At 41.2% G+C, this 115,343-nt stretch carries 93 protein-coding genes, 3 tRNA genes and 1 other RNA gene; 41 read left to right on the top strand and 56 right to left on the bottom strand.

Going from position 1 to position 115,343, the window contains the following annotated elements:
* The first annotated feature begins 15 nt into the window (after window positions 1-15).
* From EZ437_RS21010 to dgoD, 3 genes are read left to right on the top strand one after another with little or no spacing between them, the layout of a single operon-like run.
* Window positions 16-1,023, top strand: a complete 1,008-nt coding sequence (locus EZ437_RS21010) for a sugar kinase (RefSeq protein WP_131598100.1) — start codon at window positions 16-18, stop codon at window positions 1,021-1,023.
* A gap of 7 nt (window positions 1,024-1,030) precedes the next feature.
* Window positions 1,031-1,639, top strand: a complete 609-nt coding sequence (locus tag EZ437_RS21005; RefSeq protein WP_131598099.1) for a bifunctional 4-hydroxy-2-oxoglutarate aldolase/2-dehydro-3-deoxy-phosphogluconate aldolase — start codon at window positions 1,031-1,033, stop codon at window positions 1,637-1,639.
* A gap of 6 nt (window positions 1,640-1,645) precedes the next feature.
* Entirely contained in the window at window positions 1,646-2,806 is a 1,161-nt protein-coding gene (gene dgoD, locus EZ437_RS21000) for a galactonate dehydratase (protein ID WP_131598098.1), read from the top strand.
* A 149-nt stretch (window positions 2,807-2,955) separates the two neighbouring features.
* Here the strand turns inward: dgoD and EZ437_RS20995 are convergent, their stop codons facing one another.
* Window positions 2,956-5,019 carry a glycoside hydrolase family 127 protein gene (locus EZ437_RS20995; RefSeq protein ID WP_131598097.1) on the bottom strand — a complete coding sequence of 688 codons (2,064 nt, stop codon included), beginning with the start codon at window positions 5,017-5,019 and terminating at the stop codon, window positions 2,956-2,958.
* A gap of 241 nt (window positions 5,020-5,260) precedes the next feature.
* Here EZ437_RS20995 and EZ437_RS20990 point away from each other — a divergent pair, with 241 nt between their 5' ends.
* The gene (locus tag EZ437_RS20990) at window positions 5,261-5,425 is read left to right on the top strand and encodes a peroxiredoxin family protein (protein ID WP_131598096.1); all 165 of its coding nucleotides are present in this window, start codon (window positions 5,261-5,263) and stop codon (window positions 5,423-5,425) included.
* A gap of 456 nt (window positions 5,426-5,881) precedes the next feature.
* Here EZ437_RS20990 and EZ437_RS20985 read toward each other — a convergent pair whose 3' ends face one another.
* The 9 genes from EZ437_RS20985 to EZ437_RS20945 form a co-directional block, all read right to left on the bottom strand.
* Complete coding sequence (locus EZ437_RS20985) at window positions 5,882-7,015, bottom strand: TlpA disulfide reductase family protein (RefSeq protein ID WP_131598095.1); 1,134 nt, start codon at window positions 7,013-7,015, stop codon at window positions 5,882-5,884.
* Between the two features lie 45 nt (window positions 7,016-7,060).
* Complete coding sequence (locus EZ437_RS20980) at window positions 7,061-8,416, bottom strand: MutS-related protein (RefSeq protein WP_205942778.1); 1,356 nt, start codon at window positions 8,414-8,416, stop codon at window positions 7,061-7,063.
* Window positions 8,397-9,689: a MutS-related protein gene (locus EZ437_RS20975; RefSeq protein WP_131598093.1), complete on the bottom strand. Its 1,293-nt coding sequence runs from the start codon at window positions 9,687-9,689 to the stop codon at window positions 8,397-8,399. Before EZ437_RS20975 ends, EZ437_RS20980 begins: the two co-directional genes overlap by 20 nt.
* Window positions 9,690-9,714: 25 nt before the next feature.
* Window positions 9,715-12,027 (bottom strand): Gldg family protein, encoded by a 2,313-nt coding sequence (locus tag EZ437_RS20970; RefSeq protein WP_131598092.1) that lies wholly within the window; start codon window positions 12,025-12,027, stop codon window positions 9,715-9,717.
* A 20-nt stretch (window positions 12,028-12,047) separates the two neighbouring features.
* Window positions 12,048-12,965: an ABC transporter ATP-binding protein gene (locus EZ437_RS20965; protein ID WP_131598091.1), complete on the bottom strand. Its 918-nt coding sequence runs from the start codon at window positions 12,963-12,965 to the stop codon at window positions 12,048-12,050.
* A gap of 28 nt (window positions 12,966-12,993) precedes the next feature.
* Window positions 12,994-14,376 carry a RagB/SusD family nutrient uptake outer membrane protein gene (locus tag EZ437_RS20960; protein ID WP_131598090.1) on the bottom strand — a complete coding sequence of 461 codons (1,383 nt, stop codon included), beginning with the start codon at window positions 14,374-14,376 and terminating at the stop codon, window positions 12,994-12,996.
* Between the two features lie 21 nt (window positions 14,377-14,397).
* Window positions 14,398-17,832: a SusC/RagA family TonB-linked outer membrane protein gene (locus EZ437_RS20955; protein ID WP_165500488.1), complete on the bottom strand. Its 3,435-nt coding sequence runs from the start codon at window positions 17,830-17,832 to the stop codon at window positions 14,398-14,400.
* Window positions 17,833-18,070: 238 nt separating this feature from the next.
* A complete protein-coding gene (locus EZ437_RS20950) occupies window positions 18,071-19,204 on the bottom strand; it encodes a FecR family protein (protein WP_225869646.1) in 1,134 nt (377 codons plus the stop codon).
* Between the two features lie 126 nt (window positions 19,205-19,330).
* Complete coding sequence (locus EZ437_RS20945; protein ID WP_131598088.1) at window positions 19,331-19,915, bottom strand: RNA polymerase sigma factor; 585 nt, start codon at window positions 19,913-19,915, stop codon at window positions 19,331-19,333.
* 405 nt (window positions 19,916-20,320) lie between these two features.
* On the opposite strand from EZ437_RS20945, the gene EZ437_RS20940 reads away from it, so the two are divergent.
* Window positions 20,321-20,710: a hypothetical protein gene (locus tag EZ437_RS20940; RefSeq protein ID WP_131598087.1), complete on the top strand. Its 390-nt coding sequence runs from the start codon at window positions 20,321-20,323 to the stop codon at window positions 20,708-20,710.
* A 276-nt stretch (window positions 20,711-20,986) separates the two neighbouring features.
* Window positions 20,987-21,520 (top strand): hypothetical protein, encoded by a 534-nt coding sequence (locus tag EZ437_RS21700; RefSeq protein ID WP_165500487.1) that lies wholly within the window; start codon window positions 20,987-20,989, stop codon window positions 21,518-21,520.
* Window positions 21,521-21,681: 161 nt separating this feature from the next.
* Here EZ437_RS21700 and EZ437_RS20930 read toward each other — a convergent pair whose 3' ends face one another.
* The 6 genes from EZ437_RS20930 to mnmE form a co-directional block, all read right to left on the bottom strand.
* The gene (locus EZ437_RS20930; RefSeq protein WP_131598085.1) at window positions 21,682-22,344 is read right to left on the bottom strand and encodes a hypothetical protein; all 663 of its coding nucleotides are present in this window, start codon (window positions 22,342-22,344) and stop codon (window positions 21,682-21,684) included.
* Window positions 22,328-22,822: an RNA polymerase sigma factor gene (locus EZ437_RS20925; protein ID WP_131598084.1), complete on the bottom strand. Its 495-nt coding sequence runs from the start codon at window positions 22,820-22,822 to the stop codon at window positions 22,328-22,330. Before EZ437_RS20925 ends, EZ437_RS20930 begins: the two co-directional genes overlap by 17 nt.
* Window positions 22,823-22,992: 170 nt before the next feature.
* Window positions 22,993-24,183: a winged helix-turn-helix domain-containing protein gene (locus EZ437_RS20920; RefSeq protein WP_131598083.1), complete on the bottom strand. Its 1,191-nt coding sequence runs from the start codon at window positions 24,181-24,183 to the stop codon at window positions 22,993-22,995.
* 111 nt (window positions 24,184-24,294) lie between these two features.
* A complete protein-coding gene (locus EZ437_RS20915; RefSeq protein ID WP_131598082.1) occupies window positions 24,295-24,486 on the bottom strand; it encodes a hypothetical protein in 192 nt (63 codons plus the stop codon).
* 146 nt (window positions 24,487-24,632) lie between these two features.
* Window positions 24,633-25,541 carry a ligand-binding sensor domain-containing protein gene (locus EZ437_RS20910; RefSeq protein ID WP_205942777.1) on the bottom strand — a complete coding sequence of 303 codons (909 nt, stop codon included), beginning with the start codon at window positions 25,539-25,541 and terminating at the stop codon, window positions 24,633-24,635.
* Window positions 25,542-25,937: 396 nt separating this feature from the next.
* Complete coding sequence (mnmE, locus tag EZ437_RS20905; protein WP_131598081.1) at window positions 25,938-27,308, bottom strand: tRNA uridine-5-carboxymethylaminomethyl(34) synthesis GTPase MnmE; 1,371 nt, start codon at window positions 27,306-27,308, stop codon at window positions 25,938-25,940.
* 67 nt (window positions 27,309-27,375) lie between these two features.
* Between mnmE and EZ437_RS20900 the strand changes: the two genes are divergently transcribed.
* Window positions 27,376-28,509, top strand: coding sequence for an AI-2E family transporter (locus EZ437_RS20900; protein ID WP_131598080.1), 1,134 nt, complete (start codon window positions 27,376-27,378; stop codon window positions 28,507-28,509).
* Window positions 28,510-28,511: 2 nt separating this feature from the next.
* Here the strand turns inward: EZ437_RS20900 and argS are convergent, their stop codons facing one another.
* On the bottom strand, window positions 28,512-30,278 hold the full coding sequence (gene argS / locus EZ437_RS20895) for an arginine--tRNA ligase (RefSeq protein WP_131598079.1): 1,767 nt from the start codon (window positions 30,276-30,278) through the stop codon (window positions 28,512-28,514).
* A 105-nt stretch (window positions 30,279-30,383) separates the two neighbouring features.
* Here argS and EZ437_RS20890 point away from each other — a divergent pair, with 105 nt between their 5' ends.
* The 3 genes from EZ437_RS20890 (at window position 30,384) to EZ437_RS20880 (ending at window position 34,229) form a co-directional block, all read left to right on the top strand.
* Window positions 30,384-31,829, top strand: a complete 1,446-nt coding sequence (locus EZ437_RS20890; protein WP_131598078.1) for an arginine deiminase family protein — start codon at window positions 30,384-30,386, stop codon at window positions 31,827-31,829.
* Between the two features lie 4 nt (window positions 31,830-31,833).
* Window positions 31,834-32,745 (top strand): citrulline utilization hydrolase CtlX, encoded by a 912-nt coding sequence (gene ctlX, locus EZ437_RS20885; protein WP_131598077.1) that lies wholly within the window; start codon window positions 31,834-31,836, stop codon window positions 32,743-32,745.
* Between the two features lie 92 nt (window positions 32,746-32,837).
* On the top strand, window positions 32,838-34,229 hold the full coding sequence (locus EZ437_RS20880; RefSeq protein WP_131598076.1) for an arginine decarboxylase: 1,392 nt from the start codon (window positions 32,838-32,840) through the stop codon (window positions 34,227-34,229).
* A 59-nt stretch (window positions 34,230-34,288) separates the two neighbouring features.
* On the opposite strand, the gene EZ437_RS20875 is transcribed toward EZ437_RS20880, so the two are convergent.
* Window positions 34,289-35,326 (bottom strand): aldose epimerase family protein, encoded by a 1,038-nt coding sequence (locus EZ437_RS20875; protein WP_131598075.1) that lies wholly within the window; start codon window positions 35,324-35,326, stop codon window positions 34,289-34,291.
* A 161-nt stretch (window positions 35,327-35,487) separates the two neighbouring features.
* On the opposite strand from EZ437_RS20875, the gene EZ437_RS20870 reads away from it, so the two are divergent.
* Window positions 35,488-36,639: a galactokinase gene (locus EZ437_RS20870; protein WP_131598074.1), complete on the top strand. Its 1,152-nt coding sequence runs from the start codon at window positions 35,488-35,490 to the stop codon at window positions 36,637-36,639.
* 10 nt (window positions 36,640-36,649) lie between these two features.
* Window positions 36,650-37,180: an RNA methyltransferase gene (locus tag EZ437_RS20865; protein WP_131598073.1), complete on the top strand. Its 531-nt coding sequence runs from the start codon at window positions 36,650-36,652 to the stop codon at window positions 37,178-37,180.
* A 104-nt stretch (window positions 37,181-37,284) separates the two neighbouring features.
* Here the strand turns inward: EZ437_RS20865 and EZ437_RS20860 are convergent, their stop codons facing one another.
* Window positions 37,285-38,751 carry a glutamate synthase subunit beta gene (locus EZ437_RS20860; RefSeq protein ID WP_131598072.1) on the bottom strand — a complete coding sequence of 489 codons (1,467 nt, stop codon included), beginning with the start codon at window positions 38,749-38,751 and terminating at the stop codon, window positions 37,285-37,287.
* A gap of 48 nt (window positions 38,752-38,799) precedes the next feature.
* Complete coding sequence (gene gltB, locus EZ437_RS20855; protein ID WP_131598071.1) at window positions 38,800-43,305, bottom strand: glutamate synthase large subunit; 4,506 nt, start codon at window positions 43,303-43,305, stop codon at window positions 38,800-38,802.
* Between the two features lie 354 nt (window positions 43,306-43,659).
* On the opposite strand from gltB, the gene ffs reads away from it, so the two are divergent.
* An RNA gene (gene ffs, locus EZ437_RS20850) (signal recognition particle sRNA small type) lies at window positions 43,660-43,759 on the top strand.
* Between the two features lie 138 nt (window positions 43,760-43,897).
* Window positions 43,898-44,557, top strand: coding sequence for a fructose-6-phosphate aldolase (gene fsa, locus EZ437_RS20845; RefSeq protein ID WP_131598070.1), 660 nt, complete (start codon window positions 43,898-43,900; stop codon window positions 44,555-44,557).
* Between the two features lie 81 nt (window positions 44,558-44,638).
* Here fsa and EZ437_RS20840 read toward each other — a convergent pair whose 3' ends face one another.
* Window positions 44,639-45,187 carry a D-glycero-alpha-D-manno-heptose-1,7-bisphosphate 7-phosphatase gene (locus tag EZ437_RS20840; protein ID WP_131598069.1) on the bottom strand — a complete coding sequence of 183 codons (549 nt, stop codon included), beginning with the start codon at window positions 45,185-45,187 and terminating at the stop codon, window positions 44,639-44,641.
* A 143-nt stretch (window positions 45,188-45,330) separates the two neighbouring features.
* On the opposite strand from EZ437_RS20840, the gene EZ437_RS20835 reads away from it, so the two are divergent.
* Entirely contained in the window at window positions 45,331-46,161 is an 831-nt protein-coding gene (locus tag EZ437_RS20835) for an alpha/beta fold hydrolase (protein ID WP_131598068.1), read from the top strand.
* Window positions 46,162-46,172: 11 nt separating this feature from the next.
* On the opposite strand, the gene EZ437_RS20830 is transcribed toward EZ437_RS20835, so the two are convergent.
* Complete coding sequence (locus EZ437_RS20830; protein WP_131598067.1) at window positions 46,173-46,499, bottom strand: DMT family transporter; 327 nt, start codon at window positions 46,497-46,499, stop codon at window positions 46,173-46,175.
* Between the two features lie 130 nt (window positions 46,500-46,629).
* Here EZ437_RS20830 and EZ437_RS20825 point away from each other — a divergent pair, with 130 nt between their 5' ends.
* From EZ437_RS20825 to EZ437_RS20805, 5 genes are all read left to right on the top strand, one after another.
* Window positions 46,630-47,496 carry a ThuA domain-containing protein gene (locus EZ437_RS20825; RefSeq protein ID WP_131598066.1) on the top strand — a complete coding sequence of 289 codons (867 nt, stop codon included), beginning with the start codon at window positions 46,630-46,632 and terminating at the stop codon, window positions 47,494-47,496.
* Window positions 47,497-47,558: 62 nt separating this feature from the next.
* The gene (locus tag EZ437_RS20820) at window positions 47,559-48,437 is read left to right on the top strand and encodes a sugar phosphate isomerase/epimerase family protein (RefSeq protein ID WP_205942776.1); all 879 of its coding nucleotides are present in this window, start codon (window positions 47,559-47,561) and stop codon (window positions 48,435-48,437) included.
* A gap of 2 nt (window positions 48,438-48,439) precedes the next feature.
* The gene (locus EZ437_RS20815) at window positions 48,440-49,606 is read left to right on the top strand and encodes a mandelate racemase/muconate lactonizing enzyme family protein (protein ID WP_131598064.1); all 1,167 of its coding nucleotides are present in this window, start codon (window positions 48,440-48,442) and stop codon (window positions 49,604-49,606) included.
* Between the two features lie 14 nt (window positions 49,607-49,620).
* Window positions 49,621-50,109 carry a VOC family protein gene (locus EZ437_RS20810; protein ID WP_131598063.1) on the top strand — a complete coding sequence of 163 codons (489 nt, stop codon included), beginning with the start codon at window positions 49,621-49,623 and terminating at the stop codon, window positions 50,107-50,109.
* 3 nt (window positions 50,110-50,112) lie between these two features.
* Window positions 50,113-51,072 (top strand): 2-hydroxyacid dehydrogenase, encoded by a 960-nt coding sequence (locus tag EZ437_RS20805; RefSeq protein ID WP_131598062.1) that lies wholly within the window; start codon window positions 50,113-50,115, stop codon window positions 51,070-51,072.
* Window positions 51,073-51,079: 7 nt separating this feature from the next.
* Here the strand turns inward: EZ437_RS20805 and EZ437_RS20800 are convergent, their stop codons facing one another.
* Window positions 51,080-54,253, bottom strand: a complete 3,174-nt coding sequence (locus EZ437_RS20800; RefSeq protein ID WP_131598061.1) for a PVC-type heme-binding CxxCH protein — start codon at window positions 54,251-54,253, stop codon at window positions 51,080-51,082.
* A gap of 81 nt (window positions 54,254-54,334) precedes the next feature.
* Here EZ437_RS20800 and EZ437_RS20795 point away from each other — a divergent pair, with 81 nt between their 5' ends.
* Entirely contained in the window at window positions 54,335-54,568 is a 234-nt protein-coding gene (locus tag EZ437_RS20795; RefSeq protein ID WP_131598060.1) for a hypothetical protein, read from the top strand.
* A gap of 907 nt (window positions 54,569-55,475) precedes the next feature.
* Here the strand turns inward: EZ437_RS20795 and EZ437_RS20790 are convergent.
* The 15 genes from EZ437_RS20790 to EZ437_RS20720 form a co-directional block, all read right to left on the bottom strand.
* Window positions 55,476-56,582: a hypothetical protein gene (locus EZ437_RS20790; RefSeq protein ID WP_131598059.1), complete on the bottom strand. Its 1,107-nt coding sequence runs from the start codon at window positions 56,580-56,582 to the stop codon at window positions 55,476-55,478.
* A gap of 15 nt (window positions 56,583-56,597) precedes the next feature.
* Window positions 56,598-57,974: an MBOAT family O-acyltransferase gene (locus EZ437_RS20785; protein ID WP_165500486.1), complete on the bottom strand. Its 1,377-nt coding sequence runs from the start codon at window positions 57,972-57,974 to the stop codon at window positions 56,598-56,600.
* Between the two features lie 87 nt (window positions 57,975-58,061).
* Window positions 58,062-59,795, bottom strand: coding sequence for an HAD-IIIC family phosphatase (locus EZ437_RS20780; RefSeq protein WP_205942775.1), 1,734 nt, complete (start codon window positions 59,793-59,795; stop codon window positions 58,062-58,064).
* A 108-nt stretch (window positions 59,796-59,903) separates the two neighbouring features.
* Window positions 59,904-60,146: an acyl carrier protein gene (locus EZ437_RS20775; protein ID WP_131598057.1), complete on the bottom strand. Its 243-nt coding sequence runs from the start codon at window positions 60,144-60,146 to the stop codon at window positions 59,904-59,906.
* 18 nt (window positions 60,147-60,164) lie between these two features.
* On the bottom strand, window positions 60,165-60,542 hold the full coding sequence (locus EZ437_RS20770; RefSeq protein WP_131598056.1) for a hypothetical protein: 378 nt from the start codon (window positions 60,540-60,542) through the stop codon (window positions 60,165-60,167).
* 40 nt (window positions 60,543-60,582) lie between these two features.
* Window positions 60,583-61,506 (bottom strand): NAD-dependent epimerase/dehydratase family protein, encoded by a 924-nt coding sequence (locus EZ437_RS20765; RefSeq protein ID WP_131598055.1) that lies wholly within the window; start codon window positions 61,504-61,506, stop codon window positions 60,583-60,585.
* Complete coding sequence (locus tag EZ437_RS20760; RefSeq protein ID WP_131598054.1) at window positions 61,503-62,246, bottom strand: glycosyltransferase family 2 protein; 744 nt, start codon at window positions 62,244-62,246, stop codon at window positions 61,503-61,505. The genes EZ437_RS20765 and EZ437_RS20760 overlap by 4 nt, the downstream gene beginning before the upstream one ends.
* 84 nt (window positions 62,247-62,330) lie before the next feature.
* A complete protein-coding gene (locus EZ437_RS20755; protein WP_165500485.1) occupies window positions 62,331-63,434 on the bottom strand; it encodes a right-handed parallel beta-helix repeat-containing protein in 1,104 nt (367 codons plus the stop codon).
* 13 nt (window positions 63,435-63,447) lie between these two features.
* Window positions 63,448-63,975 carry an acyltransferase gene (locus EZ437_RS20750; RefSeq protein WP_131598052.1) on the bottom strand — a complete coding sequence of 176 codons (528 nt, stop codon included), beginning with the start codon at window positions 63,973-63,975 and terminating at the stop codon, window positions 63,448-63,450.
* Window positions 63,972-64,874 carry a class I SAM-dependent methyltransferase gene (locus EZ437_RS20745; protein WP_131598051.1) on the bottom strand — a complete coding sequence of 301 codons (903 nt, stop codon included), beginning with the start codon at window positions 64,872-64,874 and terminating at the stop codon, window positions 63,972-63,974. The genes EZ437_RS20750 and EZ437_RS20745 overlap by 4 nt, the downstream gene beginning before the upstream one ends.
* 10 nt (window positions 64,875-64,884) lie before the next feature.
* Window positions 64,885-65,127, bottom strand: a complete 243-nt coding sequence (locus EZ437_RS20740; RefSeq protein WP_131598050.1) for an acyl carrier protein — start codon at window positions 65,125-65,127, stop codon at window positions 64,885-64,887.
* Window positions 65,128-65,156: 29 nt separating this feature from the next.
* Window positions 65,157-66,611, bottom strand: coding sequence for an O-antigen polymerase (locus EZ437_RS20735; RefSeq protein WP_131598049.1), 1,455 nt, complete (start codon window positions 66,609-66,611; stop codon window positions 65,157-65,159).
* On the bottom strand, window positions 66,604-67,887 hold the full coding sequence (locus tag EZ437_RS20730; RefSeq protein ID WP_131598048.1) for a lipopolysaccharide biosynthesis protein: 1,284 nt from the start codon (window positions 67,885-67,887) through the stop codon (window positions 66,604-66,606). The genes EZ437_RS20735 and EZ437_RS20730 overlap by 8 nt, the downstream gene beginning before the upstream one ends.
* 21 nt (window positions 67,888-67,908) lie before the next feature.
* Window positions 67,909-70,266, bottom strand: coding sequence for a GumC family protein (locus EZ437_RS20725; RefSeq protein WP_131598047.1), 2,358 nt, complete (start codon window positions 70,264-70,266; stop codon window positions 67,909-67,911).
* Window positions 70,267-70,280: 14 nt separating this feature from the next.
* Window positions 70,281-71,075: a polysaccharide biosynthesis/export family protein gene (locus tag EZ437_RS20720; protein ID WP_131598111.1), complete on the bottom strand. Its 795-nt coding sequence runs from the start codon at window positions 71,073-71,075 to the stop codon at window positions 70,281-70,283.
* 269 nt (window positions 71,076-71,344) lie between these two features.
* Between EZ437_RS20720 and EZ437_RS20715 the strand changes: the two genes are divergently transcribed.
* The 9 genes from EZ437_RS20715 (at window position 71,345) to EZ437_RS20675 (ending at window position 83,590) form a co-directional block, all read left to right on the top strand.
* Window positions 71,345-72,739 carry a S41 family peptidase gene (locus tag EZ437_RS20715; RefSeq protein ID WP_131598046.1) on the top strand — a complete coding sequence of 465 codons (1,395 nt, stop codon included), beginning with the start codon at window positions 71,345-71,347 and terminating at the stop codon, window positions 72,737-72,739.
* A 96-nt stretch (window positions 72,740-72,835) separates the two neighbouring features.
* The gene (locus EZ437_RS20710) at window positions 72,836-73,990 is read left to right on the top strand and encodes a glycosyltransferase (RefSeq protein WP_131598045.1); all 1,155 of its coding nucleotides are present in this window, start codon (window positions 72,836-72,838) and stop codon (window positions 73,988-73,990) included.
* A gap of 57 nt (window positions 73,991-74,047) precedes the next feature.
* The gene (locus tag EZ437_RS20705) at window positions 74,048-75,142 is read left to right on the top strand and encodes an NAD-dependent epimerase (RefSeq protein WP_131598044.1); all 1,095 of its coding nucleotides are present in this window, start codon (window positions 74,048-74,050) and stop codon (window positions 75,140-75,142) included.
* Between the two features lie 10 nt (window positions 75,143-75,152).
* Complete coding sequence (locus EZ437_RS20700) at window positions 75,153-76,235, top strand: acyltransferase family protein (protein ID WP_131598043.1); 1,083 nt, start codon at window positions 75,153-75,155, stop codon at window positions 76,233-76,235.
* 224 nt (window positions 76,236-76,459) lie between these two features.
* On the top strand, window positions 76,460-79,513 hold the full coding sequence (locus EZ437_RS20695; protein WP_131598042.1) for a TonB-dependent receptor: 3,054 nt from the start codon (window positions 76,460-76,462) through the stop codon (window positions 79,511-79,513).
* A gap of 90 nt (window positions 79,514-79,603) precedes the next feature.
* A complete protein-coding gene (locus EZ437_RS20690) occupies window positions 79,604-80,989 on the top strand; it encodes a hypothetical protein (protein WP_205942774.1) in 1,386 nt (461 codons plus the stop codon).
* Window positions 80,990-81,088: 99 nt separating this feature from the next.
* Complete coding sequence (locus tag EZ437_RS20685; protein WP_131598041.1) at window positions 81,089-81,967, top strand: hypothetical protein; 879 nt, start codon at window positions 81,089-81,091, stop codon at window positions 81,965-81,967.
* Between the two features lie 195 nt (window positions 81,968-82,162).
* Window positions 82,163-83,143 carry an MraY family glycosyltransferase gene (locus tag EZ437_RS20680; RefSeq protein ID WP_225869645.1) on the top strand — a complete coding sequence of 327 codons (981 nt, stop codon included), beginning with the start codon at window positions 82,163-82,165 and terminating at the stop codon, window positions 83,141-83,143.
* Window positions 83,144-83,590, top strand: a complete 447-nt coding sequence (locus EZ437_RS20675) for a WxcM-like domain-containing protein (RefSeq protein WP_131598040.1) — start codon at window positions 83,144-83,146, stop codon at window positions 83,588-83,590. It begins immediately after the preceding gene.
* A 422-nt stretch (window positions 83,591-84,012) separates the two neighbouring features.
* On the opposite strand, the gene EZ437_RS20665 is transcribed toward EZ437_RS20675, so the two are convergent.
* Window positions 84,013-84,085 (bottom strand) — tRNA-Lys (locus EZ437_RS20665).
* Window positions 84,086-84,332: 247 nt separating this feature from the next.
* Here EZ437_RS20665 and EZ437_RS20660 point away from each other — a divergent pair.
* Together EZ437_RS20660 and EZ437_RS20655 are read left to right on the top strand one after the other, a co-directional pair.
* Window positions 84,333-84,647, top strand: a complete 315-nt coding sequence (locus EZ437_RS20660) for a hypothetical protein (protein WP_131598038.1) — start codon at window positions 84,333-84,335, stop codon at window positions 84,645-84,647.
* 13 nt (window positions 84,648-84,660) lie between these two features.
* Window positions 84,661-84,736: transfer RNA gene (locus tag EZ437_RS20655), tRNA-Lys, on the top strand.
* A gap of 89 nt (window positions 84,737-84,825) precedes the next feature.
* Here the strand turns inward: EZ437_RS20655 and katG are convergent.
* The 3 genes from katG to EZ437_RS20640 all read right to left on the bottom strand — a co-directional run bounded on the left by katG (window position 84,826) and on the right by EZ437_RS20640 (window position 90,713).
* Entirely contained in the window at window positions 84,826-87,102 is a 2,277-nt protein-coding gene (gene katG / locus EZ437_RS20650; protein WP_131598037.1) for a catalase/peroxidase HPI, read from the bottom strand.
* 137 nt (window positions 87,103-87,239) lie between these two features.
* Window positions 87,240-89,462 carry a GH92 family glycosyl hydrolase gene (locus tag EZ437_RS20645; protein WP_131598036.1) on the bottom strand — a complete coding sequence of 741 codons (2,223 nt, stop codon included), beginning with the start codon at window positions 89,460-89,462 and terminating at the stop codon, window positions 87,240-87,242.
* A 69-nt stretch (window positions 89,463-89,531) separates the two neighbouring features.
* On the bottom strand, window positions 89,532-90,713 hold the full coding sequence (locus EZ437_RS20640; protein WP_131598035.1) for a Gfo/Idh/MocA family protein: 1,182 nt from the start codon (window positions 90,711-90,713) through the stop codon (window positions 89,532-89,534).
* Between the two features lie 389 nt (window positions 90,714-91,102).
* Here EZ437_RS20640 and EZ437_RS20635 point away from each other — a divergent pair, with 389 nt between their 5' ends.
* From EZ437_RS20635 to EZ437_RS20625, 3 genes are all read left to right on the top strand, one after another.
* Window positions 91,103-91,732: a DUF6266 family protein gene (locus EZ437_RS20635; protein ID WP_131598034.1), complete on the top strand. Its 630-nt coding sequence runs from the start codon at window positions 91,103-91,105 to the stop codon at window positions 91,730-91,732.
* 95 nt (window positions 91,733-91,827) lie between these two features.
* The gene (locus tag EZ437_RS20630; RefSeq protein ID WP_131598033.1) at window positions 91,828-92,082 is read left to right on the top strand and encodes a hypothetical protein; all 255 of its coding nucleotides are present in this window, start codon (window positions 91,828-91,830) and stop codon (window positions 92,080-92,082) included.
* 107 nt (window positions 92,083-92,189) lie between these two features.
* Window positions 92,190-92,381, top strand: a complete 192-nt coding sequence (locus tag EZ437_RS20625) for a cold-shock protein (protein ID WP_131598032.1) — start codon at window positions 92,190-92,192, stop codon at window positions 92,379-92,381.
* 76 nt (window positions 92,382-92,457) lie between these two features.
* Here EZ437_RS20625 and EZ437_RS20620 read toward each other — a convergent pair whose 3' ends face one another.
* A complete protein-coding gene (locus EZ437_RS20620) occupies window positions 92,458-95,304 on the bottom strand; it encodes a ligand-binding sensor domain-containing protein (RefSeq protein ID WP_131598031.1) in 2,847 nt (948 codons plus the stop codon).
* A 167-nt stretch (window positions 95,305-95,471) separates the two neighbouring features.
* Between EZ437_RS20620 and EZ437_RS20615 the strand changes: the two genes are divergently transcribed.
* The 4 genes from EZ437_RS20615 (at window position 95,472) to EZ437_RS20600 (ending at window position 99,681) form a co-directional block, all read left to right on the top strand.
* Complete coding sequence (locus tag EZ437_RS20615) at window positions 95,472-97,322, top strand: glycoside hydrolase family 2 protein (protein WP_131598030.1); 1,851 nt, start codon at window positions 95,472-95,474, stop codon at window positions 97,320-97,322.
* Between the two features lie 205 nt (window positions 97,323-97,527).
* A tRNA-Lys gene (locus EZ437_RS20610) sits at window positions 97,528-97,600 on the top strand.
* A gap of 250 nt (window positions 97,601-97,850) precedes the next feature.
* The gene (locus EZ437_RS20605) at window positions 97,851-99,068 is read left to right on the top strand and encodes a site-specific integrase (RefSeq protein WP_131598029.1); all 1,218 of its coding nucleotides are present in this window, start codon (window positions 97,851-97,853) and stop codon (window positions 99,066-99,068) included.
* A gap of 61 nt (window positions 99,069-99,129) precedes the next feature.
* Window positions 99,130-99,681 (top strand): ORF6N domain-containing protein, encoded by a 552-nt coding sequence (locus EZ437_RS20600; protein ID WP_131598028.1) that lies wholly within the window; start codon window positions 99,130-99,132, stop codon window positions 99,679-99,681.
* A gap of 18 nt (window positions 99,682-99,699) precedes the next feature.
* Here EZ437_RS20600 and EZ437_RS20595 read toward each other — a convergent pair whose 3' ends face one another.
* From EZ437_RS20595 to EZ437_RS20580, 4 genes are all read right to left on the bottom strand, one after another.
* Window positions 99,700-100,728 (bottom strand): hypothetical protein, encoded by a 1,029-nt coding sequence (locus EZ437_RS20595; RefSeq protein ID WP_131598027.1) that lies wholly within the window; start codon window positions 100,726-100,728, stop codon window positions 99,700-99,702.
* A gap of 378 nt (window positions 100,729-101,106) precedes the next feature.
* Entirely contained in the window at window positions 101,107-101,379 is a 273-nt protein-coding gene (locus EZ437_RS20590; RefSeq protein WP_131598026.1) for a hypothetical protein, read from the bottom strand.
* A 9-nt stretch (window positions 101,380-101,388) separates the two neighbouring features.
* On the bottom strand, window positions 101,389-102,549 hold the full coding sequence (locus tag EZ437_RS20585; RefSeq protein ID WP_131598025.1) for a hypothetical protein: 1,161 nt from the start codon (window positions 102,547-102,549) through the stop codon (window positions 101,389-101,391).
* 124 nt (window positions 102,550-102,673) lie between these two features.
* On the bottom strand, window positions 102,674-103,570 hold the full coding sequence (locus EZ437_RS20580) for a HEPN domain-containing protein (protein WP_131598024.1): 897 nt from the start codon (window positions 103,568-103,570) through the stop codon (window positions 102,674-102,676).
* A gap of 126 nt (window positions 103,571-103,696) precedes the next feature.
* On the opposite strand from EZ437_RS20580, the gene EZ437_RS20575 reads away from it, so the two are divergent.
* A complete protein-coding gene (locus tag EZ437_RS20575) occupies window positions 103,697-104,080 on the top strand; it encodes a helix-turn-helix domain-containing protein (RefSeq protein WP_131598023.1) in 384 nt (127 codons plus the stop codon).
* A gap of 6 nt (window positions 104,081-104,086) precedes the next feature.
* Here EZ437_RS20575 and EZ437_RS20570 read toward each other — a convergent pair whose 3' ends face one another.
* The 9 genes from EZ437_RS20570 to EZ437_RS20530 all read right to left on the bottom strand — a co-directional run bounded on the left by EZ437_RS20570 (window position 104,087) and on the right by EZ437_RS20530 (window position 114,971).
* The gene (locus EZ437_RS20570; RefSeq protein WP_131598022.1) at window positions 104,087-105,076 is read right to left on the bottom strand and encodes a DUF5712 family protein; all 990 of its coding nucleotides are present in this window, start codon (window positions 105,074-105,076) and stop codon (window positions 104,087-104,089) included.
* A 3-nt stretch (window positions 105,077-105,079) separates the two neighbouring features.
* Window positions 105,080-105,628: a BfmA/BtgA family mobilization protein gene (locus tag EZ437_RS20565; protein WP_131598021.1), complete on the bottom strand. Its 549-nt coding sequence runs from the start codon at window positions 105,626-105,628 to the stop codon at window positions 105,080-105,082.
* 205 nt (window positions 105,629-105,833) lie between these two features.
* Window positions 105,834-106,151 carry a hypothetical protein gene (locus EZ437_RS20560; protein WP_131598020.1) on the bottom strand — a complete coding sequence of 106 codons (318 nt, stop codon included), beginning with the start codon at window positions 106,149-106,151 and terminating at the stop codon, window positions 105,834-105,836.
* On the bottom strand, window positions 106,148-106,414 hold the full coding sequence (locus EZ437_RS20555; protein ID WP_131598019.1) for a helix-turn-helix domain-containing protein: 267 nt from the start codon (window positions 106,412-106,414) through the stop codon (window positions 106,148-106,150). Before EZ437_RS20555 ends, EZ437_RS20560 begins: the two co-directional genes overlap by 4 nt.
* A 98-nt stretch (window positions 106,415-106,512) precedes the next feature.
* Window positions 106,513-107,268 carry a hypothetical protein gene (locus tag EZ437_RS20550; protein WP_131598018.1) on the bottom strand — a complete coding sequence of 252 codons (756 nt, stop codon included), beginning with the start codon at window positions 107,266-107,268 and terminating at the stop codon, window positions 106,513-106,515.
* A gap of 134 nt (window positions 107,269-107,402) precedes the next feature.
* Window positions 107,403-108,629 (bottom strand): McrC family protein, encoded by a 1,227-nt coding sequence (locus tag EZ437_RS20545; protein WP_131598017.1) that lies wholly within the window; start codon window positions 108,627-108,629, stop codon window positions 107,403-107,405.
* Window positions 108,622-111,036 (bottom strand): McrB family protein, encoded by a 2,415-nt coding sequence (locus EZ437_RS22015; protein ID WP_131598016.1) that lies wholly within the window; start codon window positions 111,034-111,036, stop codon window positions 108,622-108,624. The genes EZ437_RS20545 and EZ437_RS22015 overlap by 8 nt, the downstream gene beginning before the upstream one ends.
* A gap of 101 nt (window positions 111,037-111,137) precedes the next feature.
* Complete coding sequence (locus EZ437_RS20535) at window positions 111,138-114,017, bottom strand: type I restriction endonuclease subunit R (protein WP_131598015.1); 2,880 nt, start codon at window positions 114,015-114,017, stop codon at window positions 111,138-111,140.
* Between the two features lie 66 nt (window positions 114,018-114,083).
* Window positions 114,084-114,971 carry a site-specific integrase gene (locus tag EZ437_RS20530; protein ID WP_131598014.1) on the bottom strand — a complete coding sequence of 296 codons (888 nt, stop codon included), beginning with the start codon at window positions 114,969-114,971 and terminating at the stop codon, window positions 114,084-114,086.
* A gap of 82 nt (window positions 114,972-115,053) precedes the next feature.
* Between EZ437_RS20530 and EZ437_RS20525 the strand changes: the two genes are divergently transcribed.
* Window positions 115,054-115,343 (top strand): restriction endonuclease subunit S (locus EZ437_RS20525; protein ID WP_205942773.1); only part of this gene is annotated, 290 nt, incomplete at its 3' end.

Raw genomic sequence — 115,343 nt, 5'->3', positions numbered from 1 at the left:
AATTTTGTTTAGCCCATGAGCTTTTTAACCTTTGGAGAAATCATGCTTCGGTTAACCCCGAACGAAAAAGCGGCCAAACTTGACAGCAGTCAGGCCTTTGCAGTGAACTATGCAGGTTCAGAGTCCAACGTCGCCAGTGCTCTGGCCACGCTGGGCAACACTGTTCAGTTTATCACCAAAATACCTGATAATCCGATTGGCGAAGGCGCGGTCCGGTCACTCAGGGGCCACGGCGTAGATACGGCCCTGATAAAAAAAGGAGGCCAGCGAATGGGCAGCTACTTTATTGAACTTGGCGCCTCCATCAGGCCGTCCAGGGCAGTATATGACCGCGCGCATTCCGCTTTCAGCGAAATAACACCGGAAGAGTTTGACTGGGCCGAACTGCTGAAGGGAAAGGCCTGGATATTCCTTTCCGGCATCACCCCTGCCTTATCCCCTGGTTGTGCCCAGTCGGCCATCAACCTGGTAAAGGCTGCCAGCGAGCAAAAAGTAAAAGTAGCCTTTGATTTCAATTACCGCAGGACACTATGGAATGACCCCCGGGATGCAAGGAAGCTGTTTGACGAGATTTTAGCCCATACCGACCTGCTGCTGGGCAACGCAGGCAGCCTGGTTGATGTGTACGGGATAGCGCTTAAAGGAACCAGCGAAACAGAAATCACACTTGAAGCCCTGGAAATTGCCGCTGCGCAATTCGGTCTGCGGCAAGTCGCATTTACCATCAGGGAACATAGTTCGGCTTCCAGAAACGATCTGAGTGCTGCTTATTTAAACCAGGGTACACTCAGCATTTCAGCAAATTACACGGTAGACATTTCCGACAGGTTCGGGACAGGGGATGCATTCGCCGCAGGACTCCTCCATGCGCTGCATCTAGGTTGGGATGATCAAAAAGCCGTAGCATTTGCTACCGCTGCCTTCGCGCTGAAACACACCATTAGCGGCGATTATCATTCCAGTAACGAGCTGGAAATCCTGTCAATTATGGAAGGCAACACTTCCGGTCATGTCATTCGATGAATAAATTATGAAAACTAAAACCATAGCGCATATTGAGTCAGCCAAAGTAGTGGCCATCATCAGGTCAGATAATGAAAAAGATGTCCGCCCCATGTTAGCAAACTTAATCGCATCGGGCATCACGGCCCTGGAAATTACCGCCAACACACCAGGCTTTTGCGCACATATCTTATGGGTGAAGCGAGAATTTCCTGAAATACTGGTAGGTGCAGGCACCATCACGACGGTTGAACTAGCAAAACAGGCCATCGGGGCCGGTGCTCAGTTTCTGGTCACCCCCAATATGAACGCGGACGTGATTGGGGCGGCCAAAAATGCAGGTGTAGTGTCCTTGATGGGTGCAATGACGCCCACTGAAATCGCCACCGGGCTCCAGCAAGGTGCAGATTTCATCAAATTATTTCCCGCTGGTACCTTAGGCACTGATTACCTGAAGGCGGTACTCGCCCCTTTCCGGGGCTGTAAGATCATCGCTGTGGGAGGAATCAACGCGGCCAACGCAGCGGAATGGTTGCAGGCGGGTGCAGTTGGCATTGGCGTCGGCGGCACCTTTACCACCGGATCAAAGTCTGAAATCAAACAGTCGGTAGCTGCGCTGCTGGCACAAATCAAGTAAATACATATGGAAAATCAATTGATCATAGAACGTTTCGAACTGTTCAAAGTTCCACCAAGGTGGTTGTTTTTAAAAATCACCACCAAAGAGGGAATCATCGGCTGGGGAGAACCCATTGTTGAAGGAAAGGCCGATACCGTTGCTGCATGTGTGAAAGAAATGGAGCAGTATGTGATCGGACAATCTGCCCACCGGATCCAGGACATCTGGCAGATATTGTACCGTGGCGGCTTTTATCGTGGCGGTGCCATACACATGAGCGCCATGGCCGGTATTGACCAGGCGCTTTGGGACATCAAGGGGAAAGCTTTGAATGTCCCGGTTTACCAGTTGCTTGGCGGCGCTGTACGGGATAAAATGAAAATGTACTGCTGGATCGGGGGAGACAATCCCGATGTCGTGATCCAGCAAGCGAAAGAGAAGGTAGCTGCCGGATTCAGGGCAGTGAAGATGAATGCCACCGGTCCCCTGGAATGGATCACTACCCAGACCGAGCTCAAAAAAGCGGCTGAGAACATCCGAAAACTCAGGGAGGAATTTGGGGACAGCCTGGAAATCGGGCTTGATTTCCATGGCCGGGTACATAAAAGCATGGTCCGAAGACTGATCGATGAACTGGAACCCTACCGGCCGATGTTTATAGAGGAACCTGTGCTCAGCGAACACAATGAAGCGCTGAAACACATCGCCGCCTATACCAGCATCCCGATTGCCACAGGTGAACGCATGTTCTCCCGCTGGGACTTTAAATCACTGCTGAGCGAAGGAAACATTGATATCATCCAGCCTGACTTGAGTCATGCCGGGGGGATCTCAGAAGTATTCCGGATCGCGGCCATGGCAGAGGCCTATGACGTCAGCATTGCACCACATTGCCCGCTGGGACCCGTATCATTGGCGGCTGCGCTGCAGATCGACTTTGCCTGTCCGAACGCTGTCATCCAGGAAAACAGCATCGGCATCCATTACAACCAGGGCTTTGACCTGCTAGACTATGTGAGCAACACTGAAGTATTCACCATCAGGGATGGTTACATCGATTTATTTGAGCGCCCGGGCCTGGGTGTGGAAGTGAATGAAGCCGCACTTATGGAAGCACAAAAAATTGGTCACCAGTGGACAAACCCTATCTGGCGACTTGAAGACGGAAGCTTTGCCGAATGGTAGGTAAAGCATCGGTAGAAGTGTAGCAGGCCGAATGTCCTGCTACACTTCGCTTTTTTTAAGGTCAGATTAATATCTGCGCTGAGTTCCATACCCGATGACCACCACCTCATCCAGGCCTTTGGTTTGCTCTAGAAGCTGCACATTGATGGTTAATTTGGTTTACCAGCGCTGAGCGGAGTCCATACCTGATAGCTGTCTCCCTGCTTTCTGTTGCCCAGTGAATAAAAAGGCACCGCCTGGAATCTGACCTGCTCACCATTTCCCTTAACAGCCTGCCCGGTAATCACATTTACCCCATTCAGCAACTTTGGCTGGTAAGTCATTGTCAATGCTGTTTCCGGGATAATTTTATATTCTCCAAGTGATGGGTTGTCGCCCGATTCCAAACCATAAACAATAGGTCCTGCGGCGATGGCCAACTTCCCTTTGATCGTTTCTACTGAAGCATTTGGGGTCACAAACCGTGGTTCAACCGGAAGCCTAAGTTCCACTACGTCACCTTTTTTCCATTTGCGGGTTAGTGTGACATACCCATTCACCGGGCTGACTGCAATAGCTTCTCCGTTTATTTTTAACAGCGCTGCCTGGCTAATTTTAGACAGATATAAATCAAAGGGATTTTCCTTTCCTGTCGCCCAGCCGGGTATGCGCACTTTTAATGAGAATGTCTTTTCCTGAGCTGGCTTCACTGAGATCTTGATGTCTCCCTGCCAGGGGTAATTCGTGGTCTGTTCCAGCAAAACGTCCATCCCTTCTATTTTGACAGTTGCTTCACTCCCAATAAACAGGTTAACATATATATTTTGTTCATCTCCGGCGTAAATGTATTCCGGAGCAGATCCAATCATTTTTAAAATCATGGGTGGACAGCACGGGCAATCATGCCATGCCCAGCGTTTATGATCTGTAGCCACCAGGGGATTTTCATAATAATAGTGATCGCCGCTAAGCGCCACCCCTGATAGCAGGTTGTTATACAGCACGCGTTCAAACTCATCCATATACTTTCCATCTGCCTGCAATTCGTTCATCCTGGCACTAAAGAATCCTGAAGAAATGGCCGCGCAGGTTTCCAGGTACGCCGATTCCGGGAGGAAATAATTCGGCCCGAATTTTTCCTGTTCCCGTATTGCGCCTTCACCACCGGTGATGAACATCTTTTTGCCGACCATGTTATCCCAGTAGGTATTGGCCGTATTGACATAGTCCCTGTTTTTATTCTCCAGTGCGACAGCGGCCACACCTGTAGCCAGTAATGTCGCCCGCACGGCATGACCCTCAATGGTTTTCTGCTGGAAAACCGGCACATCATCCTGGCCATAAGCCCCGAAATTCATCCTTTTGCCCGCACCGTCTTTTCCTCCATGGTTCCCCCGGTTTTCAATCCAGAATTTCCCCAGGTCGAAATAATCCTGTTCCTTAACCGGAGATTTGATTTTAGCCTTAAGTGCCGGGTCGTTTTTGAAAAGCCAGTACAATTTGACTACCGCTTCTTCCGGGCCACCGTGCCCTGGAACAATATTTTTCCGAGGTGCAGGGCCCATATCCCTGCTCATCAGGTTGGCGATCTTTACGGCTGCTTCCAGCAGTTTGGTTTTGCCGGTAGCACGGTAATAATGGTCCGCTGCTTCGATCAGCATTCCCGCATTGTAAATGTCATGCTGCCAGTTGTCATCGCCGCCATTGGTGCCCCAGCGCATTTTTGACCGGGTCAACGTAGTGTAAGTATTCACGTAACCATCAGGATCAATTGCCTGCGCGGCAGCAATCCTGTCGATATAGCCATCGATCTTTGCTTCTAATGCTTTATCCGGATATTCAGCCAGGATGTCGGCAGCTCCCCGGATCGACTCATAGACCAGCCCGTCATACCAAGGCGGTCCGTCATGGGATTTAATGTCTTTTTTGCCCTGGGCAACGAGATCAAAATTTAAAAATGCGTTTCGCGTTCTGCCCAGTTTTTTCTTTTCTGCAATGATATCCGGGCGGTCAGGCGTATACTTTCCTTCCAGCTTATCGAATACATCGTAAACTGTTGTGGCCGTCCAGACTTTCAGCTTGGGACTCCAGAACGGGTCATTTACCCTTACCTGCTCAAGGGTTAAAGGCTTGATAATTTTCACAGAATGTTCATGCTGGGCAGTAGCGGAAAACGAAGCTGCCACCACACAGGATAAAGCAACTAGCGCGACACGGTTTAAGCGGAGATTCATAAGTTTATATTTTCTATTGGTTTAACATTTGCTGACCAGCCACGCCCGGGAGATTGGCCATGGCCAGGTAATAGACAAAGTGAAATAAAATCAAGAGGTCCAATTTGAATTATCTTGACCATTTATAACACGATGTTGTTATTTGCTGAAATACGCGGCAAGCATCGTTTTTGACCCTTCTATAACCTATATACCCAGGCGATTGAACCCGATTATTTGATTTAGGGGTAAATATGTACCGCTGGATTTTTGGGCCAGCTGGTGTCATCCTTGCAGAGCTGAAAACCCCAATATGCGCAAAGTACTAGAGAAATATGAAGACAATGGCTTTACCATTTTTGGCGTCTCCCTTGACGATAAAAACCACCGGCAAGCCTGGATAAACGCCACAAACAAGACGGGGTAACCTGGACCCAGAGCAGCTCAGCACAGCTACCACATTGATATTAAACAAGTGGGTTCGGCGACCCTGTCATTTTCAATTACAAAAAAAGATACCGGTGATGCCTGCAGATCGGTTGCCTATCCGGTATCCGAGGTTAAAATCAGTGATCATCCTTTTAGCGTGTTCAGTTATGAAGGGAAGAGTTACCCGAACATTTTAATTTTAGAGCTACAGTAGCCGGGAATATGCACCTGTAGACTTTCTCTTGCCCGGAATTTACTTAAATGAGTATTTACTCTGTTTTCTATCTGTCTTCCATCTGTGTAGGTTCTACCTGCGGATAAGCAGCGGACTACATCCGGCTCAGGTCGGGCTCAGGTCCGGCCCATGAACGGGTTTTTCCGGACCTGAGCCCGACCTGAGCCGGAGGTGAGCCGGACCTCAAAGGGTGTCAGATAGAATGCAGATCGAATTCTCCTAGTTTAATAATGCTGCCAACTTTTTACTCAATTCTTCACCACGCAGATTTTTAGCGATGATCTTTCCGCTCGGGTCAATCAGGTAATTTTGAGGGATACTTTTTATGTTATATTGTCTGGCAACATCATTCTCGAAAAATTTAAGGTCTGATACTTGCGTCCATACCAAACCATCTTTTTTTATAGCGGCCATCCAGTCATCTTTTTTCCCAGGCATGTCTAGGGAAACGCCCAGCACGGTAAAGTTTTTATCCTTAAACTGGTTATAAGCTTTTACTAAATTTGGGTTTTCAGCGCGGCATGGGCCACACCAGGATGCCCAAAAATCAATCAGAACGTATTTTCCGCGATAGTCCTTAAGGCTTACAGGTTTATCGTTCACATCATTTTGCGTAAAGAAAGGGGCGATAGCGCCAATAGAGGTATTCCGGGTCGCTTCTATAGTTTTCCCGAATTGAATGCCTTCTGGAGTATTGCGCACACTTGCCGACAATTTTTCAAAAAAAGGTACTACTATGGCTAAGTCGACATTTTGTCCAACCTGTTCCGATAAGGCCATCAGGCTGACATAAGAATTCGGATGTTTCTTTACAAATTCACGCTGCTCTATAAATAGTATTGCTAAAATAGAATCGGCACGTGCCTGCATGTGCTCCTGATATTTTTTATCAGATCTTCGGGATTCCGGAGCGGAGAGGTATTCGGCTTTGATATCGACCATCTTATTGGTCGCAGTCCTCCCTAAGGCCTGATATAATGCGTATTCCTCGTTGACTTTTGAACCTGTAAATACAGCATTCTTAACTGAATCTTTTGCCGTCAGACTAATCTGACCTTGTTCGAGGATCACAGCAGCCACATCTGCAGCAGCGCCTAATTTTGCTAAACCTTCGCCTTTGTGGTCTATCACAAGATTTGCAATTGTCGGTCCCTGGACCTCGCCTTTAAATTTAAAAATGCCCTTGACAAGCGTCGCAGTGTCATTCCAAATTTGGTTACCTACCTGATATTGCAGATAGGCTTTCGCAGGTGCCCCTCCTTGTCCAACCTTACCAGTCAAAGTAAAGTTGCTGTTTTGTGCCAATAGCTGCATGGGTATTAAACCCAGCGCAAGTAAAATAACTCGTCTCATAATTTTTATTTATTTGTTAATTGATAGATTGTTTTTATTAATACATTATTCGATTCCCATCAACGACAGGATCTTTTCATTCCGGATGATCATCATTCCCTGACGGTCTTCTGTGATGCCTTGTTGTAATTGGTAAGTATACAGAGGTACAGCGCCTTCCATCAAAGTAGGCATATAGCGAAACTGGATGTTCGAGTGTTTTTTCAAGGCCTCTCCTACCTCAATAATGTGGGTAGAAACTATGAACAGACAATTGTTGTATTCTGAAAATCCTTCGGTCACCGCCAAGGTTCCGTCATAGGCATCCTTTACATTGGTACCCTTAAACAATTCATCAAACATTAATAGCAAGCGCTTTCCCGTAGCCGTCGCCTCTGCAGCATGTTTCACACGGACTACTTCCGCATAAAAGTGGCTATAGCCTAAGCCTATGTTGTCGCCGACATTGATACTTGAGTAGATTCCTTCACGGATGGAAAACTCCATAGACTGGGCTGCCACCGGAAAGCCAATGTGCGCCAGGTACATATTGATTCCTATGGACTTCATCCAGGTAGATTTTCCAGCCATATTTGCGCCAGTGAGAAAGATGACATTCGATCCATCTTTCATTTCAATGTTATTCCCGACAGCTCCATCAATCGCCGGATGGCGCAGTTCAGCAGCCTTGAACATGTTTTGCTCCCGAGGCTGAGCGACTGCATAGGTAAATCCTTTTGTCTTCGCTACTTTTCCTACCGCTATACTGATATCTATTTCCGATATAAAGTGGAGGATCGTACTTACCGATTCCCGCAAGGCTGACTTGATCAGATAGTCGAAAGACGCAATCGCCTGCGGAGATATGGATTTATAAATATCTACTTCGATGAGCTGCGCCAGTTTTCTATTGCTGAAGATCTGCTTCAAGTGTCCAACCTTTTGACGATAAGATGCCGACATGTTATCCTTTCCATCCAAATCCATCAATAAGACATAACACTTCTTTAGTACCCCGATGGTAGCCTGAAGTCCTTGGATCAGCTGCTTATATTGTACGTCTCTCGCAATTCTGGAGGCAAGTAATTTGAACAATACGCTTGCATAATTTCCGAACTGGCTGCCAGTCGCCGCACCGTCAACGTAATCGTTCATAATGCTCAACTGCTCCGGATCGAAAGGGAAGTTCAGGTCCGACTCTCCAAAGAAGTTGAATAAGGCAGTCCGTTCATTGATGACTGTTTCATCGACAAGTGGTGTGTTAAACATTTCGCCAAGCAGGCGCTCTCCTCCGCTGCTTTTTACCTGTCTGAAAATGAAATAAATGGACCCCGGACTAAACTTGCCGAGGAGGTTGAGTTCGTCCAGTGATTGCTTATCGATGCTGAAATTTGTTGCCTTTTTAGCCATTTTTGTTTCCATTTTTCAAGGTCTCCAGGATACCTTCGTTACGTATAATGATCATTCCATGGCGGTCGTCAGTCACGCCTTCTTTCAGGGTATATGTATATACCGGCATTGCACCGTTCATGACAGTGGGGAGGTAATGAAAGCCTATGTTCTCTTTTTTACAGAGCTCCGCCGCCGCCTCGACAATGTGCGAGGAAATGATAAACCTACTGGTTTTCATCTCAGCAAATGCCCGGGTAACTTCCACCGTCCCCTCATGTGCATCTTTCACATTGGTACCCCTAAATAGCTCGTCAAACAGCACGAAAATGGACTTACCGGAACCTAGTTCGATAGCCATCTTTTTAACGCGCAGTACCTCCGCATAGAAGTGGCTGGCGCCGATACCTAGGTTATCCGGGAGGTTGATGGTCGTGTATATCCCGTCCATAACCGCGAATTCCATCCGCTTAGCGGCCACAGGAAAACCCATATGTGCGACGTATAGGGCCGTGCTAAACGACCTCAGGAAGGTACTTTTACCTGCCATGTTCGCCCCTGTAAGGAAGACCACGGTTTTATCTGCATTCATACTGAGGCTATTGGCAACAGGATTTTTTAGCTCTGGATGGTAGACGCCTTCCAAGTCCAAGACGCCTGAATGCTTGGGCTGTGGTACAGGAAACACAAAATTGTATTTCCCAGCCACATTCGCAACTGAAATATAGACGTCGATGAGGTAGATAAATTGCAGTACCCTGATTACCTTTTCTTTTTCACGAACGCGAAACAATACATCGTATGCCGTCGAGGCGGCATACGACAGCTTTGCTTTCGCCTGTTCTTTAAACACAGGTGTCAGGGATACTTCATTTAAAACCGACATCACCTCTGCCCGTTCATTTTCCAGCCCTGTGATATTTTTCAAATCGCCTTTCTCGAGAAATTCACGCAGCAGATGGAACAATTCAATTACGGCACCTACACCCGCAGCGGTCTCCTTCTCACTCAGATCTGGCTTTTTCCCTTCATTGAGTTCCTTGGCTTGAAGCATGTATTTCTCGACATTGTCCAGCAGCCAGCCTTCAAAAGGAAAGCGCGTTTTTAATTTACCAAAGGCCCCGATGATTGCTGCCCTGCTCCGGATCGCTTCAAGATCTGATAAGGGACCGCGAAACATGCTTTCGAGCAGTTCCTCCCCGCCTCGGGTAAATGTGTTGTTATATAATTCGTATATCCCCTTTTGGTCCTGCCTGGAAAATAGCCGGAGATCCTCAATGGTCTGACTGTCTGTTTGTAGTAACATTATTTGTTTTTAATTCGGTAGGCGATTATCGTCTTTTCCGGCGCAGCCAGATGATCACAAAAGCAGCAATAAGTATGGCCGGTATGACAAATTTATACAGGTAGTTGTAAAACGGCGCGTCAGCTTTCTTCAAAAAGACTTTAGTATCAATCGGATTTGGCCGGCGAACATCGATAGGTACTTTATTATCTGATAACCAGTAGAATAATCCGGCAGCCAGTTTGTTATTGTAGGAGTTAGCATTCTGCAGCATCGCATTACTTAGCCAGTCTGCATCACCAAAAATTGCAATTTTCTGCGTTTTGCCGTGGATATTCCTGGTCAACGCGAGTCCGGTAACCAGTGGTCCAGCTGAATCACCTGTTTCCGGATTGAAATGTGGAACTTCATCATTAAACTCGGTAGGCGTCAATTCGTCCCAGGAACCTACTGAATCTACTTGTTTCAGGTCCTTCAAGGTATCGGTAGTCAGCATCGGAATGTACTTGAAATCAGGTCTAGCTTTGTAAGTTATCCCCACTGCTCCAGGCATACCAAGCCAGATCCTTGGATCGTCGAAAATATACGCTAGTTTTCTGCCTTGTTCTGTAAATGCGGCAGTGATCATATCCATGCTCATTTTTAGGTTATGCTCAACCAGTTGACCTGGCATGAAGCTAACTCCGAAACGGGCCACCAGGGGATTCATAAATTCTTGTCTTTTACGATCACCGGCGATCACCAAATTTCCACCCCGCTCAATGTAATCATTGAGGTTTTTAACCTCTCCGGCAGAATAAGGCGTCTTCGCTTCAGCAATCACCAAAATATCAATGTCTTTAGGAACGGGTGATGACAAATTACATTGCTCTATCCCCATTCCGTTATTAATCAAGGCACGACGCACTTTGATATCGTTCGTAAGGCTGGAGTAGCTGCGTGCGCCGATGTCTTCCAAGAGTCTTTCCTGATGTCCGGTCACAAAAGCTGCCTTGGGCAGGGTCATGACCAGGCTTTTGAAGGCTGCTGTCATTTCCGCCTCATCCGGAAACCTGGAATTGTCGTTATATGTCCTCAATAAGGTAGATCTTCCGTCTTCAGTAGTGATCTTGGCTACAAAGGTATTTTGTTCTGCAACGAGGTCAATTTCTTTCTTGTAATCGGAACCTGGCCTGAAGATGTCTTTTTCGACTTCGTAGGTATTTGCAACCTTCTCTATCGTTTGATCCAATGTTAACCCCTTGAACCGGCTTTTATGTATTTTATTGAAGTAAGGAGCAGTCTGCACACCATAATAATATTTGTATACATACTTGATATTGGGGTAAAAGTAGTTGTACCTGTCAAATCGAAGCATGTCGAGCTTCTGGGTAGAGGGAGAAACAAAGTTCCCCCATTCAAAAAGGTTAACATAGTTGGTAACGGTAACCCTGTCTTTAAGTTTTGACATGACCTTTTGACTTTCCTTCGTCAGCGTATGTACCTTAGTGTTCGTGGAATCATGAAAGGTCATCAGGGAAGGAATGCTACAGATGTATCCCACGACTGCGACAATGGCAAACGCTCCTGCATACCGAAGAAAGGACACGGATTTGCTCGTCTTTTCCCGGATTCCCTTTAACCTGAATGTGGTAAAGGCGATAAACATCATCGGGATGACGATGAGGTATACGATATCTATGCTTAAGATGAGTCCGCTTATCATTGGATTTACACGAGCTACAATGCTTAACCAAAAAGTCACGTCGCGCACAAAGTCTATGTCCTGCCACAGCCTGTCAACATAACCCAAGCCGGCAAGAACTACCAATGTACCTATAGCCGCACCGATCTGGTAAGAAGTTAGGGAAGACATGAACAACCCTATCGCCGAATAAGTGGACATCATCAAATAGATACCTAACAGTGCGGTCAATACAATCGGATAATCAAAATTCTCTATATTGATAAATCCAAACAAGACTTCTGGAATAAGCATTACCACCATCGAGAGATTGAAAATCAGCATACTCAGGAACTTGCCCAAAACGATTTGAAGGTTGGTTACCGGTGAGGAATACAACAGCTTGATGGATCCCGAGGAGAACTCATGACTTAACAGACCCATCGTAACCAAGGGTATATACATGTACAGGTTATTGGCCATTCCAGGAAGCAAGCCCCCATTTGGATTTGCATACAGATCGTATGTGATATTGTCGAATGGGAAACCCAGTTCCGCTGAGTTTATATAAAAATTTACGCCCACCATAAACAAGAGCCCGGCATGTACCGCAAAGGTAATGAGGATTAGCCATGCGATGGGAGAATAGAACATTTTCTGGAGTTCTATTCTGGCGACATCTATTATTGCTTTCATATTTTAGTTTCTTTCTATTTTTATTTTGACAACTCTGAAAAAACATCATTCAGGGAAGTTTTCTCTGCATGTATCGCCTCCATCCTCCAATTCCTGCGAACGCTTTCAGATACGATCCTTTCAGCGATACCGCTGGCATTAACGATCTTCAACCGGTAATCTGCGCCTCCAAGATGCTCGGCACTGTTTACCCCTTCGACGTGAAGAAGCTCCTCGACAGGCGGCGCTGACAGCAGCCGCACAAAAAGGGTATCAGGTTTTAAATACTCATCAAATTCCTGGGTTCTGCCAGAGAAAACGAGCTTTCCCCGGTCAATCATCAGGATATGATCGCATATAGCGTGAACCTCGGTAAGGATGTGTGTGGAAAATATGACTGCACGCTCTTTGGCGATATCCTTCACCAGTTTTCTGACTTCAATGATCTGGTTTGGATCCAGTCCGTTGGTGGGTTCGTCGAGAATAATCAGCGCGGGCTTATGAATGATTGCCTGAGCAATGCCTACCCTTTGCTGATAGCCCCCGGAAAGGTTCCGGATCAGCCGTTTGGAGAAATGAGCAATGGAGACTTTTTCCATAACTTCATTTACCGCCGCCTTTAGCTCGTTCCCGGGTATTTTCCGTAGCCTGCCGCAGTTTGTTAGATACTCCTCTACGGTGGTATCAGGGTGCAAAGGAGCATGCTGGGGCAGGAATCCGATGAGTTTTTTAGCAGCAATCGGGTCTTTGCTTAGACTGATGCCGCCCACAATTACCTCACCTTCTGTCTGCTTCAGAACCCCGCTCATGACGTTCATCGTGGTCGATTTGCCAGCACCATTGGAACCCAATAATCCGTAGATTCCGGTCTTAGGCAGGTCGAAGCTTACGCCGCGAACAGCCCATTGCGTGTTGTAGCGATGAGACAAATTGCTCACGCTAATTAATGATGTGTCCATAAATGGCTATTTTTTAAATGTTGGTATGCTAAGGGTTTTGGGGCCAGCCCGGATTAAATAAGGTTACCTGAACTGGAATTTGGAGGGTGTATCTTTGGCTTCCCGGCGAAAGGGTAGCGATCACATTATTGTTTTTGTCGAGCCGCGAAACCTCCTGCATCTTTCCTTCGGCATCCATCCTGCGCATGTCTATCCAGCGCATCCCGTTGTAAGGGAATTCAAAGCTCCGCTCCTGCATGATTTTCTGCAGCACTTGGTCCCGGTTATTCGAGCTGTACTTTTGGTAAGCGCTTGCCGGAAAGCGCTTTTTGCGCAAAACATCTAAGTGATCGAGGGCAAGCGGTAGGTCATTTCCCCTGGCGGCCGACTCGGCGAGGATCAGTTCCATCTCGGCAACGGTAGGCCCCCAGCTTATGGTAGCCGTCCCACCTTGCAAACCTGAGGAACGGTATTTCACCAAACCTCTGGTTGGATAGGTATAATTGCCCAGGTTATTATAATAGAATTTCAGGCGTAAATCGTTTACATCAAAAGTCTTCAGGAAAGCAATGGTAGGGATTTTCTCCTGATTGTAGGCCACGCTGACCCTTGCATAAAAGACGTCAGGACGCACGGTAAGATCGCCAATTTGACTCGAATTAGTCATCTTGGTGAAATCCATGATGGTACTCGATCCTGCAGTCAGTGCCTTTTGTGCATTCTCTGCAGCCTTTACATAGTCGCCCATAAACTGATAGGTCCTGGCAAGTACGCCATAGCCCGCAGCAATACTCCCTCTGAAACGATTTTTAATGTTACTAGCCGGAAGATCAGGAATAGCTGCGGTAATATCATTGATAATGTGTTCATAGATTTCCTTTACGCTTCTGCGCGGAGGCGTAGGATCATTCAAGTCATGAGAAGTTACGAACGGTACAGCGAGATCTGATGAGGCCGAACCTGGGTTGAAAACCTTCCCGTAGAAATTTACGAGATAGAGATAACAAAAAGCTCTTCCTAACAGGGCCTCTGCCTTTAAACTCTTCTTTTGGGTTTCCGTGCCATCAGTAGCTTCATCGATATTGTTGATTAAGGTATTGTAATAATAAATCTCCCGGTAAAAGTCCTTCCATATCACTGCCTCTCCCGCAAATTGATCCTCGGCAAACTGTGGCTGCCAGGTGAATACCCTTTCATTAACCGCATCTAATGGAAGCTCTACATTTGCCAGGTCAATATTATCTGCCAGCAGGTTTATCGGCTCAGGCAGGTTACCCGTAATTTCCCGATCATTCAGCCATAAGTCGAAATCCTTTACAGTTTTCAGCAACTGAACACCTTTAGGTTCTATGCCAAGATATTTTTTGCATGAACCTAGCATGAGTGCCAGAATCAGCATTGGTAACAACCGCTTGTATATATTTAAGTTCATCTTTTTTAGTGTTTAGGTAATCTAGAAACTGACATTTACAAAAAAACTATAGGTTGGCGTGAGATAGGACTTCGCAAAAGAGCCCGTGGCCAGACTGAAATTCTGTTTATTGAGCGCTACCGTATAGAGATTAGAGGCCTGCAATTTTACTTCGAGATCGCTGAGCCCCGCTTTCCTGGTCCATCCCATGCCTTTAAAACTATATGCGGTGGTGATGTCCCCAAGCGTAAAATAGGCGGCATTAACCGTGTATTTATCTGAACGTGCCAGCCAGCTGGTGTATAGATAACGTTGTTTTGGTAACAGATCCGGATTGGCCTCATCACCCGGTGCTTTCCAAAAATTGTTTACTCCTTCTATCGGCCTCACTGCACCTGCATCCGGTATGGGCAGCTCAGTTACCATGCCTCCAAAATAGTTAACCATCCCATACAGGCAAAACCTGCCAATATCAAAACGGTTACTTAGGCCCATATTGAAAGAGGGAATACGATTTCCTGCAAACAAAATACCTTCATTGTAAAGTTCTGGTGTGAATTTCTGATTGACACCGTTTTTATCCGTGATCAGCATTTCTCCATCCGCATCAAGGCCAGCATGGTGGTAGTTAAAGATGGCCCCCAACGGACGACCGATAGTCCTTGCCCGCAGAGCTGGCTCTACATGGTAGAATTGCAGCACTTTGTTTTCGTTATGTGCCATGACAAGACCGCTGTTCCAATTGAACTTTCGGTGGCTGATCCAGTTGGCATTCAGGTTAAATTCCAGTCCGGTATTCTGAACTGAGGCCTGGTTGATCGTAGCGAAACTTCCTCCCTTTGAAGGATCAATCTGGCTGGTAGCCAAAAGATCGGTACTTTTCTTGCGATAGTACTCAACATTACCGGTGATGTTTTTGAAAATCGAGTAGTCCACTCCGATATTGATGTTGTTCGTTTTCTCCCACCTTAATCCGCTGTTAGCGTGAGACAACAGGAAAAGTGAACGAACGGGATTATTTTGATTGAAAAAATTGTTAGACGCCTGTGCAATTACCTGAGGAAGCGAATTCTTGGCGACATTCCCATTGAAACCATACGCCGCACGAAGCTTAAGCGCATTCAACCAACTAGCCCCTTGCAGGAAATTTTCCCGATCAATATTCCACCCGGCTCCTAAAGACCATAGGGGTTTATATTGATATTTTGGGTCTGTACCGAAAAGGTTCGACTGATCGACCCGTAAGCTTCCTGAGAGTGAATATTTTTCTTTGAATGTATAAATCAGGTTGGAATAAACGGAAACGAAGCGGTTGACATTTTCCGTTAATCTAAACAGATCTTGATACGAGGCGTAAGGGTTAAATGGTGCAAACATAGCCATTGCATAGCCCGTATAGGTATCCAAATACTTATAATCTACAGACTCGTGAATGAGCGTCTGATCGTCATAACCGATGATGGCTGAAGCATGTGACTTGTCTACGATATCGCGTATTTCGCCTCCTGCGATCAGGTTTATGAAATGATCCCCGGCAAATTGCTTATCATAATTCAGCTGAGCCCTTGCAGTATAACTCCGGTTATCAGTCAGCGAATTCCTCAGAAAGCTACCCTTAGGGAAATTGTACTTATAACCTCCCATAAAGTCATCTTCCGCATAGTAATTCATAAACTGACGGACGATGGATGAATTTTCAGTCGCCAGATTATTGGCTTCTGATTTTGCTCTCTCATACACACCACCGATATGAAGATTTAGGTCTTTCAAGATATTATACCTTAAATCAGCAGTGATCCGGGTATTCATTCCGTGTGTTTTCTCCGATACTTCATTCACTTCCTGAAGCGGATAATACAGGTTGTCACTAAGACCCGCGTCAATCAGTGTCTGGTTATAATATGGGTTTACAAAGGAATTACTGAAAACGGGTGAATGGTTTCCATTTTCGTCCTGTAAACGCTCATAAGCATACAGGGATTCTATCCCTGGGACAGGCGCAGCATTTTTTCTGAGCTCTTGGTAACTGGTACCAACTTCAAATGAAATTTTTTTAGAAAGATTGAATAAGGTCCGGCCAGTAACCTGGAAGCGGTTATTGTCATTTTTAATTTGTGCAGATCTGCCGCCTACATAATTGGAAGAGAAGTAATAAAGCGCTTTGTCGCTGCCGCCCGACAGATCAACATTATAGGTCTGTGTGACTGCAGTACGCAGGAATAGCCGACTATAATCTTTCGTGTTATTATAAGCACCCAGTGAATCCAGTTGGCGGTTAACTTCTTCTTCCGTTATTACTCCAGCAGTGCCTTGCGACAAAATGTTTACCGGCGTTGGGAAAGTAAAGTAAGACCCCATATAAGGATCTTTCATGAATTCCCAAAGAATCGGACCCTGGAAGTCAGCAGTTGCCTTGGCATTTTCTACGGTTGCTTTAAATCCGTCTTTATCCCAGCGGTACCTTTCATAGTTTTCTTTGGGCGTAAAACTTGCAGTTGACCTGAAGTTTACAACGGACCGGCCAGCCTTAGCTTTTTTTCGCTCTATGACGATTACCCCATTAGAGGACCGGGCGCCATAGATTGTAGCGGCCGCAGCATCCTTTAAAATGGTGATAGATTCAATTTCGTTTGGATTGATCGAAGCAAGTTCAAGCTCAGTTGGGTAACCGTCTACCACGATCAGCGGCTTGCGGATTCCATTAAATGTTGAAATACCCCGGATTTGAAAGAGTGGCTCTTCTTTGTATTTAATGTCATTGTTAACCAAGAGACCAGGAAGTTTATTTTGGAGTCCGATGATGAAGTCAGTCGTGTTGATTCTGGAGTTGAATTGCTTTTCCTGTAGGGTAGAGATACTTCCGGTACTTTGTTCCGGTTTGATGCGCTGGTAACCTGTAGTAATAAGTACTACTTCATCCAGATTGGAAATACCCATTTCCATAACTACATTGATTCTATTTTGTTCTTTTACCGGCATCTCCTGGGTTTTAAAACCCACATAAGAAAAGATGAGCACACTATTTGGATCGGGCACTTTAATAATATAATTACCATCAATATCTGTAGCTGTACCAACTTTTGTACCCTTTAGGATAACCGAAACATCGCTAAGCGGATAGCCTTGATTATCTACAACCCTACCGCGGATCTCAATAGAAGTCTGTCCGCTTTTAACCTCATTAATTTGTTGTCTTATAGAAATGATCTTTCCGTCAATCTTGTAATCTAGCCCAAGACCATTTAAAGCCTTGTTCAGCACATCATTAATTTCAGCTTCGGTGACTGATACACTTACATTCTTCGCATTATTTACAGCCATTACGTCATACACAAAGCTATAGCCAGTCTGCGTTCGTATATCCTTTAAAATGGTTTCCAGGCTTACATTACGCCGGTCCATAGTTATGCGCTGTGCAAATGTTGAAGCACTGACCTGCACCAGGGATGCTATCAAAATGACGGTGGTTAAGCGCATAATTAGCAGTATTTTATGGTATAACGAGTTAGGTATACCTAGTTTTTTGGTATAATTTTTATACATTTGTTCAGTTTGGTTCAGTCAGTTGCCTTAACTTTCCACGGCAAGGGCAACTGCTTTTGGTTGAGAATTTATTAACTTGAGCCAGCACCAACCAGGCTTTACTATAAGGTCTGGTTGTTTTTGTTTATACTTTATTTACGCGCTATTTACCTTTCCTTTTAATTTCATTCATCTATTTGTTCACATATATTTTCCGGCCATCTACCTTAAAATGCACGATACCTGCCGCTTCAATAGATTTCAGCACAGATGACAGTCTTTCATTTCTTGATACCCAGCCGCCTATTTGCATGTCATCGGGAACCGAGGAATTATAAATTACTTCTACATCATACCACCTGGCAATCTTGCGCATGGCTACTTTCAAGTTTATATGGTTTACATAAAACTCACCATTCCTCCAGTCTGTAACTTTTTCCATATTGGCAGGAACAACTTTAATGGACCCTCTCCTGCTCTCCGCCTGTTCGCCTGGTTTCAGCATTTGCCTTAGGCTCCCCACGGTTACTTTAACCGAACCTTCCACCAGTGTGGTCGCAATTGCAGGTTCATCTTCATAAGCATTGATGTTAAAATGGGTACCTAGCACTTCCACCTCCTGTCCGTTACTTTGCACTATAAAAGGATGCGTTTTATCCCTGGCAACCTGAAAGTAGGCTTCACCTGAAAGTTTAACCTTACGCATTCCATCTTTTATCAATGCAGTAGCGTAAGTTAGACTTGATGCTGCGTTCAACCAAACCAAGGTGCCGTCCGGCAGTTTTATCTGATAGGTTTCCCCATTGGACGTGGATAAAATATTGGTTTTATTCGTTTCAGCCATTGAACCATCAATTTCATATACTAAGTGTCCACCCGCTGATTTCGTAATGGCGACACCAGCCTCCTTAGCGATCTCTCCGTAATGGGCATCAGTTAGCCTGATTTGTTTGCCATTAGCCAAGGTAAGCGTGGCCCCTACTTTGCCCGGGGCAATATCAGTTGTTGCTACAGCATCCATCGCAGGCTTTTCACTCTCCTGTTTGCCATTAAAATAAAATAACCCTGCACCAACAATGATGGTCGCTACCGCAGCAGCAACCGCATATTTTTTATATTTAAAGCGTACGATCTTTACCCGCTGATTACCTGCCTGAATATTGGTCCAGATTGACTGTATTTCAGGTTCCAGGTCTTCATCCAAAGGCTGACCAGCATATTTAGCCGCATAATTGTTATACCAGCCTTCTACCGAAGCTTTTTCCTGAGCTGAACAAGTACCCATTCTATACTTTTCTAATAAGGAAATGATGTGTTCATTTTTCATTTAAAGGATTGCACAATTGCGCATTTGTTGATAGGACACCAAAAAATGGCTCAGGTAGTACGCTGAAATAAAGAAAGTTAATTTTTTTTAAACTGAAGCTTATAAAGAAAAGAATAGACCTGTGCGCTACTTCTGGTTCAGGTATAAAAACAGTAAGGTAGCTGGGATATCCAGCCGCTCCCGTAGAATATGGATCGCTTTATTGATCTGCTTCTTTACAGTCAGATCAGAAATATCCAGTAATGCTGCAATCTCAGCGTGGCTCAACTGCTGGTTACGGCTCAATTCAAATACCTCACGCATCCTGGCAGGTAATAGCGAAACCTCCAGTTCAATCAGTCTTTTCAGCTCATTGTAATTTACCTGCTCGTCCGTACTGTATTCACCTCTTTCCAGCGCCTCACCTATTTCTGTCAAATAAACACTGTCCCTTTTTTCGGTACGGATCAGGTTTAGTACTTTATTTCTTACCGAACGGTACAAATAGCCGTTTAAGCTAGTTGTCAGGTCCAGGTCCAGCCGCCTGTTCCATATCGAAGTAAATACCTCCTGGATTACATCCCTCGCGTCGTCCCTATTGTGAAGCATATGACGTGCATGCAGGTAAAGTACTGCAGAGAACCGGGTATAAATTTCTGTAAACGCAGACTCGTCCCCTGATCTGAGCAAGATCAGCAGTTCGGCATCCGATAATTTACGGTATTTATCCATCTATTTTCCTAAACAGCTAATCTGAAGCACGGTTATTTATCAGGAACTCCATAAAGTAACCTATACCACTACAATAATAATAATTAAATACAATAATCCGCTACCTTCCTTCCTGCTTTCATAGTTTAAATGAAGAATATTACCTGTTTCCATGTGGGGGCATCAACTGGCTTGGATTCTAGAGAGCCCTTTTGGCGAAGATCCCTTTCGCTTTAAACCCTGCTGAAGCAAAGCTTTTCGAGCCACTTAACTGTGACCAGGCTTATTCATTGTAATGATACATATCATTAATTCCGGTAAAATAAACCAATACTTTTGAGCCCTGCCGGTCATGATTATTTAATACTGGCATATTTTCCGTCAATTTTTTGCCTAACTGGGCTAAAAATGAATAGATGAAAGACTATGAAACACTTCACCAACTATAAATGCTATCAGGTTTATAAAAACCAAACTAACGTCAGCGTAGTTTCGATAAATGACTTTACCAACCACCAGGTTCACAGACCAGGCAATATCGGCAAAGTATACACCCTGCCCCCGGAAAAAGAGATGTTTACCGGTTATAGTGACCTGGTTACTGCCCTTGAAAAAGCAAAAGTCGGTGCATTAGCGCACATCACAAAACTGATCAGCCGTAAACAGGCCGGCCTTAGCGAACTACTGCAATACCGGATAGACCACTATGAAGACCTGAACGTAAACCTTTTGGATGCAAACATCCGCAAAATTGAAGACCAGCTCCGCAAGGATAGCAACTTCCAATGGGTTCCTTACAGGATCCAAACACCCTGAAATACCACATTATCTTAAAGCATTTTTGCAGGCGGTCCTATCTTATACCACAAAGAATTGGAGCACATCAAAAGCATAAGCGCTGAACCGGCCACCCAAAGCTGTCGCAGAAAGTAAACTCTCTGCGGAAATTTACCACAGTCTCTCAGAAATCTACCGCCAGCAGGCCAACTTCCGGGAAGCCTGCAGGCAATTACTGACCAGGAGGTTCAAGAGATTATTAGCGGATTATAGGTTTATTTTACTTTATATTAGCAACTTAAATTAAACTCTCAAATGAAAAAAATCCCATTCCTGTATCTGTGTTCTATATTCTTCTTACTTATCATTTCCTGCAAAACAACTATAATAACACCTGAAGATGATAAAGATGATGATCCAAACGACCCAGCTGTTGAGTATTACATCACTTACAAGGCTAACGGGACAGCGATAACCCTGTCTGAAGTTTCTGGATTGAGAGGATCTTCTGTTGATCCAAGGACATTAACTATTTTGGGTAGTTTAAAAGATGGAGTCAATCCAAAATTTAAATTTTATACAGAAGAATCCTTTATTGGATTTGTTCCTGGATTAAATATAGGATGTGATGACTATTCCGGGATCTCGCACTTCGTTGAGTGTATCGACGGAACGGGCAAGCTTTATTCCACAGTTTCTGACAGCGACGGTATGCATGTGTTTTTTCAAGAAGCCTCCTATAAGAAAGACGGCATAATTAAGGGTACCTTCAACGGTCGCATAAAAGCGGTAAATGGCAGTACTTTGAATATAACCGAGGGTGAGTTTCGCGTAAAATTCACAAATTGATCTGCAACCATATGACGATTACAGGACTCGACGAAATCCCTCACCAAATCCCCCTTGCCGTTTTTCCAGGGACTATTTTTTACACTGTAGGCATGAGCAGCGAAGGTCTTTTTATCGGTACATTGGATTTCCATGGCCTTGATTTATAAAATTTATTTGGTCTACCTGGTTAAACTGTTAGCCCCTCTTAGCTCTTCCATTTCGGCAATCGTGCTTTTTAGCTTCCTGAATACCCCTCCAAACATCAGCCGTAAATCAAACCTGTAGATCTTTCTGGAAAAATAGAACATCCCCAGGGTGCCCACAGCACCTACAATAAGCGCTAACATGGAAAGGTTATCCACTAAGATAGAGTGCGGATATTTCTGCTGCAAGCTCCAGGCCACTCCACGGGGCCTATTGAAGGTTGACCAGATCGTACTTATGGCAATCAAAAAATACAGCGGATATAAAAAGCGAACTATCTTTTCATTTTTTAAAAGTACCTCTTTAAGCCACCTATCTACCGAGCTGAGGTAGTCAAAACTTGTCGCGCCCTGGTCCAATGTTCCTATACTGGCCATCTGCCTCCGAGTATACCAGGCGGTAGCCAGCAGCAGCAGCGAAGCAGCAAGTCCCTGCCAAAGCACTCCCAGAAAATAGTACATGACAGGAAAAATGACGGACATCACCAGCATTACAACCAGGTTGATGCGGAACATCCTTTTCATTCTGTCCACCACGTGCATGGATTTTTGGTTGTACAGGTCATTGATCCTGGGAGCGACCAGGGTACTTTCATTTAGAAAACCTTCTTTCCAAATTGCTTCAATTGAATTTTTCATCCATTATTTTTTTTAAACGTTCCTTGATCCTGTTTATCCTTACGGCGATGTTGTTAGCACTTGTTCCAAGTATATCGGCGATTTCCTGATAGGGCTTTTCTTCCAGGTACAGGATGATAAGCGCCCTGTCCACTTCCGATAGCCTCCTGATCGCAGCGTACAACTGGTTGAGCGGCTCGCTTTCAAAGGCACTGTTCTGGGCCGAGCTGGTCTCTGGCAGTACATCCGAAGTGAAATATATCTGGCCGTTGCGCTGCTTTTTTTTGAGCAGGGTCAAACACACGTTCAACGAAATGCGATAGACCCATGTAGACCATTTGCATTGCTCGCGAAAACTCTCCCTGCTCCTATAGACCTGAAGGCAAACCTCCTGATAGTAGTCCTCAAAATCTTCCTGTGAACTGGTATATGCCCGACATATTTTGATAAGGATTGCCGCATAGGGTAAAATCGATAGCTGGTAAAAATCGTTGCTCACTTGTTATGCTTTAGTTTCATTCTAGGATTTCTTTCATTATCCTATTGTTTCCTTAGTTAGTGGCTAAAGTCAGCAAATATTACACGTTCCTCAAATTAATTAATAAGCAGTTGTTTTTTTTGAGCGTAAATCATCACAAACAACCTGAAATTTGCGATGGGAAGAATTGATCAGGAAAAACCTTTAACGATAGCCTTCAGATAAGCTGGCTTATTGGTTTTGTCAAACCTGATATCATAACAATGGTTAAAAGCGACGAATGCCATTAGCGCAGCTATAAATTTTTCTAAAATTTCTTTGCTAAGCTCCACATCCTCAAAATGGATATTGTGTACCAACAGCACCTTGTTCTTTCGGTCCGCCTTGGAATCCATCCTTGCGATAAAGACATCGCCAGCAAGTACCGGAAGCGAGAAATAACCATAAATTCTTTTTGGCGCCGGAACAAAACACTCGATCTGGTAATCAAAACCAAAGAAATCCTTCAACCTGTGGCGGAAAACATTTAAAATATCAAAGGGCGACAGGATAAAAACATCACCCGAGATCTCGACATCGATTTTTTGACCGGCTAGCATATAATGTGGACCTTTCATTCCGTCAACATTTACCAGAATAACCTCTTCTTCTACCACCATTTTCTCGAGTTCAGATTTGACAAGGTTACCCTTTACCCTGCGCGAACGCCAGGTCATCTCTTTTACCGAACAGATACCCAAAGCCCCCAAAGTCCTACCGATAGTAACCCTCGCAAACTCTTCAGCCGAGGGCATGGACAGATCTATTTCCTGGGGTATTAGGTTCAGCGGCACATCATATCGCCTGTGAAATTTGCGGTCACGGCTCACCATCAGTTTTCCTTCCAAGTATAACCTTTCCAGCGCCACCTTTGCAGGCCTCCAGTCCCACCAGCCGGTACTAGCCTCTACCCGATCGTTCTCAAAGTCACCGACCATCACCACACCGTCCCTTTCCACCTGGTCCAGGATCTGCCGCATCAGGTTTTCCATCCGCTTATCTGAGGGCTTCTCTCTTAGTTCAAAAGCTTTCTTAATGGGAAGGGAAAACCGGAAATCGTTCATCGGCAGAAAGCCAGCATCCGAGGTCAGGTATTCAAACACCCTTCCATCCTCGCAAAGTTCAGAAAGCCAGCTGATCTCATAGTCCGGGACTCTTGAAAACATCACATGGTGGTGCGCCCGCTCGACCACATAGTTGGTGTCCAGCTGCACAAAGCCCAGATGGTCGATCAGCTTATAGACTGCCTCAATGCCATAGCCAAACTGTGCAGGGGCTGAAAGCCCAGCTGCATCAAGGATGATTTTTCGTGCTTGGGATCTTGAAAGGTTAAGCTGCGCCATTAGGCTAAAATAATAAATTTCAGCTATGGGCAGTAACAATAAAATATAAAGGATGATAACCTATATAGAACCGGGGATATATACCTACAGGTATTTGTACTTATGGAGGTTTTAAGCGCAGTCCTTGCACACGCCGATCAGCACGCAGTTCATGCGCTCAACCTGATATTGCTTAGGAACCGAAAACTCAAACGCGGTTTTTATTGGCGCGATGGTGAACAAGGAAAGGACTTGTCCGTAAAAGATCTTGGCTTCGTCCAAACTGCTTGACTGGATATTTGGTACAATTCGTAGCACTTTCATACCAATGAATTTATAGATGCAATAGTCCTGAGCACCTGATCGCTTACTCCAGCACTGTTCACCCAAAAATCGATCTTGCCAGTAGGAGATAAATATCATTCATTTGAATAATAATTGACAAATGATTTTAAAATCAGCTATACACATTATAGCTTAACCTCTTTCCCTCTGAAGTATAGCTTACCCTCTTTCCCTCCGTAGTTCAGCTTACCATCTTTCCTTTTGAAGTCTGTGATGGTTTTTCCATCATAACGAAACACGCCACTTATTATAGACCCTAAACCACCAAACCAAATACTTCCATCGTTAGCTTCCAAAATCCCACAGAGCATTCCCGGTCCTTGTACTAATATTATTTCGGTTAACCTGGGTTTTTTATTGTACAAGGACTTTTGATCATAACGGGAAAGCACCCAATCGCCATTAGGTATCACTTCACCAGTGGTCCAGATGTTTCCTTTTTTATCTTCAATTAGAGCATAAGCACCCCTCTTCGAAAAATTGGTAAAGGTACTGCCGTCGTAGCGCCAAAGGCCATCAACGTTACTGAACAAAATATTGCCTTTTTTATCTTCGATTATAGTACCAACATTTGTAAAAGGTTTGCCGGCTTTGTTTTTTAAAACTGTAAATGTTTTACCATCATAAATGCGGGCTCCGCCACCTGTGCTAAACGATAATTTGCCGGTTTTGTCTTCAAGGACAAGCATTTCTTTCGAGTTTTGAAAAGATTTCCCATCGTAACGGCTTGCTCCAACTGAAGTGCCGAACCAAATGTTGCCTTTTTTATCTTCATAAATAGAAAAAACCATATTACTGGCAAGCCCATCTTTTGTTGTAAAATGCTGAAAGGATTTCCCATTGTAATGATAAACACCTGAATCTCTGGAAGAGAACCAAAGATTACCTTTTCGATCTTCCAGAACATCCCAGAAGCTGGGCGAACTTATTTTACTTGTTATATTGGTAAACGATTTTCCATCGTATCGAACCACCCCATTGAAAGCAGCAATCAAAATGTCTCCATTTTTAGCTTGCTTTACATTCCGAACCATATGATTAGGCCCGTAGGAAGTGACTGTGTCTTTGGTTTCGGAGTTGATATTATTTTTTGGCAGGTCTGTTTTGTTTTGTCCTTTACTTCAAGTGCAAAAAACAACCATCAGGAACAAGGTGTAAATGTGTGCGTATCTCATAAGCGTATATTCGTAATCCTATTAAATTTTGATTCAGCGAACTTACTTTGATATATTTCAGTTCGGAGAATTTGGATTGTAAATAAAAATGTAAACTTTGTAAATTGTCTTGAACATCTGCTTAAATTAGCAACAAAAATGCGCAAAAGACTGGCAATATTCCAAGAAAACGGTAAAGTATTTTAAATATAAATTATTAATAATAAGCTATTTAGCTGTAAATACTTGTTGTAATTATTCGTTATTTTTGTGGCCTTATTTGCCGATACAAAACTTACTAAAAATGTTTTCCAGCAGGTCATCTGTAGTTACCTGGCCAGTGATCTCGCCTAAATAATATAGCGCCTGTTTAATGTCCATGGCAAGAAAATCGGAAGTAACCGGATTATTCAGCCCATTGGCTACACTATTCAGCGCCTCGCGCGTTCTCTGCAAAGCTTCTACATGACGAATATTGGTCACCATGGTATGGCTGTCAGATAACTGATCGCCAACAGCAGTGTCATAAAGCAGTTCCTTCAACTCTTCAATATGCTGGTTTTCCTTTGCTGAGATGGATATAAACCGAACATCACTTGGCAGATCAAGGGATTGTAAACGCTCGGTTAAGGAAAGGTCAATTTTATTTGCCACCGCAATAAAAGGAAAACCTGGCTTATGCAAACGGGTAATATCTTCTAAAATCTCTTCAGGAGTGGTATTTACGATATCAAATAAATAGACCAGCAACGCCGATTGACTAATCTTCTGCATGGTTTTTTCCACCCCAATTGCTTCTATAGTATCTGTCGCCTCCCTGATCCCTGCTGTATCTATCAACCTAAAATTGATGCCGTTGATATTTAATACCTCTTCAATAGTATCTCTGGTAGTACCCGCAATCTCGCTAACAATAGCGCGGTCTTCATTTAGCAGTGCATTTAATAAAGTAGACTTACCGGCATTTGGCCGGCCGGCGATCACCGTATTGATCCCTTCTTTGATTACGTTGCCCAACTCAAAAGAGCGGATCAGCTTGTTCAGCACCAACGTAATCTTGTTAATGAGGTCCTGCAACTGATCCCTGTTTGCAAATTCTACATCTTCTTCAGCAAAATCAAGTTCCAGTTCTATCATAGATGCAAAATGGATCAGTTGCTCACGTAATACCGCCAGTTCATTGCTAAAACCACCCCTTAGCTGGTTCATTGCTACCTGATGCGCAGCGGCAGAATCTGATGAAATCAAATCGGCAACAGCCTCTGCCTGAGATAAATCTAGACCCCCATTTAAGAAAGCTCTTAAGGTAAATTCTCCTGGCTTGGCTGCCGATGCCCCATGCCTGATCAGTAAAGTAATGATCTGCTGAATGATATAATTGGAGCCATGACAGGAAATTTCTACCACATTTTCCTTGGTGTATGATTTGGGCGCTACGAACAAACTCACCAATACTTCATCGACAATAATATCTCCATCCTTAATTAAGCCAAAATGAATGGTATGAGAGTCCTGAGCCAGCAGGTCTTTTCCACTAAAAACAGCATTGGTAATGGATATAGCATCCTTTCCCGAAAGGCGGATTACACCAATAGCCCCTATTCCCGGAGGTGTAGAAAGTGCTACTATGGTTTCGTTTGTGATCATATATGCAAAACTAGCCAAACATTTCATACCTTACTGTGTTTAATTGAAAATCTAAATTAGTTTACCAATGACAGACATGCCTCTTACCGTTAAACGGTCGATCGAATTGCTTGGGATAGTGCTTATAGGAGCCGTTTTAGTAATAGGAAATGACATCATCATGCCAATAATCATGGCATTTTTTATCAGTATTTTGATATTGCCCATATTCAGAAAGCTGGTTAAGATTAAATTTCCTGAAGTAGCGGCGATTATCGTTCCCATCTTAATGCTTGCAGTTTTTCTGGGCCTGATTATATGGTTTTTCTCTGCTCAGGTGGGTATGCTGGTACAGGATTTCCCAGATATCAAAAAGAATGTAGGCATCCACGTCAAAGCATTGCAGGACTGGATTGGGAAGATCAGCCATATCTCTACCAATGAACAAGCTAAATTTATACAGGAAAAGAGCGATGATCTGCTAGGTATGGCTGGTAAGGCAGCAAGCGGTGCCGCTGTTACCCTTAGTTCAATTTTTGTATTTGTGGGCCTGCTGCCAATTTACATTTACTTAATGCTCTTTTACAAAGACATTTTACTAAGATTTATATTTATGTGGTTTAAAGCTGACCACCATCCAAAGGTTAAAGAGGCGATATACGAAACTGAAGCAATCATAAAAAATTACCTTGTAGGACTACTTATCCAGGTTAGCTATATGACGATCCTATTGGGTGGCATATTACTATTGATAGGCATTAAGCACGCCCTGCTGATTGGTGTTATTTTTGCCATTTTAAATCTGATTCCTTATGTAGGGGCATTAATAGGCAATTTAATTGGTGTATTGCTTACCCTTACTTCATCGACTGAAATATGGCCCGTTGTAACAGTTTTGGGTGTTATTGCGGCAATTCAATTTTTGGACAACAATATATTGATGCCTAGGATAGTCGGATCTAAGGTTAAAATAAATGCCCTTTTTGCCATTCTCGGGGTTATCATAGGTGGAAGCATAGCGGGTGTATCTGGCATGTTTCTCTCCATGCCTATCATAGCCGTACTCAAAGTTATCTTTGACAGAACAGAGACCTTTAAACAATGGGGAGTTTTGCTGGGTGATGAAAGACCAACAAAAAGCCCGATGACATTTGCCAATTTCAGGAAAAAGCAACCTGTCAATACTAAAGCCGGTGTGGAAAAAACTAAAGAAAAAGATTAAAATTACATTCTTTCAGGTACGCCTATACCTAGCAACCGCATTCCTGATTTGATGACATTGCCAGCTAAGGCACAGAGGTTTAACCTGTTTTGTTGCACTTGACTGTCTTCTTCTTTAATAATTGGGGGTACTTCATGATAAAATTTATTGAAGATCTTGGCCACCTCATACAGGTAATTGGCCAATGTAGCCGGACTATAAGCCTCTGCTGCAGCTTCAAGTTCCTGAGGATATTTGGAAAGCAGCATAATCATGTCGACTTCAGTCGGGGTAATCACCGCAACCGCTGTTTGATCTGTATGATAATTTGCCTTTTTTAAGAGCGACTTAATACGTGCATGTGTGTACTGTATGAATGGCCCTGTATTACCCTGAAAATCGATGGATTCTGAAGGATCAAACAATAAGCGTTTTTTCGGTTCAACCTTCAACAGAAAGTACTTTAAAGCTCCCAGGCCTATATGATAATATAGATTTGCCTTCTCTTCTTCATCAAAATCATTCACCTTACCCAGCACTTCTGTTTTTTGCCTGGCAGTTTCTATCATCTCGGCTATCAGGTCATCGGCATCCACAACCGTACCCTCTCTGGATTTCATCTTGCCGCTAGGCAGGTCTACCATACCATACGACAAATGGTGCAAGCCTTTGGCCCATGTCTTACCTAGTTTTTCCAGGATCAGGAACAATACCTTAAAGTGGTAATCCTGCTCATTGCCTACCACATAAATAGACTCATCCATTTTGAAATCATCATATTTCATTTCGGCCGTACCGAGATCCTGGGTGATATATACGGAAGTGCCATCAGCACGCAATACCAATTTTTGGTCTAATCCATCGGCAGTCAGGTCTATCCATACCGACCCATCAGGTTTTTTAAAGAACACTCCTTTGGCCAGTCCTTCTTCTACCGTACCCTTTCCAAGCAAATAAGTATTGCTCTCATAGTAATACTTATCAAAATCTACGCCCAGGTTTTTATAGGTTACCTCAAATCCATCGTATACCCAACCGTTCATCCTGCTCCATAGCGCCAGTACTTCAGCATTCCCCGACTCCCAGTCGAGCAGCATTTTTTGCGCTTCCTGTATTAGCGGTGCATTTTTCTTGGATTCGTCTTCAGTTTGTCCCTGAGCTTTTAAAAGCTCTATTTCCTTTTTATATTCCTTATCAAAGATCACATAATACTTACCCACAAGGTGGTCCCCTTTTAAGAAAGCAGTATCAGGAGTTTCGCCATTACCCCATTTTTGCCAGGCAAGCATGGATTTACAGATATGGATACCCCTGTCATTCACGAGGTTTACCTTAAATACTTCGTAGCCTACCGCCTTTAGCAGCTCTGCTACAGAGTAACCCAACAGGTTGTTCCTTACATGGCCCAGATGCAGTGGCTTATTGGTATTTGGTGAGGAATACTCTACCATTACTTTCTTGCCATTAGGCTTAAAAGTTCCAAAGTCAGGGTGCAATAATTGTGTATTGAACAGGTTCAACCAGTAACTATCAGCAATACTTAAATTTAAAAAACCCTTCACAACATTAAAGGCAGTAACTTCTTCCAGTTGATCTACCAGGTAGTTACCAAGGTCAATCGCTGTCTGCTCAGGTGATTTCTTAGAAAAACGGACTATCGGAAAAACAACTATCGTAACCTGTCCTTCAAATTCTTTGCGCGTATCCTGTATATTGATCACACCTTCAGCAACCTCTTCATTGTAGAGTTCTTTTATGCCTTGCAGTGCTTTGCTGATAATAAAATTCATAGTCACAAAGATATAAAAAAGTAGAACCGTATGGTAAAAAAGGTTGAACTGCGGATGTTGATACTAACCCAAATTTAAATAGCTTTGCCTAACTACAAACTTATTATGACTAAGCAAAACCAAAATTTCACCATAAACGTCAGCACTGAGATTGGCAGACTGCGAAAATTACTCATCCACAGTCCCGACAGCGGACTGGGCAAAGTGGTGCCGTCTAAAGCACAGGATTGGCTTTTTGAAGACATTGTACACCTGGATACCATCCGCAGGGACGAATATGATCATTATGTGAAATTGCTGATGTACTTTCTTGACCCATCTAAGATCAGCGGCAAACTGAAAGAGATTGATGATGAGCAGTCTGACAGGAAGTTCTTCAAACCTGACCATCCTGAATTTCACAATTCCCTGGCGGTTATCGAAATACAAAATCTACTTTCTGACATCCTTGAAGACGCCTCTATCAGAAAAAAACTTGCTGCTGCAGTCAGCGCCATTGAAGGATGTACCTATAAGTTACAGCTTCAGATGGTAGAAACAGATCCAAAGGAACTGGCTAAAATATTTATCTCAGGAAGCCTGAATGATGACCATATGATCTTTGCTCCTATCCCAAATCTGATATTTACAAGGGACGTAGGCATTACCATTAACAAACATATACTGCTGAATAAACCTGCTAAAAAAGCACGCAGCCGCGAAACGCTATTGATGAGGTATATCTTTTTTAACCATCCGGTATTTAAAGAATATGCGGATAACATACTCGAAATCCCAGATCCGGCACAACATTTCCTGCGACCGGGTGAAGAAGAAGACCACAGGACCACGCTTGAGGGTGGCGATGTCATGATGGTGAGCAGCAACCATGTTTTGATAGGCTGCAGCGAAAGAACGTCTGCCTATGGAGCAAATGAAGCAATTAAACTGCTCTTTGAAAATAATGTCGTAGAAAAAGTCACGGTAGTGAAAATACCTAACAAACGGGATTTTATGCACATTGACACCGTCTTTACCCAGGTTAAACGAAACGTATGGGTGATACTGAGTTCCATTGCTAAAAACCAGATAACGAATGCCGGTGAACCCATCACGTTTCTTGTAGCTCCGGATAATAAGGAAATAACAGAGATCATTCAGTTCAGCAAAAGCGACCTTCAAAGCCCTAAGAATTTTTCAAGTATAGAGGCATTGCTGGATGACATTAGTCAGAATGAACTGAACAGCACAGAAAAAACACAGTTCATTTATAGCGGAAACGACTCTTTTCCATATGACGCGAGGGAACAATGGACTGATTCATGTAACCTCCTGGCTATAAAAGAAGGCGTTGTTTTAGGTTATGACAGAAATGACAAAACTGTAGAAGCATTTAAGCGGCATGGATTTCATGTAGTGAAGGTAAAAGACCTGATAAATGACCTGGAAAGCGGAAAGGCCAATACTGACGAAATTAAAGATACCTTAATCCTAATGCCTTCTGCCGAACTATCAAGGGCGCGGGGTGGTTTTCACTGTATGAGTCTTCCTTTACTTAGAGATGAACTGTAAGCATATGCAAACAACCAATCATATTTTAATGGTACGTCCTGTGGACTTCAAGTTTAATGAGCAAACTGCAGGCAACAATAAGTTTCAGCAGGCTTCTGAACAGGAAGATGTACAGCGCAAAGCGCTGACAGAGTTTGACAACTTCGTAAACCTTTTGACAGCGAATGATGTTGATGTCACCGTAATCAATGATACTTTGAGCCCTGAAACACCGGATTCTATCTTTCCGAACAACTGGGTTTCTTTTCATCACGATGGCCAGGTTTTCCTCTACCCCATGTTTTCAGAAAACAGGAGAGCAGAACGCAGGAGTGATATTTTAGATTTACTAAAAGACAATTTCATCATAAACAACATAACAGACCTTTCCAGTTACGAAGCCAAAGGAATTTATCTGGAAGGTACAGGAAGTTTGGTGCTGGACCGCGACAATAAAATAGCCTATGCCTGCCTGTCTTTGCGCACAGATGAGAAAATATTGCAAGATTTTTGTGCCAGGGCTGGCTATTCATCGGTAACTTTTAATGCGACGGACGCTGATGGCTTTCCTATCTACCATACAAATGTGATGATGTGTATAGGCGACCTTTTTGCGGTAATCTGTCTGAATTCAATACCAGATGCGGCTGACCAGCGCAAAGTAATCAAACAACTCAGAGACAACGGCAAGGAAATCATCCCCATTAGCCTGGATCAGATGAACCGCTTCGCAGGCAATATGTTGCAGGTTGAAAACAAAAACGGAAAAAGGCTGTTGATTATGTCAGAGCAAGCCTATTTATGTCTCAATAAAGAGCAGATAAAAACTCTTGAGAAGTATAGTCAGCTCATCTATTCACCTTTATATACCATAGAAAAAAACGGTGGTGGAAGTGCGCGTTGCATGCTTGCGGAAATCCACCTTCCGGAGCTATAAAACAAAGTGTATTTATGACACTAAAAATATTTATATTAACTGCCATTTCTCAATTTAAAATTACATTTTTGCAAAAAATATATTAACTATAAATGCAGAGTTACTCCGAATTTCTTGATCTAAGTGTTGGTTTTCCTCAGGACGGTTTTGATGTCATAGACGATGAATTGTATTTTCAGGACCTAAATCTTATGGAAATGATTGAAACCTATGGTACGCCATTGCGTTTTACTTATCTTCCTATGATCAGTAAAAAGATCCAGCAGGCCAAGTTGTTGTTTCAGACTGCCATCATTAAGAACAACTACCGGGGAGATTACAAGTATTGCTATTGCACAAAAAGTTCTCACTTCCGCCACATAGTGGAAGAAGCGCTTAAAAACGGCATCCACCTGGAGACTTCCTCTGCCTTTGATATGCCGATGATTGAGGCATTAGAAAAAAAAGGCGCACTGACCAAAGACATCACAGTAATCTGTAATGGATTTAAAACCTATCAGTACAAGCAGTACATTATAGATATGCTGCATGACGGCTATAAAAACATTATTCCTGTACTGGACAATAAAGAGGAATTTAACCTCTTTGATGACGAGGTAGAGATGGATACACCATGTAATTTGGGTATTCGTATCGCTGCAGAGGAACAGCCGGATTCACAGTTTTATACCTCCCGACTAGGTGTGCGTATGGAAGATGTAATCGAATTTTACAACAATAAGATCTCTGCCAACCCTAATTTCAGGGTAAAACTGCTCCACTTCTTTATCAATTCAGGTATCACAGATTCACCCTATTACTGGAACGAACTGGAAAAATATGTAACGCTATATTGCAAATTTAAAAAGATCAATCCTGAACTGGATACGCTTGATATCGGCGGCGGTATGCCGTTTAAAGATTCACTGGTATTTGACTTTGACTACGAATACATGGTAAATGAGATCGTAAAAAGGATCAAGGAAATCTGTGCAGAGCATGATGTAATTGAACCTGATATCATTACCGAATTTGGTAAATATACGGTAGCAGAAGCTTCTGGTATTTTATACAAAGTATTGGGACGTAAACAACAGAATGACAGGGAGAAGTGGCTGATGCTCGACGGTTCATTTATCACCAACCTACCCGATGTATGGGCGCTCAATCAAAAATATATCTTATTGCCGATCAATAACTGGGACGCTGAATACGAAAGAGTCAACTTAGGCGGCATTACCTGCGATGGTCAGGATTATTACAATCAGGAAGCGCACATGAACAGTGTCTTTATGCCTAAGACCCGTAAAGTGCAATACCTGGGTTTCTTCAATACGGGTGCCTACCAGGAAGTGCTAAGCGGATATGGCGGAATACACCATTGCTTATTACCTAGTCCCAAGCATGTGATCATTCGCCGAAACAGAGATGAAACATTCAATTTTGATGTTTTCGGAGAAGAACAAAACAGTAAACAGGTACTGAAGATCCTAGGCTATACCTAGGATCTGATTATAGTACCGCGCTGAAAAGGCTGCCGGTAGTCTCTTCTGCCAGGTAATGGTTAGGAATGTACTATTTTGTAAATGGTAGTATGACTATAAGTCTCTCCCGGCCTTAAAACTGTACTCGGAAATCCTGGGATATTGATCGCATTCGGGTGATGTTGTGTCTCTACACAAAATCCGTCAAATGCCTGATAATCTTTACCGCCCTTCCCATTTTTTACGCTTACAAACTTACCAGTATAGAAATGCGCAATAGGTTCTGTGCTATATACAGTTAGTGTGAGGCCGCTTTTTTCTTCAGAGGTTTCAGATGCCAGGGTAAGTTCTCCATATTCTTTATCTAATACATAAGTTTGGTCATATCCTTCCTCTGGATTCCAATCCCGCCCTATTGGCTTTGCCTCCAGAAAATCATGAATAGTACCTTCCACTGGGATCAAGGTTCCGTCCACTACATAGTTGTCATCCTGCTGCAAATAAAAACTCGCAGGCATTCTGTGCACATGATCTTTAACCGAACCACCATCCGGCGACAAATTAAAATAGCCGTGATGCGTTAAGTTGATCGGAGTAGCCTCATCTGTGGTTGCTTTAAAATCAAGGATCAACTCATCCTCATCAGTGAGTTTAAATGTCAGCTGAACAGTTAAATTGCCTGGAAAATTCTCCTCTCCTGCTTCACTCACATATTGCAATGTCAGCGTTGGATCAATTGTGGATAATACCTCCCAAACCTTCTTATCAAAGCCGCTATTCCCTCCGTGTAAAAAATCATTTCCATTATTAAGCGATAACTGATAGTCTTTACCGTCCAAAGAAAATTTCCCATTCTTAATGCGGTTGGCGTATCTGCCTATAGCCGCACCAAAATAAGGATAACCGGAGAGATATTCCTCGCTTACATATTGATCAAATTCATCAAATCCAAGCACGATATCCTGCTTTTCTCCATGCTTATTGGTCACTATGAATTTATTAATGATGGCCCCGTAATTGTATATTTTCACGTATGTGCCTTTGGTATTGGTCAGTTCAATGCCCAATACTTCTTGTCCATCAATAATTTTGCCTGTATGTACTAGTTTCGTCTTCATTTTGTCTATTAAAATATCATTTTTATTGATTAAAATATGTCTTAAATGTGGTTTTTAAAGCTAATCATTCGCTTCAGAGTCGTATATTAGGAGTTCAATTTTATTTGCAGCAATACTATCAATACTTTATTAAAACTAAAACATTAATTTAAAAAATTACAATGAAAGCGGAATTAACTAAGAAATTCTCTGAGATATATGGACAAGAACCAACGCAACACTATTTTACACCAGGCAGGGTAAATCTGATTGGCGAACATATTGATTACAACGGAGGCCTGGTAATGCCATGTGCCGTTACTTTGGGGACATGGCTGGTACTTGCACCCAATAACGAAAAGGTAATCCGGTTTAAAAGTTTGAATTTTGAAGAAGAAGCTACTATTGAACTAAAGCCATCTTATACAAAAACTGGCCCTGAATGGTTTAATTATCCATTGGGGGTATTTAATGAATTGTTAAAAGACCATGATATCCCTACTGGTTTAGATTTATTGTTTTACGGCGACATCCCTATTGGTTCAGGTTTATCTTCATCTGCCTCTATCGAAGTAGTGATGGCTTATGCTTTAAATGACTATTTCAATCTGGGTCTGGAAAGAATACAGATCCCGCTGCTGGCACAAAAGGTGGAGAATGAATTTATAGGGGTTAACTGTGGTATTATGGACCAGTTTGCTGTTGCTTTTGGTGAGGCCAATAAAGCCATTGTACTAAATTGTGATACACTTAAATATAAGATTGTTGACTGTAACCTGGGCGATTATCTTCTTGCTATCATCAATACCAATAAACCACGCAAACTTGCTGAATCCAAGTACAATGAGCGCGTGGCAGAATGCAAAACTGCTTTATCAGAATTAAATCAGGAAATTACGTTAAACAATCTTTGTGAGCTAAACTCAGAGAAATTTGCACTGCATAGTCATTTGATCTCAGATGAAACAGTTTTAAAAAGAGCCACTCACGTGATTAAAGAAAATGACCGTGTTAATTTAGCAGCCAAAGCATTGAATGATGGGAATTTACCCGAATTCGGACGGTTAATGTATGCTTCACACCAATCATTAAAAGATTTGTATGAGGTAACAGGGGCTGAACTGGATGCTGTAGTTGAATTTTGTAATGACTACGAACATGTAATTGGTGCCAGAATGACCGGCGCAGGATTTGGAGGCTGTGCCATTGCCCTGCTTAAAAAGGGACAGGAGGAGGATTTCGCTAAAAAGCTTACCGATTTTTATGTAGACCGTATCGGCTACCCTGCTGCAATTTACATCAGCGAAATTGGTAACGGAGCAAGCGCAATATAAAACCAGGCATTTGAAAAAGCTAAAATTAGACGAATTAAACCGTGTTGGAATTGAAGAATTTAAAGAACAGGAGAAATTACCGGTAATTGTTGTGCTTGACAATTTACGCAGTATGCACAACATCGGTTCTATATTCCGTACGGCTGATGGCTTCTCTATTGAAAAACTATACCTCTGCGGGATTACAGCACAACCACCACACCGTGAAATAGAAAAGACGGCTTTGGGTGCCACCCAATCGGTAGCCTGGACCCATTTTGAAACTACCTCTGATGCCATCGCATCTTTAAGAAGTGACGGTTATCGGATTATTGCAATCGAACAGGCAGCGGGCAGTATTATGCTAAACACATATAAACCGCTACCCGACAGGAAGTATGCACTTATTTTTGGCAATGAAGTAAACGGAGTTGATGAGGAGGTAATGGAACAAATTGACGAGTGTGTGGAGATTCCACAGTTTGGCACCAAGCATTCTTTTAATGTTGTCATCTCTGCAGGGATTGTTCTTTGGGATTTCTTTGCTAAATTGAGGTTGTAATAACAACAGCAAACAGTTACAGGTTACCGATGAGCATTTAACATAAAAAAAGCACTGGCAAAATACCAGTGCTTTTCATTTGTATGCAATAAAGGAATTATTGTCTATGCGTATGGAATGCCATCTTTGGATGGTAAACTACTATGTCCCATCAGGTATTGGTCTACTTTACGTGCAGCTTCCCTGCCTTCAGATATAGCCCAAACTACCAGCGATTGTCCGCGGCGCATGTCACCGGCAGCAAAGATCTTGGCTATATTGGTTTGGTATTTACCTTCTTCGGCTTTTACATTCCCTCTGTTATCAAGCTCCACTCCTAATTTTTCAATTAAGCCTTCTTTTTGAGGATGAAGGAATCCCATGGCCAGTAACACAAGCTGACATGGAAGATCGCGCTCAGTACCTGGCTTTTCTTTGAAGTTCAAAGGACGTCCAGTAGCATCTATTTCCCATTCCACATCGACCACTTTAACTGCTTTAAGGTTGCCATTTTCGTCTTTAATAAACTCTTTGGTATTTACTCCCCAACCTCTTTCGCAACCTTCTTCATGTGAAGAAGTCACTTTAAGCAGCATTGGGTAGGTAGGCCATGGCATATTAGCTGTACGTGCTGAACCCGGCATAGGCATGATCTCAAACTGGGTCACAGATTTAGCACCCTGACGGTTAGAAGTTCCGATGCAATCAGAACCTGTATCACCACCACCAATCACGATCACATCCTTACCTGTTGCCAGAATGGCTTCATCAGTTACATTGAAATTCTTAACACGTTTGTTCTGTTGTTTTAAGAAATCCATCGCAAAATATACCCCTTTGGCATCCCTGCCTGTAGCAGGAAGGTCTCTTGGTATGGTTGATCCACCGGCCAGTACAATAGATTGAAAATCTCTTAGTAAGGTATTAAGCTCTACATTTACTCCAACATTTGAATTGCATTTAAACACGATACCTTCTTTTTCCATCAATTCAATGCGTCTGGTAACTACATCTTTTTGAAGTTTAAAATCAGGGATACCATAATTTAACAAACCACCCGGAGTATCATCGCGTTCATATACTACTACTTCATGACCGGCACGGTTCAGTTGGGCTGCAGCTGCCAGACCAGCAGGGCCTGAACCGATTACTGCTACTTTTTTTCCGGTACGGATCAGTGGCTGTTCAGCTTTAATGTATCCTTTGCTGAATGCTATTTCAATAATGTGCTTTTCAATTTCTTCAATTGAAACAGGCGATTTATTTATTCCAAGTACACATGCAGATTCACATGGTGCCGGGCAGATCCTTCCGGTAAATTCAGGGAAGTTATTGGTACTCAATAAAATAGTCGAGGCGAGATGCCAGTCGCCCTTGTATACCGCTTCATTAAATTCCGGGATCACATTACCCAGCGGACAACCCGACTGGCAAAATGGCACTCCGCAATCCATACATCTGGCTGCTTCTTTATTTACCTGTTCAATTTCAAAAGCCGTTACAAACTCATTGTAATGCTTTAAACGCTCTTTTGCATCTTCTTTTGCAGGAGCAGTTCTTTCATATTCTAAAAATCCAGTTACTTTTCCCATTTTTATGCGCTATTTGATTTATTAGTTGTGGTCATTTGTTTTGGTCTCTTAAACAGTGGCTTTGGCTTTGTTCAATAATACTGCTTTGTATTCTTTAGGGAATACTTTGATGAAATGAGCTGATTGTGTAGTCCAGTCGTTTAGCAAGAACTTAGCTAGGTTACTATCGGTCAACTGCACATGCTTCTTCAACAAGACATTGATACGCAGTTCATCCTGCTCATCCAGCGGATCAAGATCCACCATTTCCTTGTTGCACTTGCTCGCGAAATCGCCCTTAGCATCAAATACCCAAGCTACTCCACCACTCATACCCGCTGCGAAATTGCTGCCCGTACCACCAATCACCAATACTTCTCCTCCTGTCATATACTCACAGCCGTGATCTCCCAATCCTTCTACAACTGCAGTAGCACCCGAGTTACGTACGGCAAACCTTTCACCGGCCTGACCCCTTACAAATAACTCACCTGAGGTGGCACCATACAATGCAACGTTGCCAATGATGATGTTTTGCTCTGGTACATATTTAATATTGCTGAAAGGATAGATAGACAATCTGGCGCCTGACAAACCTTTACCCACATAGTCATTGGCTTCACCTTCAAGATGTAAGGAAATACCTTTAGCAGTAAAGGCACCAAAACTCTGACCTGCCGAACCTTTGAATTTAAAGTTGATGGTATCTGCAGGAAGTCCCTGACCTTTATAGATTTTGGAGACTTCGTTTGAAAGCATCGTGCCTATTGCCCTGTCAGTGTTTTTGACATCAAACTCTTTATAGATCGGTTCTTTGTTGAACAATGCAGGCTGCGCTGCTTCAACCAGTTTATGGTCTAATATATCAGACAGTCCATGATCCTGAACTTCAGTATTGTATAAGCTTAGTCCGTTATCAGGAGCTTTAAATAAAATCGCAGAAAGATCAAGGTCTTTTTGTTTCCAGTTGGCATCATCTATCGGGCGAACGCTCAATGCATCTGCCTGACCTACCATTTCTTCTACAGTTCTAAAGCCTAATTCAGCCATAGTCTCTCTCAGCTCTTCAGCTAAGAAATGGAATAAATTCACTACGTGATCAGCTTCTCCTGTAAACAGTTTTCTTAAATTAGGATCTTGTGTAGCCACACCAACCGGACAGGTATTCAGATGACATTTACGCATCATGATACAACCCGCAGTAACCAATGCTGCCGTTGCCACACCCCATTCCTCTGCTCCTAATAAAGTAGCTATGGCAATGTCTCTTCCTGTTTTCAACTGACCGTCTGTTTGCAGCACTACCCTGCTTCTCAACCTGTTTTTCACAAGCGTCTGATGGGCTTCTGCCAAGCCAAGTTCCCAAGGCAAGCCAGCATGCTGGATAGAGGTCAGCGGTGATGCACCAGTACCACCATCAAAGCCCGAAACAAGGATCACATCAGCGTGTGCTTTGGCCACACCAGCTGCTATCGTACCTACCCCTGCTTTAGATACCAGTTTTACGTTAATCCTGGCCGCACGGTTGGCATTCTTCAAGTCAAAGATCAGCTGGGCCAAATCTTCAATAGAGTAGATATCATGATGTGGCGGAGGAGAAATCAAACCAACTCCAGGAGTAGCATGACGAACCTTTGCGATCCATTCATCCACTTTATGACCGGGTAATTGTCCGCCCTCACCAGGCTTAGCACCCTGCGCCATTTTTATTTGCAACTCATCTGCATTGGTTAAGTAATAACTCGTTACTCCAAAACGTGCAGAAGCGATCTGTTTGATAGACGAACGCATCGAATCGCCATTAGGCAATAGTTCATATCTTAATTCATCCTCACCACCTTCACCTGTATTGCTCTTTCCGCCTATGCGGTTCATTGCGATGGCCAGCGTAGAGTGTGCCTCATGAGAGATTGACCCAAATGACATGGCACCCGTGGCAAAACGCTTAAGGATGTTTTCTATCGGTTCTACTTCTTCCAATGGAACGGACGGGCGACTGTAGTTAAATTCAAACAATCCCCTGATGGTATAAGCTTGTAAAGTTTGTTCGTTAACAAGTTTTGCATATTGCTTATAAGTATTGTAATCGTTTTTACGAGTGGCATTTTGCAATAAGTGGATCGTCTGCGGATTGAACAAATGCTGCTCACCTTTACGTTTCCATTTATAGTTACCCCCTGTCGGCAATATCGCATCCGGACGGGTAGCCAATCTGAATATACGGTTGTGCTTAATCAGGGTTTCTTTCGCAATCTCATCCAGGCCAAGTCCGCCTATTCTTGAAACAGCACCAGTAAAATACTTGTCTACTACACTCTTATTTAGACCCAATATCTCAAATATCTGGGCACCATGGTACGACTGCAGGGTAGAGATTCCCATTTTAGAGAAGATCTTCAGCAAGCCACTATTGATGGCATAAGTATAGTTTTTGATCAGCTTCTCAGCTTTCATATCCAGTTCTTTTTCAAAACCGGTGATGGTCTCCAAAGCCAGGTAGGGATTAACTGCGGTAGCACCAAAGCCAATTAAAGTAGCAAAGTGGTGAACTTCCCATACATCGCCTGCTTCAATCACAATACCTACAGCACCACGGTATCCTTTTCGGATCAGGTGGTGATGTACAGCAGATACTGCAAGTAATGAAGGAATGGCGGCATGTTCAGAATCCAATGCCCTGTCAGATAAAATAATTACCTGGAAGCCATCTTCAACGGCATCAACAGCGTAACGGCAAAGTCTTTCAATACCTTTTGCCATAGCGCCAGGATTGCCATCAGCCCTGAAATAAGTTTGCAACGTTTTGGATTGGAATACACCCGTATCTATGCTTCTTAATTTTTCTAATTCTGTATTGGTCAATATCGGGTGTTTGATACCCACGCAATGGCATTGCATGGCATTTTCTTCCAGAATATTGCCATTATTACCCATAAAGCCGGCCAAACTCATCACCACTTTTTCCCTGATAGGGTCAATAGGCGGATTGGTTACCTGGGCAAATAATTGCTTAAAGTAGGAAGATAAGTGCTGGGGTTTTTGAGACAATATAGCCAATGGAATATCTGTACCCATTGATCCTATTGCTTCCTTACCTTCGGCAGCCATTGGTTTTAATACCAGTTCGACATCTTCCCTGGTATAACCAAAAACCTGCTGGTAACGGAATATAGACTCCTGAGATAAGCCGCTAAATACTACACGGGGTTCAGGAAGCTCTTCCAGCTTGATCTGGTATTTATTGATCCAGTCGCTATATGGCCTCTTGCCACATACCTGCTGCTTGATTTCTTCATCAGAGATGATACGGCCTTGCTCCATGTCTACTACAAACATCTTACCTGGAGTAAGTCTCCCTTTTTCAATGATCTTACTTTGGTCCAGTGCAAGTGCACCGGCCTCAGACGCCATGATCACCAGGTCATCTTCGGTAATGGCATAACGTTGCGGACGCAATCCGTTTCTGTCCAGTGTAGCACCGATCAGGTTACCGTCTGTAAACGAAACGGCAGCAGGCCCATCCCATGGCTCCATTAAAGTAGCATGGAATTTATAGAAAGCTTTTTTTAGCTCATCCATATCCTCATTACCGTCCCATGCTTCAGGAATCAGCATCATTAGTACATGTGGCAATGAACGGCCTGAATGCAGCAATAGCTCTACTACATTATCCAGACATCCTGAATCCGAGTTTGTCTCATCAATTACAGGCAATAAAATATTTAATTCTTCAGGTGTAAAATAAGATGAGGCGAATGACTTAACACTGGCCCTGAACCAGTTTAAGTTGCCCTGCAATGTATTAATCTCCCCGTTGTGTGCAATATATCTGAACGGTTGCGCCAATTTCCATGAGGGAAACGTATTGGTAGCAAAACGTGAGTGAATCAAGCCGAAGGCAGAAACAACACGCTTATCGCTTAACTCGGTAAAATAGGTCCTAACCTGCAAAGAAGTTAACTGACCTTTATATACAATAGTCCTCGATGAAAAAGAAGCGATATAAAACTCTCCGTTAATACCCTTTACTGTAGTATTTATCGTTTTTGAAAGATAATTTTTGAATACATAAAGCTTCCGTTCAAAATCCGCACCTGCCGCTACCGCATGTGGACGGGCCACAAACACCTGCTCCATTTCTGGTTCTACAGACAATGCCATATTACCTATACCATCCGTATTGGTCAATACTTTTCTAAAACCCAGTACTTCCAGGTTTAGCTTTTCTGCTGCGCGATAAATAATTTCCCTGCATTCTTCTCTTGCCTTCACATCTTTGGGTAGGAATAGCATCCCGACGCCATAATCTCCGGATTCGTCTAAGCTGAATCCTATTTTAAGACATTCGTCATATAAAAATTCGTGTGGTATCTGTATCATGATACCTGCACCGTCACCTGTATTGATTTCAGCCCCAACTGCTCCGCGGTGATCAAGATTTTCAAGAATGGTTATGGCGTCTGAAATGATCTGCTGCGACTTTCTGCCCTTTATATGGGCAACAAATCCAATGCCGCAGGCATCATGTTCAAAACGCTGGTCATATAACCCTTGGTTATCTTGTGATTGTTCCATAAGTCCGTTTAAATATAAGTTTGGTATAGTGTATTTCGGACACTAAGATACGAAAAAAAATCAACGAATTATAATATTGATATATTTTTTAGGAATTATGCAGTACTTTGTAATAATCTGACAACTTAATTACAATATCCATAAATTGCATGGATTTAAATTACAAGATTCACAATGACATTATTTAGAATTATTTTTAACAATGCATCCTTTGAATTTCAGTCTGTTTGTCAATAAATTAATTTTAAACTACAATTGATTTAACATCAACACCTTACCGCTATTTCCCGCAAAAACTTCAAATAATTAGCATTTTCCTTTTTGTAGATTGATGTCTTTTACTACATTTGTGCCGGGCAAGTCTTTTACGATCAGCTCCTTTTGAACTCCCCCAGGTCGGGAACGAAGCAAGGGTAGAAGGTTGTAGCGATGCGATAAGAGGTGCTTGCCCATTTTTTACTTTTCTAACAGGTAAAAATCCAGTCTTTAATAGATAATCCATTTTTTCTTAAAAGAATCACCGATAAATACCTAATTTAGGCGTTTAGATTTAAATAACCTAAATATTTCAACAACAAGTAAATAAACAAACATGAAATTTTTTATTGACACAGCAAATCTTGATCAGATAAAAGAAGCCTACGATCTTGGCGTTCTGGACGGCGTTACAACCAATCCAAGCCTGATGGCCAAAGAAGGAATTACGGGCGGAGCAAACGTAACGGCACATTACAAGGCAATTTGCGATATCGTAGATGACAACGTTAGTGCAGAAGTAATTGCCACGACCTTTGATGAGATAATAGCAGAAGGTGAAGCGCTTGCAGCTTTAAATCCTAAAATAGTTGTTAAGGTTCCGATGATTAAAGATGGTGTTAAAGCGATTAAATATTTTACTGATAAAGGAATTAAGACCAATTGTACGTTGATTTTTTCAGCGGGTCAGGCTTTATTAGCTGCAAAGGCAGGTGCTACCTATGTTTCACCTTTCTTAGGACGTCTCGATGATATTTCTACTGACGGACTTCAATTAATTGAAGACATCAGATTGATATTCGACAATTACGGATACCCTACGCAGATTTTGGCTGCCTCTATCCGCGGACCATTGCACATCGTAGCATGTGCTAAATTGGGAGCAGATGTTATTACTGCCCCTTTGTCTGCAATTATCGCATTGTTAAAACACCCGCTTACAGATAGCGGACTCGCAACTTTCCTTGCTGATCATAAAAAAGCAGCAGGCTTGTAGGTATTAATTTATAACAAACAAAAAGCGGATGATTCTATAATCATCCGCTTTTTGTTTGTTATATGCAACGTCATCCTGAATTTATTTCTGCTCTGCCATCAGTTTCAATAACCCGGCGGAATTAGTTTTCATTTCAGTACCTGAAAGCACCTTTTTCACCAGTTCATAATCAATCTGCTCATCCGGAACAATCTCGATACCCTTCACTCCTGCCCCATTTGCAGCAGCTACATCACGCGGTTTATCTCCAATCATTACCGAAAGTGCCGGATCGATGTCAAACATATCTATTGCATCCAGCAACATTCCTGAAAGTGGTTTCCTGCATTTGCATGCTTCACCTACAGTTGGGTGGTGGGGACAATAATAAAACGCCGCTATATCGGCATTTCGTTTTACAAATTCATTTCTAAGCATTTGGTGCATTATACCAAGTTCCTGCTCATTATATCTTTTTAATGCAATACCGCCCTGGTTGGTAATCACAATTAGCAGATATCCTTCATCATATAATCTTTTCAAAGGAGGAATTTGATATTCTAGTATCTTAAAGTCTTCCACCCTCGTTATGTAGTCGTATATTTCATGATTTAAAACTCCATCACGGTCTAAAAAAATAGCTTTGTTCATGCTGTTGTGTGCTTTGTAAATAACTTACTTTTAATAATTGGCCCAAAGATGGGTATAATTAGCTATTATAGCTAAATGTTGTCTGTTTTGTTCAAACAAACCCTCAGAGATGTTGTTAACAAATTAAAATAAATATTAATACCATGCCGTATATTAGGAAAAATAACGAAAACCCTGCCTCTGTAAATATATTTTTTGAAGACCTGGGAACAGGTAAGCCAGTTGTACTTATTCATGGCTGGCCTGTATCCCATGAAATGTGGGAATACCAGGTAAATGCGCTCGTAAACGCGGGTTATCGTTGTATTTCATATGACAGGCGTGGATTTGGACAGTCTGATAAACCATGGGACAACTATGACTACAACACACTAAGCGATGATCTTCATGAAGTGATTTCCACGCTTGACCTTTGGGATGTTACGCTCGTGGGTTTTTCAATGGGTGGTGGTGAAGTAGCAAGATATTTGGGCAGATATGGCTCGTCTCGGGTATCTAAAGCGGTGCTGATTAGTTCTGTAGTGCCTTTGATGGTTAAAACAGACGCTCATGAAGAGGGCATACCCAGGGAGATGTTTGATGAGATGATCGCAAAAATCCAGGATGACCGTCCTGCATTCCTAACTGAATTTGGCAAGCAATTTTTTAATGAAGGCATCCTAAATAAACCAGTGAGCCAGGAAATACAAAACTGGATGCATCAATTGGCGATTGTAGCCAGCCCGAGGGCCACGACTGAATGTGTACGCTCCTTCTCAGAAACCGATTTTCGGACAGATTTAAGCACCATAACTGTACCCGTAATGATCATTCATGGCGATGCAGACAAGACCGTGCCTATTGATGCAACCAGTGAACTGACCTCTCTGCAATTACCTAACGCTGCTTATTATCGTTTTGAAGATGCTCCACATGGTTTGTTCATCACCAATAAAGACGAACTCAACCGGTTACTAATCAATTTCATTGGGTAATAATCACAGTTTTAGTGCGATACTGCTTTAAGTCCAATTATAGACCCGATAAGGGTGATGATAAAGAAAATGCGCCAGAATGTTGCTGGATCTTTGAAAACAAATATCCCAACCAGCACTGTGCCTACAGCACCCACTCCTGTCCAAACAGCATAAGCAGTTCCGATAGGCAGGGTCTGCGTTGCTTTGATCAATAAGCCCATACTAATTACCAGTGCAATCAGGAAACCTGCATACCAGCCGTAGGCATCATTTCCTGTTGCCTCTTTCGCTTTTCCCAGGCAAGAGGCAAATGCTACTTCAAAAAGGCCGGCAATAATCAATATAATCCAGTTCATAATTAATCTTTTTTGCAAAGATCACAAAACTAAACTTGATATCTATTTTAATAATCATATTTTTGGAATAGGCCGCTCATTGATATTATTAAACCAAGGCGATCTAACTAAATAATAAACGTATGAAACGATGAGAGATATCTGGACTACCCTAATCACCGCAGTAATAATTCTGATAACGTCTGGTTGTTCAGTCGGACAACCTTCACAGACAAAGTCAAAAAAACCCGTCATTGTCTTTGTGACTGGCGATCACGAATACAGCAGTGAAGAGACCATGCCGCTCATTGCGGCAGAGCTGGAAAAAAATTATGGAATGCGTACCGTTGTATTGAAATCATCACCTGATCATACATCGGAAGAAAACATCCCGGGACTATCCATTTTAAAAGAAGCTGATTTGGCAGTATTCTATTTACGCTGGAGACGTTTGCCAGCAGATCAGCTAAAGTATATTGAAGATTATTTAAATTCAGGCAAACCTGTGATGGGTTTTCGCACTACCACACATGCTTTTAACTATCCTGCTGGTCATCCACTGGAAAAGTGGAATGCTTTTGGAGAATTTGCGCTGGGAACGCCTCCGGGATGGGGAAAATCCGGACACACGCATTATGGGCACAACTCGTCTACTGACGTATCGCTGATTCCCGATCAAATTATACATCCGATACTAACAGGTGTGCCAGCGCAATTTCACGCCAGATCATGGTTGTATCATGTGGTGCCTGACTATCCTGCTAAAGGATCTACCCCGCTGCTGATGGGAAAAGCTGTACAACCTGACAAGAAAGCAGTTGACAATCCAGTAGCCTGGACCTGGAAAACAGCTGCAGGTGGAAACACATTCATGACCACACTGGGACATCCTGATGATTTTAAGGAAGAAGGACTTCAAAGGTTGGTCATCAATGCAGTACACTGGACATTGGGCAAGCCCGTTCCAAAAAAATGGGCAGGAAAAATAGAAATGAATGTTGCTTACAGACAACCTTAATTGCCTATCAGCACAAATTAATCAAACCAAATAAAAGCATGGAACTATCAATACATAATTGGATGAGATCCGAGACAATAGACACGACTATTCGGAGGGTCTCTGGTCTTGGTTATACGAAACTTGAAATTGCAGGAAGTCCTGAACAATATGACACCAAACACGTAAGAAAACTATTGAAAGACTATGGGTTGTCCTGCTGGGGATCGGTTACACTGATGCTCGAAGACCGCAACCTTCTGGCAAAAGATGAAGCTCAGCGCGAAAAATCCGTGCAGTATGTAAAAGACGTTGTGCGGATGGTAAAAGAACTGGATGGCCATATGGTGTCGGTAGTACCGGGCACCGTAGGAAAAATAGTTCCCGACGGAAGGCCTGAGGAAGAATGGCAATGGGCAGTAGAATCTTTAAAAGAAGTGTACGAATATTCCGAAAGCTCAGGGATTTTACTAGGTATTGAACCGATTAACAGGTTTGAAACATACTTTATAAACAGAGGCGATCAAGCACTCGTTCTTGCAGAAGCAGTAGGCCCTAATTGTGGTGTTTGTCTGGATACTTTTCATATGAATATTGAAGAGGACAATCTATACGATGCCATCAAAAGAGCAAAGGGAAAATTGGTAGGTTTTCATGTGGCCGACAACAACCGGATGGCTCCGGGGATGGGTACGCTGGACTGGAGCAAAATAATTGATACACTTCATGAGGTAGGATACGATGAAGTGCTGTCGGTAGAATTTTGTTCGCCGCTCGACCGAACTCCGGCAAATCCTTACCCAAATTCCATCGACGAAAACCCTGAAGATTTATCCCGCGAACAGAAGAAATTTTTAGAAGATCACGGCAGTACTTCTGTGACGGATGAATTCTATACAATGCTGACACGTAAATCTTTTGAAACCTTATCTAAATTAATCACTTTACCTAAAAATTACTAAAAATGAAAATAACCAACGTCGAAGCATTTTGGCTACGTTGTCCAATCCCTAAAGAAAAGCAACATTTCTCTGACTATGGGCTGCTGACCAATTTTGACATGGCACTCGTAGTAATTACCACAGAAGATGGACTACAGGGCTTTGGGGAAGCTAAAGCTGCAGTAGGCTCCTCTGGCGTATGCGCAGCTATTGTCAGCTGTGTCGAAAACGAACTTAAACCAGTTTTATTAGGTAAAGATGCCAAAGACATCACCCGTCTTTGGGAGATGATGTATAATGGAACACGTGACCATTATGCCCTTTCAAGAGGCAGAAAATTCCCAATTCTTGGGAGAAGAGGCCTAACCATATCTGCAATGAGTGGTGTAGACACTGCGTTATGGGACTTAAAAGGAAAAGCCTTAAATGTTCCGGTAATGGACTTGCTCGGCGGTGCCTGCAGGGATCAGATGCCCGCATACGCCAGCGGCGGCTGGGCTAATGCAGAAAACATTGGAGCACAGCTAAATGGCTATATAGAAAAAGGATTTAAAGCTGTAAAGATGCGTGTAGGCATTATGGACGAAACGGTTCAAAACAGCATTGAACGTGTAAAGGCTGCAAGAAAAGCAATTGGACCAGATATAAAATTAATGGCTGATGCCCACGGAACCTTCAGCGTACCTGAGGCCAAACAGTTCTGCCGTGGAGTAGAAGACTGTAACCTTTACTGGTTTGAAGAACCAATAAGTCCTGATAACCGGCATGGTACCGCAGAAGTACGGGCGTCAACAGCCATTCCTATAGCCGCAGGAGAAAGTGAGTATACTAGTTTTGACATTCGCGACTTGCTGGAGTTAAGGGCGCTTGATGTTATTCAACCAGATGCGGCCATCATTGGCGGTATTTCCGAAGCGATGCGTGTGGGCCATCTGGCCAATGTACATCAACTGGAACTGGCTCCGCATTGCTGGGGATCTGCCTTTTCCTTTATGGCGGGTTTAAATGTGGCCTTTGCGTCCTCATCAGCCATAATCATTGAATTTTCATTAGGTGGAAACCCAATGATGTATGACTTGGTAAAGGAACAGATTAACGTAACAGATGGCTTTATTTCTGCACCCCGCGCTGCAGGACTAGGCTTAACTCCACAATGGGATTTTGTGAAGGAATTCACACAAAAAATATAAATAATTTTATCACTATGGCACGAGCACTTAAAATTAATCACGTAACAGTAATTGTAGACAATCTGGAGAAAGCAACCGAATTCTATCAGAATGAATTGGGTTTGGAACCATTGGCGGCCTTTCGGTTCGACTATCCGGTTATGTTTTTTAAATTTAACGACGAACAGCAATTGCATATTTCCGAATGGGAAAATGATCCTACCTCCTTCCGGGGGCATATCTGCGTAGAGGTAGACGATTTTAACAGCATTTTCTTTCGCATGAAGGAACTGAATGTTATTGATATAAACCCATGGGGGAAAGTGCGTAAACTCCCTGACGGAGCCATGCAAATGTTTGTCAGGGACCCTGCCGGCAACCTGGTAGAAATATCTTCGGTACCAGGAAGTGAGGTTGACCCCTTAATATTTCAGGACGAACTTTACGAAGAGGGACTGTATGTATCAAATAGAAATGATTTTAGAGGATTCAGATCAGATACTGCCACTTTATACCATAAATAATCAATGAAAAAAAATGTTCTCTTGCTGGAAACAATTGCCGATGAGGCCCTCGGTTATCTTAGCAAACATGTAAACGTCTTTACTGCTTATGATGAGGCATCTCTGAAAACAGCTGTGGATACGCAGGAAATCCATGCAATAATTACCCGTGGAAAAGGCCAGATTGACAAAGCGCTGCTGGAAGCCTTTCCGGCTGTAAAAGTAGTAGCAAGGTGTGGGGTGGGCCTGGACAACGTAGCCGTGAATGAAGCCACTTCCAGGAACGTTATGGTGATCAATGCGCCTGGTTCTAATGCCGCTACGATCGCCGAGCACACCTTTTCCCTGATGCTGATGCTGATGCGCAATATGTATGAATCTGCGCGACAGGTGAAACAGGGCAACTGGAACTGGCGCAATCAGTATTCTGGGGACGAACTGAACGGTAAGACCCTGGGAATAATTGGAATGGGTAACATTGGCCAGCGCGTGGCCAAACTGGGAGAAGCTTTTGGCATGCATGTCATCTATTGGAGCAGATCGGCAAAGGATTCTACTGCCAGCCTTTTGACAATGGATGAAGTGTTGCGCCAATCAGATGTGATCAGTCTTCATTTACCTTTGACCTCAGAAACAGACAAATTAATTGGCGCAGATCAAATTGAATTGATGAAGCCAGGATCATTGCTGATCAATACTGCCCGTGCAGCATTGATAGATCACCAGGTGCTGCTAGAAGCGCTCGACAATGCTAAAATAGCAGGCTTCGCAGCGGACGTATTGCCCGAGGAACCACCCCTTAAAGATGAACCGATCATAAATCATCCAAAAACTATCATTACACCACACTCAGGCAGTTTGACAGCTGCCACTTATCAGAAGATGTGTTACCTTACCGTGCAAAATGTTGTTGCTGTGCTGACAGGCAATGAACCAGACCAAAACAGTATTTTCAATCGTTCAGATTTGCAGAAAAATAAATAGTATATACTTATTTTTCCATAGGATGTTGTTTGAGTAATTCTGCAGGTGCATAAAATCCAGTTTTAGCCTTTACAGCATTCCTGACAGCTTTCACCTTAGCCGGAGATACTGCTGCTGCCTTATTACCAAAATTATTTCTTACGTAAGTGAGCACAGCGGCTACTTCATCATCCTTCAGCATCCCTCCAAAAGGAGTCATAGGTACCTGCCCGGCATATTTTTTCCCGTTCACTTCAATTGGTCCGTGCAGCCCTTTTAATACCAGTTTAATCAGGCGGTCTTGACTTCCGGTTACCCATTTAGTCCCTGCTAAAGGAGGAAAGCCTGAGGAAGGCAGCCCCTTTCCATTCGGTTGGTGACAGGTAATGCAAAAGCCCTCTTTTGCATAGATCGCTTTACCTTTTACATATAAGGCACGCTCCGCTCCTTTCAGATCAATCTCTTCTTTCACAACCTTCTTCTCCGCTGCAGGTCTTCCATTCAGGTGAGCCATCGCTGTTTCATAAGCAGGCTTCATCCACTCGTCAATTTCGCTCTTAGCTGCCTCTTTCAAAACAGACAGTCCCATCTCGGACGGAAGCCATGAACCAGCTACTATTGCTTCCAATCTTACCCTGCCATGTTTATCAGCCGCTGCCTGCATCAGCAATTCATGCTGATCCGTAACCTGGTGTCCGGTATACCTCAGCACCCGTACTGCGGCTGCACGGGCATGATAATCTTTTGCCTGAAGCATCTGAAGCAATAGTTGCCTGTCGACCTTGTTCAAACCCCAACTTACCCACAATGCTTCAAGGACATGGTGTTCGTATTTTGGATCATTTTTATCTAGTGCGGCTACCCAGGTTTTAAGTTGCGGCAATACTTCAGCAGCTTTACGCCCTCGCAATTCTGCACGCGTGCGGTATCTCGCCCTATATTCCGGAAGTTTCAGATTCTCCAGCAAAGCTGAAATACTGGCCCCATCCACTTTAGCAGGGACAACCAGTGGCCTTGAAGGATAGGTGATGCGGTAAATCCTGCCATGCACATGATCCCGCAGTGGATCCCGGGCATTGTGCTGCATATGACCGATCAGTATGTTGTGCCAGTCGGCCACATACAAAGAACCATCCGGGGCAAACTGCATGGCCACAGGCCTAAAATTCTTGTCTGTAGAAACCATCAGGTCCTGCCTATGTCTGCTTTTATATCCTGTCCCCTCATCAGTCAATGTATGTTGCTTGGTTCCAAGAAAACCGATGGTATTATTGATGAGAAAATCCCCTTGCCATTCATCAGGGAAATGCCTGCTGGATACAAATTCCAGACCTGAAGTAGGCCGTACACTGTGTTCCGGCTGAATCAGATCCCTGGAGGCTGGTGTTTCCACACCATATCTTGGTTTTACCGAAGCAGGCATCATCCAGCGCACATCCGGACTCGAGGTGGCTGCGTAAAAATTCTGTCCCCAATCGTCAAAAGCGATCCCCCATGGATTTGGCACATACGGTTGCGCCGTACGCTCAAGTTTATGGAGTTGCGGACTATAACGATAAAAGCCACCATTGGTAGCCCTCACAGGTCCATAAGAAGTTTCCACGTTGGTATGCAGAAATATCCCCTCTCCCATGTAGATAGCGCCAGAAGGATCAACAGTGAAGGCGTGAATGTTATGATGGGTATCGTGGTCATCAAAACCACTTAGCAAAATTTCTTTTTTGTCTGCCTTGCCATCTCCGTCAGTATCTTTCAAGAGCATAAAATTGGTACCCTGCGAAACATATACACCGTCAGCAGTGATTTCAAATCCAACAGGTAAATGCAGACCATCCGCAAATGTAGTCTGCTTATCTGCTTTTCCATCTCCATCCGTATCTTCCAGTACGATGAGCTTGTCATTGGGTTTTGTATCGCCGGGCTTGTAGTGCGGGTAACTTGGCATGGTGGCTACCCAAAGACGGCCCTTTGTGTCAAAGGTTAGTTGAAAAGGTTTGGCAAGATCAGGAAATTCCTGTTCTGAGGCAAAAAGGTCTATTTTAAATCCCGGAGCCATCTTCAACGTACTCAAGGCATCACCTCCCGACAAATAGTCTAGGTTTCCGTTCTTTCCGGCGTTATAATTGGTCTTTACTTCCGGCAGAGAAGTAGTCTTAGCGTCTGATTTTGAAAGGTTCATTTGCTTTCCTTGTACTGCGTGCCAGATTGCGGTGTCCCTGATCAGGGTCATTTCACGGATTTTCTTAATCTCTGCAGGATAATTATCCGGTCCGAAAGGATTATAACGACGCCCGTAAGCGTGTACGCCATTAGGTATTTTTATATCGTTGTGCCACATCCAGTTTTTTTCCAGTACCGCCGAACGTACACCTACCCTATTGGCCTCATTTTTAACCGCAACTTTGCCAAAAACAAGATCGGCAAGCAGTGTTGCGAAACCCGCATATCCTTCCTCGCTGAGTTGCGATCCATCGATCGTCAATGGCTGATCAGCGGCATCAAACCATTTTTTTGTTGGCGTATATACTTCCGCAAAAACTACGTTATTGGCGGCGGCCACTTCTTTCATCGCCGCTGCATAAAGCGCAAGATTGGCATTTTCTTTTTTGCCATCCGGCAGGTCGTATTGTTTTGATAAGTCTTCAAAAGCAATCGGCGATACCACTGCTAACTGTGGCGTACTACGGCCGTTGTATTGTTGTTTCAGTGTATGTTTAATAAAGGCATCCAGCTCGGCTTTGTAGTTTTCAAGTCCCTCGGCACCTTCAAAAGACTCATTGTAACCAAAAAAAGCAATGACCACATCCGCCTTAAGCTTGGTAAGCCACTGGTCTTCGGTATCAAAATGTCCTTCGCTATCGGAAGGGGTCGCCAGCTCGGTCTGGAACTTCTCAGCACCACGAAATGCCCATGGCGATGGTCTGCTGGCATGAGGCCTGAAACCCGGTGTATTTCCACCGTCACACATATTGCGGATAAAAAGATTGTATTCCGGATACCTCAGGTGCAGCTCCGTTTCAAAGTGACCATAGTTCATCATCCTGGATCCTAAATTGTTTCCTATCAGTACGATATGGTTATCCTTTTTAATCTGTAAGGGTGTATTTCCGGTAGGCTTGAACTGCATGGTAAAACCAGCGATTAAAATCACCAGTACAATTCTAAAAACTACCTTGGTTTTCTTGTTGATTGGTCTGAACATTTAGTACACTATTTTTATTTGGCTATGAAAGACTAAATATAGATTTTCTAACGCACAATTGATAAAAAATCAGAAAAGGACTTGGGCCTTATTGATTTTGAGGCCTTCTTTGCAACTCAGATAGAAGAAGTTCACAATTCTGCTATTGGCCCGTACTATTGGTTTATAGGAGATAATGCTAATTATATCAATAAGACAAGGGACCCTAGTGTGATCAATATGGAGATTCTCTATGTGGGAGTTCCCCAGGCAAGGTACAAAGTGTACCCTGAGGCAGGCCGTTTCTTCCAATGGCCTGCCTTTTTAATATTTTAAATGATGCAGACCACAACGATTTCAATAGCTAGCATTTTTCCAGACCGGCTTTTGTCTTTGTTAAAATAAATCATGGATCTTAAACGATCCAATATATTATTCCTGAAATGATCTTAAATATTCCGTAAAGGTAAATATTCTATTTCGCTTATAACCAGTCTGTTCAGATAGTATGCCTAGGTTGCAAAAATCTTTAATAAAAGCATTAGCACTTTGTTTGCTTATATATCACAAATTTAGGAAAAATATCCATTGTCAAAGAAAAGTTAACTTCCCTTGACTATGGATATTCATAGTCAAGGGAAGGTTGGAAAATGTGATCAATCAATCCCAATCGCTACTCCCAGAACTTTAATTGGAGTAGGTTTAAAATAAAAAAGCCTCACATTTCTGTGAGGCTTTTGTGATCCCGCTGGGATGTGAACTTAGTTCAATTTTCAGCGTTAAAGGCTATTTGGAAGGTTTTTAAAAAGTGACTCACCGAATCACTCACCTTTTTGTCTGTATTTTTTAATTGCAATTGCTATAGTACAAAATTAAACATTATCTGTGATATTTCATAATTATCGAGAAATTGCCGTTATATACCTGCTATGCGCTTTTTATACCAAAATACATATTATGGATAATAAAACCATAAAACATTACCTACTTGATCAGTTTAAATTTCTTCTGTAACCCTCCCGGATTTCGAACCGGTTTGCTAACGAGAATTCAAATTTATTGACCTCCCCCCAATTTTCAGACACGCTAAACTCGAAAATCAGGGCTTTAATTGGCTGTTGACCTCTATCGTAAAAGCGTGTGGATTTGGATTCGAGACATTCCCGGGAAAACTATCTCTCACACTGTGGAGAGGTTGGCCAAAACTATTATAAGTATGTAATGTCGTAATTTCTTTTGTAAATTACCGTCCATCTTTTAGGATATTCCTGGGGCTGTCGGCATTTCTTAACAGTCCAGTCAAATGTTCAAGATTGCAATGTCCGTTTAAAGTAGTATCCTGCTTACACATTTCTATCATCATCCGTAAGTTAGCATTCTCTGACAGATGCAAACCATCAAATGCTTCCTGATTGTTGCCACCTATCTTTGTGATATCGCTGAAATCAAAAAATTTGTGATCGTATTTTGCGAATAGAACAGGTAATGTCTTTTGCAATTCAAACATGTACTGATATTTCGATTTGTTTTCGAGAAGCTTATCCCATATAAATGGTGCATATGGTGGCAAAAATGCTACTACGTGGATATTCCTTTTCTTACATCGCTCTAAAAAAATAGTCAGCTCACGAAGGTCCTCCTTGCTTAGTACGGCACCGTGTTCATAGTGATTCGCATCCTCTTCAATGCTGTTGTAGTTTTCCTTAAATATCTGCAGGGAGTCTGCCTCTTGCCTCGATCCTTTGTTGTACTTAAAACTACCATCGTACCGGAAACCTTCATCACGCATGATTGCAAACAATCCGATATTGTCATTTGATGCGTTGATTTTGTTAAACGACGCCTTTCCTCGCAGAATATCAAAGCAAACCCGCTCAAATGAGGAAAGAAAGGTAGAGGTAAGCGAGTAATGCCTTTTGAGACTCATAGGAAAGGCAGAACTTTTAGACCGCTCATTAAACCAAAACTGGTCCAGGCTAACCATCAATATTTTCGGGGATACATCCGGTATGCTATCTAAAAAATCATTAAGCCCTTTTGTACTCTGTGCCCCTCTGCTGGCATTGTAAAATGAGCTTTCATTTTTAAAAAAGAAACTCCTGAAACCCATCACTCTTGATGAACCCAAAACGAGCACCTCAGGTTTTCGGAGTCTTACATTACGCAACTTGATATATCCTGATTCGTCAGTGTAAGCCTGATGAAATAGATTATGTTCTTTACGTTGTCTGTTTATAATCGTGTCGGGGTCAACAAATTCACCTGCCTTGTAAAGAATATAGAGGGGATAACACAAGATGACCAGCAATATTAAGCAGAGCAGCAATATTTTTTGGATAAATAATTTCATAGGCTTGTTTGCCATTTAAAACTGGAAATAAATAAATTGAGACCCTTCTGCAGGACTGAAACAAAAAATGCTGGTTATCAGTACAAGATATAATGCCCAACGCAATACCGGCTTCTTGAAATAGCCTATCTGAAAACCGTAGCTCTTTTCCCTGTGTATCCACTCTATCGAAAGCATTACGACGATACATACAATGGTGGTGATTACAATGGTAGCATCGGTGGCTAATACGGGCTTGGCGATGATGGTCTTCGAAAATAGGCTCATGTAATAATTAAAGGCCTCTGTAATATTTCTAGCCCTAAAAACAACGTTTGTGAACATGACCAGTAAAAATGTCAGCAAGATGTTCTTTAATTCACTAAACGACTGAAACGAAGAAGCAATCCCTGCCTTTTTCTTTTTGTTCATCGTGCCTTTTATAATGAGGGGGATGAAGTAGAGTCCATGCAAAACTCCATACAAAATAAAAGTCCAGTTGGCGCCATGCCATATCCCCACAACAATCAGGTTGATCATAATGGCCATAACAAGCCCAATCTTGCCATAGTCCCTGAAGCGGATTGTTAGGGGCAGAAATACATAATCGGTTACCCATGAAGTCAGTGACATGTGCCATCTGCGCCAGTAATCGGCAATATTTCTGGCAAAAAAAGGATAGTTAAAGTTTTTAGTGATATTAAAGCCCAGCAGGCGCGAAAAACCCGTAGCCATATCCGTGTAACCAGAGAAATCAGCATAGATTTGTATGGTATAAAAAAAAGCGCCGAGAACAAGTGTACTGGCTGGCAGATCATGATACCGATCAAACACAGGATTGGCTATCAGCGCACAGTTATTAGCCACAACCATTTTTTTAAAGAAACCCCATAGAATCTGCCTCATGCCATCAACGGCATTTTCATAGTTAAAAACTCTTTTTGTTTCAAATTGGGGGATCAGTAACCCGACCCGGTCTATCGGCCCTGATATCAGGGTAGGAAAAAAAGCCACGTATGCAAAAAATATTACCCAGTTGGTAGTCGGCTGCGTCTTCCCATTGTAGATATCTATAATATAACTAACGGTACGGAAGGTGTAAAAGCTTATTCCAAGCGGAAGAATAATATTAACCAGGTGCACGTCGATATTCAAATCAAATGCGGAAAAGCCCCTGGTGAATGATTCAATAAAAAAGTTAAAATATTTGAAATACAGTAAGGTCCCCAGCGCTTGCAACAAGCCCAGGTATAACAAAAATCTCCTGCGGGTAAAGGTTTCTGCTTTTTTAATATGGATGCCCAAATAATAATTGAATGCTGTACTGGCGGCCAGTAAAAGCAAGAAGCGCCAGTCCCACCAGGCATAAAACACATAACTTCCAATTAAAATCAGCAAGTTTTGCTGTTTCAAGTAGCGGTTAAATACAAACCAGTAAAGCAAAAAGAAGCCAGTAAAAAAAACCGCGAATTCAACAGAATTAAAAACCATATCGATTCTTTACATTCTTGTTATAAAAACTGGTTTATTCAATTGGTATGTTGCCAGATTAAGCACGTAGCTGTTCTCCTCAATTTCCTCGAAACCCAGCGATGAATAATGTGCTTTAACCATCATATTTTTCTTAGTAGGAAGATATTCAGCTAGTATATTGCTGTAACCATTCCGTTTAGCATCGCCTGCTATGCAATCTAGTGTAAAAAATTCCATTCCTCTTTTTAACACTCTGCAGCTCATAGCCCAATTTTCGATAAACAGCGTGCTTTCTGACACTTGCTTAAGTACGACAAAAGCGATCAGGCCATTTTCACCATACTTATCCTTGAGCGTAAATGAATAAGTATAATATAAACCATCTCCCACCATACTTAATAACTCTGTCTCCGTATACCTGATGGTGCGAAGATTGAATTGGTTGGACCGCTGTGAAAGCTGCGAGACTCTCGGTATGGTAAAGGTGTCGAATGCTTTTACTTCTGATACCATTTCCAAATTAGACAAAAACTCTTCTTCATTTGCGAAACTCTGCTGCAATACACTTCTTTCAGCTTCTTGCTGATATTGTAAGGTTCGTTGTTCATCATCTACAGTAAAAGATGCGATTTCAAACATGTTCAGTGATTTCAGGAAGAGAAGGTAATCAGCAGGATCTTCAGGCAGGTCAGGCACCATAATTTCAGGAATCTCTTTTTTAACCAACTCTCGTTCAAACGGATTATCATCTATAAAAACAATGGAGTCCATACCAATGTTCAGGACGCTTTGTATATGCCGTATATTATCGGCCTTATTTTCCCAATTTGCCACGAAAACTGCAATATCTTCCAGGCGGAGTACCATTTCAGGGTGGGTTAAGAAAGGCTCTTTGGCGATTGAGCTTGTGTTTTTGCTGCATATTGCGACGATAATACCACGTTGCTTCAATTGCTTTACCCAAAGCTGCAGGTCAGAGAATATTTTGCCATGTCCTAAGTCACCAATCTGTATGCCATCTACACCGTCATCACCTATAACGCCTCCCCAGATTGTATTGTCTAAGTCAAGGACTACACATTTTTTAAAGCTACCAGATATAGCGAAGATAATATCAGTGATGTGTTTAGCAAGATTGGGCAAAAAATCAATATTAAAAACCATATCGGCGCTATAGTACATTTTAGGATCAAAAGTATTCCGATATCCGGCTACTGCAATCAGTGAATTCAGGTCAAGCAAAAACAGGAGCTTATTTTCCTGAGCGTGATCCATCAAATTCAGATTGAGTTTTCTTACCTGATATAAAAATGATGAGCTAACCTTTGTGGCGAGGTTGCCGAAGACACTGTCATTTAGCTCAATGTAATTATTGAGTATTATTTTACATTTAATGCGACTGCTAATCTGCTGACACAATGAGATAAGATAAGTCAGCTGGTTATTGGCGAAGGACTCTTTATCTGAGCGATCAAGTGTACAAAACCGTTTATTAAGCCGTTCGGTACTTCGTAATATTAGCAAAAACTCAGGTTCAAACTTATAAAGATCAGACCCAGGGTCAAACACTTGACGGTCAATCTGGTTATAGTCAGCCTCAAAAACTACAAAATTAATGCTGTGTGCAATTCCATACCCCTTTATTGCTTGTACCACTAGTTGAGAAGCCGAATCCGCGAGGATCGCAAGGCGTACCTTTTTGAAATTACCAGAGTCCTTTTTTAGATTCCTCTTTAGTTCATTAAAAGTTTGACTAATCACGATTTTATATTTGCCTGCAATAGTTAAATCAATTGCACTGCGAATTTACCTTTAGCCTGTTAAATGAACATTAATTGTGCATTAAACTCTTAAATTAAGCGCTAGTTATTACTTGACTCTTAACAGAATGTTATCCAGCATCTGGCCCACGTTGTTCCAACTCTGTATCTCTTGTGAGGTAAAGCGAATCTTGAAATTCTTTTCAATTGCAACCACTAGCTGAATATGATTCAAGGAGTCCCAGTCGTCAATATGATCTGCGGTGCTGTCATATTCTAATACAATGTCCTCATTATCTAAAACACTAATAAATATCTGGTTTATCTTCTCTAATAACTCGCGCTTGTCCATTTCCTGTTGTTATGTAATTTAAGTTCCGTAAACGGTGTGTATGTTGTCTCTCAACGATTTAGAGTCAATATGTTCTTTATCAGCCGGCATATTTTTTTTTAACGCCTTTAAGCGCTTCCCAACATATTCAGTCTTTATAAATTTATAAAGCTCATCGTAATTTTTAATTATAATGCCCAGCGATTGCAAAGTTATGTTATAGGTTAAATATAATTCTTCGAGTTCCTCCGTTAATGTTGCGGTAAGGTCGCTAGCACGCTCGCCTTCTCTTTCTACCTTGTCGTGCAAAACACCTTCAGTTTCATTCAACTCGTTTTCAGTTGCCGGCGATAAATTTTTCAATTGCAAAAGCGCATCTATCAGATGTTTATGTTTACTTTTACTTATACCGTGCATACTTTATATCCGAAAAAAATGTAAAATTAAGTGTGGTCTACTATATGTTCAAGGCTGTGTATGTTAATCCCTCCTTTGAGCTTATGCTGAAATTTGTAATGGACATTGCTTTCTTTATTTTATCGTTGTTTACCACAAAACTCTCCGTGAGCTTTTGTAGTTTGTCCGAATTTAATGGTAGTGGAAAGCGATCACCAATTGACGCCAGAATTCTTATTAAACCCGGATTAATTCTCCATTTCACTGCTTTTTTATTTAGTGCCTCTCCCAATGCATCGACTATTTCATTTGTAGAAAGAGGTTCATCATCTGCAATGTTGTATATCCCGCTTGCAATTTGACTATCATTAATCAACGCGTTAATTGTAAAAAGCAAGTTTTGAATAGATAAAAGCGAACGCTTATTTTCAAATGCGGCAAGCGGATAGGGTAGGCTCTTTTTAATAACCTGAAGCAACAGATTTAAATTGCCTTTATTACCGGGTCCATGGATCATACATGGCCTGAGAACATACACACGTTTTCCTTTGGGCAAAATTCTGTGCAGTAGGAATTCTTCCGCCATTAATTTTGATTGACCATAAGCGGTTAAAGGTCTGGCTTCAACGTCTTCATAAAGAATACCCTCAATGCTATCAGCGGCCGCTTTTACGCTGCTAATGTAGATAAACACTGTAGCATCCGATTGCAAAAAAGTGTTAAATATATTCTTTGTCAATTCTGTATTTACCTCGAAATATTCCGCACTACTACCACTTCCTTTGAGGTCGTGCGCCTTACCAGCTAAATGAATAAGGGCCTCACATTTATGAAGAGGCAATTCATCATAAGCAATTTGTTGATATTCAGCATCGGGAATTGTCCTGCGTCCTACTCCAGTCACTTCAAAATTCTGATTCATTAAATATGGTATAAGGTTACTCCCTACAAATCCATTATGTCCAGTTACTGAGACCAATTTCATCTCCCATATTTTTTTAACCCGTTTATGACATAGTTTACCATCAGGTAGCTTGAATACAATGGATCCAGCTTTTCTAAATCCCGGTAAACCTTCCAAACATAGAGCATGGCCTTATATTTATTTCGTGATATTGAATTTTTACGCATCCTGTAAATGGCTAGCGGTTGCTGGATCCCATAAGCAAAGTCAACCTTTCTCAATATGGATAACCACAACCCGTAATCCTGCCTTTTGGCAATATCCGGCATGTAAAACTTGCCTGTTACTCCAATGTTAATCACCGCTGTTAAGCAGGATATAGGACATGTTTTCAATAAACTATGATAAGAGACTTTCTTCGGCACGATAAAATCCTCGTACAATGGATTCAATTCTACATCCACCCTCCGGTAGGATGAAAAAATGAATCGATAATTGTTTTTTTCCATAAAATCTAACGAGACGGCTAAAAATTCCGGTAACCAGAGATCATCACCATCCAAAAAAGCCATGTAGTTCCCAGTAGCCATTTCAATACCCCTGTTCCGCGTTTTAGCCGGACCCATATTTTCATCATTTACCAGGTATTTTATTCTCGTGTCAGCCAACGACGCCGCTTTGATAAAGTCAAGCGTATTGTCAGTCGAACTGTCATCGATAATGATCATTTCCCAGTCTGGATATGTTTGTTGCTGAACAGACATAATGGTTTGTTCGATAAAAGCCGAGCAATTGTATGTGGCGGAGATTATTGAGATCATCGTTTACAAAGATTTGAAAAGAACTTTAACCCTATGTGCGTTTTAAATGAACCTTTTGTAAATTCTGAAGGCCGGGCTTAACACCTACTGAACAATGATGTTATGCTTCTTTTTCAAGATGGCTTTTATGCGGTCGGTTTTATAATATTTGAAGGGCGTTTCAATCATAAGCCCACTCAATTCTACCTTCAAACCAAAGGGGCGCAAAGGTAAGCGGATCGGCATTTTTCTGTTGTTAAGCAACGCAGGGCCGCTTATTCTTATCCGGCCATCCAATACACCGTCTAAAGGTTTACCAATGATACCCAACCCAATGCCTGAACTATCGTCGATAGTCTTTATTAACGTAATGTTACTTTTACCACTCGCTCTTCCCAACAGATGCTGCAGAGATATGACGATGCCATATGAAGCGTGGTTAAATGTTACAGTTTCACTAATGGTGATGCTGTCAATAACATCATGATTATGATTTGGCTCTATGTCTATCCCACTTTTTGGATTTTGTCCGTTCGAATTTGAAATTACACCTCCTATAATCTTTAAACCATTCACCGCTGTAACTGAAAGGCCGTTCCTTCTGTTGTCGTCGAGTAGAGGTTCTATTATAGTAATATTTCTCGCAGGCTTTTTATTCAATTGTCCTATGTAAATTCCATCACCCCAGCATTTAGAGATTTGCGGTTTAACCAGAACTACATTTTCCGATGCCCGGATAGCTATTCCCATACCCCATTGTCCCAACGTATCCAGGTGTTTTCCTTTATCACCAGTAATGACTGGTTGATATATAAATACATTATCTGCGTTATGTACCCGGAGTATTTCATAGGTATTGAGGCGGCTTGGCACCAAAACTATCTTGGAGAGGGTATTGAAAATGATGGATTGTCCAGTTCTCACATTCAGGCCTGAATCGTTTACAAGTACCGGAAAATCAGGCATCAAAACAATCAGGTGAGCATCCATGGCGGCCTGTACGTAACGGGTATAGTCGATGGTGCCGTCCGTTACGTAATTTATTGGTAAAACTGATTCAATGGGAAAGGCCCGACGTTTAAGCTGATCTGCTTTTTGCACCAGCGAGGAAGGTATCTTCCTTTCCAAATATTCAGCGGGCACAGGCTTATAAACATACCCGTCACTTTGTGCATAGCAGCCAAATGCAACTGCCAGCAGGCACATCATTATCAATAGATTTTTAACAGGGCAGGACATCATTATGGGTTTCGACGATAAATTTTGCGGGAGAACCCGAATATATACAGTCCGGTTGTTTGAAGGCTTTTGTCAATACAGAACCGGCAGCGAGTACAGACCGCTCCGGCAGGATGCTTCCTGCGGTTACAGAGCAGTTACCCGCAATCCAGGAGCCCGCTTTAATTTTTATAGGTTTTGGCACATGCGGGCCATTTCGATAAGACGTTTTATAGAATGTATGATTACCACCTGATATCACACAATTAGGGCCAATCATCGCTTCGTCCCCAATTTCAAGATCGGTAGCTATAATTACCACTCTATGCCCCATTCCAACATGATCACCGACAACCAATCCACTTAACGAGTTGATGATGACTGTTGACGGCACCTGAAAATCACGGCCACACTGCTTCATCATAAATGAGTAGAGAAATCCTCGGAACCGCATGAAGACCGGAATGTCAGGCAACCATATGGTTGCCATCCTTACGATCCATGAATAAATAATTGATAGCTTTAATTTCATATTTTCTTTAAAAAAGCCGCATACATGACCGGCGTTTTGTTCTTTTTGGCATAAGTAGTTGATTTATTATCTGATATCGCTATTTTTTCTTCGATGATCTGTAACCCTGCCGAATGAAACAACGTGCGTATTTCTTCTTCGTCATTAAAAAGGTAAATGTGATCGAGCATAGGTGAATTAATTGGGGTTGTGATATAGCATACGCCATTTGGTGACAATAAACTGACAGTTTTTGTCAATAGACCCAGAGGGTCTTCTACATGCTCAAGCACTTCACCCATGGTTATAAAATTGTACTCGTTCTCATCAAAGTCATAGACGTTTTTATGGTAGTAGTTTACCCTGTCGTTATCAATAATGCCCTTGGCAAGATCTATAGAACTTTGGCTGATATCAACAAGATCAAATTGTCTTGCCTGGGGAAATAATTCAATAGCTTCATTGAGGTACAATCCATGTCCGCCGCCAATTTCCAGATAGGTACAGAAATCGTTGAAATACTTATGAAAGTTCGTACTGAAAAACAAAAATCGTGTGTATTGATCAGGCCATAAAAACTGCGCTAGCACTAAGCCATGCATGTGAGACACCATCGCCTCCGGGTTGGCATACACAGATTTTTCTACTTCCTCAAACGAAGTATTTGAATATTGACCGGTTTTGATAAATTGAATACGTTCCTGTAGCATCGTCTCCAACATTATTAAATAACGATTAATCCCAAAATCAATGTTCTCCCCCTCCCGTTGTAGATACGCCTCGTACTTCTTAAGAAAAAGGCTGGCTTTATGGTGATATAAATCTCCCAGATCGTGGGTATTGTTACGCAATTTTACTGCGTGATGTAGATTACGGTCTTGAATTTTGTTCAAGATGACCTCAAGATTAAAAGTTATCATACCAGGAATCTTAATTTAGCCTCTGGACAACACTATCAATAATATCTTTTACCCCAACCCAGCTTTGAATTTCCTGTAAATTGAAGCGTACCTCAAAGTTCTTTTCAATCGCAACAGCCAGTTGCAAATGCATCAGGGAGTCCCAATCTTCAATGTCATAAGCCACTGTAGCTTCAGTTATTTGAATATTTTGATTATCCAGCAACTCTGCAAAAATGATATTGATTTGCCTTAAAATTTCTATCCTATCCATTTTTATTATATAAGTGTAAACAACGTTATCTATTCAAGTGACCGTTTAATTAAAAACTTGTCTGTAACCAACCATAGCATTACCATTACTGGAAATATGCGTTTTATATAAAAGAATATGGCATTATCGAGGTCAGCATTAAACAATGTAATCACAAACAATATCCATAATGGCACAATAAAATTCCTCACATCCGAAGCAGCCAGAGAATAGACCCACTTATCAAGAGCCGCAATAAAAAAAGCCAGAGGCAGGAAAATTAAGAAAGCGGTGTAGTAGCCAAAATTCAAAATATATTCGCCCAAGAGGCCAAAGATCCTCGTGGTATAAAATCCTAACACATCACCTTTATAATTATACAGCAATTCTGTGGCTGCTGTTTTTTTTGTGGTTATTGCGCTTTTGTCGACCATAAATGCCGGAAAGAAATGTATAAAACCCAGATAGGTTTCGCCAAGCTTGGGCTGATAGTTTGAATTGTCGTAACGGTAAACCAGGTAGGGCTGTATATCGGCCCGCGCAAAATCCGTAAGCAACATGTCGAATACGTCAAAATTATATTTGTACTCGGACACGTCCAGCTTACCTTCCGTATATGCAGTAACTGCTTCGGTACCACCTTGCTTGTAAAATTTATAGACATACATAAAGCTGACCAGAAAGGCTACCCCAATTACCATCTCTTTTATCTGAAATTTTCTGATAAAAAAATGTAGGATCAGGCAGGCCTGAACCATAGTAAGTACCGTATTGCTGCGACTGCCCCGAAGCCCCCCAAAAAAGATGCAGGCTACAAAAAGTATCGCCAGGAAAATAAAGATGTTTTTACCATTACGCAGCTTAGGACTGTATAAGGCTTTGATGTAGAATATGAATACTAGTGCTATGGGGAAGAATTCAGATATGATAAAAAGGATTCCATAGCCAGCGAAACTTTGCTCTTCGCCCCGTGCCTCATAGGCAGCAATGAAGCCCGAAATACCGCCTAGTTTACTATAAATGAATATTTGGAAGGCAAAACTGATAAAACACAGCAGATAGACATAATTCAGCTTCTTGTTACTTTGCAACAGATAAATTTTGTTTTGTGGTTTTCGAAGTCCGTAAAAGAACCGATAGGCAAACACAAACAGAATAAGACCTATTGCATTCATGGTGGCTATGATCAGTACATAGGGTTCCCATTTTCCTGGCAATATGAGCGAATTATTAAAGATGAGCCAAAAATTCAAGGCAAAATGCAGCAGTGGGGCGAGATAGCAGCTAAACCAAAGTGTACAATAAAAGTAAAATACAAGCGGCAGCCTTAAACCATGCTGTCGGGTAATGTCGATTAGATATACGATTTGGTAAACGGAAATAATGCCACAAACAGTTAGTGGAAGCAAGTACCAGTCAAACGGTACATTTAGCGCCAAGAGCATAAACAGGTTAATTGCACTTGTGACCGCAATCGCGACTGAAATTCGCTCAATATTATTCACCGGCTGTTACTTTAAAGTCAACTATGTTGTCAGGGGAAGACCCTTCAGTCTTTAGTTTTGTGCGGAGCTTCAATAGAATTATTAAAAGCAATAGGGCGGCGGTGCAAAGGTTAACCGTCAGGAAAGTCCAGCCGGCACCGTTGAGTCCATATCTGGGAATCAAAAGATACCCCAATACAAAGGCCAGGGCTACCAGACTTGCGTAAACCGGCAGCTGCATATGCAATATTTTCATAGCGTTGACGGCATTATTTAGCACAAAACCTAAAAATGAAAATACAGACCCTGCAAAGATCAGACATAGCAGAATATGATTGTCTGAGAAATCCTTGTTAAAAAGCAAAGGAAAAAAAAGGTTACTGAAAGGCACCAATACAAATTGAAGCAAGCCTAATCCTGTTATGATCACCGCTTCTTTTTTTAAGGTCGATATGAATTTGCCGTAGTTGCACGCATCATAGTACTGTGCTAGATAGGGCAGGCTGTTTTGTACAACAGCCTGTACAAATATGCGTGTCATTATAATGAGTGAAAGGTATCCGGAAAACAATCCTAGTTCAAAGCTGCTGCGATATTTGTCCAGTATCAGGCGCGGGATATTGGGCATCATATATCCCAGTAAAAGCGACAAACCTGTAAACACCCCCGTCATCAAAAACTTTTTAACCAACGAGTTATCAACTTTGAGGCTGATATTCATTTTCAGACCCTTTAATAGTCTGAAATCTATAAGCATACTGCACAAATAAGCGAGCGGCATCGATATCAATGCCAGCTGATAAGATTTGACCATGCTAAACATAGCTACGTTCAATAGTATAGATAGGATAGACCTAAAGATTAGCATTTTACCGTAAACCTCGTTTTTCTTGCGTTTATGGAATTCTGCATGGATCATATCGCTCACCAGTTCAAAGCTCTTGAAAAATGCACCAAGGAGAAATATGGTTGCGATAGGTTTGTAAAATAAAAAGCCAATAGATGTTACTGTGACAAAGAATAACAGGGCACAGGCAATCCTGATTTTAAGGAACACGTTGAAGCCGTATTCGCCGGCCTGGTCACTCACATGAATGTTGCGGATCTGAAAGGAAAAGAAGGCAAATAGAGGCAATATCCAGGCCATCGCTAAGGCATAATCGCCCATTTGCGCAGTGCCGTATAGTTTGGATAGGAGCATCAAAACTACCCACTGGCTTGCTGCGCTAGCTAAGTTGCCAAAAAATGAATAGTAATAGTTTTTGGCCTGATCTCCCTTCAAAAACCTTTTAACCATATGTGAATGCTACGTTAAGACTCATGACCGCCAGCTAAATATTCGTTTGAACCACGGTTTCTTTTCATATTTTTTCTCATAACCATAGTTGTACTGGTACCCATAATTATAGGCTGGAACATTTTCGCGTCGCCCGTCATTCATAATCAGCATCATGTTTTTGAGCGTTTTTTCTTCAAATATTTCTTTTACAATTCCCACTTGGTTTTTTAGGGTATAGTTATACCTGATTAAATACAATGTTCGGTCGGCAAATGGAGCCAGACTATAGGTATCAGCGATTAAAGCTACAGGGGGGGAGTCAATTATTATATGGTCAAACTTCTCTTTTAGAATCGTAAACAGTTCATTCATCCGCTCACTCAGTAATAGTTCGGAGGGATTTGGCGGCATCTGGCCGCAGCCTATAACATATAGGTTGTCAATATCGGGTACTTTAGTTATAAGGTCATCCAGCTCAATTTTATTTGATACCAGATAGTTGGTAATCCCCTTGGTTACCGATAAACCAATGTCTGACAGTAATTTTGGTTTCCTTAAGTCAAATTCAAGTAACACCACCTTTTTTCCTGCCAATGCCAATGTTGCACCCATATTGATGCAGAAAAAGGTTTTGCCTTCCCCGCTCATGGTAGACGTAACCAGGATCGTCTTGTTTTTATCTTCTGTCGCGGATATCTGGAGTTTACTCCTTAGTAACCGGAATAACTCAGAAAGAACAGTTCGATTTTCTTTCCTCACCAAAAAGCGCTCATTTTGTACTGCATGCAGGATTTCGCCAAGCACTGGAGCGCCGATTTTTTTAATGTCTTCAATGATCGACACTTTGTTGTTAAACAAGCTGATCAATGATATTCCGGAAACAGGTAGCAGCAATGCAGCCATAAACGCAAGGATAATAATCACCGATCTTCTTGGTTTTACCGGGATATTGTCTACATCTGCTTTATCAATAATTTGTACGCTGGCAACAGACGCGGCCTTTGACAGACTAGCCTCCTCTCTTTTTTGCAAAAGATACTGATAAAGAGTTTCTTTAATACTCTGCTGTCTTTTTATTTCTAATAGCTGCCTTTCAATAGATGGGACATGCTGCTTTAAGTTTTCGAACTTGGTGTTTTTATTCTGCAAACTGTTGCGGGCGATAGCCAATCCCTTTTTAATATTTTTTATGTTTTCTAGAATATTTTGGCGCAATGAAACCAGTTGTTCGGCAAGGTTAACGGCTACGGGGCTGTTTTCATAGTTAGACTTTAGCAGCCGGTTTCGCTGTAGCTGCAGCTGGTTATAGTTATTTATTAATTCTGTTAGGGTCGCGTCCTGTATACTCAGCGAACTTGGTACAAGGTCAGTCTGACCCTTACTATCGGTCATGTAATTTTGTATGGATTGTAGTATGCTGATTTGTATGTCGTACTCACTTAGTTTTTGCTCATACTCAACGGTATTTTGCAGATACTGCTGAGATTCAGAACTGATATCAGTAACATCATTCTTTTGTTTATAGGTTTCTACATCCTTTTCAACCCCAGACAGCTCTTCAACTAGGTAAACTAGCCGGTCATCGATAAATACAATGGTTTTAGCGGCGATCTCATTTTTATTTTCTATGGCTTCCAGATTATGAAGCTCAATCAGTTTGTTTAATAAATCTATACCCTTTTGCGGAACCGTATGGTTTATACTCAATTTCAGTACGTTGCCATTTTTGTTGACAGGGGTGATGCTAAGGCTTTCCAGGCAATCATTCACAAGACTTTTTATATCCCGGAAATGCAGCAAAATTTCCCCCTTGCCTGCTGAGGACAGGTTTGCAGTTGAGGTAATCAAGAAGGATCCGTATGGCTTGTTAACCGTCTCACCAAAACGGTAGACTCCTTTGTCGGCACCGTCATCGAGGCTATACTGTGTAGGAGATAATATTTTTAAGACCAATTCTTTTTCGAAAGCAGCAGAATCGAGGCGCCCAGATGTTACCTTGATGGGTAGCGCAGTTCCGTAAATTTCAGTGTTCTTTAGATTACCACGCTTTTCGTAAATAACCTGAAGATTGAGCTCCCTGACCACCCGTTGCATTAAGGTCTTGCCCTTTAGGACTTCTATTTGGTCATCAATGTTTTTACCCGACTGAAAAAGTTCAAGATCACTGAAAAGTCCGCCCATTTTAGAAAGATCGGATCCGTTTTTATCATCAGCTATCAGAATGGTGCTGTCGATCCGGTATTGCGTTGCCGCATACTTCAGATAGACAACCGCTAGTGTCATGCAAAAGATTAATGACAAGGCAAACCAGGCCCAATTACGCGAGTACTTTAATAAAATGTCCTTTACATTAACAGGCTCCAGCGGCTGGAGTTGAAAAGGATTAGGTTCTGGCATACTTCTAACTTTATTTAAAACAACCTTGATATAATAACTGTGACAATTGTAGCCGCAGCTACCACAATTGATAACGTGCGGGTATTGGTGCGTGCCTGGCGCTCTTTAAGCTTATCCGGTTTAATATAAAGCACGTCATTTTGTTGCAGGTAAAAGGAAGGGGATTGCAGGGTATTTTTACTAGTGAGATCAAGATGAGTAATGCTGCGGCTGCCATTCTCCTCACGCATGATCCAGATGTCTTCACGTCTGCCATATATGGTCATATCGCCTGCCAGCCCAAGGGCTTCAAGCACATTTACCCTCCCGTTGGAAATATTGAACACCCCTGGTTTACTAACCTCACCAATCACTGTGATCTTAAAATTCATGAGCTTTATTGTCACAATCGGGTCTTTGGCATAAGTACTTAAATCAGTCCGGATTTTAGCAACACCTTCTTCCAATGTTAATCCGGCCAACTGAACCTTGCCAATTGCGGGAAAAGTAATGCTACCTGCTTTATCTACCAGATAACCAGATGGATCAGCAGTGCTCATATTGCTGGGTAATGCCGATATATTGGTAACGGGCAAAATTCCTTTATTAAATAAATTACTCGATTCGGGATCAATATTAGATACGGTAATTGCAAGTAAATCACCAGACTGGATACGCGGCTCAGTAATATTAGTGATTTTCGACTGATAATCAGCTGTATCACTTATATCACTGAGATATACCAGATTCCGCTTGCTCGCACAGGATGACAAAAGCAGCAGTACAATGATACAACAACTGAAATGTAAATAAGAGAAACTGATGTTCATTAAATTATGATCGTTTTTGCCCATTGTAATTTTACAAAAAGAACGCAATACTGATGCTTTCTGATGGTTGTAAAAATACGCTATCATTATTAGGGGAATGTTATTAATGTGTTTTAGTAATATATTTTACTGAACACATTTTCAATAAATTAGGGCGGAAACTCTATGATTGTTAACGGCTTGTTATCTAAACATTATCTTATTGATTATGGATGGTTTTTCGATCCTCAATTCGTTCGCTTGCGTAATTTTGGACGATATATTAATATATGAATCTGCTTACAAATTATCCCGGAAACATTAGGGCCCAAAATTTATTTATCGCAGCTGCTTGTTGTCTGTGCAGTTTTTCGGGATGTAAAAAGGACCCGGCCACTCCCGGACCCGAGGGGCCAGTAAACAACATTGAGATAAACACCTGGATCACTGATAGCTTAAAGCGCTATTACTATTGGTCGGATGAATTGCCCCTCAACCCAAATAAAGACCAGGTACCGACATCGTTTTTTAATAGTGTCAAATTTAGTGCAGACAGGTTCTCATTCCTTACTTTGCCCGGTGGTGAATCTTCTCAACAGGCCAGCAGTCGCTCTAAATACGGGTTTGACTACGTTATATTTAAAGAGCCTGTAACTAACCAGCCGCTGGGCCTGGTCACATTGGTATTAAATACCTCTGCCGCACAGGGCGCCGGTTTACGCCGTGGTCAGTACTTTACGAAGGTAAATGGCATTGCCCTAACTGAAGCTAATGGTGCCGATCTGCAAAAGGAGATGCTCAACGGAACGTCCCTAAGGTTGACCCAGGCGCAGTTCGACGGTAAGGTAATTAAAGAAGGTAGCACCACTACCATCAACGCAAGTCGAACTTTAGAGCAAATGGCCGTACAAAAAACTTTTTCCCTGAATGGCAATACAACAGGATACTTATTTTTCACTGCCTTTAATGCCCTTGAGCGCAGTAGCTATATGACCGTATTCGCCAAGTTTAAAGCCGATAACATCAGCGACCTCATTCTCGATCTGCGGTATAATGCCGGTGGTGACGTATCCGCAGCAGCTGCGATGTGCAGTATGACCACCAGGTCAGTAATTGAAGCTAGTCCTTTTATCGAATACCGGGGAAACACCCAGGGCGGCATCAGAAAAGAATCGTTTGGCACTGCTGCGGAAGCAGATAACGGTCCTTCTTTTTCGTCCTTACAGCAGCACAACCTTAATCTTCCACGCATTTACGTATTGACGACAAGTGCCACGGCTTCTGCTGCAGAACTGATCATCAACAATCTAAAACCATACATTACTGTCGTTCAGATTGGTCAAACTACGCGCGGTAAAGATGAAGCTTCTATCACCATAAGCGATAAAAGAAGTCCGAAAAGAATTGATGTCACCTTGTATCCGATAGTATATAAATTATATAATTCGTTAGCTAGCGGAGGGTATTCAGCTGGTATAATCCCAGATGAGCTCTTTATTGAATCTGCCAACCTTCCCCTACAGCCCTTTGGTAGCGAGGGTGATCCAATGATCAGCTATGCGCTCAGCAGGATCAGGAATCAGCCCGCAATTAGTTCTAACAGGAGCTTTGGGCAGCAACCCGAACTGTTTAATTCAGCAGCGCAGTTAAATTCAGTATTGTTAACGACTAAAAAATTAAACTAATATTTTGAATTAACAATTATTTAATTCTACCCGGTGAACCGGTTAATATGTAATCAGTACGTTTGATCGTTTATTACTGTTACATATATCCTGTTTATGCAAAGCCTAATTATTCATGCATGGATTCTCCATAAGGTTAATGGAAAATACTTTATTCCCTACACCCACTGGATTTACTTGCAGGAAATCGTCAAACATTTTTCGAAAATCTGTCTTATTTCTCCTGTCAACTTAGACGGTTTACCGGAAAAAACTGATGCATTGTTCTCACTTCATGAGATGCCATCGATAGCTGTACATGAACTGCCTTACAGTGGTGACAGTTATTTATCTTCCGCAAGACATTTTTTAAGCTACTTAAAAGGATATAAAAGCCTATATCGTCACTATGATAAAGTTTACGTTCGTTATCCGGTGCCCTTCGGATGGCTAAGCATGCTATTCTTTAAGAAGGCAGACCGTACTATACATTTTGTTGGGTACCCAATCGAGGTAACAAGATTAACTGCCGAGTTCAGTAGTGTCAAGAAAGCAATCATGATTTCTATGTTCACTCCGGAGCACTTTCTTTACTTAAAGGCCTGCAAAGGTGTAAGAGTTTTCACTAACGGACATCAAATAAAAGGCAAGTTAGCGAAACACGGAATAAACGCTACAGCCGTTACTTCATCCACGCTTATAGATTCGGATTTTAGCTTTGATTCGGCAAAGCAAATTGATGAAAAAAATATCAAACTTATTCATATCGGACAGTTGCGGATATGGAAAAATATAGATGTGATTATTAGAGCCTTTAAAGAGGTTTTAGTTGCCTGGCCGGGTGCTACCCTGACGATAGTCGGTGATGGAGAGGCCCGGGAGCACCTATCAGAATTGGCCAGGGAACTTAATGTCGCAAGTCAAGTAAGTTTTCTTGGTCACGCTTCGAAGCGCGACGAACTTATTGCTCACTTAAGATCACATGATATTTTTTGCTTCTCCAGTGTCGCGGAAGGCTCACCCAGAGTAATACTGGAAGCTATGGCCAATGGTATAAACATCGTTAGTACGCCTGTAGGATCATTGCCGTTTGATTTCGAGCATAATCGAGATATCATTTTTGCCGATGCCAATGACGATTCAGATTTTTCGAGAAAAATCAACTACCTGATAGACAATCAAAATATAGCTTTTGACATAAGGAAAAAGGCCTTTGAGAAAGTAAAAGAATTCACAATTAAGACCTTCATAAAAACAATATTCAGCAATTAGCACTGTCAGCTACCCAAACATCGGAAAATGATTTTAACACTTTAATAGCTTATAAAAATGAGAATATTGGTTACAGGCAGTGCCGGGTTTATAGGTTTTAATCTGGTTAAGTATTTATTAAAAAGAGGGGATGAGGTTGTTGGCATCGACAACATCAACGACTATTACGATATTGACCTTAAGTTAGGTCGTTTAGCCGATACAGGTGTTAATGGAACCCTAAATTATGGTGAGCCGAAGTACAGTGATATTTACCCTAATTATTGCTTTATAAAACTCGATCTGACAGATTTAGATGGCATGAAGAGATTATTTGGAACAGCAAGATTTGATGCTGTTTGCAATCTTGCGGCACAAGCTGGTGTGCGTTACAGCTTAATTAACCCACAAGCCTATATTGATTCCAATATACAGGGTTTTATGAATGTACTACAATGTTGCAAGGACTCGGAAGCGGGCCATCTGATTTATGCGAGCTCATCAAGTGTGTATGGCCTAAATACAAATATGCCGTTTTCTGTTAACAGCAATGTTGATCATCCTATTTCTATTTATGCGGTTACTAAAAAGAGCAATGAGTTGATGGCGCACTCCTACAGTCATTTGTTCCAGTTACCGACCACAGGCCTCCGGTTTTTCACGGTCTATGGGCCATGGGGAAGACCTGATATGGCTTTATTCCTATTTACCAAGGCGATACTGGAAGGCCGGGGTATTCAAATTTATAATGACGGAAACATGAAACGTGATTTTACCTACGTTGACGATATTGTCATGGGCATCGTAGGAGTAATCAATAATCCCGCTTCACCCAATCTACAATGGAATGGAAATCAGCCTGACCCGGCTACAGCTTTATCGCCATACCGCATTTATAATGTAGGTGGCGGCAATCCAATAAGCCTCCTGGATTTTGTACAAGAAATTGAAAAAAGTACCGGCTTAACTGCAAAAAAGGAATATTTACCTTTACAGGCGGGTGACTTGACCCAAACATGGGCAGAGATTGATGCCTTGAATAAACTATCCGGCTATATGCCGACGGTCTCCCTGGCTGACGGGGTCAAAAATTTCGTAGACTGGTACCGTGTATTTTACAACTCAAACCTTGAAGTCAGTGGTAGCAGAAACGGTGCCGGTGTTCTTATGTAAGCTGCCGATAATGAAATTTGGATTAGTTCAGGTACTAAGAGGAGTAGCAGCCATATTGGTGATAATCTATCATTTTTTAGCACACATCGAGAAGAACTTTCATCAAACTTTATACAACCATATTTTAAAGTTTGGCTTGGTTGGAGTTGATTTCTTTTTTGTATTAAGTGGCTTTATCATTACATACGTTCATTATAAAGATCTGATATCAAAAAAAGGATCGAAACTCTTCTTCAAAAAAAGATTTATAAGGATCTATCCATTGTATTGGCTCATTGCGGCAATGTCTGTAGTGATCTTTATTTTTTTTACCCCCAATCGAATGAAGGCGGAGGGACTGACCATGGACCTTAGCTCACCCTATATACTGACCTCTTTACTCCAATCCTTTTTACTAATTCCGCAAAAAGGACTATACCTTGTAGGTGTTGCCTGGACGCTGTCCTATGAAGTCTTATTCTACCTGCTTTTTGGCTTAGGCATAAAATTGGGTTACCGATTTTCAAAAATGGCGCTGCTTACCTGGTTCTTGCTCATCGTATGCAATGCCTTATTTATACATTCAGCCAATTTCTATATCGAATTTTTACTCAACCCAATTATCATAGAATTCATGATGGGTTGCCTGGTAGCATATGCCATAATACATCGGTTAAAAATTGCCGACTGGTTATTATATATACTTCTTTTCCTACTAATTATTGCTTCAGGCTATTTTCTGCAATTTGACGGCCTAAGATTAGAAAGGAACGTTTGGTATGTTCTTCTCCTCGGCACGATGTTTTCCATAGTCACTTATACTGCTGTCAGGACAGACATCAAATACCCCAAATTAAGGTACCCTGCGATCGCTTTACTTTTGGGCGATGCTTCATATTCCATATACCTCTTTCACCAAACGCTTTACAATATACTTTTAAGGGGTTATCAAAAGATAACGACCATAATACCGCTCAGCTTATCGGTGGTATTGATCAGTATGCTAGTAATTACGCTGACATTGGCCATCAGCATTGCCATACACATTTACATCGAAAAGAAAATCCTTCGTTACTTGAAAGGACAAACCCCCAGGTCAACCCTCAGCTCCTGACACCTCGATCGGTAAGTTAACAGTGGCATAATTCAACCTTTATATATTGTCATTTTTACCGCTTTAACAGCTTGATTTATAATGAAATCTTAACAGACGATTTATGATATAGATATTTTACCGGCGTTAATTTGTAACAACGTCGAGACATTATAAATACCGTCCTGACCGCAATGCCAAAAAATACTGATAGTTAAAAAATAATAGACGTTTCAAATCAATTTATGCTCAATTTCTACCTTTCGAAATTACGGTTTTCTTACGCAAAACAGGCCATGCTCATTGTTGCTGTCCTGTGTATACCAGCAATGACAATTGCAAATGATACTATAAATACCGTTTCATTTGCAAAAAGAGCAGTTGGCGTAATTGCTGGTAAAGTTATAGATGAAAAAGGGGAAAGTATTCCGGGGGCAACCATACGCATTGCCGGACAGACTACGGGGGCACAAAGTAGTATGGACGGCAGTTTTTCGTTTAACGTGCAGCCAGGAACTTATACAGTCGAGGTGAGCTATATCTCCTACCAGACCAAAAGAATAACCGAAGTCGTGGTCAAATCGGGTGAAGTTACCAATTTAACGATTTCCTTAAAGCCGCAAAGCAGCGATCTTAAGGAGGTCGTTATCACTTCGACATATAATAAAGCATCATCAGAAGGGCTGTATACACGCCAAAAAAATGCTGCAAGTATAACCAATGGTATCTCAGCAGAGCAAATTGCAAAAACGCCTGATGCAAACGTAGGACAATCACTAAAACGTATCAGTGGAATATCCACCTTCGATAACAAATATGTGATCGTAAGGGGTATTTCAGAACGGTATAACGTGGCCACATTGGATGGTACTCCACAACCCAGCACGGACTTCACCAGAAGGAATTTCTCCTTTGACCTGATTCCCTCCGAGATCATTGAAGGCATCACTGTGGTAAAAACCATTACGCCAGATTTGCCTGTTGGCTTCGCTGGTGGATTGGTACAGGTTACAACAAGAGATATCCCTACCAGAAACTTCATAAGTTTTGGCATGGGTACCGGGATAAACGACCAATCAACTGGAAGAAACTTTTTATCCGGCAAGCGCGGCAAAAACGACTACTTTGGATTTGACGACGGTACCCGTAAGATGGCAGGTTATTTGAAGGCCACTGAAGGGCATAATGCTCCTGGAAGAGATGGTGGCTATACTGAAGGAGATTATGAATTCAGCAAGCAATTTACCAATAACTGGAACTTGTATAAGTACAAAGCGCTACCCAATCAAAATTATTCTCTTGCATTCGGTCAATCTCTCAACCTTAAGACTCCGGGAAATAGAATTGGATATATTGTAGCGCTGAATTACAGGAATTCTCAAACGATTACACACGTAGAGAACAGACGGGACCTGTTTTCAGTAAATGAAAAATTACTTCCCCTGTTTGGTGAGGGTCCAATCGGGACAGGCAGGGTCTATAATTTCAATACCACGTATGGGGGGATAATTAACCTGGGTTACCGAAGCCAGAAAAATCAGATCAGCTTAAGAAACAGCTATAGCAGGATATTTAATAACCCGCTTACAGATGTTTTTGGCTATGATAACAATCTGTCAGATGAAATGATCAGCCCAAGCGTAGCCCCATCTACTGAGCGGATCATTACCGAACCAGATTTTCTGGGACTGTTGCAAAATAAGCTACAGGGCGAGCATCAGCTTAGCACCGTAAAATTGGTATGGGATGTAAGTAGGACAAATGTTTCCCGTCAACGGAAAGATATGCTCCGCAGACAGCTTGACAATAGCAACCAGGCATTCGGTAATTACTTTTACGATGTGGTCAGTGATCAGGCGACAACCGTATTTCCACTTTCCAGACAGGCCTTTACGCTAGATCAGACAGACTATAATTACTCCGTATCTGGATCTAAAGCGCTGATAAAGGAGGGGCCATTCGCAAATACATTCAAAATGGGGTATGTGGGTTTTAGCAAAAAGCAATCGAACACCTTTGTTACTGCTTACTTACGCCCTACCGGCGCAGTGGCGTCTACTACTTTTAATGCCACTAAATCTCAAATTGAAGATGTTCATGATGCTGATCTCTTTGGTGAGAACAGATTGGTATACGATGTTAATCCCTTTGGGATCAATGAGTATTCAGGAAAGTCAAGTTTTCACGCAGGATATGCAATGATCGACCAAAAATTATGGGGTAAATTACGTGCTATCGGCGGACTGAGGGTCGAGTATTTTAAATTGTTTCTTATTGGCGATGCCATTACATCTATTAACGGTCTTTTTTCTCCAGAAACCAACATCATACCTCAGGAAAAAGATATCGACAAAGCTTACAGGGTGCTACCGTCGGCCAACTTTACTTATGCGCTAACGGATGAAATCAATTTACGCACCGCTTATTCGCAGTCAATGGTGCGTCCTGAGTTTAACGAGCGTTCGTTAACCACCAATTTTAATTCTGATCTGCTTGCAGATATTTCTGGTAACATCATTGTCAGCACCAAAGTAGACAGTTATGATTTTCGTGCAGAGTGGTTCCCGGGAGCTGGAGAAGTAGTATCAGCAGGTGCTTTTTATAAATATATGGACCGTCCATTGGAACTGGTGAAACAAAGCGCACAGGCTTTGTATGCTTATAACAACAGCGAATGGGCGAAAAGTTATGGGATAGAAGCTGAGGTCAGAAAAAATCTGGGCTTTATTAATGAAGATCTGCCCCTTTTAAAAAGGTTTGTCGTTTTTAGTAATGCTACAGTCTTGAGATCTGAAGTATTGGGCGTGTATGGTACGTCATTGGTTCCGGTTGATGCTGTCAACCGTCCTAACGATTACTTTTTACAAAATAAGATATCCAAACAAACAAGGCCACTATACGGCCAAACGCCCTTCCTGGTAAACGGAGGATTAGAATACAACGGAGATATATTTGGAATTAATATAGTTCATAATCACACCGGAAGGAAATTTTATATTCTAACTGATGACCTGAGCTTAAACGAGTATGAGGCCCCATATGATCAAACTGACGTCCAGTTAAACGCCAATATTTTCAACAAGAAAGGTAAGATACGTTTGAATCTAGGGAATCTCTTTAACAATACTAACTTTTTCTACAACGGACAGGCCAGCTATGAAAACATCGATCCTAATGGGCCTGAACTGGGTAAAAAGCTCAAACCAGGTTTTTCAGACGGTTACGAGAAAGAGGACTTTGTAACATTCAAAAGACGCATGGGACGCAACGTTACCGTGTCACTTAACTATTCATTTTAAGCAAGGATCATATCCGAAATAACCATCATAAACGAGCAAACAAGCAAATTAAACATACACCCAGTCAAAAAGACATTAATTAAAACTACAATGAAAAAATTTATCATCTTAGGCGCTGCCGTAGCAACATTTGCAATGAGCAGCTGCAAAAAGGAATCAACAGGATCAGTAGCTGCTCCTGAAAGCTTTAACGCAGTTAGCACAAAAGCAGCTGACTATGTAGAAAGCGCACTTCCAAGAAAAACACTTTCTGGAAACATTTCAACAAACATCAGTCTTGTAAACGACACTGTTTACGTATTAAATGGTATTGTTGCTGTTGATAACGCAACGATCACCATCGAAGCAGGTACTGTTATCATTGGTCAGGTTGATGGTGGTGGTAAACCAGGTACATTGGTTGTTGCCCGTCATGGTCAGATTAATGCTCAAGGTACTGAAAGCCAGCCTATCATTTTCACAAGCTTTAACTTATTAGATGGTAACAGTTTTACTACTGCTGCGCCCGGTGATTTTGGTGGTGTGATCCTTTTAGGTCAGGCTCCAGTTAACGTTGCTAACAAAACTATCGAAGGTTTAGATGCAATTGAGCCGTTTGACAACCGTTATGGCGGAAACGTTCCTACTCACTCTTCAGGTACATTCTCTTTTGTACGTATCGAGTTTGGCGGTTACCTATTGGCTGCTGGTAATGAGATCAATGGCCTTACCTGCGGTGGCGTTGGTAGCGGTACTGTACTTAACCACATTGAAGTTGCTTACGGTAAAGATGATTCATTTGAGTTCTTCGGTGGTACTGTAAATGCTTCTTACCTGGTTTCTTTGGCACCAGATGATGATCACTTTGATTTTGACAATGGTTACAATGGTACAATTAACTATGCAATTGCTTTCAATGATATTTACGCTACACATAGCGCAAGCGGTGCAAACAGTGATTCAAATGGTATTGAAGCAGATAACAACGCGCCTGCTGAAGACGGAACTTTTGCTTTAACTCCAAAAACTCACCCGATCATCAACAACATGACGATCATCGGTGCTCCGGTTAATAACAGATGGGCTGCTCCAGGTTACTTGTATGCTGTACGTATCAGAAGAGGTGCTGAAATTGAGATCAACAAATCTATCTTCATGGGTTATTTGCAAGCTGCAAACTTTGATGCAACTACTTCAGGTTTCTATCCTGCAACTACTAAATTAAAAAGCAACATCTTTCAAGGCATAACCGCTGCTGTTTCTGGTGTTACTTTGGTAGGTGCTGATGCGAATCAAACTAACGTTTTCGCTGGTACTGCGACAACAACCACAAACTTCTTTCCAAAAATTACTCAGCCGTTCTTAAACAATACTAAGGCAAATGTTAACCCTATTCCAGTAAGTACATCACCTGCAACTGCCGGTGGTTGGGGAGCATTTAATAACACAAGCCGTCCACTTTGGAAAAACGCATCTTGGGTTAAATATTATTTTTAGTAGAACCGTTTAACTAAACATTATTTGTTTGTTTGAGAAAATCTACGCCTTAGCTAATAAGGCGTAGATTTTCCATTTATCGATATTAACCCCATTCATATGCAAAACATCAACTTAAAATTTCATACTTACATCTTTGTGCTTTTTATAACTACATTACTTGTCAGTTGTGCTAAAAAAGATTATCATCCCGGTTATAAAAAGGGAACAACATTTCCCACAATCACTTTAAAAGGTTATACTGTTGAGCCATTGGGCGTAAATGCCGGGCCTAAAAGTGTCTTAATCAGAAGCGTTGATGGCATAATTGGCCAGGAAGCAGTGCAGATTCCGTTTGCTGCAGACCGCGACTCAAATATTGTTGTTTTCAAAAAAGATGGTAAGCCATTGCCGGGCAGCAGGATTAATTTTAACACCCCCACTAAAGACACCCTCATTTCAGTATTTTACGATGGCCGTAAATTTGAAAAAAATCCAGTATTCCCTGCACCAGCCGCCGGTAATATGGGCTTGAGGGTGATCTTCAAAACAACCGCATCAACCTACAAAGGCGCTGTTGATATAGAAGTGCATGAAAGGTTTACCTATGTTATAAAAATCCCGGTTATTGATCCTTTAACAGGCAAGCAAAAAAAAGATGCAAAGGGCCGTTTAGTATTTGAAGACAGGACATTATTTGGCATCAGGCCTAAGGTAGCTGCATTGTTTAAAAACATCACGTCTACCGAATTTTCAAAAACATTTGAACTGCCTTTTGGCGACTTAACCGATTTCCAAGGCTACGCTTTTTATGTTTATAAAAGCGGCACACAAACGAAGTTGTCTTATCAGGATAATCCACCGGTATCCTTCGGCTATTTTGGCGATTTTATACCAGATTATACCGGTATATATGAAATTTCCGAGAGTTTTACTATTGAAGGTGGTAAGACCACAATTGGCTACAAGGCAGAAGACGTACGAATCCAGATTCAGTAAAGCAACAAAAGCCATTAGCTGTGATACCAGTATTGCTCTCTGATATCTCGTCAAATTACTCATCCTGCGTGTACGTGCTACTCATGGTAATGTTCAGTATCAAACGATTGTTGCTTATGATTGAGATACTTAATTATTCAGCGATTTAATTTCCAGGGGCAAAAGTTATTAATAGTCGAATTAAACAATGAATAAATGCAATTAGATATTTTGATAACCTTATTCTTATATACTTTTGGTATGCTTTTATGTATGATGGGTTATTTCTGGATGGCAAATAAATATAATATTATAGACAAGCCTAATGAAAGAGGTTCGCACTCAGAAATAACTATACGGGGGGGAGGAATTATCTATCTCGTCGGTGCTATGATTACCCTTTATCTTCATTTTGAGTTTTGGACTCCAATTTTATCCTTTTTTATCATTGGAATAATCAGTTTTATAGATGATATAATCACTTTGTCCAGCCGGATTCGCATAATTTTTCATCTGACTGGTGTTACGCTTTTGTTTTATTATATGAATTTATTTGCGATACTTCCATGGTGGGCTACGATTTTCCTATACATATTTGTAATTGGGATTATCAATGCTTACAACTTCATGGATGGAATAAATGGGATAACTGGGGCGAATAGCTTGGTAGTTCTCAGTGGATTGCAATACGTCAATTTGTATGTTACACGCTTTATACATCCAGATTTAATATGGTTTCCTATCTTGGCTTCAATTGTTTTCTTATTTTTTAATTTCCGTAATAAGGCGAAATGCTTTGCAGGAGATGTAGGGAGTGTTACAGTAGCCTTATGGATCTGTTTTCTACTCATGAAATTAATTTTTGAATCTATGAATTATGCGCTCATTCTTTTTTTAGCAGTGTACGGGGTGGATACGATTTTAACAATTGTGCATAGGTTGATGCTAAGACAAAACATTTTCCAACCCCATCGTCTGCATTTTTATCAGATACTGACAAACGAAAGAAAAATACCACATTTGATCGTTTCCTCTACCTATGCGCTTATTCAGTTGGTTATTATTATTTTAGTAATTTTTTCCAATTTTAACTTGTTTACGTTAACTACTATCTCGATCGTGCCATTAGGTTTGATCTATGTTCTTATTAAGCCTAGATTAATGTCTGAAGATTTAACACATAAATGGTCATTTTAGATGGAAAAACCAGAAATTATTAAAGGTGATACTCATACTGATTCAAGAGGCAAAATCAGTTTTGTGAATGATTTTGATATGAGTGACGTGAAGAGATTTTACGCTATTGAAAATGCACATACCGAAGTGAAACGTGGATGGAGGGGGCATCGAATAGAAAAGCGATGGTTCAATGCCATTGCGGGAAGTTTTAGTGTCAAACTCGTAAAAATTGATGATTGGCTCAATCCAAGTTCCAATCTTCCGATTGAGAATTTTATTATCTCGGCAATAAATAACGAAATTCTTTACATTCCTAGTGGCTATGCAAGCTGTATCCAAGCAATAGAGACAGAATCAAGATTGATTGTATTTGCCAACTTCGATATTGCTAATGCCCCGAATGACGATTATCTATTTCGAGAGGACTATTTTGAATCGACGTATAAGCTGGTTACTGGAAGTTGACCTACAATTGGGATAAATTGATCTGTTTGGTGAGTGTAGAGATGTAGAACTTTCATTGAAAAAATGGCTGAATCCATAGATGTTAAGAGTAATCCTCATGTAGATCGGCACATTTCCACTTACATAGTTCTTTTGCTTTTTCAGATAGAAAAGCAGGCTAAAATTGGTCTTCATAATCTCTCGATTTTAGTTAAACAAACATAGCTTTGCTTCTTAAAATACACAAGATGTTCAGTTTGTAACAACCTGTACAATAATTGATTATGTGCAATTCGCTGAGTCAATTTTGACCGTTTTGCCTTACTCACCGAATCACTCACCAAAGTTTTGTGAATTCATGCGATTTTTGGCAATTCCCTAAAAGCAAAAACCCTGCTAATCGTGCGATTGCAGGGTTTTATACATTTTTACAGTCTTTGGTGTGATCCCGCTGGGATTCGAACCCAGGACCACTACATTAAAAGTGTAATGCTCTACCAGCTGAGCTACGGAATCATTCTCTGTTTGAAGAGGCTGCAAAGATAGAATTATTGATTTATTTCAGTACATAAATCACATAAAAAAATGCGTTTTATTTATGAAACCAAGCTAACTGGCTTATTTACATGTTGATTAATTTTCATTCTATGACCACAAATTTCATACAAACACACTATTAAATTAACAAAGCAGCTTGCCTTAGTTATGGACATACTGATCTATAACATTCAGCCTTTTAAAAAAAACTGTATCTTCGCACAATATGGGTTACGCAAAAGAAAGAGGAAAGTTAGAAAAGCTTTCAGCAAAAATTACCGGTCTGACAATCTATGATGATAAAAGCCTCGCGGTTATAACTGACATCTATGAGCAATATTCACATACAATAAGAATATTGAAAAACAAAGATGCTGATACCTTTATGGAACTTTATCAAAACGAACTGCAACAGGTGAAAGAACTGAAAAAAGCCCTCAAGCTCAGCGAGCATGATGAAGATCGTCAGCTTAACTTCATTAAATATAAAGATGGACTGTCTGATGTATTGGTAAAGACCATTCAGGTATCCATGATATAAAAGCAAAACACCCGACTCCGTAGCTCAGCTGGTAGAGCAACAGACTCTTAATCTGTGGGTCCTGAGTTCGAACCTCAGCGGGGTCACCACAGTACCTTAACAATAAAGCCTCTGATCAACAGACCAGAGGCTTTACTATATATGCTGTAGTAATGTTAGCATCTAAAAGATTTGAATATTAAGCTAAATCAAACCTGTCCAGGTTCATCACTTTATTCCATGCAGCCACAAAGTCTTTCACAAACTTGCCCTGTGCATCTGAACTTGCATAGACTTCAGCCACAGCTCTCAGTTCTGAATTTGAACCAAACACCAGATCTGCGCGACTACCTCTCCATTTTATCTCACCTGTAGCGCGGTCGCTGCCTTCATAAAGCTCCCTGTCGGGAGAAGCCGCCTTCCATGCCGTACGCATATCCAGCAGGTTGACGAAGAAATCATTGGTCAGCAAACCCGGCCGCGACGTAAAAACCCCATGATCAGAACCATCAAAATTAATGTTCAATGCTCGCAAACCACCAATTAACACAGTTAATTCAGGGCTGGTCAGCGTTAGCAATTGTGCCTTATCGATCAGCAATTCTTCTGTAGAAACCGGAATACGCGATTTGCGGTAATTACGGAACCCATCAGCAAGTGGCTCCAAAAAGCCCATAGACTCCACGTCTGTTTGCTCCTGTGAAGCATCCATACGGCCCGGAGTAAACGGAACACTGATGGTATTACCCGCATCACGAGCGGCCTTCTCCACTCCTGCGCAACCAGCAAGCACGATCAAATCCGCCAGCGAAACTTTCTTACCCTCCGCTTGTCCGACGTTAAACTCCTGCTGAATCCCTTCCAGCACACCTAGCACTTTCTGCAATTGCGAAGGATTGTTTACCTGCCAGTACTTTTGAGGGGCCAGACGTATGCGGGCACCGTTGGCACCACCTCTTTTATCTGATCCACGGAAAGTAGACGCAGAAGACCAGGCTGTAAATACCAGTTCAGATATACTCAGGCCCGATGCCAATATCGTAGACTTCAAGCTTTCAATGTCCTGCTCATTTACCAATACATGGTTTACCGAAGGTATAGGGTCTTGCCAGATCAGTTCCTCCTGCGGCACATCAGGCCCCAGGTAACGCTCTTTCGGGCCCATATCACGATGCGTCAGCTTAAACCAGGCTCGTGCAAAGGCATCAGCAAACTGATCAGGGTGCTCTAAAAAACGACGGGATATCTTTTCATATGCCGGATCCATCCTCAAAGCAATGTCTGAGGTAAGCATGGTAGGAAAATGTTGCTTTGTGCTGTCATGCGCATCAGGAATGATTTTACCTGCATTGTTGGCTATCCACTGATGGGCACCGGCAGGGCTCTTCGAGAGCTGCCATTCAAACCCCAGCAAATTCTCAAAGAAGTTATTACTCCATTGGGTCGGTGTGGTAGTCCAGGTCACTTCCAGACCGCTGGTAATGGTATCGCCACCTTTACCTGTGCCGAAACTATTGTGCCAGCCCAGACCCTGCATAGCCAGATCGGCTGCTTCCGGTTCTTTACCAACATGTGTAGCAGGCGCTGCGCCATGCGTTTTACCGAAGCTGTGTCCGCCAGCTATCAGCGCTACCGTTTCTTCATCATTCATAGCCATACGGCCAAAAGTATCACGGATATCCTTAGCTGAAGCAATGGGATCAGGATTGCCATCAGGGCCTTCAGGATTCACGTAAATGAGTCCCATCTGCACTGCAGCAAGCGGCTTTTCCAGATTGCGGGAGTGTATATCACCATCCGCATCATCGTCTGACACAAGTACACCGTGCTGCTTGTCTACACCATCAGAACCATGACCATAGCGGAGGTCACCCCCCAGCCAGGTGGTCTCAGCTCCCCAGTACACATCCTCAGACGGCTCCCATACGTCTTCCCTTCCGCCGGCAAAACCAAATGTTTTAAAACCCATTGATTCTAATGCCTCGTTACCCGCAAGGACCAGCAAATCTGCCCATGAGATTTTGTTGCCATATTTTTGTTTAATAGGCCACAATAACCTCCGTGCTTTATCCAAACTTACATTATCCGGCCAACTGTTTAGCGGCGCAAAACGCTGCTGCCCCATTCCTGCACCACCCCGGCCATCACCTACTCGATAAGTACCCGCACTATGCCATGCCATGCGGACAAACAACGGCCCGTAATGGCCAAAATCGGCCGGCCACCAGTCCTGGGAATCAGTCATCAGCGCATGAAGATCTTTTTTGACAGCCTCCAGATCAAGACTGTTGAACGCAGCTTTATAATCAAAATCTACGCCTACCGGATTTGATAGGGAGGAGTATTGACGCAATATATTCAGCTTTAAATGATTGGGCCACCAATCGTGGTTTTTCGTACCACCACCGCCGACATTGTGCTTCATCGTGCCATTGTGAAACGGACACTTGCTGATATCATTTGATTCTTTTTCCATGTATTTTAAGTTTATGGTTATCGAAATTATTTGCTGCCCATTGTTCGGACCCTAACAAATTTAGGATATTGAATCGGTTAATCACAATCAATTAATTCTATAATCAGATAGGTAGAATCGATTAGGTAAAAGCGGTTTTATTTGGTGATCACCTCCAATGTACCACCGTTCTTAAACAGGTCATGCGGTACAAAATATCCCTCATTCACCTTACCGTTTACCTTAATAGAGGTAATCCCCCTGCCCTTTCCGGGTTTTTTGATCGTTAGGGTTTTACCTGTACTTGTCGTCCATTTCACTTCGTCAAACAGCGGGGCCGTAACCAGGTATTCAGGATCTGTAGCCGAAAAAGTATACAGGCCCAGCGCACTGAAAACATACCAGGCCGACATCTCTCCTGCATCGTCCATTCCTGACAGGGCAAGACCTTCCTCTCCGATACCATAAAGGTTGTTAAGGATATTGTCCAGCACTTTTTGGGTCTTTTCAGGCTTACCAATAAAAGTATAGGCAAATGGGGCCTCATGATCGGGCTGATTGCCATGACAGTACTGCCCTATCATCGTTTCTATGTTGCGGGCGATATGCTTAGGGTTCCATGGCAATGTAAATAAAGAGTCAAGTTTAGATTCAAAACCTTTAGGACCGCCATATAGTCCAATAAGTCCTTTCATATCATGCGGAGCAAAAAATGACACCTGCCAGGCATTGGCTTCCCGGTACATGTATTCGTAATACGGATACTGCGGATCGAAAGGTTTGATCCAGTCACCATTTTCCAGTCTGCCCCTCATAAACCTGGTAGCAGGGTCAAACATGTTCTTATAATTCTGTGACCTTGCCATCAAAATCCGATAGTTTGCCGTATCGCCCAACTTTTTAGCCATCTGGGCCAATGAATAATCGTCATAAGCATACTCCAGCGTTTTAGAAACCCCCGCTTTGGCCTTGGTTTCTACATGCGGATTGGCAATATCAGGATCTGAAATGAATCCTTTTTCTATGTATTCTTTAATATGCGGACGTGCTCCTGGCGAGACATTGGCATTTTTCAGCAGTATTTCATAAGTACCTTTTACATCAAAATCATCAATCCCCCTCAAGTAAGCGCCGGCTATAGAAGAAGCGCCATGGTCTCCGTGAAAAAAAGTAGGGATAAAGCCAGTCTTATCCCCCACATCCTTCATAGACTTGATTACATCAAGGGCTACTTTGGGCGACATTAAGCCGAGCAGCACATCTTTATTGCGGTAAGTATCCCACAGGGAAGGCTCGGTATAGTAATTAAAATCGGTTGACTTTACCTTATTTCTCTTTGCATCTGTATATTCTCCATTTACATCGCTGCGCAATGCCGGCCAGAGCAACGAACGGTACAGCGAAGAATACAGCATCTGCTTTTGCTTTTCAGTACCACCCTTCAACTGGATCTTTGACAGCACCTGTTCCCATGTCGACCCAGCGGCTGCACGCACAGATTCAAATGTTTTATTTCCTATCTCCTTTTCCAGGTTTTCTTTAGCATTTTCTGTACTCACATACGAGAGGCCTATTTTAACCTCTACAGGGCCTTTTTTTGCATCAGACAGCTTTACGCGTGCATAACCTCCCGCTTTTCCGTCTTCTGTTCTTTCAATCCCTGTGATATCAGTGTTCAGGATGGCGTAAAAATAAACACGCTCGCCCGGGCGCTGACTTCCCTTCAGCACATTGCTGCCCACCTGTTCTATTTCCCAATTGGAAATCCTGTTGTTGGACCTGCCCAGATCAAATATGATCTGCCTGCCTGTATTGTTTTCAAAATCATACCGGTGATACCCGGCCCTCAACGTAGAGGTAAGGCTCACATTTACCTTATAGTTTTCCAGGTATACCTGATAAAACCCTGGTGCGGAACTTTCCTTATTATGCGAAAACCTGGAGCCAAAATCTTTAGGATTGCGGCTTCTGCCTTCAATTGTGTTATCAGTCGCTGCTATTACGGCTTTGGCTTCTGCGATCCCACCTTCCCATACGGGCATCAGGGGGATATTGCAGAGGTTCCAGTGCCCTTTATTGGTATGCGTAAAACCATATATGACATCGTCTTCATATTCATATCCGGCACCCGAGCCATATTCCGTCATCGGACTGAGCTGCACCATCGCATTGGGAATAGAACTGCCTGGAAAGGTGAGCCCTGCCCATGATCTCCAGTCTTTTGGAAGCTCATAACCCAATATCTTTGGATCAGTAAGCGGATAGGTACCGATAAAGGTGTTTACATATTTTCCGTACCCATTTTTTTGCTGGGCTTTTGTTGTAGCGCCTGCGCCTAGCAATAAAGCTAAGGCAACCGCTGCTGAGAATTTGGTTTTCATTCGTTCAAATAAATTGTGTGGTCATGTAAATATATAGATTTAACACAACCGCAGTACAAATTATTTTTGTTACAAAATCGTTATAGCAACCTCTTTACCATTCATTTCTGAAGAAACATAACCAGCATAGATCACGGAGATCACATCTGCAGCCAGTTTACTGTCGCTCTCAATATCCCCGCCCTGTGCAGCAAATTTATAAAACGCATCCATCTCATGCTGATAACCTGCAAACCAACCCTCATCAGGAGAAATGGACGACCAGCCTTGCTTGGTTTCCGTCTTTTCTACCACGTAAATGTCTTTGTAATGAGCTTCTGCAGGCGTGTAAGACTGCATGGAAGTATTTGGATTGATCTGGCATATGGTGCGGTGATTGCTGGTATTGACTTCCAGCCAGTTGTGCACCCCTCCCAGCACCAGTTCACTGGCAAAAATATCTGCGATGGTGCCATCCTCAAACATGACATGCAGCATCGCAAAATCTTCGGTATCTTTATAGGTAGTTCTCAAATATCCTTCATCCTGATAGGAAGGCATCCTGGTAATGGCATGCGTGCGTGCCGTGATGCTGGCAGGCCTGATCGCATTGCCGTTTCTGGCCTTTCCTTCTACATGCTTTAAATAGATCGCCGCCGCCAAAGGGTGACAGCCCTTGCCGATCATAGAGCCACCGCCTGATAGTTTCCATTGTCCGTAAGACATGGAATGAGAGCCTGAGTGCGACTGCTCGCCATGCATCCAGATGATCTGTGCGCTAGTCTTTTGGAGAATCTCCCTTTCTTTTTGAATAGCGGGTGCATAGATCCAGTTTTCGGCATACATGATCCTGCCTTCGCTCTGTCTTTCTGCTTCCAGCATGTTCTGAATACTTTTTACGGCATGTTCCAGGCCTTGCTGTTTAGGAAATTTATCGCCGTTGAATTCCGGAGATCCATCTCCGAAGTATCCCGTAAAGGGTTTTTCTACAATGACGTGCTTGTTTTTCTTTAATGCAGCGATCACGATAGCTTCATGGGTAACTGGTGGCGTACAGATGTGCAGCACATCTGAATCGTCTATCAATGCTTCTAGGTTGTCATATGCTTTTAATGACCGTTCTGCTGTAAACTCCCTTAGCCGCTCTGCGGAGGGCGAATATGCACCTGAAAATGCTACCCTTGCACTGAAAACCCGCTGCAAGGCATCGTAATGAAATTTCGCAGCAAATCCGCTGCCTATAAATCCTGCCCGTATCACTCTTAAATCCATTTTTATATTTAGTTTAGCCTATACAATAGTGCTCACAGATGCATTGAAGACACTATTTCGACTAACTTAGGAAGATATCCTAAAGAAACCTAGGCAAATTAAATTTTAATTTACGCTAACGTTATCATACCTTGTATACAACATCTGAAAGGCCTAAAATGACTGGGCAGCGGTCAGGTTAACCCTTACCTAATAAAGGGTTCGTATTGCCATAATAAACAACACGATCTCAACACGCTCCCAACGCGCTTTTAACCCGCTTTATACTCGCTTCCTGAACGAGTGAATTGCTGGTTGCCTGCTTTTAACTTTCCAGAAAGTTTGTTTTTTCCTATACACCCTACTTATCTTTGTATAGAGGGCATGTGCACCATTAAATTTAATTAAGTATGGCTATTATTAAAAGTGGAATCCTTGGGGGATTCAAAGGAAAGGCTGGCGCTGTAGTTGGCTATGAACTGTACGGTCAGGACTGTATGCGTGGATTACCGCGTATACGCAGCAAATTTACTCCAAACGAACGGCTCAACACTTCTAAATTCGGACTGGTACAGGATACCCTTTCGATAATTCTGGATTTTGTGCAGGTTGGCTTTAAAGACTATTACACGAAAACCGGAGGTATAAGAGGTGCAATATCGTACAACAGAAAGCATGCCGTAAGGGAAGATGAAAATGGATTTTACATAGATCCGAATGATTTTGTCGTAGCGGGAGGAGACCTCCCCGGTGCGCTCGAACCTGCATTTACAATCGAAAATCCGGGTACACTCAAATTTACCTGGGCCACTGAGATACCTCAGGATGCTGATGAACTGGACCAGGTGATGCTGATGGCAATAGATCTGAAAGGTAAGAAAGCCAGCTACGCCCCAATTGGTGAATTTAGAAAACGTGGCGAAGCTTCCTTAAGCTTGGACGGAGCGTACAGGGCAAAGTACTGGACATTTATATCGCTTTTGTGGCCAAAGACAGATCAAGGCAGTCAACCAGTCAATATCTGGGCTTGTCAGGTATGATGAGCTTCCCCTGGTTTGCTATATATAAGAAAGATGATTCGTGGAAACTTTCTCATGTGCAGTTTGTTGAACATACACAATAAATTGACACAGTTATGAAAGCATCACATTCCCAATCAGATAGCGCAGACAACGGGATTCCGCCAAAGGATGGGCCAAAAATAATCACAGACCCTGCACTGACAGCAGAGACGGATGACTTAAATACCGATGAGGCAGTATCCTCACCGGAAATTGGTGCAGAGGCGGAAAAGGCAGACAAACCTGAGGAAGATAAGAAAGATTTGACCATTAACAATGCAGCAATAGGACTCAATCATGATGAAAATGATGATTTAAGTTTAAACTGATTTAGGCAATTAAAAGGTCTGGACTACCGATAATGCAGATAATAAAAATAAATAGCTGATATGCAATTAATTATTTGTATGTTTGTATATAATTAAATTACATTATAATGCAACAAGGAACAGTAAAATTTTTCAATGAGACAAAAGGTTTTGGATTTATCGTACCAGCTAATGGTGATAGCGAAATCTTTGTACACACTTCAGGCTTAATTGACAGCATTCGTGAGAATGATTCAGTTAGCTACGACGTTGAGCAAGGTAAAAAAGGCTTAAACGCAATCAATGTTAAGATAAGCTAATCAACTCATTTTATAATTGTTAAAAACATCCACCCCTTAAAGGTGGATGTTTTTTTTGTAAGAATTTTATTAGGTGTTATACTTGAATTTTGTTTCTCGCATATTCAGAGGGAGTTACGCCAAAATGCCGGGTAAAAGACCTGGTAAACTGCGCCTGGGAAGTAAAGCCTGTTTGGGCTGCGATCTGCTGAATTTTCAGGTCTGTAGAGAGTAGTAGTTCGGCAGCTTTTTTAAGCCTGGTGATATTGATCAGTTCATTGGGACTAAGAGTAGAAATAGACTTTATCTTTCTGTAAAAAGTAGCCCTGCTCATGTTCAGGCTTTCGGCCAGCTGATCTACATCCATGGTAGTATTGCTCAGGTTGCGCTGGATGAAATCATTCAGTTTATCCAGCAGGCCCTCTTCAGGTTTTGACTGGGCAATGGAGATGAGGTTGGTAAAAAAATCAACTTTGGCTTCGTAGATCTCCTTTTCCTTTTGAGATTCCATTGCCTGCAACCGCCTTTTATTCTTCAATTTTGCCCTGTCATTAAAATAGCGGAACACTGAATAAGCAATCGCGATAAAGACAAGCGTATAAAAAGCATATGCCCAGTAACTTAACCAAAATGGCGGTGCAATTTCTATCAGCAGTTTTCTGGGGGCATTGTTCCATACCCCGCTGCTATTTGCCCCCTTCACCATAAAGGTATACTTGCCTGGGGCCAGTTTAGTATAAAACACCCTTCTGTTTCCTTTAATATAAGTGTATTCCTTATCCACTCCTTCCAGTTTATACGCGTATTCAGCAGTTTCATAATCTGTATACACCAATGCGGCAAAGTCTATGCTGAATGTTCCCTGGTCATGGTCCAGCTTGAGGTGATCGGTGTAAGTGATTGACTTACTTAATGGTGAACCTTTCTTCCCGATCAGCAATTCCTGATTAAAGACCTGAAAACCTGTAATAAACACCTGTGGTACAACGGTATTTTTGATAAAGTGACCAGGATTAAAGCCTATCATTCCGTTTACACTTCCAAAATACGTCATGCCATTGGGGTCTTTGTAGGAAGAATTATAATTGAACTGGTCGCTGAGTAAGCCCTGCGACTTTGTATAGGTCTTCATTTTTCCACTTTTGGGATGAAAAGCGGTAAGGCCTTTGGAAGTACTGATCCACAAATTTCCAGCCTTGTCCTCTTCAATGCGGTAGATTACATTGCTGGGCAATCCATCTGCTGTACCATACCTTATGAAAGATTTGTCCTTGGTATTGAATCGGTTAAGGCCATTTTCTGTAGTAACCCATAAGTTGCGGTCACGGTCTGTGAACAATGCATTCACAAAATTATCACTCAGGCTATTGGCTTTACCCGGCTCGTTTTTATATATATTGATCTGCCTGGTAGCTGGATCAAATGAGATCAGGCCGCTATTGATGGTTCCGGCCCATATCATACCTCTATCGTCTTCCAGTATAGACATGTAATGTTCATACTTAGGGAAATCCTGGAAATAAGAGAAATCATCCGTGAGCTTATTGTATCGGTATAGTCCGGAAGAGGTCCCGGCCAGTATTTGTCCGTCTTTAGTCTGATAAAGGCAATCCACAAAATTACTTTTAAGCTTGCTCCTTCCATCCCCTTCATCGTAATGACGTATGACCTTGCCGGTACGGATATCCATTACATCGAGTCCCTGCTCGTATGTACCGATCCAGAGTTCATTGCCTATGGGCAGCAATCCATGGATATTGGTATGGGCAATGCTGGTTTTGACTCCGTCGGGAATGAATTTTGTTATTTTGCCTGTTCCCGCGGTGATTTTATTTATTCCTGCATCTTCGGTACCTACCCATAAATTTCCGTATTGGTCTTTGCAGATTTCCCGGACGGCATTGCCGCTGAGGGAACGCGCTGCATTGCGCGGGAAGAACTTATCAAACGAAGTGAAAGGCTTTGGATAGTAATTGACCCCGCCAAAATAAGTACCCACCCATGTTCCGCCCTCTTTGTCCCTGGCCAGGGTGTATACAGCATTGTCTGCCAGGGCATAAGGATCGCCCTGATTCTTACGGATATTGGTGTACGCACCAGTCCTGATATTGTAAACGAACACACCGGATTCTGTAGCGATCCAATATACCTCTCCCTCATAGTGTACAAAATTCTTGGCAAAGATGCTGGTCTTATCGGCGTTGTGGGTCAGCACATCTTTATAGCTGCCCGTAGCAATGTCAAAGAGCTTAACGCCCTGGTGAGAAGTACCTATTAACAGGGAATTTGAGTGGGTAGCATAAATTTTATAAATCCACCGGGAAATAACAGGTGCAGAGTTTTTAAAGACATCAAAAGTCATAAAACTATCGTTTTTAGCATTGTAGCGTTTTATAAGTCCATTAAATGTGGCTATCCATAGTTTACCGTCCTGCGAAAAATCCATAGAGGTAGCCGGGTCTTTCTGGTTTTGACTGTATAAACTTGTCGATTGGCTGCTTTTATTGTATTTATATACATTACCATCGGCAATGAAACAGATATTGCCCTGCTTATCACTCTTTAATGCAGTTACATATTTATTGAGTGTGGCCTTGACAGGGCTGAAAAGCTCGGTAGTATCGTTGTACAGGTATAATCCCTTTGAGGTACCTACCCAAAGTACTTTAGATGGATCTTCAAAGACAGAGAGCGTAACATTGCTGCCAATGCTGCTGGTATCTGCCGGGTTATTTCTGAAAATCTTAAAATTATAGCCGTCAAACCTGTTGAGCCCATCCTTTGATGCGAACCACATAAAGCCTTTTGAGTCCTGGAGAATATCAAAAACCGAATTAAATGACAGCCCCTGCTCTGCCTGATAGTGTCTGAAATAGTAAGATTGCCCCTTTAATAAATTAAAAAAGACCGTTGTTAAAAGTATGGTTATATAGAACCTTTTCACATTATAGATGGCTTATAAAGGGCCAAAATACCCAATTTTATCATATATTGAGACGAAATGTAAAATAATTGAGCTGATTTGTAAAATACAATCTCCTTTATTTGGATATTCTTTTTTGCAACAGCAAATGCGAAGAAGCACACACTTTTTAAACCAAATAATCATTTATGAAATTTACGTCTTATTTAATCGGGTTATGTTTGTCACAGGTCCTGATCGGTTCTGCGCAAGCACAAGATTGGAAACCTGTACCAGGAAAGATTGCTACCCCATGGGCAGAAAAACTAAACCCTGCCAGTCCGTTGCCAGAATATCCGCGGCCACAACTGGTGCGCAGCAACAACTGGAAAAACCTGAACGGTCTTTGGAACTATGCACTGACCCCAAAGAATGCAGCCGAGCCTAAAGCTTATAATGGCAAGATATTGGTTCCGTTTGCAATTGAGTCTTCCCTGTCCGGAGTTGGAAAAACTGTAGGAAAAGACAGTTTGTTGTGGTATAAAACCTCATTCACCATCCCATCAAACCTGAAAAACAACATTTTGTTGCATTTTGGAGCGGTAGACTGGAAGTCGGACATCTGGCTGAACGGGAAAAAAGTAGGTACGCATGAAGGTGGATTTGATCCTTTCACATTTGACATCACTGCCTTCGTTAAAAAAGGCGGCAAACAGGAACTTACCATAAGTGTATGGGACCCAACCGATCAGGGCCCGCAGCCCCGGGGTAAGCAGGTGATAAAACCGGAAGGCATCTGGTATACACCGGTAACAGGAATCTGGCAAACGGTATGGATAGAAGGAGTACCTAAAACCTATATCGCATCGACCAGACAAACACCTGATATTGATGCTAAAACGCTTTCTCTATCCGCTGATGTAAAAGGCGCTCTGGCAGGTGATAAACTAAAAATCACGGCCTATGACGGCAAGACAAAAGTATCTGAAACAGAAACAACTGTAGGGGAAACAGCGCAACTGGCTATCAGCAACCCAAAATTATGGTCGCCAAATAGCCCCTTCCTTTATGACCTGAGTGTAGCGGTAGTTCGTAACGGCAAGGTGGTAGATGAGATAAAAAGCTATTTCGCGATGCGTAAATCTTCTATGGGACCAGATAAAAATGGGATCCAGAGAATGCTGCTCAACAATGAGTTTGTATTTCAATACGGTCCTTTGGACCAGGGATGGTGGCCGGATGGTTTATACACCGCTCCTACTACTGAAGCTTTGATATTTGACATCATCAAAACTAAGGAAATGGGTTTTAACATGATCCGTAAGCACATTAAAGTAGAACCTGCAATATGGTATGCTGCCTGCGACAAACTGGGTGTATTGGTATGGCAGGATATGCCAAGCGGTGACCTAGGAAACCATTGGGAGCCAAATCTGGGTACCATGGGCGGAACTGATAAGGACCGTACCCCTGAGTCTGAAGCCATGTACCGCAAGGAATGGAACGTGATTATGGATGAGCTGCACAATTTCCCAAGCATCATTGTATGGACACCATTTAACGAAGCCTGGGGCCAGTTTAAAACCAAGGAGATTGCTGAGTGGACTAAAGCAAAAGATCCTTCACGTTTGGTAAACAGTGCAAGTGGCGGTAACCATGTGGTAACCGGAGACATTGTAGATTTACACCATTATCCTGAACCGAGAATGCCAAGACCAGATCTTTTTGGTCCAAATCATGCGATTGTTTTAGGCGAGTTTGGAGGTCTGGGTCTGCCACTGCCTAACCATACCTGGCTGGACAAAAACAACTGGGGATACGGTAAAACTTTTGAGAATGCAGATGCACTGTTCGATAGGTATGCTTCTTTTATGGCTACATTGGAGAAATTAATTCCACAGGGACTGTCTGCAGCTGTTTATACCCAAACAACGGATGTGGAAGTAGAGACCAACGGATTGATGACCTACGATAGAAAAGTAATCAAAGTTCCTGTTGAAAAACTAAAAGGAGTTACTGATAAGTTATATAACAAATCACTGGTAGAACTTAAACCATAATTACCGGGTTTTAATCTTTGAATTTTAGTCCCTTGGCCATCCGGCTGAGGGACTTTTATATACCAGGTTGTTAGCCTAACTAGTTGTGGCACAATAGCATCATTGTGTTGGATTTTAAGCGATAGTCATTACCACAATTTTTTTTGAAAAATATTTAGTATAATAATATAATAATTCTATCTTTGCACCCTCTTCAAAAGAGAATGATTCCGTAGCTCAGCTGGTAGAGCATTACACTTTTAATGTAGTGGTCCTGGGTTCGAATCCCAGCGGGATCACAAAATTCAATATCAAAACTACACAAAACCCTGCAAATCAGATGATTGCAGGGTTTTTGTTTTTAGGGAAAACACTAAAATATGCACCAATTCTCATATAAAAAGTGAGCGATTCGGTGAGTAGTTTTAGAAAAGTTCACGACTCACCGAATAAGTTATAACTAATTGTATTACAACTAGTTCAACAACTGTACATCTTGTAAACGTCATTCTGCAAAGCTAATTTTGTTTCACTCTTAATGTTCACATTATGAAAACTAATTTTAGCCTGCTCTTCTACATGAAGAAGCAAAAGAACTACACCAAGGGCGTTGCCCCTATCTACATCCGCATTACCGTCAACGGAAAGAGGGCAGAATCTGCAACTGGCAGGTCATGTGATCCAGACCGTTGGAATTGCAAATCTGGAAGATCTATCGGCACAAAAGAGGATTCCAGATCACTGAATTCATTTCTAGACCAACTGCAGAATATGGTCTATGATGCACATGGCGAACTTCTCAAATCTGGATATGTAATTACCGCTGAGTCCATCAAAAACAAGTTTATGGGCAGGGAAGAAAAATCATTAACGCTGTTACATGCAATTACCGAGCATAACCAAAAGGTAGAAGCCCTTGTGGGAAAGGAGTTTGTACAGGGAACACTCAATAGGTACAAGGTACTTAAAAAGCACTTGGATATTTTTTTGCCATTCAAATATAATGTTAAGGACATCGACATGCGGAATGTTGATATCGCATTTCTGAACGAGTTTGATTACTATCTAAGGTCTGAGAAATCATGCGCCAACAACTATACGGTAAAAATGATCAAGAACCTCGGAAAGATCATCAACATCAGCTTTGAAAATGGACATATACAGACAAATCCCTTCGCCTGTTATAAGGGCAGAACGAAAAAGGTAGACCGTTATTTTCTCAATCAAGAGGAAATACAGGTCATTGCCGATAAAAAATTCGTTTCTGAAAGGCTGGATATAATAAGGGATGTATTTCTTTTCTGCTGTTTTACTGGTCTTGCCTATGCAGATGTTCAAAAACTTCAGAATAGCCATATTAATAACGGCGTTGATGGCGAACGCTGGATTATCAAGAACCGCCAAAAGACCAATGTCAGGTCTGCAATACCATTGTTGCCCTCTGCTGTGACCATCATTGAGAAATACAAAGACCATCCAGCAAGCGTAAACAAGGGCTTGGTATTTCCCGTTCCCAGTAACCAGAAAATGAATGAATACCTAAAGGAGATAGAGGAACGGTGCGAAATTGGCAAAAAACTGACCTCGCATATTGCACGCCATACCTTTGCAACAACGGTAACGCTCTTAAACGGCGTACCGATAGAAAGCGTGTCGCAGATGCTCGGACACACCAATATTCGAACAACCCAGCACTATGCCAAGATACTTGATATTAAGGTTGGTGCAGATATGGCATTATTGAGGGATAAATTAATATTTATTTAAAACTAGAACCTGCTAAGCATGATGATAGTATTCTGGGCTTAGCAGGTCATATTTAACAATAATGGAAAATACCGACAAAATAATGATACCCGATGAAATTATAATGAACCAGATCTATTTTATCCGTGGGCATAAGGTGATGCTGGATTCTGATCTGGCAACACTCTATGAGGTAGAAACAAAACAGCTCAAAAGGCAGGTCAAACGAAATATAGACCGTTTTCCCGAAGATTTTATGTTTGAACTGACCTCAGAAGAATATCACTTTTCAAGGAGCCAAAATGGCGCCTTGAAACAGGGAAGCAACATAAAATATTCCCCCATGGTCTTTACCGAGCAAGGTGTAGCAATGCTATCCAGCGTATTAAATAGCAAACGGGCAATAAAAGTAAACATCCAAATCATTCGAATATTCACACGGATAAGAAATATATTAGCTGATAACACAGATATTAGGCTTGAGATCGAAAAGATAAAGAACAAGCTTGACAATCAGGACAAGAATATGGAGATCGTATTCCGATATCTGGATGAACTGCTGGAAAAACAGGAACGCCCCAATCCTCCCAGAAAACAGATTGGATTTAAAACTGATGGACTCAACCAGTCTTAGATTTTAAGAGACTAAGCTTCAGCTTTTATTCTGTTTTGCTATTAATGCATCTATTCTCTTTTCTGTTATTTCTCCGTCTTCAATCAATAATTCTTGAAATAGCTTTAAATCAAATTGTCTCGGATTTTTTATCTTATTAGATAATAGTTTTAATAACAATTTAGAAGTTAAGAATGTAGTCGAAACTTGTGTATCGATTTTGATATTTTTTATAGCAGATGCCGTAACTAGGTCAAAACCGCTCGATACAATGAGTAAATAAATATTTTTGAATCCACTTTTCTTGAGTGGTTCATAAAACTTATTTATGTATTCGATAAATGTTCTGTCATCGGTGCCAATTTTATAATTTTCTGTTCTCGATTTTGCATCAACAAGAACCGCATAATTATTTTGGCTTGCTTTTGCTATCCCATCTGGATTTCTTCCAGTACCTTGACCATAATTTGTGACTTCAAAACCCAACATTTGAAATACAAGATTCACACCCTTCTCGAATTCTAATGCTTTTTCTTTGTCAGAGGATTGATCAACTAGATCCTGAACTACTGGGGGAATAAATTTTAGGATTTCGTACGGTAAGCCTTCAATTTTTGGGATATTTTTCGAAGTTGTAACTTCATTTGGCGAACGGTTTGGGATTATAGCTACAACATCCTGCCACTCATTTTTATCTGAGAACAATTCAAGAAATTTATATGGAATGTCTGCCCATCTCAGTCCGTGACTTTTTTTTATGTTGGTGATTTGAGGTTTACAGTTGTTAAATTGCCAGTCTGCAATGGCTGGTAATTTTTTGCATTCTCTAGTAAGATTTCCCCACTGCAATAATATATCTTCAATTTCAATCTTGTCTGTAGAAAAATTATTTGCAACGTCGCCACATTCATTAACAAGTTTGCTAAAAGCATTGCTTCCATAGAGCTTTTCTAACATTCTAAGGGAAAGACCCGTTTCAGCATAAAATTTACGGGACGAGGGAGACTTACCAAGATATTCTTTGAGCCTTTTATATTCTAATATGATGTGATCTTTGGTATATTCCATCTTGTCTATCTAAAGTGCCTAGCTTTCAAATATACGCAACTCATCATAATTTAAAACTTTAAACAATTCCTTCAAACTTTTTATTACCCATATAATTATAATCTAAGATAACATATGAATCTTATATTTCAGACAGCCAGAACCGCACTTTGAAACTATCCTTGCCTATTAACGAGCGCACCACTTCCATCTTTTTGGTAAACCACTCTCCTGAACACAATCCATTTTCAAGACAAGGCTTTGCAGAAAAAAATACCTCGCCAGCAGAGCTGGCAGGGAAGATTTTTTTCTAGCAAACCCGAAGGGCTTGGCCTTGTCGGAAATGGATTGTTCAGAAATTTGTGCAACAAAAAAATGAGTGGTAATCACCAACCGACCTTAAACTTTTTTATTCTTTTGTGTAAGCACATAACAAAGGTTCATCATTTCTATCAGTCGGTTATAAAAAAACAGCATATCCTTCATTTCTTCTCCATCAGGGGGTTCTGATGCAAGATGCATCCAGCCCTGAAAGAGTTCCCAAAGCTTTGCCCTTGATTTGTGCAGTGGATGGTCTACGAAAAATTGGTTCATTCCCGAAACGGGATGGTCAATATATCTATCAAGAACATCTGCTGGCTGGTAGTTCAGCACCTTCATTATTTCTTCCATAATAATCTATTATCTGTTTATAAACCTGTATCTACTTCTAAGCTTGCCTACAAATTCCCTGCAATGGTCTTCATAATGGGTCTTTAACATCAGTAGTTGAAAACTGCTCTTGCTAAAAAAAGAAATCAGTTGGCATTCCGTTACCGAGCTTAAGAGAAAGAACCTCTTTGGATCGCCAGATGCGGTAACAAAAAAAGCCGTATCAAAGAACTGTGACACCTCATGCATGTTGCCAACAATAACAAACCGCAGTTCAAGCTTGAAATAATCGCCCTTGTCCTTCCAAAGGAAACAGATTTCTGGAACTTCGTTACTGATGATACAAGGCTTCATATCCTGTTTGGATGGTTTGCCCTTGACGTTCCGCATTCCATAGGTAAAACGGTAATGGATATAGAGCCTACCTGCCAATATTGGGAGAGCCTGATGCCAAAGTTCAAGTAATCTGGCAAAGTTTTCCCTGTTTGCGGCTCTTTTTTTGGCTATTACATCCTCTTCGTCCCGATATTGTGGGTAGTTGACGAGGGCAATCTTTTTCATTTCGATGCAGATTTCGACAAGTTTATCTTGAATGGGATCAACATCTAAAGCTGATATATCTCCATGACTTAGTACATATTTCTTGAATCCCTTAACAAAAGTTCTGTTGTTGTCCAGAATGCCGATATAGGGAACAAGGAAGGGAAAATGGTTGGTATGCCACCTTTCGGTGCTTGTGTCCGCAAGGCAGAAGCCCAGTATTTCCTGCGTATTATTTGGCGCACTCTCTTTGAAGACCTCAACTGCTTGCCTTTTCCCCTCTATTTTATCCGATATTGAAGGAAGTGCCTGTTCAGGCTTATAAAGTCCTTTGTAGCGGACTTTTGGAAAAACAACAAGTGTGCCCTTGTACATCCTGATCATCAGATACCTGCTTTCCCCATTTCCATCGAAGAAACCTGGCCAATAATAGTCCTCAAAATCTGTTTGGTCATAGATCGACATCATGTCGTATAGCGCAAAATAGGCATATCGGCTCAGGTAGCTGTCCGTGGTATCAACGCTACAGCTTACCAATAGTTCCGAAGCGGTAACCTTAATATAGATCTTTTCTTCCTCTTCACTGTCGAGCGTAACCCCGATAGTCAACAGTTCATTATGGAATGACAGCTTTCTGCGTTTAATTCTCAAATAGGGTCTTTTTGGTCTCCTAAAATCCGAATATCTGTTGAGGATTTCAGTCGTTAATATCCTTGTTCCGCTCTTTAATGGTAGCCGAAAGAAATTTTTGTCGGCTATAGCAGGTAATATATCCTTAACCATTTTCCGCCCCACTTTCCAGTTTGTTCTGTTTGTATGCTTCTGCATCCTCGGCAAGCGATTCTATTTTCTTTACGCATAAAATCTCCGTAAGCTTAATGAAGTTCGAGACATTGATAAATAATTGCTCGGCATCTTTTTGGCTTACCCTGAAATCATCCTTGTAACGTGCGGCTGAATAGCTTCTGACCATTATGTCAAACAGCCGTTTTTCATCTTCGCCACCAGATAGGAACAGCCAATGGGGAGCTGTGGAAAAACTGTTGCAAAGGCGAAGTTGCCTGTAGAGGTTATGCATATCCGAACGGTAGGCCAAATAGATCCTGATCAAAAGAATACAGCACTGTTCGGTCACCTGATGTGCCATAAAAGCACAAACTCCATATTGACCATTTTTGAGGCATTCATTTGCGCTTGCCAAAAATCCTGTTGCGAGTGGCATCCTGTGGTCAAAATGTTTCTGCGCCTTTACCGCTCCCTGTGTTGGAATGAAGCTTAACGTTTCGGACGGCTCCAGCATACCATTACGACTATAGATGATCTGTCCGCTGTTGCAAACCATAATAAAAAACCTGTTGTTGGCCTTTATTGCCTGTACTACAGTTTCCCTGCCATGCACCAAAAGGGTAATCGTGCCATGGGGATAATTTTGGTTGGCAAAATCCTGTACCTCGTGCTCTATCCTTGTGATGCTTTCTGTTACCATCAGCAAGAAATAGGTGTACTTTTCTTCCCTGATACTTTGCATAAAACATCCATCGCCAGTTTTCTGCTCGACCATTTTGCCAAAACAGTATACCGTTTCGGGATTGAATTTCTGAACCAGCTCCCTCAGGAACGCTGAGAAATGTTCTTTCTGGGTCTGCCCAGTTTGTTGAGATTGTATTTCCATATCGCTCTATTTTGATTTCCAGATCAAAATTGCAATGGTGGGATGCCGTAACCTACCAGTAAAAGTGGTATCTTACTACAACATAATGGTTCATTACTATTTCAGGAATTTATTATATTTGTGCTTATGGAAACACCTACAAAATCCAACAAGGTTCATATTGGAAGAAAAATCAGCCGTATAAGAGAAATACGTGGTATTAAGCAAGATTTTCTTGCTATCGAACTTGGGGTGAGTCAGCAGACCATTTCTAAGATCGAGCAGAGCGAGGAAGTTGAAGAAGCAATGTTGGAAAAGATTGCGAATGTTCTTGGTATAAGCTCCGAAGCAATAAAGAATTTTAGCGAAGAAGTACTTATTTTTCATATTCAGAATATGCATGATAATGCATCAGCATACCAATACAACTACCAATGTCATTACAATCCATTAGATAAGGTAGTTGAACTTTATGAGCGTTTATTAGCTAGTGAGCGTGAAAAGATAGAATTACTAAAAAACTCCAAATAATATTTTCTATCGACTTAAACCTTGGCTCTGATCAAGGTTTTCTTTCTTTTTTCGTCTACGTTTTTCCGCTTCTTCTATTGGATTTGTTTCCGAAGCCACGTAAACAGGCTCCATAAGTGCAACAAGTAAATCACTGCCCTTCTGTGCAGTTGCATCTATCATTTGTCCGATATTTTCGAAAAGACCATCGGCAACACCCTTGCTTAAATCATTAATTATATCTAGTCGTTCATGTTGGCTAAGGGAAATATCCCTTAACACCTGCATCTGCGCTTTTTGGGCAGTCGTTCCATTTTTCATTGTATTGGCATAGCTAAGCGTATCTTTTAATCCTCTATCGAAACCAAAAAACTCATCAAACAGGATTTCTCCAATCTGTTTAAATGCGGTGCGATCAAATTGCCCCAATTTGGCAGAATGTGCTGTATTCTTTCCTTTCGAAGTATTTTGTGGGCTTAATTTTATGGTGTTGCTGATATCCTTACGGCTAACGATGATCTGAATGTGCATCTGACGACCTTCTTTACGTTCTCCCGTTTGTCTTGTTCCATCTTTCACTTCTCTGTCTGTATGTTTGTAGTAACGGTAGTTTTCAGCCTTTCCAAACCAGAGCAGATCTCTGTTACTATCGATACCAGTTCTCTTAAAATTCTTGGCATAGCCGTCCATTATCTTTACGGCAAATTCCTTCAGCTTTTCTTTTGCACCAGCTTCTCCAAATTTTTCATAAAGGTGCGCCAGTTCCTTTTGGCTTGGGCTGATATTTACCAGAAAAAACTTACTGTCGTTACGGCCGAGCTTGGCGATGTTGCGGTCTATTTTCATGCGAACCTCTTGTCTCCTGATTTGATTGTCCGATCCGTTGAACCAGTTCTCCTGACCCAATGCCCTGCCTTTCTCGGTCTGCATCTGGTTCTCTTTTTCTAGGTAGTTGACAAGCGCCCCACTACTTCCCTTATTGTTTCCCGTTTCTGATGCGGTGATATTGATGAACATAAGCTACAGGTTTTCCAGTGATTGCCTAATGTGTGTTTGAAGTTCCTCTTTTTTGGCGGCCGACACAGGCCAACCAAATGATTCTCTTTGGCTGATGTAGTATTCAAGTATTTTTTTGAACCGCAATTTTAACAGTGCCTTCTCTTCCAGATGGTTTTGGGTCTTTGCAATTGCCCTGTCGAGTGATGTCATACGCTTGATCATCTCCTTTGTATGTTCATCATCATTGATAAGGTATTGTCCAATAGCTTTGAAATACTTGGTGTGTTCTTTTGCAATAACCATCAACCCTTCAGTATCGCTAAAGATGGGAAGCAGAAAATCACCTTCCTGTCTCTTTATGAACGACAATATCCTGTTGATGCCATTAGCCAGCTCTTTTTTCAGCAGTTCGTCGTTCAGGTCAATTGGATCTTTTTTGCTACGATAGAAATAATCCACCATCTGCATGAATACCAGTCGTTTATTCCTGCCAAGCTTGATAGCAACCTTTTCAAACTTCTCGCCAGTTAAGGCATTAAATCTTACGGACTTGTTATTTGCATCTTCCATACATTCATCTTAAAATATCGTAATCGGGTATTCCCAAGGGAATTCCATTTTTTAGGTTTCAGTCACTTTTTAAAGGGCAAAGGATACCTGGAGTATCCTTTGAAGTCCCTCAGCGAAGCGCAGGGCAAGCAAAGTAGGGCGCAGCCCAACTTCCGCTTGCTCCATTTTTTTTGAAAAATGGACTTTCTGCAATTCGCCTATCCGTTCAGTCGCCATAAAAGCTTAGAGCTATTTTAATTGGCAATAGCTCTATCTGACTGGCCAATACGGGGTCGAACGAGGGGCTGTAGACCACACAGCCAATATCGATCAGTTCCTCAAGCCTTTTATGGTAAGTGGTGAATGAACGGATAGAAGATAGTTTCATCAGTTCCCTTCTGGTTATCCGAAAAGGATTGGCAAACCCACCTTTTTGATAGGTCAAAAGCAAGGCGGAATAAAGGCTGATATGGGATGGCAGAAGATGTTTCTGTAAACTAGCCATTTTGATGAATGAGCTAAGCTGGTCGTTGATGTCGATCATCTGTCACCTCCCTCTTCCATGACCCTTAAAATATCATTATAGGCATAGTACATGATACTCCCGATCTTTCTGAATGGAAGCGTTCCGTTTATCCGCAGGTTCTGTAATGTTCCTGCCGAGATTTTCAATAATTTTCTTACCTCTGCACTTCTCAGCCATTGCTTGGTATGTGCAGTTTCTGGTTTAAAGATCTGTTTTAGTTCTAGGATTAGTTCAGACTTGAACTGTTTAAGATCCTCCTTGGTGATTAGTTCCACATTCATAAATTCCCTCCATGATTAATATGGAGCAAATTTCTGGAAGGAAATGGCCAGAACAATGACCATCAGTTTGCGATGGTCATGTACAGTTTATGGATTGGCTATTTTTTATTTTCCAGCGGTATAATTTTGAACAGCTGTTGGTCGGACTTGACTGCTGTTCCCTTGGTAGCAACATCCCCTTTTTTCTCGACAAAATAGTTTCTTGTGGTTTCTGTCGGAATATCCTTTCCACCAATTGAGAAATATTTACTGATCATTTTTGAATAGGGACTTTTGTTATCACATCTAAGCAATAGTCTTCCAGATGGCAATTTGAGTTCACGTATCTGCTTGATCAGATCAACTAAAGTAGCTAAATGCTCTTCCTCTATTCTGATTTTCTGAGCTACTTCAAATTGGTTGAATTGATTAATCTTTTCTTTCAGTTCATCAATTTCTTGTCTTTGTTGTATTATCAACTCTTCTTTTTCAGCTATTACCAACTGTGGAGGACGAGCATTCCATTTATCAATGCTTTGGAGGTGTTTTTGGAACTGTAGTAGTTTTTCGGTGCTTTGCCTATGGAATGCGTGGTTACTCGAAAAGGGATTTTGCATCTCGAAATGCCTTATTCTATTCTGTACTATCTGCCACACATGGCGGAAGAAATCCTCTTCAATGGCAAGTTTATTCTCCAACGCATGGTTAAGGTGATGATTATAATAATCGACAAACTCCTTTTCGTCAATCTTATAGATTTTTAATAGAAAATGGTTGTCGTCATGGCTGTGCCATAAACCCATAAATGTTCCTAGTTCGTATTGATGACTTGCAAATGAGAATGGTTTACGGGGTTTAAAGTAGCTGATTTTCATAGGGCAACATTCTGAATAGAGCTAAGTTAAGATTTTCAAAACAATTACTAAATTGAGAATTCAAAAATGACTTACTATACAGTTGAATACTCACTTGTCCTAAAATTTCGCAACAAAAAGTTGAGTAGACTTATTTAATCAAAAAAACTAATAATGTCTCGACCAACATTAGCATTCAACTTACCTTTTGAATCCAAAACCGTAACTAGACCAATCTTCCCAATATAGTTATTACGAGCATACTTCCCTGTTATTACTATTTTCGTTTCGTTAGGACTAGGGTACAACAATATTCCCTCTTTCGCATTCCAGAATTCATTATACACATAAATTTGCCTAAGATCGTTGATGGAAATGCTATCATAAGTGTAATTTTTCCACTTGGTATCGATAATAAATTGAATTTTTGTCGCTTTATTTTGCAGTACGATATCTGGGCGAATCGTTTTGCCTTCCCAAAAAAGCTTACTTTCTTGTCCTTTTACAATCCAACCTTTAGCCTGTTGCTGCAATTTGATCAGCACGTAGCTTTCCCAAAGCTCATTCATATCAAACAATAAGGCTAGCATATTTTCGGCGCCAAATATCACGTTAGGTGCATAATTCAGGATAATTAATCTGGCTAACTCAAGTACTTTTTTATAAGAGTCATTTTTTCTATTATAAGTAACTTGTTTAAAGGTATTTTCATCTGCTAAAATAGTTTCGACTTCTGGAAAGTTCAGTTGTACAGACTTACAATTCCCGTACCGATAAGTACCTTTGGAAAAACGTTCAACCACAGACAAAGCCAAACTTAAAATTTGGTGTATCAGGTGGTTTTTATCATAAACTTGATGAGAAGTATAAAAGCGTTCTTGATGAACTAGGTTTTTACAGATATGCCCAGCAAATTCCAACTTACCTTTTAATGCCAATGAATTTTTAGTCTCTTTATAATATTGTTTAATTAAGCCCTTATGTATCAGTGTTTCTACCTCCCTTAGAAACCAATCAAAATAAATATCTAAAAGGTGTATACTTTGTTGTTCTACATTGGTCTCGCCAATTTGGTTAACCTGCAATTCTTGGGTGACCTGCAACATTTCAATTAACACGTTGTGCCATTGGCTTTTTTGGCTCGTATAGCCATCTATTTTAGGCAAGACCTCTATCACTAAATCACCAACCTGTAAAACACCTACATAACTATTAAAGCGAATGCCATTATACACAGGATTGAAGTACTTTCCACCATGCAATTCATTTAGCTTAAGTAAGGCATCAAAATATTTAGCTTCAAAACGCACATTATTATAAACGTTGCCTTTATAAAGAGTTTGGTATTCAAAAACCTGTATGAATTGCTGTTGTTTATACACTGGTCATCAACGCTTTTAAAGCAGGTAAAATAGTGAATTCATCAACTCTAGTTAAGCTGAATTTTTTCTTTAAAGCTGGATATCGAAAGTCTACTCCATCAAAATGAGCAAAAGATGTAGAAACATTTTCCACGTCTCCTTCTAGCTGTACAAAACCAGACCCTAATACCATAGCAATCTTTTCTTCATCATGGTAAAAATACTCTTGTAACAATGGCAAAATACAATTATTAAAGGCGTTGGCTAATTGCTGTAAATTTTCCACTGCCATCAAATAGCTATGTCCAATTTGGTGGTCGGCATCTAATAATATTTTAATACGGTTATTTACCGTGGTTAACACATCCGCTAAATTAATTTCTTCGATATTCAATCCAGTTAGCAGTTCAGCTTTAGGCATCATCTCTGTAAAAGCAAAACGACGACGAAGTGCAGTATCCAATGCTTCTACACTTCTATCGGCTGTATTCATTGTACCGATTATATATACATTATTTGGTACGGAAAATTTTTCCTTGCTATAGGGTAAGGTTACTTCTAGAGCCTCGACACCACCTTGTCTTTTACTCTCTTCCATTAAGGTAATTAGCTCGCCAAAAATTGCTGATACATTTCCACGATTAATTTCATCAATAATTAAAACATAAGGCTCTGGATTCGCAAAATGAGCCTTTTTGGTATTTAACGTAGAATGCTTATCTATCCAATTATTTATATAATTTAGAACAGACCAATAAGCAGTAGAGTTCATTCCCCCAATAACACTTCTAAATTCTTTATCAATATTATTGACTTTATTTAAATCTGAAAAAACTGCATGTAATTTTTTCAAGCGAGAGAACGAAACGACATAAGGTTGGCTAGCCCCATCAGGTTGAACCGTAATATTACCATTAGCTGTTATCTCATTAACTACCATAATTTTGGATGTCAATGTTTTCAGTACAAATTTCCCTGTGGCATTAGTGACTGCATCAAGTAAATCATTCCAAGCGTGTTCAAAAGTGATATCACTTTCTGCTGATCCATCTATAATTTTTAATTTATTTGCTTCAGCAACAATGCCCTTAAAAATCCCGTCCTTAACCTCGTAGATTATCGACCTGTTACCATGTTCGTCCTCTTCTATATCAGGCTTTATACCTTCTATGAAATCTTCATAGCTCATGGACTGATGAAAAGTAGTAAAGACAATTTGTCCTTTCTCTTTGTATTCATTAAACCTTGCTAAAATATCCGATCTATTCTCAGCCGTTAATTTGGCTTCATCAACGTCTTCTATAATAGATAGCGCTTTGTTAATCGTATTATATGTCTTACCTGTACCAGGAGGGCCATATAAGATTTGATTTTTGGGATAGTTTATTATTGATTTTTGTGGGACAAGACCAATGTTGTCAATCTTACCAAAAGCCATGGTTCTAAAATCCTTTTTATCAAACTTATAATAACCACTTTTATTGGTAATGGCTAAAATTTCTTTAGCTGCTAATAATAATTCATCGTATTTAGAGTCAATATCTTGACTTAATGGATAGTTTGTTAAATAGGCTTTTGGCTCAGTTTTAAACTCTTCTGCATCGCCTAATGTTTTGTTTTTTGAAATTAGCCTAAAAAATTTACCATCTTCGATATTGAATACATAACGTTGACCTATTCCGAAAATCAGTTTATTTTTATCATAATTAAAATAAATTTTTTCAGAGTTGGAATCTAATTCTAAGTCATTTAGTAGCCTTTTTAACATATTAAAATATACATCCGTCACTTCATTCCCAAAATCAGCTATAATAGTACTTAATGTAGTGCCGTGTTTTTCCAAACGATTATTTAACTTATCTAACAATAATTCAAACTCATCTGTCGTAACCCTGTGCGCTTTAAAAGCTGAATTATTCTTTTTTTCGTTTTCAATAGCAATATCAGTTAAGTCCAATATCTTATCAAGTTGGATATCGATGTCAGAAATCATAATTTCTAGATCACCATAGATCTTCTCAGGGGAAGCAACTTGCATCGTGTACATTTTATTGTTTTCTTGTACAGGACGCTTAAATGAAAATTCCTTTTTCAAAGGATCCTTTAGTGCTTTTATTAAATTTAATGCCGACTGATTTTGACCATCTTTTGGGTCTTGGGTTTGGTTAAACTCGAAATAATAGCTATAACCATTGTTTGAAAGCTGTAAAATCAAACTAATACAATCACCAGAAGATCCAGGAAAGTATACAGGCAAAGTCCAGAAGCTAGTTGCAAAATAATTTGATTTTATCGTACCAATAAAATAATCGGTTTCAGATCCTTTACCAGCACTCTGTCTTACGGTAAAAGTAAAATTTGGATCAGCATTATGTTTGGTCATTAACCAATCAAAAATTTTTTTTTCGTAATCGTGGTAATTGAGCATTAATATATTTATTTAGTAATGGATATTGTAGTGCTAAGTAAATTTGCATAATTACTTAAATATTATTTTTTTTTTAAAAAGAACCTGATTTGAATCTGATTTTACCCAACCATTCCGTTGATAAAAGTCTCTACAAAATCTTTAATTTTCATCAAAATACCATCTCCTCTTTTTTTACGCTGTAATACACTTGGTTTTTCACCTTCTATCAAATCCAGCAAATCATCTCTTAATGGTTCTTGCTCTGCAAAAAGATAATCTTCTATTAATTTTTCGGTTTTTTGTTTAGATAGATGTTCTTCATTAACTAATTTCTCAAAGGCTAATTTTTGTTCCTTATCCCAGAACCTATCAAATTCTGTTGTTATTTCATCGGTATCAGCTATCAATGGTAAATTTTCTTCTATAAATCTTTCTATCAATTCGCGTTTGCTACGTAATGTAGTTTCGGTAGCCAATAGGTTAGCAATCTCGTTTTTCGTTTTTTCGGTATCGCCTTTGTTTAGCGATTTAAGCCTTATTAAGAGTTGAATGATATAGCTCACATTAATTTCATCACGATGAATTAATTCCAACTCAAAATCTATATCCTCTAAAATCGAAACCTTTTCTTTCTTAACGACGGTTTTGTCATATAAGTCAAGATATTTGCTTTTAAAATTTTCAAACTCTTGCTCTTCCATCTGTATATCATCCCAATTAAAATCAGAAAATGAATTCATAATATTTTTTATACGCATTAAGTTTCTGAAAGCCTTTACAAATTCCAGCTCATCATCTTCCGTAACTAGATCATTTACATCATCAGGCGTTGGTGTAATCGCTTTTAGTTTTTCAAAAGCATCTTCAAACTCCTTGGTATAATCTTCATAAGGCTGCATAATGATCACTTCAACTGCATCCTTGTTACTAAACAGGGTTATAGCTTCATCTGTTCTATTTTTTAGATTCCGAAAAGCAACGATATTGCCTTGAGACTTTTGCTCGTTTAATATCCGATTAGTACGACTGTAGGCTTGAATTAAGCCATGATATTTTAGATTTTTATCTACATACAAGGTATTTAAAGTTTTACTGTCGAAACCAGTTAAAAACATATTCACAACTAAGAGGATATCAATTTTACCTTTTTTTACCTGTTTAGAAATGTCGTTATAGTAGTTATAAAAACTTTCGCTGTCTTTGGTACTGTATGCACTGCCAAACATCGCATTGTAGTCGCTAATAAATTCATCAAGTTTCTCTCTACTGTGTGCTTGTAAACCATATAAAACTTTTGGTTCTTCAACAACTGAAACTTCTTCTGGTATAAAACCATTAGCTTCAGCATCATCCTCGTTGCTGGCGTAGCTAAAAATAGTGGCAACCCTTAATTGATGCTTGCCTTCAACTTTTCTCCGCTTAAAAATTTCGTAATACTTAATTAACGTTTTAACACTATCAACACAAAACATAGCCGTAAATCGTTTATTTTGTGTTTTGCGATCATGATGGGAAATAATGTAATCGGTAATTTTGGTTAAACGACCAGCATCTTCCATTAATTCTCGGGTATCGATATCCTCTACTTCGATATCAATGGACGTTTCTCTACCATCTTTATGCTTGTATCTACCAACGTATTCTACTGAAAACTTTAAGACATTTTCATCGCGAATTGCATCAGTTATTACATATTTGTGTAGGCAATTTTCAAACAAATCTTTGGTTGTACGTTTGCCTAATTCATTTTTATTGGCATTATCAGCAAAAATTGGCGTACCCGTAAAACCAAACAACTGGCTATTGGTAAAGAAAGATTTTATTCGATTATGAGTATCGCCAAATTGACTGCGATGGCATTCATCAAAAATAAACACTATTCGTTTACCTTTTAAATCAGCCATTTTACCTTCATATTTTAATTTACTAATAGCAGTATTTAGCTTTTGGATGGTTGTTACAATTAATTTTGAATTTTTATGTTCGCCTTTTTTATCTACATAATTATCTGTAAACTGTTTAACCAAATTATTGGTATTATCTGCACCATCTATACTGCCTTCTTGAAAGCTGTTGAATTCTTTAGTAGTTTGATAATCTAAATCTTTTCGATCTACCACAAAAACTACTTTATGTATTTGTGGCAGTTTCATTAAAATTTGACTTGCCTTAAATGAGGTTAAAGTTTTCCCAGAACCTGTGGTATGCCATATGTAACCATTTTTATTACTCACTTTAACACGTTCAATTAATGCTTCTACCGCATAATATTGATATGGTCGCAATATCATCGGAATTTTATTAGCTTCGTTAAGTACAATATACTTGCAAATCATTTTGCTGATGTGGCAAGGCTCTAAAAAAGCATCTGTAAAACCGTTTAAAATATTGGTTAAGCGTTTGTTGGCTACGTCCGTCCAGTAGAAAGTTTGCTTAAAATCTTGATAACGATTATTAGCGAAGTACTTGGTGTTTACACCATTGCTGATAACAAAAACTTGTACATATTGATATAAAGCATAATTGGCACTAAACGAATGCTTTTGGTAGCGATTAAGTTGATTAAAAGCTTCTTTCATTTCCAAGCCACTACGTTTTAATTCTATTTGAACCAAGGGTAAACCATTTATCAATAAGGTAACATCGTAACGATTTACATATTTACCTTCTTGTGTCACCTGATTAGTTACCTGATATTGATTTTGACACCAATGTTCCGTATTTAAAAACTCAAAATATAGATTATCGCCATTATCGCGAACGATATGTTGTTTTTGACGAAGCGTTTTAGCTTTTTCGAAAACTGTTCCTTTGTTCAAAATATTGAGTACCTTCTCAAATTCAGCAATTGAAAAGCTGGTATTATTGTGCTTTTCTAATTGGGCTTTTAGATTTTGAACCAATGCTTGCTCATTGGCTAATATAACATATTGATAACCTAACTTTTTCAAGTTGGTTATCAACTGTTCTTCTAATATTTGTTCAGATTGTTTTGGCATATTTTTGAGCGTTTGAAGCAAACAAATTTTACCAATTTACAAACTTTAATGAAAATATCTTGCTTATTATTTTAACGCTCTAAACATCTGATCAATAGCTTTTTTCTTCTGCTCTAAATTAGGATGTACATATAAATTTAAGGTGGTAGTGATATTAGAATGACCCAACAGCACACTTACGGTTTTATAATCACATTTGCTTTCAATACACCTAGTGGCAAAACTGTGGCGCAAACCGTGAAACTTTAATTCGGGCATATTTAGCTCTTTCATCAAATTTTTATAAAAACTCCTATAAGTACGAGGCTCTGTGGGTTTAACATCATTTGTGAGCACAAAAAAAGAAGGATTTACAATTTTTTTAAATGGTTTTAGCATTCTAATTAATTCTCTGCTCATTGGTATTTCTCTAATCGAGTTTTTGGTTTTAGGAGTATCCAAAATAAGTTCTGTTTTACGCTGACCATCTTCTATCAGATAAATTCGCTGGATTGTTTTTCTCACATTAATAATTCCATTGTCAGTATCAATATCTTCCCAAGTAAGGGCACATACTTCGCCAATACGGATCCCTGAGCTTAAACAAATGTATACGCCTAAATTTCTAAAAGTAAAATGCTCTTGGATGTAGGTCATCATTTTTTTTTGATTGGATCTACTTAGCACTTCAATATTATGTTTTTCTCTTTCAGTAGGGAATTGTATATCAAATGGCTGGTGCTCTAACCATTTGTTTTTATCTTTAATGGTTTTTTGACTTAGCCCCTGATCTAATTTTTGAAAAACAAAAGTTTGGACTTCTGCTTCTTCGATAAGTTGTTGATCTCCAAATTTGGGCAATAAATGGTTTTCGGTTAAAAGTATATAGGCAGAAAAACTTGACTTTTTCACATATTGCCTTTTGTCGATTTTCCATAGTGCCACTACTTCTGAGAATGTTTTTCGTTTATTCATTTGAATTGAGTTTTTTGAACATCAAAGAAAAGAAATAAACGATTTCTAACCTTAAGGAAATAAATTAGCTAAGGTTCCTAATTTGAGATTTCCTGAGTTTGAGGGAGAATGGAAGAAGGGTGTTTTCGCTGATGTGTGTAAAATTGGAACTGGCAACAAAAACACTCAAGATCGTGAAGAAGATGGCTTGTATCCGTTTTATGTACGTTCGGCTACAATAGAAAAGATAAATACATGCACTTTTGAAGGCGAAGCGATTTTAACAGCTGGGGACGGTGTTGGAGTCGGGAAAGTCTTCCACTATACAAACGGCAAGATTGGTGTGCACCAAAGAGTATATATCCTGAGCGAATTCAATGAGGTTATAGGGAA

This window comes from Pedobacter psychroterrae (genome assembly GCF_004331695.1).
Lineage (GTDB): Bacteria > Bacteroidota > Bacteroidia > Sphingobacteriales > Sphingobacteriaceae > Pedobacter > Pedobacter psychroterrae.
This window is presented reverse-complemented; position numbering and strand designations above follow the sequence as displayed.

Coding starts and splice junctions, on each gene's coding strand:
- EZ437_RS20815 (WP_131598064.1), top strand. CDS start 48,440: ATGAAAATAACCAACGTCGAAGCATTTTGGCTACGTTGTCCAATCCCT.
- EZ437_RS20975 (WP_131598093.1), bottom strand. CDS start 9,689: ATGTTACTACAAACAGACAGTCAGACCATTGAGGATCTCCGGCTATTT.
- EZ437_RS20530 (WP_131598014.1), bottom strand. CDS start 114,971: ATGAATAAACGAAAAACATTCTCAGAAGTAGTGGCACTATGGAAAATC.
- EZ437_RS20860 (WP_131598072.1), bottom strand. CDS start 38,751: ATGGGAAAAGTAACTGGATTTTTAGAATATGAAAGAACTGCTCCTGCA.
- EZ437_RS20550 (WP_131598018.1), bottom strand. CDS start 107,268: ATGAAAATCAGCTACTTTAAACCCCGTAAACCATTCTCATTTGCAAGT.
- EZ437_RS20725 (WP_131598047.1), bottom strand. CDS start 70,266: ATGCCAGAACCTAATCCTTTTCAACTCCAGCCGCTGGAGCCTGTTAAT.
- EZ437_RS20920 (WP_131598083.1), bottom strand. CDS start 24,183: ATGGCGCAGCTTAACCTTTCAAGATCCCAAGCACGAAAAATCATCCTT.
- EZ437_RS21010 (WP_131598100.1), top strand. CDS start 16: ATGAGCTTTTTAACCTTTGGAGAAATCATGCTTCGGTTAACCCCGAAC.
- EZ437_RS20875 (WP_131598075.1), bottom strand. CDS start 35,326: ATGAAGACGAAACTAGTACATACAGGCAAAATTATTGATGGACAAGAA.
- EZ437_RS20775 (WP_131598057.1), bottom strand. CDS start 60,146: ATGGACAAGCGCGAGTTATTAGAGAAGATAAACCAGATATTTATTAGT.
- EZ437_RS20565 (WP_131598021.1), bottom strand. CDS start 105,628: ATGGAAGATGCAAATAACAAGTCCGTAAGATTTAATGCCTTAACTGGC.
- EZ437_RS20835 (WP_131598068.1), top strand. CDS start 45,331: ATGCCGTATATTAGGAAAAATAACGAAAACCCTGCCTCTGTAAATATA.
- mnmE (WP_131598081.1), bottom strand. CDS start 27,308: ATGATCACAAACGAAACCATAGTAGCACTTTCTACACCTCCGGGAATA.
- EZ437_RS20960 (WP_131598090.1), bottom strand. CDS start 14,376: ATGAACTTAAATATATACAAGCGGTTGTTACCAATGCTGATTCTGGCA.
- gltB (WP_131598071.1), bottom strand. CDS start 43,305: ATGGAACAATCACAAGATAACCAAGGGTTATATGACCAGCGTTTTGAA.
- EZ437_RS20880 (WP_131598076.1), top strand. CDS start 32,838: ATGCAGAGTTACTCCGAATTTCTTGATCTAAGTGTTGGTTTTCCTCAG.
- ctlX (WP_131598077.1), top strand. CDS start 31,834: ATGCAAACAACCAATCATATTTTAATGGTACGTCCTGTGGACTTCAAG.
- EZ437_RS20930 (WP_131598085.1), bottom strand. CDS start 22,344: ATGAAAAATTCAATTGAAGCAATTTGGAAAGAAGGTTTTCTAAATGAA.
- EZ437_RS20590 (WP_131598026.1), bottom strand. CDS start 101,379: ATGGAAGAAATAATGAAGGTGCTGAACTACCAGCCAGCAGATGTTCTT.
- EZ437_RS20635 (WP_131598034.1), top strand. CDS start 91,103: ATGGCTATTATTAAAAGTGGAATCCTTGGGGGATTCAAAGGAAAGGCT.
- katG (WP_131598037.1), bottom strand. CDS start 87,102: ATGGAAAAAGAATCAAATGATATCAGCAAGTGTCCGTTTCACAATGGC.
- EZ437_RS20980 (WP_205942778.1), bottom strand. CDS start 8,416: ATGGAAACAAAAATGGCTAAAAAGGCAACAAATTTCAGCATCGATAAG.
- EZ437_RS20715 (WP_131598046.1), top strand. CDS start 71,345: ATGAATCTGCTTACAAATTATCCCGGAAACATTAGGGCCCAAAATTTA.
- EZ437_RS20675 (WP_131598040.1), top strand. CDS start 83,144: ATGGAAAAACCAGAAATTATTAAAGGTGATACTCATACTGATTCAAGA.
- EZ437_RS20995 (WP_131598097.1), bottom strand. CDS start 5,019: ATGAATCTCCGCTTAAACCGTGTCGCGCTAGTTGCTTTATCCTGTGTG.
- EZ437_RS20790 (WP_131598059.1), bottom strand. CDS start 56,582: ATGAAATTATTTATCCAAAAAATATTGCTGCTCTGCTTAATATTGCTG.
- EZ437_RS20595 (WP_131598027.1), bottom strand. CDS start 100,728: ATGGAATATACCAAAGATCACATCATATTAGAATATAAAAGGCTCAAA.
- fsa (WP_131598070.1), top strand. CDS start 43,898: ATGAAATTTTTTATTGACACAGCAAATCTTGATCAGATAAAAGAAGCC.
- EZ437_RS20605 (WP_131598029.1), top strand. CDS start 97,851: ATGAAAACTAATTTTAGCCTGCTCTTCTACATGAAGAAGCAAAAGAAC.
- EZ437_RS20615 (WP_131598030.1), top strand. CDS start 95,472: ATGAAATTTACGTCTTATTTAATCGGGTTATGTTTGTCACAGGTCCTG.
- EZ437_RS20900 (WP_131598080.1), top strand. CDS start 27,376: ATGACAGACATGCCTCTTACCGTTAAACGGTCGATCGAATTGCTTGGG.
- EZ437_RS20705 (WP_131598044.1), top strand. CDS start 74,048: ATGAGAATATTGGTTACAGGCAGTGCCGGGTTTATAGGTTTTAATCTG.
- argS (WP_131598079.1), bottom strand. CDS start 30,278: ATGAATTTTATTATCAGCAAAGCACTGCAAGGCATAAAAGAACTCTAC.
- EZ437_RS20830 (WP_131598067.1), bottom strand. CDS start 46,499: ATGAACTGGATTATATTGATTATTGCCGGCCTTTTTGAAGTAGCATTT.
- EZ437_RS20690 (WP_205942774.1), top strand. CDS start 79,604: ATGAAAAAATTTATCATCTTAGGCGCTGCCGTAGCAACATTTGCAATG.
- EZ437_RS20555 (WP_131598019.1), bottom strand. CDS start 106,414: ATGAATGTGGAACTAATCACCAAGGAGGATCTTAAACAGTTCAAGTCT.
- EZ437_RS20680 (WP_225869645.1), top strand. CDS start 82,163: ATGCAATTAGATATTTTGATAACCTTATTCTTATATACTTTTGGTATG.
- dgoD (WP_131598098.1), top strand. CDS start 1,646: ATGGAAAATCAATTGATCATAGAACGTTTCGAACTGTTCAAAGTTCCA.
- EZ437_RS20700 (WP_131598043.1), top strand. CDS start 75,153: ATGAAATTTGGATTAGTTCAGGTACTAAGAGGAGTAGCAGCCATATTG.
- EZ437_RS20535 (WP_131598015.1), bottom strand. CDS start 114,017: ATGCCAAAACAATCTGAACAAATATTAGAAGAACAGTTGATAACCAAC.
- EZ437_RS20915 (WP_131598082.1), bottom strand. CDS start 24,486: ATGAAAGTGCTACGAATTGTACCAAATATCCAGTCAAGCAGTTTGGAC.
- EZ437_RS21700 (WP_165500487.1), top strand. CDS start 20,987: ATGAAAAAAATCCCATTCCTGTATCTGTGTTCTATATTCTTCTTACTT.
- EZ437_RS20970 (WP_131598092.1), bottom strand. CDS start 12,027: ATGAAAGCAATAATAGATGTCGCCAGAATAGAACTCCAGAAAATGTTC.
- EZ437_RS20600 (WP_131598028.1), top strand. CDS start 99,130: ATGGAAAATACCGACAAAATAATGATACCCGATGAAATTATAATGAAC.
- EZ437_RS20740 (WP_131598050.1), bottom strand. CDS start 65,127: ATGGATAGGATAGAAATTTTAAGGCAAATCAATATCATTTTTGCAGAG.
- EZ437_RS20805 (WP_131598062.1), top strand. CDS start 50,113: ATGAAAAAAAATGTTCTCTTGCTGGAAACAATTGCCGATGAGGCCCTC.
- EZ437_RS20910 (WP_205942777.1), bottom strand. CDS start 25,541: ATGGTTCGGAATGTAAAGCAAGCTAAAAATGGAGACATTTTGATTGCT.
- EZ437_RS20755 (WP_165500485.1), bottom strand. CDS start 63,434: ATGATGTGCCTGCTGGCAGTTGCATTTGGCTGCTATGCACAAAGTGAC.
- EZ437_RS20955 (WP_165500488.1), bottom strand. CDS start 17,832: ATGCGCTTAACCACCGTCATTTTGATAGCATCCCTGGTGCAGGTCAGT.
- EZ437_RS20870 (WP_131598074.1), top strand. CDS start 35,488: ATGAAAGCGGAATTAACTAAGAAATTCTCTGAGATATATGGACAAGAA.
- EZ437_RS20570 (WP_131598022.1), bottom strand. CDS start 105,076: ATGTTCATCAATATCACCGCATCAGAAACGGGAAACAATAAGGGAAGT.
- EZ437_RS20765 (WP_131598055.1), bottom strand. CDS start 61,506: ATGAAATTGGTCTCAGTAACTGGACATAATGGATTTGTAGGGAGTAAC.
- EZ437_RS20890 (WP_131598078.1), top strand. CDS start 30,384: ATGACTAAGCAAAACCAAAATTTCACCATAAACGTCAGCACTGAGATT.
- EZ437_RS20660 (WP_131598038.1), top strand. CDS start 84,333: ATGGGTTACGCAAAAGAAAGAGGAAAGTTAGAAAAGCTTTCAGCAAAA.
- EZ437_RS20720 (WP_131598111.1), bottom strand. CDS start 71,075: ATGAACATCAGTTTCTCTTATTTACATTTCAGTTGTTGTATCATTGTA.
- EZ437_RS20625 (WP_131598032.1), top strand. CDS start 92,190: ATGCAACAAGGAACAGTAAAATTTTTCAATGAGACAAAAGGTTTTGGA.
- EZ437_RS20770 (WP_131598056.1), bottom strand. CDS start 60,542: ATGCACGGTATAAGTAAAAGTAAACATAAACATCTGATAGATGCGCTT.
- EZ437_RS22015 (WP_131598016.1), bottom strand. CDS start 111,036: ATGCTCAATTACCACGATTACGAAAAAAAAATTTTTGATTGGTTAATG.
- EZ437_RS20730 (WP_131598048.1), bottom strand. CDS start 67,887: ATGGTTAAAAGGTTTTTGAAGGGAGATCAGGCCAAAAACTATTACTAT.
- EZ437_RS20745 (WP_131598051.1), bottom strand. CDS start 64,874: ATGATAACTTTTAATCTTGAGGTCATCTTGAACAAAATTCAAGACCGT.
- EZ437_RS20710 (WP_131598045.1), top strand. CDS start 72,836: ATGCAAAGCCTAATTATTCATGCATGGATTCTCCATAAGGTTAATGGA.
- EZ437_RS20630 (WP_131598033.1), top strand. CDS start 91,828: ATGAAAGCATCACATTCCCAATCAGATAGCGCAGACAACGGGATTCCG.
- EZ437_RS20645 (WP_131598036.1), bottom strand. CDS start 89,462: ATGAAAACCAAATTCTCAGCAGCGGTTGCCTTAGCTTTATTGCTAGGC.
- EZ437_RS20760 (WP_131598054.1), bottom strand. CDS start 62,246: ATGATCTCAATAATCTCCGCCACATACAATTGCTCGGCTTTTATCGAA.
- EZ437_RS20800 (WP_131598061.1), bottom strand. CDS start 54,253: ATGTTCAGACCAATCAACAAGAAAACCAAGGTAGTTTTTAGAATTGTA.
- EZ437_RS20685 (WP_131598041.1), top strand. CDS start 81,089: ATGCAAAACATCAACTTAAAATTTCATACTTACATCTTTGTGCTTTTT.
- EZ437_RS20820 (WP_205942776.1), top strand. CDS start 47,559: ATGAGATCCGAGACAATAGACACGACTATTCGGAGGGTCTCTGGTCTT.
- EZ437_RS20945 (WP_131598088.1), bottom strand. CDS start 19,915: ATGGATAAATACCGTAAATTATCGGATGCCGAACTGCTGATCTTGCTC.
- EZ437_RS20560 (WP_131598020.1), bottom strand. CDS start 106,151: ATGATCGACATCAACGACCAGCTTAGCTCATTCATCAAAATGGCTAGT.
- EZ437_RS20965 (WP_131598091.1), bottom strand. CDS start 12,965: ATGGACACATCATTAATTAGCGTGAGCAATTTGTCTCATCGCTACAAC.
- EZ437_RS20750 (WP_131598052.1), bottom strand. CDS start 63,975: ATGAAATTAAAGCTATCAATTATTTATTCATGGATCGTAAGGATGGCA.
- EZ437_RS20580 (WP_131598024.1), bottom strand. CDS start 103,570: ATGGAAATACAATCTCAACAAACTGGGCAGACCCAGAAAGAACATTTC.
- EZ437_RS20840 (WP_131598069.1), bottom strand. CDS start 45,187: ATGAACAAAGCTATTTTTTTAGACCGTGATGGAGTTTTAAATCATGAA.
- EZ437_RS20985 (WP_131598095.1), bottom strand. CDS start 7,015: ATGAGACGAGTTATTTTACTTGCGCTGGGTTTAATACCCATGCAGCTA.
- EZ437_RS20950 (WP_225869646.1), bottom strand. CDS start 19,204: ATGAAAAATGAACACATCATTTCCTTATTAGAAAAGTATAGAATGGGT.
- EZ437_RS20640 (WP_131598035.1), bottom strand. CDS start 90,713: ATGGATTTAAGAGTGATACGGGCAGGATTTATAGGCAGCGGATTTGCT.
- EZ437_RS20810 (WP_131598063.1), top strand. CDS start 49,621: ATGGCACGAGCACTTAAAATTAATCACGTAACAGTAATTGTAGACAAT.
- EZ437_RS20940 (WP_131598087.1), top strand. CDS start 20,321: ATGAAACACTTCACCAACTATAAATGCTATCAGGTTTATAAAAACCAA.
- EZ437_RS21005 (WP_131598099.1), top strand. CDS start 1,031: ATGAAAACTAAAACCATAGCGCATATTGAGTCAGCCAAAGTAGTGGCC.
- EZ437_RS20825 (WP_131598066.1), top strand. CDS start 46,630: ATGAGAGATATCTGGACTACCCTAATCACCGCAGTAATAATTCTGATA.
- EZ437_RS20695 (WP_131598042.1), top strand. CDS start 76,460: ATGCTCAATTTCTACCTTTCGAAATTACGGTTTTCTTACGCAAAACAG.
- EZ437_RS20575 (WP_131598023.1), top strand. CDS start 103,697: ATGGAAACACCTACAAAATCCAACAAGGTTCATATTGGAAGAAAAATC.